Source organism: Pseudomonas sp. NPDC089758 (assembly GCF_044748705.1).
In the GTDB taxonomy this organism is placed as follows: Bacteria; Pseudomonadota; Gammaproteobacteria; order Pseudomonadales; family Pseudomonadaceae; genus Aquipseudomonas; species Aquipseudomonas putida_X.
In genome coordinates, this window is sequence record NZ_JBIVGN010000005.1 from 279,815 (window position 1) to 393,913 (window position 114,099).

A 114,099-nucleotide genomic window follows, 5' to 3' on the forward strand; every position below is an offset into this window, starting at 1 on the left:
CAACAGCGCAGGCTCCGGCAACCTCGATGTGACCATCAAGGACACCGGCAAGCTGTCCACCAGCGACTACCAGGTAACCTTTACCAGCGCCACCGGCTACAACGTGCGCAAGCTGCCCGAAGGCACCGACATGGGCAGCTTCGACCTGACCGACAACCCACCACCCGTGATCGACGGTTTTAGCCTGTCGCTCAATGGCGGTGGCCTGAGCGCCGGTGACAGCTTCAAGATCACCCCGACGCGCAACGCTGCGGCCAACATCGACACCGTGCTCAGCGATCCCAAGCGCCTGGCGCTGGCGTCGCCGCTGACCGCCACAAGCGGTTCCGGCAACAAGGGCACGGGCGTGATCACCCAGCCGACGCTGACCTCCGAGCTGGATATCTACGATGCGGCCCAGCGTACCCAGTTGCAGAACGGCCTGAAGTATTCGACCCCGGTCAAGCTGGTGTTCGGCGACGAAAGCACCTCGCCCCAGGCGTACAAGATGTACGACGCCAAGGGCACCGAGATCGGCAGCGGCACCATCGTGCCGGGCCAGGAAAACAAGCTGCAGCTGTCGGTGCCGATGGTCGATGCCAACGGCAACTCGCTGGGCGGCAACTTCACCTTCGAGATGAGCGTCTCCGGCGCCCCGAAGAATGGCGACAGCTACACCGTCGCACTGACTGGCGCAGGCTCGGCGGATAACCGCAACGGCCAGTCGGTGATCGACCTGCAGACCAAATCCACCGTCGAAGTCGGCGCCGACGGCAAGGGCATCAGCTTCACCGATGCCTACGCCAAGCTGGTGTCCAACGTCGGCGGCAAGGCCGGGCAGGCGCAGATGGACAGCGATGCCACCACGGCGCTGCACACCTCTGCACAAGACAGCCGTAACGGGCTGTCGGGCGTGTCGATCGACGAAGAGACCGGCAACCTGATCAAGTTCCAGCAGTACTACACCGCGTCGTCGCAGATCATCAAGGCGGCCCAGGAAACCTTCGCCACCCTGATCAACAGTCTTTAAGGAGCCGTAGATCGTGAGCGTACGCATCTCTACTTCGCAGTTCTACAACACCAACAGCGCCAACTATCAGAAGAACTTCGCCAACACGGTGAAGACCCAGCAGGAGGCCAGCGATGGTATTCGCGTGCGCTCGGCCAAGGACGATCCGGTCGGGGCGGCGCGCCTGCTGCAGCTGGAGCAGCAGCAAAATATGCTCAAGCAGTATTCGAGCAATATCACCAATGTGAGAAATGCGCTGGGTACTGCCGAAAGCACCTTGAACTCCATTGGCACCATCCTGCAGCGGGTCAACGAACTGGCGGTGAGTTCGGGTAACGGCACGTTCACCGATGCCGATCGCAAGGCCAATGCCGATGAACTGTCGTCTCTGGAAGATCAGCTGTTCTCGCTGATGAACAGCAAAGACGAGAACGGCAAATATATCTTCTCGGGCTCAAAGGGCGATACACCGCCTTATGCGCGCAACTCCGACGGTACCTACAGCTATCAGGGCGACCAGAGCAAGTTGAACCTGCAGGTCGGTGACATGCTCAGCCTGGCCGCGAACGAGACCGGCTACGACGCTTTCGAGCAGGCTCTCAATACCAGCCGCAGCGAAACCAAGCTTACTGCGCCGGCCACCGACGATGGCCGTGTCAGCCTGTCCAACGGCCAGGTTTCCGGAAGCTCCGCCTACAATGACCGCTTCCGCAGTGGCGAACCTTACAAGATCGAGTTCATCAGCAGCACCGAGTACAAGATCACCGACGCCAATAACAATGACGTCACCCTGGAAGCCAGCCAAGGCGGCAAGTTCGACCCTGCCGTCGACAACAGTACGATCAGCTTCCGCGGCGTCGATCTGCGTCTGGACATCACCTTCAAGGACGGCGATAAAGGCAACGAAGATGCCGTCATCGCCGGCCATACCTTCAACCTCAGCTCCAAGGCCGACCAGGTGTCCGGCACGCGCAGCCCCGGCAATACCTCGTCGGAGCAAATCACCGGTGCAACCATCACCGACCCGGCCGCTTACAAAGCGGCGTTTCCGTCCGGCGGCGCGGTGCTCAAGTTCACCGGCACCAATACCTTCGAGTTGTATGCCTCGCCCGTGACCGCTGACAGCCGCCCTGTCGCCTCGGGTGCCCTTGGCGGCCCGAACGGCACGACCGCCACTGCCGCAGGCGTCAGCTTCGAATTGTCCGGAGCGCCAAGTACGGGTGACTCGTTCGCAGTCAAAGTCGACACGCACCAGACCCAGAACGTGCTCGACACCATCAGCCAGCTGCGCCAGGCGCTGAACAGCCCGGTCGATAACGACCCGGTGGCCCGGCAGAACTTCCTCGCGTCGCTGGATTCGGCCATCGGCAACATTGCCAGTGCCACTAACCAAGTGTCGTCGTCCATCAGCAGTATCGGTGGCCGCGGCCAGGCGCTGGACGTGCAGGCCGAAACCAACGAAGCGCTGGGCACCGAGAACACCAAGACCCAGAGCTCGATCCGCGAAAGTGATCCAGCCGAAGTGATGCTGCGCCTGCAGATGCAGACCAACATGCTGCAGGCGTCGATGCAGGCCTATGCCAAGGTCGCTGGGTTGTCGCTGGTCAACTACATCTGATAAGTCCTCCCGGTATCACCCGTGTGCCAGCCCGTCCGGTGCTGGCCACGCCGCTTCTTCAAGGTCTCTACCGTGAATCAACAGACCCTCGTCAGCCTCGCCATTCCCGCTTTCAACCCTGAGTTCTTCCGCGCCACCCTGCTCAGTGCGCTCGACCAGGACTATTCGGCGCTGGAGGTGCTGGTCTGTGACGACAGTCGCGGCCCTGAGATCCAGGCAATCGTCGACGCGGTGATGCAAGAGACCGGCAAGCCCGTACGCTATGTGCGCAACCCGCAGACGCTGGGGTTCGCTCGCAACCTGATGGCATGCCTTGAGCATGCCCGAGGGTCGTTGATCAAATTCCTCTGTGATGACGACCGCCTGTTCCCCGAGTGCGTCGGCCTGCAGGCCAGGCTCATGGAGCAGCGTGCCGATGTCAGCATGACCATCTGCCAGCGCATGCTGTGTGCGGCGGACGATGCCTTGCTGCCACCGCGCATGCTCAATGCGGTGATCTGCCCGGAAGACGCGGTGGTCAAAGGCAGCGACTTGCTCGAAGCGTTGGAAACCAATGCGCCCAATCTGTTCGGCGGTCTAAGCCATGCACTGCTTCGCCGTGACCTTGTGGCAGAGTTTCTGCCCGCGTTGGTGCAGGAGGGGCAGGGCTTTGTCGCACGGTTGGACATGGCGCTGTACATTTGCCTGATGCGCCGTGGCAACCTGGGTCACCTGACCCGTTTTCTGAGCATGGAGCGCCTGCACCCCGGCCGGCTCAGTCATCAAGCCGGCATGACCTTGGCCTTCGCCAGCGAGACCGAATGGCTCAAGGCGATGCTGGCGGCACGCGCCAGCGAGCCGGCGCCCGCCAGCGGCTGGGTGCGCTACCTACCGCTGGAGCGCTACCAGGGTGAGCAGGATGCTCTCTGGGACGAATACGAACTCAATCGGTTGTATGGCGCTCAGCAGGCTCGCCAGGCGCAGCAGGTCGGTACCGACTGCCTGTCGTTCGACGAGGTCTATGCCCAGTGGCTGGAGTGCCGCGAGCTGTCTGCCGCGCAACGCAAGGCCTTGCCCAAGCGCTTCGAGCAGTGGGCGCGGCGGCCGCGTATCGTTCCGGTCATCCTGGCCGAGGCAGGTGAAGAACTGGCGGTGCGCGCGACCCTCGACAGTCTGGCTGCGCAGTCCTACGCAGCAGCCAGTACCTGGCTGCTGGCGCCTGCGACATTGGCTTTGGCCGACACTGACGGGGTCGAGCGCATGGCCGTGCAGGGCAACGGCCTGGCCGAGTTGCAAGCGCGCCTTTTGTATGCCGAAGACGCTGACTGGATCCTGCTGTTGCGCGCCGGTGACCGTCTGGTACCCCATGCCCTGGCGATCATGGGCGAGCGCATGGCATTGCGTGAGCGGGCCTGTCTGTACGTCGATGAAGGCAGTCATGACACCCTGCGCCCGGCTATCCCGATCTTCAAGCCCGACTTCAATCTCGATCTGATGCGCAGCCTGCCCTACGTCGGGCGCGTGCTGGCGTTTGACTGCGAAGCCTTGCGCGAAATCGGTGGCTTCGATCTGAGCTTCAACATCCTCGCCCCCCATGATGCACTGTGGCGCATGGCCGAAAGCCGTGGCTTGCAGGTCATCGAGCATATTGACGAGCTGCTGGTGCATTGCCAGTGGGATTTTGGCCAGTGGCTGGCCGACCCTCGCTGTGCGCAGCACGCCTCGCGCGTGGTGCAGGCGCATCTGCAGCGCCTGGGCGTCGATGCGCAGGTGGTCGGCACGGCGGGTACGTCACTGTGCCAGGTGAAATACCGGCATCCGGTGGAAGCCGGTGTTTCGATACTGGTGACGCTCGGCGACGACCTGGCAGCGGCCATGCGTTGCGTCGAATCTGTGTTCGAGCACACCCGTTATGGCCATTTTGAGGTGCTGCTGATCGCCTCGCCCGACACGCCGGCCGACCTGCGCCGGTGGCTGCAGGTCATGCAGGGGTTGGGCAGCGATCAGTTGCAGGTGGTCGAGGTCGCCAGTGGCAGTCCTGTCGCGCAGTTGAATCAGGCGAGCGAAGCGGCTCGCGGTGATTACCTGCTGATGCTCGACAGTGCCTGCGCGGCCTTCGACCCGCCATGGCTGGAACAGCTGATGGCCCAGGCGCAGCGGCCGGAGGTGGGTGCGGTCGCGCCCAAGCTCTGTACCCACACCGGTGAGATCTTTGCTGCGGGGCTGGTTTTGGGGCTGCACGGCGGCGTGAGCAGCCCCTTCGTCGGCATGCCGGCCGACAGCGGTGGCTACATGTACCGGCTCAATGCCGTGCAGAACTGGAGCGCGCTGAGCCTGGACTGCCTGCTGGTACGCCGTGAGCTATTCCACACGCTTGGCGGTTTCGATGTGCAAGGGTTGCAGGGTGGCCTGCAGGACGCCGACCTTTGTCTGCGCATTCGTGAGCAGGGCTACCTGGCGGTGTGGACGCCCCATGCGGTGCTTGGCCGCTTCGCCTCGACGCGCGATACCCGGCTCGACAGCCGGCACAAGGTGCTGGACAAAGACATCTTCCATGAGCGCTGGCTGGCCAAGGTCGCACGCGATCCCGCCTACAATCGCAACCTCAGCCTCAAGATGGCCAGCTTCAACCTCGATGCCGGCCAGCGTCGTGGCTGGGACCCATTCATCAGCCGGGTACTGCCATCGGTGCTGGCGCTGCCGATCAACACCTCGGCGGTGGGGCATTACCGAGTGGCACAGCCATTCGCTGAGCTCGAACGTGCCGGTTGGATCCAGGGCCGTCTCGATTTCAGCACGCCGGAGATGATCGAGATCGAGCGCGAAAAGCCCGATGTGATGATCCTGCAGTGCCGCTACACGACCAGTTCCATCGAAGAGATGGTCCGCTTCAAGCGCCTGTCTAATGCTCGGCGCATCTACGAGATCGACGACTACATCATCGACGTGCCGAAGAAGAACGGCCATTCCCGCAACATGCCGGCCAACATGCGTGAGCTGGTCAGCCAAGGCATCGGCCTGTGTGACCGCGTAGTGGTCTCGACCCAGCCGTTGGCGGATGCGCTCTCGAGCATGCACCACGATATCCGGGTGGTCCCCAACATGCTCGCCGCGCCGCTGTGGAGCGGGTTGGCCAGCGAACGTCAAAGCAGTGCGCGGCCCCGGGTAGGCTGGGCGGGCGGCACCAGCCACCGGGGCGACCTGGAACTGTTGCAGGATGTCATCAAGGCCCTGGCGGACGACGTCGACTGGGTGTTCTTCGGCATGTGCCCGGATGTCCTGCGCCCCTATGTAAAGGAGTTCCACAAAGGCGTGCCGTTGTCGCAGTACCCGCAAAAGCTGGCCAGCCTGAACCTCGATCTGGCCCTGGCACCGTTGGAGCAGAACCTGTTCAACGACTGCAAGAGCAACCTGCGCCTGCTGGAGTACGGCGCTTGCGGCTTCCCGGTCATCTGCACGGACACCAAGGCGTACGACGGCTACCTGCCGTGCACGCGGGTACGCGACAACAGTTCCGAGCAGTGGCTGGAAGCGGTGCGCATGCACCTGGCCGATCCTCAGGCCAGCTACCGACAGGGCGATGCACTGCGCGAGGCTGTGCTGCGTGACTACGTGCTGATGCCACATCACCTGCAACAGTGGGCCAACGCCTGGCTCGCGGACTGAAACTTGGCGCCCGCCCCATGCGGGTACCCGACCAACAACATAAACAGGTGCCCTATGGCCGAAACCGCAACCGGGTCTCACAACCAAGTCACCGTCGTCCTGCTTGGGCATGAGCAGTGGGACCATCGTGCCCGTGCCATCCACTATTATCGTCAGGCCGGCGTTCCCTGCCTGGCTTTGGCGTCGCTGCGGGCTTGCGTGTCGGGCGAACTGGCGCAAGCTCTTCAGCAGGTGGCTACGCCGTTCGTGACCCTGGCCCTTGATGCCGATTTCGTGCTGGCGCCTGCCTTGCAGCAAGCCGTCGTTTGCCTGCAAGCGCAATCCCAGACGCGAGGCGCCCAGGGTTATGCGTTGGCCTACGCGCCAGGTAACGCACAGATGACCTACCACAAGCTAGGTTCCGCCTTTGAACCCGTGGAGGACGGCAGTGCCCTCGCTCGCCTGCGTCAGTATGCAATGGCCGGGCAGCAGGCCTGGCGAGCGGTGCTGCGGGTCGAGGCGTTGCAGGCGGCACTCGATACCTTGCCGGCTGAGCTGGACTTCAGCACCTGGCGCGTGGCCCTGTCCTATGCCTTGGTCGCGGCTGGGGGCATCGTTCAATTGGCGCAAACCGATGTCATCTGCGAGTGGGCGCCGAGCCCACTGAGCCCGGTGGCCCGTGATGAACAATTGACCCGCGCCGTGCGCCTGCTGCGCGAGTGGGATGACCAACAGCAACGACTGTGCGCCGACGAGGCCGGCTTTGCCGTACTCAACCGCTTCGTCCGAGTCACCTACGACCAAGGCGATGCGCCGTTGTTGTTCACCTCGCCATGGGGCACTGTGATCGGCGAGCCGGAGCGGGTATTCGAGCCACGCCAGTATGTCGAGTTGCCTTACTACGATCGGGCGCTGTTCGAGCGTTTGAGCGCGCTGGAATTCCTTTGCCATGCCTGGCCGACCGGGCAGCTGCATCGCCAGGCGCTGGAGGGTACCTGGGTGCGTCAGCGCGAACTGTTGCAAGTGCATGCAAACGACACTGCCGAAACCTTGCAACAACGGTACTGGAAGGCCTTGGCACTGGGCTTGTTCAACCTGGAAGTGTGCCAGCGCCTGGTGCCGACCCTCACCGGCAAGGATGATGGCGAACGCGCTCGCGAGCTGGGTGACTGGCTCGCGCGCCTGCAAGCGCTGCCGGGTATCGATGGCGATGGCTGGTTGCGCAGCACCGTGTCAGGCCAGGTGCTCGATGCACTGGCCGCGGCCACTCCCAACAAAACCACCCAGCAGCGCATGTTGGCGGCTCTGAACAAGCAGGCCGCCGTGCAGATCACCTTCGTCGTCACTGACCTTGCCGACGACGACCTGGCCCTGCAGGCAACCTTCGACAGCCTGCTCGCCAGTGGGCTGCGCCACTTCAAGCTGTTGGTACTCAAGGGCGGCAAGCCGCCGGCGATCACTACCGCGCGCGATACCCTGCATTTCGTGCAGGTCAAGGAGAGCAACTGGGTCACCCACCTCAACCAGCAGTTACGCCAGTTGAGCAGCGATTGGCTGATGTTGCTCGAGGCGGGCGACACGCTGGTCAGCGGCGGCTTGCTGCGCTTGCAGCACGAACTGGCTGATGCGCCAGGCTGCCTGGCGGTCTGCGCCAATGAAGTGCAGCGTGATACCGAAGGCCGCCTACACGGTGTGGTGCGCCCTGGCAGCAACCTCGACCTGTTGCGTGCGCAACCGGGGTTGATGTCGCGGCATTGGTGCGTGCGCCGTGAAGCGGTGATGGAGTTGGAGGGTTACAGCGAAACCTGCCGTAATGCGTTGGAGTTCGACCTGTTGCTGCGCCTGGTTGAGCAGCATGGTCAGGGCGGCCTGGCGCACATGGACGAGTACCTTGTGGTGGGCAACCAGGCGTCACCGGCCCTGATGGTGGATGCCGTAGCGACCCTCAAGCGTCATCTGGCACTGCTGGGTTACCGGGGCGAAGTGCACGAACGGGGCGAGGCCGGGCTGGTGGTCGATTTCCGTCATTCGTCTACACCACTGGTGAGTATCCTGGTGGCGGCAGAAGGCAATCTGCAGCAACTGCAGGCGTGCTTGACCAGCGTCTTGCAGCGCACCCGCTACCCGCGTTACGAACTGCGGGTCGCCTGCAGCGCGGAACATGCCGAGGCCACTGCGGCGGCACTGCAAGGCTTTGGTCATCGGGTGGTTCTCCTGGCCGGACCTGAGAGCGGGCGTGCGGCGTTGTTGAATCTGGCCGCCAAAGAGGCGCGTGGCGACTACCTGCTGCTGCTGGCCGAGCACTGCGAAGTGATCTCTCCAGGCTGGATCGAGGGGCTGCTCAACGAAGGGCTCCGGCCTGAAGTCGGTGTGGTAGGTGCTCGATTGCTCGCGCGCGATGGTACCCTGGCGCATGCCGGTTTCGAGCTGATGCAAGGGCCCGCCGTGTATGCGCCTTGGCGGGGGTGGTCGCTGGCGGCCTGTGCCAAGGCGCGTTGGCCCGAGTCGGTGCGCAATTGTGCAGGTGTGTCCGCTGACTGCATGTTGCTGCGACGTGATCTGTTCGAGCACTGTGATGGTTTGCAGGCCATGCAAGCGTTCGACCTGGATGTCAGCCTGGCGGCTGTCGCAGCCGGTTTGCTGGTGGTGTGGACACCGGCGGCGCAGGTTTACGCCGATGCGCCGGTGCAGGTCAATGAGGTTGACTGTGAGGTCTTGCAGGCGCGTTGGCCAGCTGCATTCAACGCTACTTGGGCCAGTGACGCGCTGAGCCCAGCGCGCTGATCTGTAACATTCCCCACGAGCGATCCCGAGGCGCCGTGCCCCGGGATTGAATCGGCTGCTAAGTCAGGCGGGTAGCCATGTGCTCAGGCAGGTTGCCCTGTAATCGGCATCGATGAAGCTCGATGCCTCTGCCTGCGCGCGCAATCGTTGGCCCTCGATGACCGCGCTATCTGAGCAGGCGAGGGCGTCCAGTGCTTCGAGCCACTGATCCGGCCTATCGTCCACGAACGTCAGCGGCCAGTCCGCATACAGGCTCCGTCGATCGTTACTGATCACCGCATAGCCACAGGCGGCGAAGCGCATTGGCGCCAATGGGTCACCGGGGCTTTGCGTCGAGCTGATGGGGTGCAGCGCGATGTTCAGGCCGAGGCCGGAAAGCACTTCGGGCGATGCGCACAGGTCGCGGGAATAGACTTCCAGCGCCAGCGACGCGAGGTGGGCGGGAACCTGCCCCCAGAGCACCCAGTCAACCTCTGTGGTACGTGCACGAATGACGGAATCGATGATTGCGAGCGTGTCGACAGTGACCCGGCAGCCGACACGGGGCCTGGCATTCACGGCAGTACGAGTCGGCAGCGCTTGCCAAATCGAGGGTAGGCGCCATTCCCTGAGCTGGATGTCGCCATGCAGGCCGTCCAGCGCGGCCGCCAGTTCCGCACTGGCGACGACCACCCGATCGACGCAGGCGATGGCATCACGTAGCAGTTCCCAGGCGCTATCGCCAACCGGTGAGTCAAGGACTTCGAGGACCTTGAAGGCCTCACTGAATCGATAGTCGTGCGCCATGGCGTGAATGCGCTGAGGGTCGGCGACATGCTGGAAGACGATCACATCGGGGTGCAATCGGTTCAGCTCGACGGGTGTCAGCAGGACATTGCAGATGTGGCCGTCAATCTGTCCATGTTCGAGCAGTTGCTGGAACGCGGCAGTGCAGCGCTCTGGGTTTTCGCGATCGGGATGCATCAGTAGAACCGGCAGCGGGCGCCAGCTCAAAGGACGCCAGGTCAAGCCATGCAGGGCGGGAAATTCATGGCCGCGCCCGCGCAGCGAAAGGTTCTTGTTATAGGCCGGGTCACGGGTCAGGGCATCGAGCCAGTTGTCGTGGAGAGTCTGTCGGTCCTGCCGGATGCGTTGCTGGTGGCTGGGGTCGCGCATGACATTGACCCAGCCCTTGCCCTGTTCATGGGCGACGAGGGCGTGCGGCGTCCATACATTGAGCAGACCCTCGGCGCTAACGCGCAGGCACAGATCGATGTCCGCATAGCGCAGTGCGAATCCGCTTTCGTCCAATCCACCGAGCGCCAGATACAAGTCTCTGCGTATCATCAGGCAGGCCTGACTGACGGCGCTGATGTTGCGGTCCACCTGCAGGCATTGAAGATAGCCGGATTCATTACTTGGCTGCCCCATGCCGGGGCTTGCCGCGGTGCCGTTCAGGCCCAGTACCCAGCCCGCATGAGCGACGGTGCCGTTCGTATTCAGCTGCTTTGCCCCTACGACTCCAACCTCTGGACGCTGGGCGTGGTTGAGCAGACGCTGCAGCCAATCCTCCTGGAAAATCACGCAGTCGTTGTCCAGCAGCACGATGAAATCGCCCACTGCCTGAGCTGCAGCCAGGTTATACAGGGCACTCAGGTTCAACGGTCGATCGTCGCGCACCACCTTGATCATCCCTTCGCCTGCGATGACGAGCTGCTCCAACCATTCCAGCAGTGCCGGATCGCTGCTGGCGTGGTCGACCAACAGGAGCTCGAAATACGCGTAGCTGGTCTTGGCGAGCACGCTTTCAACGCAGCGCTGGATCAGGTCCAGTTGGTTGTGCACTGGAATGATGAGGGATACCGAAGGTTGCTGCTGATGACCATAGTCGATCCGATAATGGCGGGCAGGCTCCTGGTGGATCTGGGCGTGAACATAGCCACGTTCTGTGAGGTGGCGCTGAATCAATGCCAACTCATCGCGATTGTCGGCCATTTCCGGGCTATCGCAGATCACCAGAGGCTCGTCCAGATGGCCTATGCCGTCAAGGCCGCCGGTCTCGATCAGGCGCAGGATGATGCCCAGCTCGAGTGCGCCTTGCAATTGTGGATCGAAACCACCGGCAGCAAGCAGCAGTTCCCGGCGCAGGAACCAGTGACGCGCCATGATCACCGGGAGTGAGAGCAGATAATCGAGGTTCATGTCGGGACGGAAGATCGGGCTGGAACCCTCCTTGGCGCGATAATACTCATCGCAGTAGAGCATCCGGCATGTATCTGCCGTGGGCAGTTCCAGGTCGACCCGCAAGCTGCCGCTGGGCAGTATTTCGTCTCCGGCAGAGAGCATCAGTATCCAGTCGCCATCGTCCTGTTCGACGATCTGGTTCAGTATCGCTGCAGCGGGTGAAAGACTCAGCCATTGGACGCTGGAGGGAAGATCGAGAGGGGGCGTCTGCTCACTGACGATATAGGTTCGTAATCCGAGCGGGCTGCTCGCACTCCACAACAGCAAGCTTTCGAGTGTGCAAGACAAGGCCTGTCTATCGCCTGCGGTGTCGTTGACCACAACAGTCAAACGCGTCGTGGTCGCCATTGCGCCGCGGCGATCATCCACCAAAGCTTGCTGGGCAGGTGTCAACATGCGGTTCAACAGCCAGTCGTGCACGCTGGGGGGGCACGTGGCGTCCTTGTGCTCGGCGGCCCTGCGCTGGGTGCGTTGGATGAAGTGGTCCAGCTGCGGCCAGAACTCATCTTCCATTTGCAGCAAGCGTTGACGAGCGAGCCCCACGGAGTTCCTCGCACGCTCGAGGCCACCCGGCTCCTCGAACAGCGTTGCGCCCGCATCGCCTACGTGCTCGGTGAAAGGCAGTGATTTCACGTGCCCCGCGCTCAGGTAGACGACCGGGCAGCCGCACAGCATGGCCATGGTGCAGGTCGCTGAAATCTCGTAGGAGTACAGCGCTTGCGCGGTCTGGAAGAGTTCGGCCAATTGGGGCAGCGTGCGCGGATTGCTCAGGCTCAGCACCTGAGTATCGGCTGGCAGCAGGCTGTAATCGACCTGCCGGGCGTCAAAGCGATGGAGATAGAGGTAGTTGCCGCGACGCACGACAGGCTCAGGTCGCGGCGCGAACAGGCTGGAGTCGATCATGGGCAGCGTGAGCATTTCTTTCTGACGCTTGCCTTCGGCAAAATCGTGAGCGTAGTAGAAGAACAAGTCACTTTCCTGCGCCGACAGGTGCAGCCCGCTGATGAAACCGTCCCGGTTGAGCATGTAGCGGACCACGACAGGGCAGTCCAGCGGATTGCCGCTGAGCACCTCCGGGTACACGGCGATCGGGGCGCACCCCAGGCTTTTGTGCAGATGAATGATTGCATCCGTCAGCACCGGGGTGCGCAGGTTCGGATTGGTCACTTTGCAACCGATGACATACGCTTCCTGGCCGCTGATATTGAGTGCATGGCAAAGGAAGTGCATGACGCAGACGCCCGAAGAGGTGTCGCGATAATCGGGCGCATAGAGATAGTAGGGATTACCCGTTTTTCCATGCAGCGGGGGCATCTTCATGTGTGTTTCCTGGGGTCAGCCTGAGCGTGAAGTTCGGCGTTGTGCAAGGTGAATGATCAGGGCATCAAGGTAGGTTCAGGTGCGCGTTGACCTGCCTGGCAAGCCGATCAATATGCGTTGCGTCGTAACGTTGGTCGATCGGTAGCGGCAACAGGCAACTGGCCAGATGCCGCTCGAAGTCAGGGGCTTGCGGGTCGCTTATTACTTCCTGCCAGTAGCAAGGAATGAAAATTCTGTCGTTCTGCAAGCGCTTGCGTAAGCTGTGCGCCTGCGACGGAGTGTCCAGTAGCAGGGGATAACAAAGCGCGGGTGTCGGGGTGTCAGGCAGTATGTCCAGTGCATTGCGCGCATCCAGTGCCCGGCTGAGCGCCGCCATGTTCGCCAGGCGGCGGGCGATGATCCAGGGGTAATCCAAGCTGTCGAGCACGCGCTGGGTGCTATTGGACATCGCCGCCACCGGGGCGAGCTCCAATGCCGACTCTACATGCTGGAACGCCGGGTAATGCGCTTCTGGCTCGCCCTCCAGCCGCCCCAGCAAGGCGCTGAGGTCTGATGTCGAGGGAGGCAGCAGCGATTGCCATTCGCCTTCCGGTGGATTGGCCAACCAACCACCGTCGGGTACCCCCACGAACTTGCGTGGCGAATAAAGGGTTTTGATATTCGCCAACGGTTTGCTGAACAGCGCTTGGGAGTTGTCGATGATCAGGCGGTCACCGTAGTGGGGGGCGAGCGCTTCGACAATGTAGCGGTCTTTCAAGCCCAAGTAATTCACATACAGCAAGTACTCCCCTGCCTGTAAATCGGGCAGTTGCTTCAATTGCAGATTCGAATCCAGCGCATAGCGGGCGACGTCGACCCCAACGGCATTGGCGGCGTCGGGTACTGCGTGGCAAATGAAGTAGGGCAGGTGCAGCCGTTGCGCGCCAAGTCCGCTCAACAGCGCTTTGAGTGCCGAGCGTGCCGAGTTGAAGCCTGAGGCGTGAGGATACAGGCAATAGCCCTTGCGCAACTCCAGTTCGAAGTATCCACCGATCGCGTCAGGCATGCGTGATTCTCCCGCTTCTGGCCCATTCGCCAACTGCTTCAGGCAGGTTGAACATCAGTGCATCGAGCAAGGACAAGCCAGGTACGAAATTTTTCGTGAGCTGGGGGTAGGGCGTCAGATCAGCGTGCAACAACTCCAGGCGAATCCCTGCATCGGCAAACTCACGGGCGTCATACAAAAATGCGCCGGCGGCTGGGTTGAGATAGTGGGTCGCGCCGGTAGCTGCCATCAGCTCAAGTACACGGGCCTGTCCGCCGACGCCAACGCCGGGTGGCAGGGAGCTTGCCTCGATGATTGGCGTATCGATCCCGATCAATGCGCAGGTTTCTCGCAGAAGTCTGATATTGAAGTCAGCGATAGTGCTGGCTGGTTTTTCCAGCATTGGCACCAGCCACTCCAGCACCTTTTCCCGGTACGGTGCTGCGCGGTAGGCGTGTTTGAGTTTGCCAATCACATCCTGGCACTGAAAGCTTTGGCTGATACGTTTTTCTTGTATTGGCAGCCTATGGCTGCTCTTTTCAAGCGGGATGCCAAACCACTTCGGCTCGCCATCAAGCAGGTAGCGGTTGCGCTCGATCCAGCCATTCTTGATGAACTGGGCAGTGTCGTAACTGATGAACAGGTCTGCCGCCGCCACTAACTGGTAATAACCCAGGTAGGGCAGGAAGTAGGGCTGCATGAGTACGACCCGCTTACCCTGCGACCCATCCGTTCGCAAAGGCGCAGTCAGCATTTGTGATAGACCCCAAGCCAGGAGCTGGTGGTTCCCAGCAGGCCGTTGGAAATCCGCCAAGCGAAGTCGAAACCTTGATTCAACACCTTGGTGAGCGGGGAGAGCGGGGTGTCCGGAATATAGAAGGATCGCCATAGGCGCGTGCGCCATGGGTCACGGAAAAAGTGGATATCCTTGAGCACGATCCGCTCCTGGGCACCGAACGACAGTGGCGAAGTCGACTGGCCGAAAGCATGCCGAATGCTCTGCGGATAATAGGGGCGCACGTGGGAAAAATCATGAAAGAATCGTTCGCCCAGGATCGGGCTGATCATCACCAGCCGACCCTCGGGCGCGAGCAGCGCTATCAGCCGGTCGAGCAGATGTAGAAGCTGGTTGGGGTCCAGATGCTCGATCAGATGGCTGAGGAAAATCACATCGAAGCGTTGCCCGAGAGTCTCCAGCTGTGATTCGTGCAGTGCCTCGAAGCCTGCGGTCTTGGCTTGCTCGATATAGTGCGCATTGATATCCACACCGGTGACCTGCAATCCCAGGTCACGGAACATGCGCATGTACTTGCAATGCCCCATGCCGTAATCCAGGACGGACAGAGGGGCCGTGCGCTCGATACTCCAGAGCTCGAACAATTGCTGCACTTTCCGGCTTTCGAGTGTCTGGTAGTGGGCCGCGAAGCGATTGGCGTCGAGCAACTCAAACATGGCTCGCCTCGGTCAACTTGAGCATGACGGCATGGCCGTTAAGGTTGCGAAGCAGGAAATAGTCTGGATGATCAGCCAGATCTTCCACCAGTTTGGCGACGCCTTCACATCCCCAGAAACCGTAGTCGTCGAATACGATCACCCCATGTCTGTTGAGGCGCGGTGTGACCCACTCGAAGATGTCCAAGGCTGATTGGTAGGTATCGACGTCGATATGGCAGAACGAGAAACTGCGGCCCTCGGCATCTCTACCTGTCTCTTCTGGAAAGGTGCCCTGCAGCAATGTGGCGCGGTGCTTCAGTTGCTCGCTAGCGAGCAAAGCAGCCACGTTTTGCAGGCTGGTGTCGGCATGTTCGCCGCCCTGATACAGCGTGTCGTTGGCACCGGCTTTCACCACGCCGCAGAAGGTATCGCAAAGCAGCAGTTGTTTATCAAGGCCCAGCTGTGCCAGGCGCTTGGCAGTCAGCAGTCCGGTGCCGCCTTTCCATACGCCGACTTCGATGACATCGCCAGCCACCGAGGCGGTTTGTCGAAGCAGGTCCCAGAGTTCATGACAACGGTAGATATCGACCAAGGTCATGCCCTGGATACGCTTGAATACCGCCATGAAATCAGCATCGGCATACCAGGGTGAATACGTGGCCCTGGATATGAGCGCCGAATGCGGAAAATCCTTGTCCAGCGGTTCGATCCAGGTGTCACGCAGACGGCGCATGACCAGGCGACGGTTGTGGTCGGATTTCACGGTTTTCACGAAAGAAACTCCAGGGCGTCAACGTCGAAGACCGGTATCGCGCAATGACTGGCGACATCCAGGCGCTCCGGGAAATGGTTGTCAATGAAGATCGAGTTGGCGTGAATGAACGCGGATTTGGCTCGGCCATCAGTGATATGGATGATGTCGTCGAACAGTTCGACTGCGATGCGTGCCTTGCGCAGGGTGGCGCAGGGATCGCTTGCATGGCGGGTAATCAAGACCAAGCGCTTACCCTTGCTCTGCATGCGATAGAGGAAGTGCAGTGTCGATGGGATGGCGCGGCCGTCGCGAATGACGGTTTCGTCGAGGTCGACATAGACGGTATCGAATGACCAGTCGAGCTGCACGACGGTGAGGATGCGCCGCTCGACCACACTGACAGCACCCTGCGGCAACGCACTCACGCGTCGTAGCAAATGATCATGGACGGCCATCAGTGGCAGATTCACGCCGATTGCGCGTTGGGCAACCATCGACCCGGATACCCGGCAACTTATTTCCAGGAGCTTCCAACGTTGCTCGCGGTCACGCTTGAGTTGGAAGAACCACGGTCCGCGCAAACGCAGACGTTCGTTGAGGGTGGCAGCTATGGTGTCGATCGCGGGGTCTGGCGGGGGAAACGTGCTGCGCATGGAAATTCCTCCACGTACCCGGTCGCGGTTGCGTGGGCCGACCCAGCGCAGCTCGTGCTGAAAGTCGCTGAAGCAATCGACGGTGATTTCCTGCCCAGGCATGTACTCCATCAGCAGCGGTAAATGAGTCCGTTCCAGGGCCGCACGCGCTTGCTGCGCATCGAATACTCGCTCGAACCCCTGGCCCCCCTGACCAAGATCGGGTTTCACCACCGCTGGCCACTGCTTGACATCTTCAGGCGTGGCGTAAAGCTCAGGCGCCCAGGATTGGTCGGCGAAAGCGGCATAGGTCAATGTCTTGCGACGGGCAATCGCGCAGGTTTCAGCGTCACCGTTGACCAATGTCGCTGCGAACTGGTCAGCGCGTTCGCTGAGGTAGGCCTGGACGGTGTCATGGGTCGCGAACACCAGGTCGATCTGCCACGCCTGCAACAAGGTAGAGAACGCCTCATCGAACCCTGCTTCATCGATACGAGGGAGGCCGCCCCGATAATTGGCGAACAGTTGGCGGCCATGGTCGTCGATGCTGGACGCACCGAACAGGTTGACATGGATCGAATGCGTCAGCGCCTGATGGATCTCCGAAGCGTTTTCGGAGCCGCAGGGAAATACCAGAACATTCACTGCCATCGGTCAGCTACCTTGCCCTTCGATGATGATGGAGAGGATGCGTTCCTGGGTTGCCACATCAAGGTCTGGATAGATGGGCAGGCACAGCACCTGACGCGAGGTTTGCTGAGCGATGCGCAGCTTGTCCAGGTTGGCGCTTTCGAGTCCTCGGTACATGGGGAACTCACAAATCAGTGGGTAGAAGTAACGACGTACCAGAATATCGACGGCGCGGAAGCGCTCGTAGAGTTCATCTCGGCTCATCCCGAAGCGTTCGCCATCGACCATGATCGGGCAGTACGCGTAGTTCCACTCGACATTGGCCGGAGGGGGCATCAGGGTGATGCCTTCAACGCTGGCCAGTCGGTCGCAATAGCGCTCGAAGATCGTGCGGCGCTGACCCAAGGCGTGGTCGATATGGCGCAGTTGCAGCAGGCCGAATGCTGCTTGTAGCTCATTCATCTTGCCGTTGATACCAGGGGCGATGACTGTCACCTCATCGGCGAAACCGAAGTTCTTCAGGTAATCGATACGTCGCTTGGTCTTCTCGTCCTGACAGACGATTGCGCCTCCTTCGAAGGTGTTGAAAACCTTGGTGGCGTGGAAACTCAACACCGAGACATCGCCGTGATTTAGAACGCTCTGGCCGTCCAGGCGTACGCCAAACGAATGAGCCGCGTCATAGATCACTTTCAGTCCGTAGGTGTCCGCCACCTGCTGAATACCTTCCATGTCACATGGGATGCCATAGCAATGCACAGGCATGATCGCAGTGGTGGCCGGCGTGATGGCCTCCACGATGCGTTGCGGATCGAGGTTGTTCGTGCGAGGGTCGATGTCGACGAACACGGGTTTGAGGCTGTTCCACAGCAGGGAGTGGGCGGTGGCCACAAACGAGTAGGGGGTAGTAATGACCTCGCCGGTAATGCGCAGGGCCTGGAGGGCTGTGACGAGCGCGAGCGTGCCGTTGGAGAACAACGAGATGTACTTGACGCCCAGATGCTCCGCCAGCGCTTGTTCCAACTGCTGGTGAAATTGGCCGCAGTTGGTCAAGAAACGGCTGTCCCAGATCTGCTCCAGATACGGAATGAACGATTCTAGAGGTGGCATCAGGGGGCTTGTGACTGTTATAGGCTTTGCCATGGGACGGTGCTCGCGCTAACGATAGGGCTGCCGCGCCTGACACGGGCATCTGAAATTCCGATGACCGTCGTCGTGTCAGTTAACCGACAGCGAAGGCAATGTTAAGAAGCGCTTAGCAAGAAGCTGGCCAATCGCTCATGAGCCAGATTTAGTGGATTGGCGGTATAGTCGTGACTTGGCAGTCGAAACGTGCATCTTTAATCTATTGAGTCCGTGGGTAGCTCTGTCGGCATCGCGTGCAAAGGTCGCACGGCGGTGACGCAGCACCTGCGAATTTTCGCCATTTCCATCGGGAAGCCACAATGATTGGCATCAAAAGCATCGCCAGTTACGTACCTGTCGAAGGCGTTGACAACTACGCCCAAGGTGCGAAGTTCGGCAAGGATCAAGATTTCATCTTCGGCAAGATCGGCTCGACCTTCTTGCCGCGCAAGGAAGCCACCCAGGAAACCTCCGACCTGTGCGTCGAGGCTGCCAAGAATCTCTTCGCTGCCAATCCATCGCTGGACCCGGCATCCATCGATGCCGTGATCGTCGTTACCCAGAACGGTGATGCCGAAGGGCTGCCGCATACTGCCGCGATCGTCCAGCACAAGCTAGGCCTGTCGACGGCCATTGCCGCTTTCGATATCTCTCTGGGCTGCTCCGGCTATGTTTATGGCCTGTACGCGATGAAAGGCTTCATGGAAGCGGCCGGTCTCAAGAATGGCCTGCTGATTACCGCCGACCCCTATTCGAAGATCGTCGACCCCGAGGACCGCAACACTACAATGCTGTTCGGTGACGCTTCGACCGCCACTTGGATGGCGGAAGGTGCTATCTGGCAGCTTGGCAAGTCGCTGTTTGGCAGCGATGGTGCGGGTGCCGAGCATTTGCGTACTACTGATGGCAAGTTCTTCATGAATGGCCGTCAGGTCTACAATTTCGCGTTGGTCAAAGTCCCGGCGCACCTTCAGCAGCTTCTTGAGGCCAGCCACCTTACCTCTGGCGACATCGACCTTTATTGCCTGCACCAAGGTAGCGCGGCCATCGTCGATGCCGTGTCGGCCCGTTTCAATGAAGGTGAACACAAGCAGAAGTTCGTCAAGGACATGGTCGAGACCGGCAATACCGTGTCGTCCAGCATTCCACTGCTGCTGGAGAAGCACGTGCTGGGCTCGACGCACAAGCGTGTCGCCCTGAGCGGTTTCGGTGTTGGCCTGTCCTGGGGCTCCGCGATCATCGAACGGTGCGATTGACCGTTCATCCGCGTTGTAGACGCCGCCGCCTTCCCCGGCGGCGTTTTCTTTTCTGCTTATTGAAGTTTGCGTCTGTAATCTGGCGTCAACCTATTGATTTCATTGGGCTGGCAGGGTGCCAGCAAAAAAATTCGAAAATCCTCTAAAGCAACCCGCCCTGACGACGATAACTATTACGAAGGTTCTCTGTGCCACACCCGGCGAATTGCCAAGGCCGGAAGCCGTAGTACCCAATCCAACGAGGAATTCGTCATGGCTTTGACCGTTAACACCAACACCACCTCTCTTGGCGTTCAGAAAAACCTGAACCGTGCTTCCGATGCACTGAGCACCTCGATGACCCGTCTGTCCTCCGGCCTGAAAATCAACAGCGCCAAAGACGACGCCGCCGGCTTGCAGATCGCTACCCGCATGACCTCGCAGATCCGCGGTCAGACCATGGCGATCAAAAACGCCAACGACGGTATCTCCATCGCCCAGACCGCTGAAGGCGCGATGCAAGAGCAAACCAACATTCTGCAGCGTATGCGTGAACTGGCCGTTCAGTCGCGAAACGACTCTAACAGCACCCAAGACCGTGCCGCTCTGGACAAAGAGTTCCAATCGATGGCTTCGGAACTGACCCGTATCGCCGAGTCCACCCAGCTGAACGGCAAGAACCTGCTGGACGGTTCCGCTTCGGTCATGACCTTCCAGGTTGGCTCGAACACCGGTGCTTCCAACCAGATCCAGATCGACCTGAGCGCGAAGTTCACCGCTTCCGACCTGGGTGTTACCAGCTCAATCAACATCCAAGGTTCCGACACCACCACCGCCGAAGCCAACTTCAGCGCTGCTGTTTCGGCCATCGACGCCGCTCTGCAGACCATCAACACCAACCGTGCTGACCTGGGTGCCGCGCAGAACCGTCTGACCAGCACCATCAACAACCTGCAGAACATCAACGAGAACGCCGAAGCTGCCCGTGGCCGTGTACAGGACACCGACTTCGCTGCTGAAACTGCCCAGCTGACCAAGCAGCAGACCCTGCAGCAAGCTTCGACCTCGGTTCTGGCCCAGGCCAACCAGCTGCCATCGGCAGTACTGAAGCTGCTGGGCTAATCTGCCTAGTTGCTGGCGGGGGAGTGCTCTTGCGGTGCTTCCCCGCCTTTTCATTGCGAGGTGGTGGGCATGGACATGAGCGTTAAGCTGAACCTGTCTTATCCGGCCGCACGATCGGCCGAGCAGGTTGCCGAGAAACCGGTTGTCCGGTCGACGGAGCAAGTTAAAACCGACGATGACAAAAAGGCCCCGCTGGCGGTAGAAAATACCGACAAGGTCAAGAGCGCCGTCGCTGAAATCGAAAAATTCCTCAAGGCGTCACAGCGCAATCTGGAATTTTCCACGGATGAAGAATCCGGCAAGATCGTTGTCAAAGTCATCGCTACCGACAGTGGTGAGCTGATACGCCAATTGCCCTCGGAAGAGGCGCTGCGGATCGCCCACAGCCTGAGCGATGTCAACAGTGTTCTGTTCGACGCCAAGGTATGATCGGCGGCGGACACAAATGAAGTGAGGGTCCCGCAGGAGCGGGCCTGACGCGTCGAGAGAGGAACTACAGCATGGCAAGCCCGATTACTTCCGGTACTGGCCTTGGGTCCGGTCTGAACATCACTGAGATCGTGAGTGCGCTGGTTACCGCTGACACGGCGGCGAAGAAGGCGCAGATCACTCGCCAGACCAGCAACAATACCGCGATGATTTCGGGCATTGGCTCGCTGCGCAGTGCCCTGACGGCGTTCCAGGATGCCATGAAGACCCTCAACGACAAAGACGCTCCGGCCTTCAATGCCTTTGCCGCCACATCCGGCAATGAGGCTGTGGTCAAGGTCAAGTCGAGCAATACCGCGGTAGCCGGTAGCTATGACATCAAAGTGGTCAACCTTGCGACTTCGTCCAAGGTCGCCAGCCAGTCGTTCAGCGGCGGGGCGAGCTCGGCCATTTCCCAGGGCGAACTGACCATCTCCCAGGGCGGCACCGATTACAAGCTTCAGGTGGGTGCCGGCGCCACGCTGCAAAGCGTGCGTGACCAGATCAACAAAGAGCTGGGCGCCAAAGGCCTTTCCGCCAACATCGTCAACGAAGAGGGTGGTTCGCGGCTGGTCATCGGTTCCACCACCACCGGTGCGGGCTCCGACATCTCCGTATCGGGCATTTCCGAGCTCGCGATAGACGGCACCGCCAAGATGACCGGCACCGGTGCGGGTTACATTACCGACCTTGCCAAGGATGCCGAGCTGACCATCGACGGCCTGACCGTCAAGAGCGCTAAAAATACCATCGACGATGCCATCAGTGGCATGACCCTGGAGCTGACCGGTGCGACGCCAAGCGGCGCTAGCGGTACGGCGACCAAAGTAACGGTTGCGGCCGACAACGATGGCATGAAGAAGTCGGTGCAGAGTTTTGTCGACGCCTACAACACGCTGCAGAAGGCAATTACCTCGCTGACTTCCACCTCGCGCGATGATGACGACAACCTGATACTTGGCCCGCTGACCAACGACCCGACCACCCGGTCGTTGTTAGGCGATGTGCGCAAGGTGTTGAGCGAGGTCGGCAGTGGTGATCAGTTGACCACCTTGAGTCAGTTGGGTATCAACACCCAAAAAGACGGCACGCTGGAGTTCAACAGCACCAAATTTACTGCGGCGATGACTGACAAGAAGCTCGGCACTGAGGTTCAGGAGCTGTTCACCGGTACCAACGGCATCTTCGAACGCATGAATAAGGCGATCGACCCCTATAATGCGACCGATGGCAGCCTGGCCACGCGCAAGGCCAATCTGGATAGCGTTGCCAAGAATCTTGCCGATCAGCAGGCAGCGCTGGACCGCCGCACCGAGTCGCTGACCGAGTCGCTGACCAAGAAATACGTGGCCCTGGATACCGCGCTGGGCAAGATGAAAGCCCAGGCCGACCAGATCACCTCGATCTTCGAGGCGATCAACGCCCAGGCCAAGAAATCCTGATCGGTTGAGCATGCCAAAAGCCCGGCGGCGTCTGTCAGACGCGCCGGGCTTTTTGTTTTGGGCCTAAAGTTTTTTGACGTACCGGCGATACACAGGGTACAAGCAACCTTTTTCGCAGCAACGAGGTAGATCCATGAACCCGATGTTGGCCCTTCGGCAGTATCAGAAAGTCAACGGCGTGGCCCAGACGTCCGAAGCCAGCCCGCACCGCCTGGTACAGATGCTCATGCAGGGCGGTCTTGATCGCATGGCTCAGGCCAAGGGCGCGATTGCGCGCAACGATGTCGCCCAGAAGGGTATCCTCATCGGCAAGGCCATCGACATCATCGGTGGCCTGCGTGAAGGCCTGGACCTGGACAATCATGCCGACACCCTTGCCGAGCTCGACAGCCTGTACACCTACATGAGCCGGCGCCTGATCGAAGCCAATGTGAAAAGCGACCCTGCCATCATCGATGAGGTGGCGCGTTTGCTGATCACCGTCAAGGAAGGTTGGGACGCGATCGGCGATCCGTCGGCGGCTTCCTGAGCAAGGAGGATGACATGAGCGAAGTAATCACCCGTATCGAGCAAACCCGTGAGCTGCTGCTGTCTGCGCTGGCCAGTCGGGACTGGGATGCGGTGGGGGAGCTGGACCTGGAGTGCCGTCTGCGCATCGGTGACTTGCTCGACGACGCTCAGGGCAAGGAGGCCGAAGTGCGTGACAGCCTGGAGCAGTTGCTGGGGGTCTACCGGCAACTAATCGAAGTTGCAAGCGGTGAACGTCAATCGGTAGTCGACGAGATGGTGCAAATCCGTCAGGCGAAAAACGCTGCTAAGGTATACCATCTGTTCACTTGACCACAGATGTCCTAAAAGCCGTGCGCCATTAATTTGACTGCATACTTTTTTTTGACTTTACTAGTGGCTGTTTTCGAATTTCAGACGTCCGAACACTGACCATTCAGTCTGAATGATGTCGCGCACGCCTTCGGGCGCCGATATGACTAGGGAAGTTGCTATTGCATGTGGCGTGAAACCAAGATTCTCCTGATCGATGACGACAGCGCCCGCCGCCGCGATCTGGCGGTGGTCCTGAACTTTCTCGGCGAAGAAAACCTGCCCTGCTCCAGCCAGGATTGGCAGCAGGTGGTGGGGGCGTTGTCTTCCAGTCGTGAAGTGCTCTGCGTGCTCATCGGAACCGTGAATGCTCCAGGCAATGTGCTTGGGTTGCTTAAGACAGTGGCTGGGTGGGATGAGTTCCTTCCGGTGTTGCTGATCGGCGAAATTTCTTCTGCGGAGTTCCCGGAAGAGCTTCGTCGTCGCGTGTTGTCCAACCTCGAGATGCCGCCCAGCTACAGCCAGCTGCTCGACTCCCTGCACCGGGCCCAGGTCTATCGCGAGATGTACGACCAGGCCCGTGAGCGCGGCCGTCAGCGCGAGCCTAACCTGTTCCGCAGCCTGGTTGGCACCAGCCGCGCCATCCAGCATGTTCGGCAGATGATGCAGCAGGTCGCCGACACTGACGCCAGCGTACTTATTCTGGGTGAGTCCGGTACTGGCAAGGAGGTGGTCGCGCGCAACCTGCATTACCACTCCAAGCGCCGCGAAGCGCCGTTCGTGCCGGTCAATTGCGGGGCGATCCCGGCCGAGTTGCTGGAGAGCGAACTGTTCGGCCACGAGAAGGGTGCGTTCACGGGCGCCATCACCAGCCGTGCCGGGCGTTTCGAGCTGGCCAATGGCGGCACGCTGTTCCTCGACGAGATCGGCGACATGCCGTTGCCGATGCAGGTCAAGCTGCTGCGTGTGCTGCAGGAGCGTACCTTCGAGCGGGTTGGTAGCAACAAGACCCAGAGCATCGATGTGCGCATCATCGCCGCGACCCACAAGAACCTTGAGACCATGATCGAGGGTGGGACCTTCCGCGAAGACCTGTACTACCGCCTCAACGTGTTCCCGATCGAGATGGCGCCGTTGCGCGAGCGTGTGGAAGACATTCCGCTGCTGATGAACGAGCTGATTTCGCGCATGGAGCATGAGAAGCGTGGCTCGATACGTTTCAACTCTGCTTCGATCATGTCGTTGTGCCGGCATGGTTGGCCGGGTAACGTCCGCGAGCTGGCCAACCTGGTCGAGCGCATGGCGATCATGCACCCGTACGGGGTGATTGGTGTTTCGGAGCTGCCAAAGAAATTCCGCTACGTCGACGATGAAGACGAGCAGTTGGTGGACAGCCTGCGCAGTGACCTGGAAGAGCGCGTGGCTATCAACGGCCATGCGCCGAGCTTTGCCAGCCATGCCATGCTGCCGCCTGAGGGGCTGGACCTCAAGGATTACCTGGGCAGCCTGGAGCAGGGGCTGATCCAGCAGGCGCTGGACGATGCCAACGGTATCGTGGCGCGGGCGGCTGAACGTTTGCGTATTCGCCGCACCACCCTGGTGGAGAAGATGCGCAAGTACGGCATGAGCCGTCAGGGCGGTGAGGAACAGGCGGAAGATTGACTTCGCCTGTACCGCCACTATCGCCGGCAAGCCGGCTCCCACATGGATTTGCGTCGGCTTTAAGAAATTTTGCTTGCACAGGTAAAGCGCAGGCCTGAAGAACTGCGCGGTCGTGGTGGGAGCCGGCTTGCCGGCGATAGGGCCCGAGCAGGCAGCACAAACCCCCAGCCCCGGCACGGCTATTGCTACACCGCTGGCATCACACCGTTTTTATGACGGTCAGCCACGCGAGAGAGCACGATGCCCCAGGCCGCCCACTTTTCCCGAGTCCCTGATCCGCAGGGGCCTACCCCCGTCGAACAGGAGAGTCGACAGGGGCTGGAGCAGGCGTTCGCCCTGTTCGACCAAGTCTCCACCCAGCTCAACCAGTCCTACAGCATGCTCGAGGCCCGCGTCAGTGAGCTCAAGGGTGAACTGGCGGTAGTCGGCGCCCAGCGCATGGCCGAGCTGAACGAGAAAGAGCGCCTGGCCAATCGCTTGCAGAACCTGCTGGCCCTGCTGCCCGGCGGGGTGATCGTCATCGATGACCAAGGCCTGGTACGCGAAGCCAATCCGGCGGCCTGCGAACTGTTGGGTGAGCCCTTGCTCGGCCAATTATGGCGCCAGGTGATCGCCCGCAGCTTCGCCCCGCGCAAGGATGACGGGCATGAGGTGTCCCTGCGCGATGGCCGCCGTTTGTCCATTGCCACGCGTTCGCTGGATGCCGAGCCAGGGCAGTTGGTGCTGCTCAATGACCTGACCGAAACCCGTCGCCTGCAGGACCAGTTGGCACGCCATGAGCGCCTGTCGTCATTGGGGCGCATGGTCGCTTCGCTGGCCCATCAGATACGCACACCGCTGTCGGCAGCCATGCTCTATGCCAGCCACCTGGCCGAAGACGAGCGTGAGCTTGCGCCAGAGACCCGCCGGCGTTTCGCCGGCAGCCTCAAGGAGCGTCTGCACGAACTGGAACACCAGGTGCGCGATATGCTGGTGTTCGCCCGCGGCGAGCTGCCACTGGGTGACCGGGTGAGCCCAAAGGGCCTGTTCCAGGCCTTGCAGCAAGCCGCCCACCCTCATGTCCAGGGCCATGCCGTGCGTTGGCAGTGCGACAGCCACTTGGGTGAGTTGCTGTGCAATCGCGACACCCTGGTCGGCGCCATCCTCAACCTGATCGAGAATGCTCTGCAGGCCAGCGTTGGCGCTGCGCGGCTCAAAGTGCACCTGTATCGGCGCGAACACACCCTGCACCTGTGCATCAGTGATGCCGGCAGCGGCATCGATGCCGAGCTCCTGGGGCGGCTCGGTGAGCCGTTCCTCACGACCAAGGCTACCGGCACCGGGCTCGGCTTGGCCGTGGTCATGGCCGTGGTGCGGGCGCACCACGGTAAGTTGCAGCTGCGCTCCAGGGTCGGGCGCGGCACCTGTGTGAGGGTGGAGTTGCCATTGATCGGCGGGCAGCCTGCGGAGGTCGCATGATGCTCATCAAGGTGTTGTTGGTCGAGGATGACCGGGTACTGCGCCAAGCGCTTGGCGATACCCTGGAGATCGGCGGTTTTGCCTATCGTGCTGTGGGCAGCGCTGAAGAAGCGTTGGAGGCGGTGCAAAGCGACGGCTACAGCCTGGTCATCAGTGACGTGAACATGCCGGGCATGGATGGGCATCAGTTGCTGGCGCACCTGCGCCGCCAGCACCCGCAATTGCCCGTGCTGCTGATGACTGCTCACGCTGCCGTGGAGCGCGCTGTCGAGGCGATGCGCCAGGGCGCTGTGGATTACCTGGTCAAACCCTTCGAGCCCAAGGCGCTGCTGAGCCTGGTCGAGCGTCATGCCGCCGGGCGCCTGAGTGCGGCCGAGGACGATGGGCCGGTGGCCTGCGAAGCTGCCAGCCGTCAACTGCTGGAGCTTGCCGCGCGTGTGGCGCGCAGCGATTCGACCGTACTCATCTCGGGTGAGTCGGGCACGGGCAAGGAAGTGCTTGCGCGGTACATTCACCAGCAGTCGCCGCGTGCGGCGCAGCCATTTGTCGCGATCAACTGCGCGGCCATCCCGGACAACATGCTCGAGGCCACTTTGTTCGGCCACGAGAAAGGCGCTTTCACCGGCGCCATTGCCGCGCAGGCCGGTAAATTCGAGCAGGCTGAGGGCGGCACGCTGCTGCTCGATGAGATTTCTGAAATGCCTCTGGGCCTGCAGGCCAAGCTGTTGCGTGTGTTGCAGGAGCGTGAGGTTGAGCGGGTAGGGGGGCGCAAGCCGATTACCCTGAACATCCGCGTGCTGGCAACCAGCAACCGCGACATGGCCGGTGAAGTGGCGGCCGGGCGTTTCCGTGAGGACCTGTTCTATCGCCTGTCGGTGTTCCCGTTGGCCTGGCAGCCGTTGCGCGAACGTGCCGGCGACATCCTGCCCTTGGCCGAGCGCCTGCTGGCGCGGCACGTGGCGAAGATGAAGCATGCGCCGGTGCGTCTGTCGGCGGCGGCGAAGGCCTGCCTGCAGGCCCATGCCTGGCCGGGCAATGTGCGTGAGCTGGACAACGCGTTGCAGCGGGCGTTGATCCTGCAGCAGGGTGGGGTGATCGAAGCGGCGGATTTTTGTCTGGCCGGCGCCATTCCCTTGTCGGCGGTTGCGCCCGCCACGCCGCTGCCCGTCGCGGTCGAGCCGGCAGCTGATGCCGGTGGCCTGGGCGATGACATGCGCCGCCACGAGTTCCAGATGATCATCGACACGTTGCGCGCCGAGCGCGGTCGCCGCAAGGAGGCTGCCGAGCGGCTCGGCATCAGCCCACGTACCCTGCGCTACAAGCTTGCGCAAATGCGCGATGCCGGACTGGACGTGGAAGCCAGCCTTTTTGGGTGAGCTTCAAGCTACAAGCTACAAGCTACAAGCTACAAGCTACAAGCTACAAGCAAGAGCAAGAGCGCCGCAGTCCAGCTTGCAGCTTGAAGCTTGAAGCTTGAAGCTTGAAGCTTGCAGCTCCCAGCTAGCTGGCACTGTTGTTGCTTTAGAAGGGCTATCCGCCGCATGAGTGTCAAAAAAATGCGGCAGCCGGAGAGAGAAGTTCATGAGCCAAGGTGTTGAATTCAATCGTCTGATGCTGGACATGCGTGCCATGCAGGCCGATGCCATGTCGCTGCCCAAAGCCACTGCTGCGCCCGAATTGGCAGAAGGCCAGAGCAGCTTCGCCGACATGCTCGGCCAAGCCATCGGCAAAGTGCACCAGACCCAGCAGGCGTCGACCCAGCTCGCCAATGCGTTCGAGATCGGCAAGAGCGGCGTCGACCTGACTGACGTGATGATCGCTTCGCAGAAAGCCAGCGTTTCCATGCAAGCGCTGACCCAGGTACGCAACAAGCTGGTCCAGGCGTACCAGGACATCATGCAGATGCCGGTTTGAGGACGGAAGTAAGTCATGGCTGAAGCAGTCGTCGATAACGTCCCCGCCAAAAGCGGCCCGCCAGCGTCCAAGCCGCCGCTGTTCGGCATGGCGTTTCTGGAAAACATCTCGCAGATGCCCATGCTGCGTCAGATCGGCCTGCTGGTCGGGTTGGCGGCGAGCGTGGCGATCGGCTTCGCCGTGGTGCTGTGGTCGCAGCAGCCCGATTACCGGCCGCTGTACGGCAGCCTTGCCGGTATGGACACCAAGCAGGTCATGGATACCCTGGCCGCTGCAGACATCCCCTACAACGTCGAGCCCAATTCCGGTGCTCTGCTGGTCAAGGCCGACGACCTCTCCCGTGCGCGCCTGAAACTGGCAGCCGCAGGCGTTGCGCCTAGCGACGGCAATGTCGGCTTCGAACTGCTCGACAAAGAGCAGGGCCTGGGTACCAGCCAGTTCATGGAAGCGACCCGTTACCGCCGCAGCCTGGAAGGCGAGCTGGCCCGTACGGTCTCCAGCCTGAACAACGTCAAGGCCGCACGCGTGCACCTGGCGATCCCGAAAAGCTCGGTGTTCGTGCGCGATGAGCGCAAGCCCAGCGCCTCGGTCCTGGTCGAACTGTACCCAGGCCGTTCCCTGGAAGCCGGCCAGGTCATGGCGATCGTCAACCTGGTCGCCACCAGCGTGCCCGAACTGGACAAGTCGCAGGTCACCGTGGTCGACCAGAAGGGCAACCTGCTCTCCGACCAGCTGCAGGACACTGCATTGACCATGGCTGGCAAGCAGTTCGACTACAGCCGCCGCATGGAAGGCATGCTCACCCAACGTGTGCACAACATCCTGCAACCGGTACTGGGCAACGACCGCTACAAGGCCGAGGTGTCTGCCGACCTTGACTTCAGTGCAGTGGAATCCACGTCCGAGCAGTTCAACCCGGACCAGCCGGCGCTGCGCAGCGAGCAGTCGGTCAACGAGCAGCGTGCCAGCAGCTCGGGGCCGCAAGGTGTGCCTGGCGCGCTGAGCAACCAGCCGCCGGCAGGTGCAGCAGCGCCTGAAAACGCCACCGCCGCAGCCCCTGCCGCCGGTGCCGTTCAGCCTGGCCAGCCGCTGGTGGATGCCAACGGCCAGCAGATCATGGATCCGGCTACCGGCCAGCCAATGCTCGCGCCATACCCGGCCGACAAGCGTCTGCAAACCACCAAGAACTTCGAGCTGGACCGCTCGATCAGCCACACCCGCCAGCAGCAGGGTCGCCTGACCCGCCTGTCGGTGGCGGTAGTGGTCGATGACCAGGTCAAGGTCGACGCCGCCGGCGAGACCACCCGCGCGCCGTGGGGCGCCGAGGACCTGGCGCGCTTCACCCGCCTGGTGCAGGACGCCGTGGGCTTCGATGCCAGCCGTGGCGACAGCGTCACGGTGATCAATGTGCCGTTCGCTGCCGACCGCGGCGAAGAAATCGCCGACATTGCGTTCTATCAACAGCCGTGGTTCTGGGACATCGTCAAGCAAGTGTTGGGCGTGGTGTTCATTCTGGTACTGGTGTTCGGCGTGCTGCGCCCGGTACTCAACAACATCACAGGCGGCGGCAAGCAGGCTGCTGCAACGGACAGCGACATGGAGCTGGGCGGCATGATCGGTCTGGATGGCGAACTGGCCAACGACCGCGTCAGCCTGGGTGGCCCGACAAGCATTCTGTTGCCAAGCCCGAGCGAGGGTTACGAGGCACAGCTCAACGCAATCAAAGGCCTGGTGGCCGAAGACCCGGGCCGTGTCGCCCAGGTCGTGAAAGAGTGGATCAACGCCGATGAGTGATAACCGAGCCGTTACCGCCAAGCTGAGCCGCACCGACAAAGCGGCAATCCTTTTGCTCTCGCTGGGTGAAACCGATGCCGCCCAGGTGCTGCGGCACATGGGCCCCAAAGAAGTCCAGCGGGTCGGTGTGGCCATGGCTCAGATGGGCAACGTGCACCGCGAGCAGGTCCAGCAGGTGATGAGCGAGTTCGTCGAGATCGTCGGCGACCAGACCAGCCTGGGCGTAGGGTCCGACGGTTATATCCGCAAGATGCTCAACCAAGCCCTGGGCGAGGACAAGGCCAACGGCCTGATCGACCGCATCCTGCTGGGCGGCAATACCAGCGGCCTGGACAGCCTCAAGTGGATGGAGCCGCGGGCGGTGGCGGATGTGATCCGCTTCGAGCACCCGCAGATCCAGGCCATCGTGGTCGCCTACCTCGACCCTGATCAGGCTGGCGAAGTGCTGAGCAACTTCGACCACAAGGTGCGCCTGGACATCATCCTGCGCGTGTCCTCGCTCAACACCGTTCAGCCAGCGGCGCTCAAGGAACTGAACCAGATTCTCGAGAAGCAGTTCTCGGGTAATTCCAATGCCGCACGCACCACCCTGGGTGGCATCAAGCGCGCCGCCGACATCATGAACTTCCTCGACAGCTCCGTGGAAGGTGCGCTGATGGACTCGATCCGCGAGGTCGACAACGACCTGTCGGAGCAGATCGAAGACCTGATGTTCGTCTTCAACAACCTGGCCGATGTCGATGATCGCGGCATCCAGGCGCTGCTGCGCGAAGTGTCCTCCGATGTGCTGGTGGTGTCGCTCAAGGGCGCCGACGAGCGGGTCAAGGACAAGATTTTCAAGAACATGTCCAAGCGTGCTTCGGAGCTGCTGCGCGACGACCTCGAGGCCAAGGGCCCGGTGCGCGTCAGCGACGTGGAAACGGCGCAGAAGGAAATCCTCACCATTGCCCGACGCATGGCCGAGGCCGGCGAGATCGTGCTCGGCGGCAAGGGCGCCGAGGAAATGATTTAAGCGGCAAGCCACACGCTGCAAGCGACAAGGGAAAGCCAGACGCTGCACAGCCTGCTTCTTCTTGCAGCTTGCAGCCCACAGCTTGCAGCTCATCCCGCTTTCAACACCAGGCATGCCAATGTCCAGCAAAGAACAGCACCCCAGCGACCTGATTCGCGCACGTGACCTGGAAGGCGTCGATGTGTGGGCACTGCCCAGCTTCGACCCTGAGCCGGAACCTGAGCCCGAACCGGAACCGGAAATCATCGAGGAAGAGGTCGAGGAAGTACCGCTGGAGGAAGTCCAGCCACTGACCCTTGAAGAGCTCGAAGCGATCCGGCAGGAGGCCTACAACGAAGGTTTCGCCACCGGCGAGCGCGAGGGTTTTCACAGCACCCAGTTGAAGGTGCGACAGGAGGCTGAGGAGGCGCTCAATGCCCGGCTGGCTGACCTGGAACAACTGATGGCACACCTGCTCGAGCCTATCGCCGAACAGGACACACAGATCGAGAAGACCCTCGTTCACCTGGTGGCGCACATGGCGCAACAGGTGATCGGTCGCGAACTGCGCAGCGACTCCAGCCAGATCACCCAGGTACTGCGCGAAGCGTTGAAGCTGCTGCCCATGGGCGCGGAGACTATCCGCATTCACCTCAACCCCCAGGATTTCGAGCTGGCCAAGGCCCTGCGCGAACGCCATGAGGAGAGCTGGAAGCTGCTTGAGGATGACGCCCTGTTACCCGGGGGGTGCCGCATCGAGACCGCGCACAGCCGCATCGACGCAACCATGGAAACCCGCATCGAAAAGGCCGTGGCCCAGCTATTCGATCAGTTGCACGACCAGGCCCTGCACCCGGCGGCGCCGGATGTATCGATCGAGTTGGGCGCCGACGATGCGCCTTGACCGCACCAGCTTCGGCAAACGCCTGGGTGGCTACGCCGAGGCGATCAAGCTGCCCGTGCAGCCGGTGGTCGAAGGCCGTCTGCTGCGCATGGTCGGCCTCACCCTGGAGGCTGAAGGCCTGCGCGCCGCAGTGGGCGCACGCTGCCTGGTGATCAATGACGACTCGTACCACCCGGTGCAGGTCGAAGCCGAAGTCATGGGGTTTGCTGGCAGCAAGGTCTTCCTCATGCCGGTCGGCAGCATCGCCGGTATCGCCCCCGGGGCGCGCGTGGTGCCGCTGGACGACAGCGGCCGTTTGCCCATGGGCATGAGTATGCTTGGCCGGGTGCTCGATGGCGCCGGCCGAGCCCTGGACGGCAAGGGCGGGATGAAGGCTGAGGATTGGGTGCCGATGGACGGCCCGATCATCAACCCGCTCAACCGCGACCCGATCAGCCAGCCACTGGATGTGGGCATTCGCAGCATCAACAGCCTGCTGACCGTCGGCCGGGGCCAGCGCCTGGGCCTGTTCGCCGGTACCGGTGTCGGTAAATCGGTGTTGCTCGGCATGATGACTCGCTTCACCGAAGCCGAAATCATCGTGGTCGGCCTAATTGGCGAACGGGGCCGCGAGGTGAAGGAGTTCATCGAGCATATTCTGGGTGAAGAGGGGCTCAAGCGCTCGGTGGTGGTCGCATCCCCGGCCGACGACGCGCCGTTGATGCGGTTGCGTGCGGCCATGTATTGCACACGCATCGCCGAGTACTTTCGCGACAAAGGCAAGAACGTCCTGTTGCTGATGGATTCGCTGACCCGTTTCGCCCAAGCCCAGCGTGAAATTGCCTTGGCCATCGGCGAGCCGCCGGCGACCCGTGGTTACCCGCCATCGGTGTTCGCCAAACTGCCCAAGCTGGTGGAGCGCGCCGGTAATGGTGAGCCCGGCGGTGGTTCGATCACGGCCTTCTATACCGTACTGTCCGAAGGCGACGACCAGCAGGATCCGATCGCCGACTCGGCGCGTGGCGTGCTCGATGGCCACTTCGTCTTGTCCCGCCGGCTGGCCGAGGAAGGCCATTACCCCGCGATCGATATCGAAGCCTCGATCAGCCGGGTGATGCCGCAGGTGGTCGATGCCGATCACCTGCGCCAGGCGCAGAAATTCAAGCAACTGTGGTCGCGCCTGTCGCAAAGCCGCGACCTGATCAGTGTCGGCGCCTATGTGGCAGGCGGCGACCCGGAAACCGACCTGGCCATTGCGCTGCAGCCTAAACTGGTGGACTTGCTGCGCCAAGGGCTGGATGAAAATGTCGGCATGGAGCAGAGCCGACAGCAGTTGGGGGCTATCTTCACGCCTCCGGCGAACGGTTGATAGGCCATGAGTACGCCTGGTCGTGCCGCGCGTCTGCTGCCAGTGGTGCAGATGGCCGAGGAAGCCGAGCGCAAGGCAGCCCAGCGGCTGGGGCATTTTCAGCAGTTGGTGGCTCAGGCCCAGGCCAAGCTGGCCGAACTTGAGTCGTTCCGTGAGGGCTATCAGGCGCAATGGATCGACCGCGGTGGCCAAGGCGTCAATGGCAGCTGGCTGGTCAACTACCAGCGCTTTCTAGGCCAGCTCGAAACGGCCATGACCCAGCAGCGCCAGAGCCTGACTTGGCACCAGAACAACCTGAAGAACGCCAGGGGCACCTGGCAGCAAGCCTATGCCCGGGTGGAGGGCCTGCGCAAACTGGTGCAGCGTTACCAGGAAGAGGCGCGCCGCGCCGAGGACAAGCGCGAGCAGCGCTTGCTGGATGAATTGTCCCAGCGATTGCCAAGGCAAGGTCACATCTAGCTTGCAGCTTGCAGCTTGCAGCTCTGCCCCCTGCCTGCTAAACCTTGAACTGTTGCATTCGCCATCATCGAAGGAATCGCTAGCATGGCAGTCGAGACCGATTTTTCGCAGGACGAGAAAAAGCTGACGATCAAGATCAAGGGTCGTTTCGATTTCGGTAAGCATCAGGAGTTTCGCGATGCTTACGAGCGTCAACCCAAGCGCCCGGACTCGGTTGTGGTCGACCTCAAAGACACAACCTACCTGGACAGCTCGGCCCTCGGCATGTTGCTGCTGCTGCGTGACCACGCCGGGGGCGATGAATCGGACGTGCGCGTGGTGCATGCCAGTTCAGACGTGCGCAAGATCCTTGCCATATCCAACTTCGACAAACTGTTCGCTATCAGTTGAGCGTCATGGCGCCGGCCGAACAGCCATTGACCGTGCTGGTGGCCGAAGACGGGGCCACGGACAGGCTGTTGCTGGCTCAGATCGTGCGGCGCCAGGGGCATCTCGTCTACACCGCGGAAAACGGCCAGCAAGCCGTTGAGCTGTTCGCCGAAAAGCGTCCGCAACTGGTTTTGCTCGATGCCCTGATGCCGGTCATGGACGGTTTCGAAGCTGCGCGGCAGATCAAGGTGCTGGCCGGCGAGGCCTTGGTGCCGATCATCTTTCTGACTTCGCTCAATGAGGAAGAGGCCCTGGTGCGTTGCCTGGAGGCGGGCGGTGACGACTTCATGGCCAAGCCCTACAGCGCGGTGATCCTTGGCGCCAAGATCCGCGCCATGGACCGCCTGCGCAGGCTGCAGGCCACGGTGCTCGAGCAGCGGGACCTGATTACCCGGCATCACCATCACCTGCTCAACGAGCAGCGGGTGGCCAAGGCGGTGTTCGACAAGGTTGCCCATTCTGGCTGCATCACGGCGCCGAACATTCGTTTCCTGCAGTCGCCTTACGCACTGTTCAATGGCGACTTGCTGCTGGCGGCGTTCACCCCATCCGGCGACATGCATGTGCTGCTGGGTGACTTCACCGGGCATGGGCTGTCTGCCGCAATCGGTGCCATGCCCTTGGCGGAAGTGTTCTATGGCATGACGGCCAAAGGCTACGGCCTGGCGCACATGCTGCGTGAGATGAACGCCAAGCTCAAACGCATCTTGCCGGTGGACATGTTCTGTTGCGCACAGCTGCTCAGCCTGAGCGTGCAGCGCGGTTCGGTGGAGGTGTGGAACGGGGGCATGCCGGATGGCTACCGCCTGTCGCCTGGCGGTGAGGTGCTTTCCATGCTGGGTTCGCGCCACCTTCCGCTGGGCATCCTGGCGCCTGAACGCTTCGATGACAGTACCGAGGTGTTGCCGCTGGCGCCGGGGGAGCGGGTGTTGCTGCTCTCCGACGGCGTTGTGGATACAGCCGACGAAGCGCAGACGTTGTTCGGTGTCGAGCGCCTGCGCGCGGTGCTGGCGGCCAACCGTGATCCGGCGCGGCTTTTCGACGAGGTCATGGAGGCGCTGGAGCGCTTCGGCGGGCGCCCCAGGGATGACATCAGCCTGTGCGATATCCGAATGTTCACCGCCCAGGAGCGGGTGCCGGCGCCAACCATCTATTCTGATAGTGGGCGCTCCAGCCCGTTGGACTGGTCGCTAGGCTTCGAGTTGCGCGGTGAGAGCCTCAAACGGTTCAACCCGGTGCCGTACCTGGTGCAGTTGCTGCAGGAAATCCACGGTTTGCGGCCCCGCACCGGCGCCCTGCACAGCGTGCTCAGCGAGTTGTATTCCAATGCGCTGGAGCACGGTGTGCTGTGCCTGGATTCGCGGCTCAAGCGGGATGTGCATGGGTTTGCCGACTACTATCAGGAACGCGCCCGCAGGCTCGCTGCGTTGACCGAGGGCAGCGTGCGCATCGATCTGAAAGTGGAACCGATGGCCGAAGGTGGTCGTCTGATGATCGAAGTCCGTGACAGTGGTGCGGGGTTCGATGTGCAGCGGGTGCTGGCGCGTCCTGCCCGTGAGCATGGGTTGAGTGGTCGTGGGTTGCACCTGGTGCGGCGCCTTGGCAGCCGTGCCGGGTGGCGTGAAGGTGGCCGTTGCGCATGGGTGCAGTTCGATTGGTGAGCTGTTTGGCGCTTGAGGCATAATTCTGCTTGATCAGGGAGTGAGCAAGTGACTGACATACATATTGACCACAGGGTGCTCAGTGAGCTGCAGGAGGTCATGGAAGATGGCTACCTGCAGCTGGTTGAAACCTTTCTGGAAGATTCCGGGCGGCGTCTGGACGCACTTCACGGCGCCAGGAACGCCGATGAGCTTGGCGTGGCCGCGCACAGTTTCAAGGGCAGCAGCAGCAACATGGGCGCGGTCGGGCTGGCGCAGCTTTGCCATCAGCTGGAGGAGCGGGTCAAGCAGCGCTCGTTCAATGGCATAGAAGAACTGATCAACCGCATCGACCAGGAGTATCTGGAGGTGCAGCGTTTCTATCAGGGCGAACGCAAGCGTGTTTCCGCAGGCTGATCGGGCAGTTGGCTCGACTTTTGCCTGTATGTGCCTCAACGATACCTTTGTTTCTGGCGCGGAGACCCCTCAATGCCTGTCGCACCTAATCCTTTGTTGCAAACCAGTACGCTGAGCAAGCCGTCGCGTGCGGGTTCCTCGCAGGTGGACAAGCCGCTGCAGGCGGCGGGCGGGCAGGGCGGCGGCTTCGATCAGGTCATGGCCAGGCAGGGCAATGACAAAGCGCAGGTCCGTGATGACAAGGTCGCCCAGGCCAAGCCCAAGGACAAGAATGAGGTCGGCCAAGGCGGCAAGAAAGAGCCTGCCGACAAACCGGCGGCTGCCGATGACGGCAATAAATTGCCAGCGGACGATCAGGCGCAAGCCAGTACCGATAGCGCACCTGGCAGTGATTCGACCTCGCTGGATGCCAGCCTGGTGGCGGGCCAGGTGACCGATGCGCAGCCGGGGGCACAGTTGCTGCAAGCCCAGGCTGAAGCGGTGGCGCCGGTGCTTCAGGCGGCGGGCCAGCTACCGCAAGCTGCGATAACCGAAGCGCTGCCCGAGGATCCGGCAGCGCAGGCCTTCGACCCTGATGCCGACCCGTTGGCCAACTTGCCGACCCTGCGCCTGGCGCTGGAGCAAAGCGCTCACGCCAAGGGCACGACCTCGGCCCACGCCACCGACCCCTCCCAGGCCAGTGCCGAGGATGGTCAGCCTGCCGTCAATCCCTTGGCGAACTTGATCGACAAGGTCGAGGCCGAGGCAGGGCAAGCGGAAACCGGTGACAAGGCCTTTGGTGCGTTGCTCGACGATGGCCTCAAGGATACCAAGAGCGCTTCCAGCGACACCCGGATCGACGATTTCGCCAACCGCTTGGCGAGCCTGACCCAGGCTGCCACGGCCAAGACCGCCAATGCCGTGCCGGTGACCGGCAACCCGCTGCACCAGCCATTGTCGATGAACCAGAACGCCTGGGCTGAAGGGCTGGTCAACCGCGTCATGTACCTGTCCAGCCAGAACCTGAAGTCGGCGGACATCCAGTTGGAGCCGGCCGAGCTTGGCCGGCTGGATATCCGCGTCAACGTGGCTGCCGACCAGGCGACCCAGGTGACCTTCATCAGCGGCCATGCAGGCGTGCGTGATGCGCTGGACAGCCAGGTGCATCGCTTGCGCGAGCTGTTTGCCCAGCAGGGGCTGGCGCAGCCGGACGTCAACGTGGCTGACCAGTCGCGCGGGCAGCAACAGCAAGCGCAGCAGGACGGTTCACAGTTGTCCGGCGTTGCTGCACGGCGGGCTCAGAATGGCGGTGGTAGCGAGCAGGGTGAGCTCGCCGACGCCTCCCGGCCGGTCGAGCATCAGGTCGTGGTCGGTGACAGTGCCGTCGACTTCTATGCGTGAGTTGCTGTTCTCCGCCATGGCCGGTCGCAGGCGATAGGGCCGGTCCCGGCAAAAAAACCCAATCTGGCATAACACTTGCTCAAGCCACGTCATCCTCATTTGAAACCCCGATGGACGACGGATTATTGGCATGGCGAAGAGCGACGCAGTGAAAGACCCCGCCACTAAAGGCAAACTCAAGCTGATCCTGCTGTTGGTGCTGGCCCTTCTGCTGGCGGTCGGCCTGTCGGTGGGCGCGACCTGGTTCTTCATGCACAAGAGCGAGTCGGCTCCAGCGGCCGATCCGGCAGCGGCCAACGTCAAGCTGGCGGCAATCTACGAGCCCCTGGCGCCGGCCTTCGTGGTCAACTTCAACCAGAACGGCCGCCAGCGCTACATGCAGGTGAGCATCACCCTGCAAGGGCGCAACCAGGCTGACCTGGATGCCCTGAAGGTGCACATGCCGGTGATCCGCAACAACCTGGTGATGATGTTTTCCGGGCAGGGCTTCGACACCTTGGCCGCCAGCTCCGTGGGCCAGGAGATGCTGCGCCAGAAAGCCACCGCAGTGGTTCAGGAAGTGGCGCAGAAGGAAGTCGGCAAGCCGGTGATAGACCAGCTGCTGTTCACCAATTTCGTATTGCAGTAGGAGTCCGCAATGGCCGTACAGGACCTGCTGTCCCAGGATGAGATCGACGCCCTGCTGCACGGCGTCGATGATGGGCTGGTACAGACCGAGAGCGCTGCCGAGCCTGGCAGCATCAAAAGCTACGACCTGACCAGCCAGGATCGGATCGTGCGCGGTCGCATGCCGACCCTCGAGATGATCAACGAACGTTTCGCCCGGTACACCCGTATCAGCATGTTCAACCTCCTGCGTCGCTCCGCCGACGTTGCGGTGGGGGGTGTGCAGGTGATGAAGTTCGGCGAGTACGTGCATTCGCTGTACGTGCCGACCAGCCTCAACCTGGTCAAGATCAAGCCGCTGCGCGGCACTTCGCTGTTCATTCTGGACGCCAAGCTGGTGTTCAAGCTGGTGGACAACTTCTTCGGGGGTGACGGTCGTCACGCCAAGATCGAAGGCCGCGAGTTCACCCCCACTGAACTGCGCGTGGTGCGCATGGTGCTGGACCAGTGCTTCATCGACCTCAAGGAAGCCTGGCAGGCGATCATGCCGGTCAACTTCGAGTACATGAACTCCGAAGTCAACCCGGCCATGGCCAACATCGTCGGGCCGAGCGAAGCCGTGGTGGTGTCGACCTTCCATATCGAACTGGACGGTGGCGGCGGCGACCTGCACGTGACCATGCCCTACTCGATGATCGAGCCGGTGCGCGAGATGCTCGATGCCGGTTTCCAGTCCGATCTGGACGACCAGGACGAGCGCTGGGTCAAGGCCCTGCGCGAAGACGTGCTGGACGTTTCGGTACCGCTCAGTGCCACGGTTGCCCGCCGTCAACTCAAATTGCGCGATGTGCTGCACATGCAACCGGGTGACGTGATCCCGGTGGAGCTGCCCGAGCACCTTGTGCTGCGTGCCAATGGCGTGCCGTCGTTCAAGGCGCGCCTGGGCTCGCACAAGGGCAACCTGGCGCTGCAGATCATCGACCCGATCGAACGCCGCTGACGGCGTGCCGGTCGCTCACTACGAATTGAATGCCTGTCGAGGACATCATGGCTAACGAAAACGAGATTACCTCCCCGGAAGAACAGGCCCTGGCCGATGAATGGGCTGCGGCGCTGGAAGAAACCGGTGATGCCGGCCAGGCTGACATCGACGCGCTGCTCGGCGGCGACGGCGGTAGCGCCGGTGCCGGCCGGTTGCCGATGGAGGAGTTCGCCAGCTCCCCCCGGCCCAAGGAAAACGTCAGCCTGGAAGGGCCGAACCTGGACGTGATCCTGGACATCCCGGTGAACATCTCCATGGAAGTGGGCAGCACCGAGATCAACATCCGCAACCTGCTGCAGCTCAACCAAGGCTCGGTGATCGAGCTCGACCGCCTGGCCGGCGAGCCGCTGGATGTGCTGGTCAACGGCACCCTGATCGCCCACGGCGAGGTGGTTGTGGTCAACGAGAAGTTCGGCATCCGCCTGACTGACGTGATCAGCCCCAGCGAACGCATCAAGAAGCTGCGCTGAGTGAAGGGCACGATACGGGCTGTCACGGCCCTTGCCGCGCTGCTCGCCAGCGAAGTGGTGATCGCCGCTGCCGCACCGGCCGTGGTGGCCACCCCGCCAGCCGCAGCGCCCGGCAGCCTGGGTGGGCAGCTGGCGCAAATGGTGCTGGGCCTGCTGCTGGTGGTGGGCCTGATCTTCTTTCTGGCCTGGCTGCTGCGCCGCATGCAGGGCGCAGCACCCAAGGGCGGCCAGGTGATCGAAGTGATCGGCAGCCGCGCCATTGGCCCGCGTGACCGGCTGCTGCTGGTGCAGGTGGGCAAGGAGCAGCTGCTCATCGGCCACACCCCAGGCAGCATCGAAGCTCTGCATGTGCTGGCCGAGCCCGTGCAGGTGCCGGCCAGCGCCCGCCAGGCGACGCCGGAGTTTGCCCAGCGCCTCATGGAGCTGATGGGCAAGGATCATAAGGACAAGAAGTGATGAGCGGCGCGCTACGTACCCTGTCGGGCCTGTTGTTGATGCTGGTGCTGCTGTTGGCAGCGCCTCTGGCCCTGGCCGCCGACCCGCTGTCGATCCCGGCCATCACCCTGTCCAACGGCCCGGACGGGCAGCAGGAATACTCGGTCAGCCTGCAGATCCTGCTGATCATGACGGCGCTGAGTTTCATACCCGCGTTCGTCATCCTGATGACCAGCTTCACCCGAATCATCATCGTGTTCTCGATTCTGCGCCAGGCCCTGGGCTTGCAGCAGACACCGTCGAACCAGGTGCTGACCGGCATGGCGCTGTTCCTGACGATGTTCATCATGGCCCCGGTGTTCGACCGGGTGAACCAGGATGCACTGCAGCCGTACCTCAACGAGCAGATGACCGCCCAGCAGGCGATCGACAAGGCCCAGGGGCCGCTCAAGGACTTCATGCTGGCGCAGACCCGGCAGAGCGACCTGGACCTGTTCATGCGCCTGTCCAAGCGCACCGACATTGCCGGGCCTGATCAGGTCCCGCTGACCATCCTGGTGCCGGCGTTCGTCACCTCGGAGCTCAAGACCGCGTTCCAGATCGGTTTCATGATTTTCATCCCGTTCCTGATCATCGACATGGTGGTCGCCAGTGTGCTGATGGCCATGGGTATGATGATGCTGTCGCCGTTGATCATCTCGTTGCCGTTCAAGATCATGCTGTTCGTTCTGGTCGATGGCTGGGCGCTGATCATGGGCACCCTGGCCGGCAGTTTCGGCGGCGTCTGACGCCGTCAAGGAGAGCCTTGCATGACCCCTGAAGTTGCCGTCGACCTGTTTCGCGACGCCCTGTGGCTTACCACGCTGATGGTGGCCATTCTGGTGGTGCCGAGCCTGCTGGTCGGCCTGGTGGTTGCGATGTTCCAGGCTGCCACGCAGATCAACGAACAGACCCTGAGCTTCCTGCCGCGCCTGCTGGTGATGCTGGTGACACTGATCGTCGCCGGCCCTTGGCTGACCCAGAAGTTCATGGAGTACATCACGGGCCTGTACACCAGCATCCCGCAGCTGATTGGTTGAGGCGGCCATGCTGGAGCTGACCGACGCACAGATCGGCACCTGGGTCGCCACCTTCATCCTGCCGCTGTTCCGGGTGACCGCAGTGCTGATGACCATGCCCATCTTCGGTACCCGCATGCTGCCGGCGCGCATACGCCTGTACGCAGCCGTGGCCATTACCGTGGTGATCGTGCCGGCGTTACCGCCGTTGCCGGAATTCGACCCGCTGAGCTTGCGTGGCATGTTGTTGTGCGGTGAGCAGATCATCGTCGGGGCATTGTTCGGTTTTTCGTTGCAGTTGCTGTTCCAGGCGTTCGTCATCGCCGGGCAGATCATCGCGATACAGATGGGTATGGCGTTCGCATCGATGGTCGACCCGGCCAACGGCGTCAACGTGGCGGTGGTCAGCCAGTTCATGACCATGCTGGTGAGCGTGCTGTTCCTGGTGATGAACGGCCACCTGGTGGTATTCGAAGTGCTGACCGAAAGCTTTACCACCTTGCCGGTCGGTCACGCGCTTGTGGTCAACCACTTCTGGGAAATCGCTGGCCGCCTGAGCTGGGTATTTGGTGCCGGTCTGCTGCTGATCCTGCCGGCAATCGCCGCGCTCCTGGTGGTGAACATCGCCTTTGGCGTGATGACCCGCGCTGCGCCGCAGTTGAACATCTTCTCTATCGGGTTCCCGCTGACCCTGGTGCTGGGTATCGGCATCTTCTGGGTGGGCCTTGCCGATATTCTTCCGCACTACCAGGCATTGGCCAGCGAAGCGCTGCAATGGCTGCGTGAACTGGCGAGGGCGCGCTGAGCATGGCTGAGAGCGAGAGTGGTCAGGACAAGACGGAAGACCCCACCGACAAACGCAAGCGCGATGCGCGCGAAAAAGGTGAGATCGCCCGTTCCAAGGAGTTGAACACCGTGGCGGTGACCCTGGGGGGCGCGGGTGGTCTGCTGGCGTTCGGCGGGCACCTGGCCGAGACGCTGCTGGAGATGATGCGCCTCAACTTCAGCCTGACCCGTGAAGTGATCGTCGACGAGGGTGCCATGGGCGCCTTCTTGCTGGCCTCGGGCAAGATGGCGATCTGGGCAGTGCAACCGGTGCTGATCCTGCTGTTCGTGGTGGCCTTCATTGCGCCCATCGCGCTGGGCGGTTTCCTGTTCTCCGGCAGCCTGCTGCAGCCAAAATTCAGCCGCATGAACCCGCTGTCGGGGATCAAGCGCATGTTCTCGATGAATGCCCTGACCGAGCTGCTCAAGGCCGTTGCCAAGTTCGTCGTCATCCTTGTGGTGGCGTTGGTGGTGCTGGCCAACGACCGCCAGGCGTTGCTGGCGATCGCCAACGAGCCGCTGGACCAGGCGATCATTCATAGCGTTCAGGTGGTGGGGTGGAGTGCATTGTGGATGTCGGCCGGGTTGTTGCTGGTGGCTGCGGCAGACGTGCCGTTCCAGCTTTGGCAGACGCACAAGAAGCTGAAGATGACCAAGCAGGAGGTCAAGGACGAGTACAAGGACAGCGAAGGCAAGCCTGAGGTCAAACAGCGGATTCGCCAGTTGCAGCGCGAGGTATCGCAGCGGCGGATGATGGCTGCCGTGCCCGATGCGGATGTGATCATCACCAACCCGACCCATTATGCCGTGGCGCTGCAGTATGACCCGGAGAAGGGTGGGGTGGCGCCGTTGCTGCTGGCCAAAGGTACGGATTTCATTGCCCTGAAAATCCGCGAGATCGGGGTCGAGCACAAGGTGCAGATTCTCGAGTCGCCTGCGCTGGCGCGTGCGATCTACTACTCCACCGAAATCGAACAGGAGATTCCCGCAGGGTTGTACCTGGCGGTGGCGCAGGTGCTGGCGTATGTGTTCCAGATCCGCCAGTACCGGTCCGGCAAGGGCAAACGGCCGGAGCCATTGAAGGAAGATTTGCCGATACCGCCGGATTTGCGGCGTGATAGCTGATGGCGGAGACGGTGCGCCATTGTGTGTTTGAACGTGTCGAGATCAAACGCCGCCTGCGCGGCGCTTAATCTTAACCGCGTGATTGATAGATGCCCACCGGAAACGATCACCTACAACATCCCGGGCCCTGACCGGGCGACGGTTTCTTAGTCTCACGTCAGCAGTATTGGCTCGGTTCCAGGTTGTTTAGGAGAAGTACTAACTTATCAAATCCGATGCCATGCTGCTGGCATGCCTTGGGAAAAAGGCTGTGGCTTGTCAGTCCGGGGAGCGTGTTAAGTTCAATAAGGTATGGCTCGGTATTATGGATGATGAAGTCCGCCCGAAAGTAATCAAGCTCAAGTGCGTCGGCGATAGCAGAGCAGCAGTTGTTGAGTTGTTGGTGGGTAGCCCTGTCCAGCGTGGTGAGGGTGGCAGTTGTCTTGCTGGATATGAATTTTGCTTCATAAGAAAAGAAGTCACTTTCGAAAGCAAGTGAATATATAGGTAGCGTGGTTTTTTTGAAATAGCACACAGATAGCTCCGGCCCACTTATGAATTCTTCTACTAGAACTCCGCTATGGAATTGTGCTGCTGTAGTGATCGCATCCTGGAGGTCTGTTTCAATGTCGCGGACCAGCGATACGCCGAAGCTACATCCCTCACGGTTCGGTTTGACAATGCAGGGTGTCCCTAGTTGTGCCTTGATTTTCTCAATGCAGAGGTCGTCCCCCCTTCTGGAATAGAGATAGTTTGCGACATTGATTCCTAGCCCCTTTGCAATATGTTTCGTTAGAAGCTTGTCCATACAGATTGCGCTGGTTTGTGGGGAGGGCCCATTATATGGGATGCCTTGCCCTTCTAAATATGCTTGTGCCATTCCATTTTCGCCGAAGCCGCCATGAAGCGCCAAGAAGACTCTAGTAAATTTGCCAAGGTCCAGACGAAGCAATTCTCTATAGTCCGATATGGTGAAGATCTCATGACGGATGTGAGAAATTTCTAACGACTGCGAGACGGCTTGGGAAGTTTGAAGGGAGACTTCCCGCTCTGAGGAGTCTCCGCCCGTTATAATTGCGATATGCTCATCCATTTCATTTTTTCCTATTGTCTAGTTGGGTAAGCTGCAGCACTGTTTGTGAAAGCGACTCTGCGCCATCTCGAACGGTTTTGATGTCCATGTCACTGGTGAAGGAAAAGCGGATCGCGCTGTTGGCCCTTATTGCGTCGTGCCCAATGCCAGTGATGACGTAAGAGGGGGCAAGATTGTGAGAGTTGCAGGCGGAGCCGGAAGAGATGCAAACGTTTCTCAAACAGCTGATCAAGGTTTCTGAGCGGATTCCGGTAATGGAAATATTCAGGATGTGGGGGGTCGATACGGTGTCTGGAGAGTTGATTTCGTACGTGATCTCATGCTTGTTTAATGTTTCAAGGATTGCGTTTTTAAGTTGTTTCGCTGCAGTCCATGATGCAGGGTAATCCCTGTTATTTAATCGGCGTGCAGCCGCACCGAATCCGGCGATGAGTTGAGTGGGAAGTGTTCCGCTGCGGAGTGAAGATTGACCGCCGCCAAATGTGAGGGGGCGCAATCGAGACATACAAGATGAAGAAACATAGAGCGCGCCTATGCCCTTGGGGCCCTCAATTTTATGGGCTGAAATCGAAGCGCAATCCACACCGAGTTGTTTTACGTTTATAGGAAGCTTACCGAGGGCTTGGGCGGCATCGATATGAAACAGAGCATTTGATTTTTCTAATGCTTTTTTTATTTCTACAAGGTTTTGAAAGGTGCCTATTTCAGAGTTTACGTAGGAGATGGAAAGCAGTGATGTGTTCGCGTCCAACAGCTTGCGTAGATGAGGTAGATCGACACGGCCGTTTGAATCGACTTTCATTCGTCGAACTTCTACATTGCGTTTTTCTAATTCTTCGGCGGCTAAAAGGCTAGATTTGTGGTCAATGGGGCAGATGATTATATTGCTATTTGAGTCGGGTGGGGCGCTCCCAAGAATCACGATGTTGTTGCTTTCTGTCGCGCCTGATGTAAAAATTATTTCAGCTGGTGTGGAACCTATTAGCTCAGAAATATGCGAAGCGCTTTCAAGGATGGCACTCTGTGCAAGGCGGCCTAAGATGTGGGTCGAAGAAGGATTTCCGTAATTAGATTTACTGAATTTGAGCATTTCATCTATTACAACATCAGCGCACGGAGTAGTGGCTGCTGCATCTAAATAGATTAATGAGTCAGGTAGCATGACTGGCCTCTCAAGTTCTATAAGTGACGATGTGGATGCCTTTGCTATATATGTCATCAACCGTAAGTTCTCCACTACCTCCCAGATCTGCTACCAATACGCTTAGCGGTTCGAAGTCGTAAAGTGAAAGGGCTATTTCGACGCCTTTCCTTATGGGGGCGTGGCATTCATTGGGGGCGAGAAGAATCAAACTTCGAGCGCCTGCTCTGTAGGCTTCGGAAATCATCTCAGTTATTTCGCCTGCGCAACCAGTCATTCCGCAACTGACCAGCGGTAAAGAGGTGCCAGAAGGGTCAGTGAATGAGATTTCGGACATGTCTGGTTGCTCTGGAATATATCGTTTCGCGAGTTTCCCTTGCTTTACCAGCCGTGAAGCCTCATTTTGAAAACGGTTTTTCAACCAGGTCTCAGGGAAGCAAAGTGCATGCCTGCGGCTGCATGTAATATTTTGGATGGTTAGGGTTGAGGATAAGTTAAGATGCGCAAGGTAGCTTCTAGGGAGTTCCTTGAAGCCATCGTAAAACTCGGTCCTGTAGTCGCAAGCCGAATCGTTGCTTGGGACGTATTGCCAATCGTTAATTAAAAGGAGCAGTTTTGCGTTTTTGTTGTTGTTGATTATGTGGTGTTCTGCGAACTCTATTGCTAATTTCCAAGAATAGGTGGGGAATATGCCCACCCGCTGCTTTACTTGTGATTTCAATGTGGGATCTTGTATGTCCTCGAAGATGCCGGGCGCTAGCCTATCGCTCTGCTTATCATAAAATAGCATGAAGTGACCGGCCATAATATGAACCGAATTTGAGGGGGAGGCGTTCATGAAGCTGCAAATGTTTTTTTTAAGCTCGTGTTCGCTGAATGCAAAGTTTTCATGTGTTGTTATTTTGTGCATGACTTTATCCTTGCAGGCGATGCCGCGGTTGAGATGGCTAGTGGGTGAATGCGTTAGACAGGTCGCGAATTAACTCATCCGGATCTTCAAGGCCAAGGTATATCCTCGCGCATTCACTGTTAATGCCTAGTCGTTTTGCTGATGGCATGTCGTGCGTGTCAACGAGATTAATGAGGCTTATTGCGCCGCCCCATCCGTAGCCAATCTTTATTATATTTAGTCGGTTCAGGCGACATATAAGTTCGTCACGAGAGCATGAAAACTCAGCGGTGAGTAGGCTGTTGAATCCAGAGATCATGGAGTTTTGTAGGTGAAGCTCAGTGTTCTGAAGAATGGGATGGATCACTTGTTTTAAAAGGGGCATTGGCTGAAGGCTTCGAAGCACCTTGCGAGTTGTGCTCATTTGGAACGATAGGCGAGCGCCCAGTGTGCTAATTGATCGAATAGCTGCTGAGCAGGCTTGTGAGCTAACATGATTACCTATTAGTGCGGAGGTGATTTTCAAATTCAAATGCAAATCTTTTCGCTTGGTTGTTAGTGCTCCGAGAGAGATGCCCTCTACCGCCCCGTGGTATTTGCTCAGTGATATCAAGCTAATATCCGCGCCGAGTGACAGAGGGTGGTGAAATACTGATCCCGCCCACGTGTTGTCGGCGACAATTAACGCTGGATGGTCGTGTCGTGATTTGACAATTGCGCGGATATCTATCAACTCATAGGTGAATGCACCAGGGTTTTCAAAGATGATTAACTTTGTCTTAGAGGTTAATTTGCTTTTTAGGGTTGCGGCTTCGTTGGGTGTGAAGTACTCAATTGTTACGCCTATCGTTTTAAAGTAACTCAGCAGCCATTGTGTGGAGTAAACGGTGGTGTCTCCAGCAAGTACGTGATCACCCGGTTTTAAAAATGTTGACAGGAGCAGGTTGAATGCGGATTGCCCGGAAGGTGTTAAAACTGTGAAGTTGCCTTTTTCAAGGTCGGCTACCCGCTGAGAGAGTTGGCGAGTGGTTGGAGTGTCGACGCCGCCATAGTACAGGCCGTTGAAAAGATCGTGGTCTGTATCCGCCAGGCTTTCCTTATTGATGGGCGGCAGCTGATCAAAAGTGTCAACTAAATAGCTGGTGCATTCCATGGCTGGCGTTTGCGTGGATAGAATTTTTCCTACAGGGAAGAGACCAGCCTGTGCCAGTTTGCTAAGCATCATCTCAGGCATCGGTTGCCTCGAACTCATTGAGGAGATGGATTATTTCCTTTACTTCGCTAGTCTGAGGTGGAGAGACATTGGGTAAAGGGTACTCGAGGGAGGCTTCGCCGAATCTGTGGAAACATTCCAGCAGTTCCCCTTCGGGAGTGCCCCAGCGTAGGTAATTTTCATTCTCGCTTTCGCGGCAACTCCGCAGGGGGTGCTGGACTGCCCAGTTTGCGCTTAGGGCAACAGGTTGTCCTGTCTCCCGCTTAAGCGCTATGAGACCATTCAGTAAATTTCGGCGGCTATTATGTGCTTCACCCAAGCCAAAAAGTAGTGCGCACCCACAAGCGATATGGTTTGCTGCCATAAAGTCCAGAGCTTCTAAGAATCGGTCTCTCCACGTTCGTTTTTTGCCGTCAACGTCTTTGCTCATACCTCCAATTTCTTGTGGTTCAAGCGTTTCGAGCCCGATGAAGATATACCTCAGGCCACATTTGGCTAGTCGTTTAATTATGTCTTTTTTCCAAAGAATCTGATCAATGGTGAATTGGCCTCCAAAAACGATTTCTAATGGGTCCTTCTCAAGCAATTGACATAGCTGGGCGATTGCGACTGGGCTACCACTAAGGAGTATAGAATCTTCGACGAATGCGCTTGCTCCCTTGTTGGGATGATCTTGTTTTACCGCGATAATTGTCTCTTTGAGTTGGTTGTACAGTCGTCGCGGGGCGCCTTGAATTTCTTGGATGTTTCCAGCAATGCTCCGGCGTTCACTGCAAAAATTGCAGTCATAGATGCACCCGGGACCAGTATCGCTGAAAACATGTGATGTCATGCGCCCCTGGAAAACATCAAATGAAGCGGTCACCCCAAACGTACCGACTACCGAGGGCAGGTCGTCGTGCTTCAGAGGGTTGCCATCACTTACAAGTGTTTTATCGATATGCGGGAAGTCAGCGATCCACCGCCCTTCAGTTTTCGTATTTAAATTTTCTGCAATGAACATTGTAGGGTTTTGATTGGAGCGACTAAAAAGCTCTCCGATCTCTGCAATCAATTTTTCCGCTTCGCCGGAAATTATGACGTCGAAAAGTGGGGGGATCTCAAGCTCTCTAATAAGGCGTCCGGGCGAGGCTCGATGGTGTTTGACAAGGGAAGGTGACCTTCTTCTTTCGTCAGAAAGGTAGATCGTTTCATTTATATGACGCCCACCCAGTATGATCAGTACTCTGCTGCCGAGCATTTTTCTTGCGAGTTTTGCACATTCAACTGCGCCAGGCATGCAGAGCGTCATGGCGCCAATGAACAGAATATTGGGAAGAGATACGTGGATTAAGTTTTCGAGACGATGCAAGTCGTCCAGTGAGTACATGAGCAAAAAGTGTTCTCTCAACTTTTTGTCAGGTCGCCCCCAATTGCTGTTTGCCCAAGCGCCTTTACTTTCTTGCGCAAGGCTTGCCGCGCAGCGGCATGCGTTGAATAGGCTGACAGGGTCAGTGCTGTTCAAGGCCCTGCCTGATTTGCAGCCGCTGATGCACTCCGGTGCTGAGATCGCGATCGCTCGGATCCGGAGATCCGGCGCGGCGTCTAGGGGCACGCAAGAACGCTCGCCCCGGCTCCCCCCTTTGGTGATCTGTAAAGCCATGGTCTTCCTTTCCTGGAGATCGGCAAATGCCGTTGTTATTGTTGTTGGATATTGGATACAGTAGCCAAAATTTCCAGGCTGAGGTCTCTCGAAATGAAACAAAATGTGATTGCACTGGTTTTTGGGGGGAGGAGCTCAGAGCACTCAGTGGCGCTCCGCTCCGCTTCTACGATTCACGCGGCGCTGATGGCCCTCGGTCAGCGTGTGCACTGTGTTGGGATAGATCGTGAGGGCAACTGGAGATATCAGGGGGAGCCTGGCCAGTTTCCAGGCGAGGTTGATCTGTCGGCGCCTTTGATTTCGATACGTCCAGGTCATCCTTCGCTCTCATACACAACTCATGGGAGTGACACGGTGGAGATTGCGATCGATCTGCTCTTTCCGGCACTGCATGGTCGGTGGGGGGAGGATGGAACGATTCAAGGCTTGGCAGCGATGTGCAGTTTGCCTTGTGTGGGCTCCGGGGTGCTGGGTTCAGCAATGTCCATGGATAAGGACGTTACGAAGACGATGGTCCAGTCTTCTGGGCTGGTTGTGGGGCCTTGGAGGGCCATGAATTTCATGCGCCCGTGGGAAGAACTGGTTGAGTGCTTGGGTAGCAGCACGCTCTTCGTCAAGCCCGCCAATTCGGGGTCATCGATTGGTGTATCTAAGGTATCCAATGCCTTGGAATATGCTGAGGCATTTGCTATTGCAGCGTGTCAGGACACAAAGGTGCTGGTGGAGGCGGAAATCTGTGGAAGAGAGATAGAGTGTGGAGTGCTCGAACTTGAGGGAGGTTTGATGGCCTCGGTAGTGGGTGAAATACTCAAAAAAGAAGGGCACGGATATTACGATTATCAGGCGAAATATGATTGCAACAGCGGAGCAGATCTTCGTGTGCCATGCCTACTGCCGCCGGACATTGTCGAGCGCATTCAGGCATTATCCGTTCAAGCATTCAGATGCCTTGATCTGAAGGGGTACGCCAGGGTGGATTTTTTCTTGACAGAGGGTGGTGCAATTATTCTCAATGAGGTCAACACGTTACCTGGATTTACAAGTTCCAGTATGTACCCGAAAATGTTTGAGTGCTCAGGTTATCCCCCTGTGAAGCTAGTAGGAGCGTTAGTGGAATATGCGCTCTCGTCGGCATCGAAGGACCGTATTACGGCACGTCCTGTCGTCGCCGTGTCTCAAGAAACGTAACGATCGAATCTCGGCCCTCGGCAAGGTGCTCGGCCAAATATTGCTTGGCGGCTTCCCGATCACCCTGAGCGCACGCGTTCACAATGCGTTTGTGGTCTTGTTGCGATTTCTTGTGGTAATCGAGATTTGTCAACAAAAAACGAAGATGGCGATCCACCGAGTCATGAAGGGACTTAATCAACGCAAGTAACCTGGGGCGATTTGCTTTTGAATACAGAAGGTGATGAAATTTTTCGTTAAGTTCGCTAAGCTGGTGCGGGTCTGTTGCATGCTCCATTGTAGACACGAGGTCATACATCTGCGCCAGATCATTCTCTACAATGTTGGCAAAACCAAAGTCCAGGGCTGTGCATTCTGCCATGATCCGCATGTCATAGATCTCGACAATATCTTCAATCGTCATGATCGCGACAGATGCGCCTTTATGGACTTCGTAGGTAACAAGCCCTTCGGCCTCCAATTGCCTTATGGCGTCCCTTACCGGCATTCGGCTCAAGCCAAATTTTGAGGCTAGCTCTTCTTGCCGCAAAGCCGTGCCTTCGGCTATTGCGCCAGAAAGTATGCCTTGGCGTAGCGACTCGACTACATAATCCATCGCGGTTTTATGGCGATGTTTGTCAGGAACGATAAAGCTATCGAGAGAGTTTGCCACCATATGCTCCGGGTCAAGCGATGCAGTCAAAACGCTGGCGAAGGTACCACAGACTCACGAGGGCTACCAATCGAGTCATTGGCTGATGTTCGAGGCTTTATAGCTGGCATTTGCCTCGTGCGTCGGTATAGAAACCACGCTTTTTGCATGAACATATCGGTGTGAGTTTTTCCATTGGGCAGCCTCTCTGTAGATTTTCAAGAGTGAAGCATTGCGTCATTGCCGTTGAAGCGGGTGGGGTAGGAGGTATTGTTGCTCTTGTTGATTGCCCACTGATGAGCCGCCAGCCAACGCAATTGGGCTCGGCTGGTTCACGTTTCGCGTGGGCTAGGTCAAAGTTGGAAAGCTTCTTGCAGAGCCACGCCCAAGCGCCCCTGGGGCGTCAAAGTTTTGCTTGAAGAGGGCTCTCGGTGGATCGCAGTCAGTTAATCAACAACGCACGCCACAACCTGGCCGGCCTGGGCCGGGGCAACCTGGGTGTGCCGCTGTTGCTGCTGGTGATGTTGGCAATGATGATGTTGCCGATACCGCCGTTCCTGCTCGACGTGTTCTTCACCTTCAACATCGCCCTGTCGATCGTGGTCCTGCTGGTCTGCGTGTATGCCTTGCGGCCGCTCGACTTTGCCGCGTTCCCCACCATTTTGCTGGTGGCGACGCTGTTGCGGCTGGCCTTGAACGTCGCCTCCACGCGTGTGGTCATGCTCCACGGCCAGGAGGGCCATGGCGCTGCGGGCCAAGTGATCCAGGCTTTCGGTGACGTGGTGATCGGCGGCAACTACGTCGTCGGTGCAGTGGTGTTCGCCATCCTCATGATCATCAACTTCGTGGTGGTCACCAAAGGTGCCGGGCGCATCTCTGAAGTGAGCGCGCGTTTCACGCTGGACGCCATGCCCGGCAAGCAGATGGCAATCGACGCCGACCTCAATGCCGGCCTCATCGATCAGGCCCAGGCCAAGGCGCGACGCGCCGAAGTCGCCCAGGAGGCCGAGTTCTACGGTTCGATGGACGGTGCCAGCAAATTCGTGCGCGGTGACGCCATCGCCGGCCTGCTGATCCTGTTCATCAACCTCATCGGCGGCATGCTCATTGGCATGCTCCAGTACAACATGTCCTTCAGCGAGGCCGGCAAGGTCTATGCGCTGCTGACCATCGGTGACGGTTTGGTGGCGCAATTGCCATCATTGCTGCTGTCCACCGCTGCCGCGATCATGGTGACCCGTGCTTCCGGCTCCGAGGACATGGGCAAGCTGATCAACCGGCAAATGTTCGATTCGCCCAAAGCGCTGGCGGTATCGGCAGGCTTGATGATCGTCATGGGCCTGGTGCCAGGCATGCCGCACTTCGCTTTCCTCAGCCTTGGGCTGGTGGCCGGCGGTGGTGCCTACCTGGTCTGGAAGAAGCAGCAGAAGGCCAAGGTCGCCGCGCAGCAAGAGGCGCAGCGCCAGCAGGACCTGCTGCCGTCGCCGCAACGGGCCATGGAAACCAAAGAGCTTGGCTGGGATGACGTGACGCCGATCGACATGATCGGCCTGGAAGTCGGCTACCGCCTGATCCCGCTGGTCGATCGCAACCAGGGTGGGCAACTGCTGGCTCGGATCAAGGGGGTGCGCAAAAAGCTCTCCCAGGACCTGGGCTTCCTTATGCCCACCGTGCACATCCGCGACAACCTCGACCTGCAGCCCAGCGCCTATCGCCTGACGCTGATGGGCGTGATTCTGGCCGAGGCCGAGATCTACCCGGACCGCGAGCTTGCCATCAACCCTGGGCAGGTCTTCGGTACCCTCAACGGCATCGCCGCGCGTGACCCGGCCTTCGGCCTGGAAGCGGTATGGATCGATATCGGCCAGCGTGCCCAGGCGCAGTCGCTGGGCTACACCGTGGTCGACGCCAGTACCGTGGTTGCCACGCACCTCAACCAGATCCTGCAGAAGCATTGCCACGAACTGATCGGTCACGAGGAAGTGCAGCAATTGCTGCAGGTGCTGGGCAAGGCTTCGCCTAAACTTGCAGAGGAACTGGTGCCGGGTGTCATTTCCTTGTCGGGCCTGCTCAAGGTCCTGCAGGCATTGCTCGCCGAGCAGGTGCCGGTGCGTGACATCCGCAGCATTGCCGAGGCCATCGCCAATAATGCGGGTAAGAGTCAAGATACCGCCGCGCTGGTGGCGGCAGTGCGCGTCGGATTGTGTCGCGCCATCGTGCAAAGCATTGTCGGCGTTGAGTCCGAGCTGCCTGTGATCACGCTTGAGCCAAGGTTGGAACAGATTTTGCTCAATAGTCTGCAAAGGGCCGGGCAAGGTCAGGAAGACGGTGTTCTTCTGGAGCCGAGCATGGCCGAAAAGCTGCAGCGTTCGTTGATTGAAGCGGCCCAGCGTCAGGAGATGCAGGGCCAGCCGGCCATCCTTCTGGTTGCCGGCCCGATCCGTGCCATGCTGTCGCGCTTCGGCCGCCTGGCTGTACCGAATTTGCATGTTCTGGCGTATCAGGAAATACCGGATAACAAGCAAGTCACCATCGTTGCCACCGTGGGCCCCAACGGCTGAGGTAGTGGGTTATGCAAGTTAAGCGTTTTTTCGCCGCCGATATGCGCCAGGCCATGAAGCTGGTCCGTGATGAGCTGGGCTCCGACGCCGCCATCATCGGTAACCGGCGCATCGCTGGCGGTGTCGAACTGACGGCCGCGCTGGACTACAAACTGTCCGCGTTGGCCCCGCGCGTGCCCAATGCCGAGCTCGAGCAAGAGCTGCGCAAGACCCAGACGCGCATCGCCACGGCCCAGGCTGAGCTGGACAACCGCAGTGATGCCAGCGAAGGCAGCCGCCAATTGTTCGCCGGGCAGTCGCTGACCGCCTCGCAGCCATTGATCGAACCGCATGTGGACGTGCCGGCCCCTGCAGCACCTGCTGCGCCGGCAGCGGTCGACCCGCGCTTGTTCGATGCGATGCGCTCTGAGCTGTCGGGCCTGCGCGAGCTGCTGGAAGTGCAGCTCGGCTCGCTGGCCTGGAACCAGCTGCAAGGCAGCAAACCGGCGCAGGCCAACCTCTGGCGCCGGCTGCAGCGCATCGGCCTGTCCGGCCCGATCGCCCGCGAGCTGCTGGACCTGACCGCCGAAATCGAGGAACCACGCCAGGCCTGGCGCATGCTGCTGGCGCACCTGGCACGCATGATCGAAGTGCCGGAGATCGAGCCGATCGAAGAGGGTGGCGTGATCGCCATGGTCGGCCCCGCCGGCATGGGCAAGACCACCACGCTGGCCAAGCTGGCGGCGCGCTATGTCCTCAAGTACGGCCCGCAGAACGTGGCCCTGGTCAGCATGGACAGTTTTCGCATTGGTGCCCAGGAGCAGCTCAAGACCCTGGGGCGCATCCTCAACGTGCCGGTGACTTATGTAGACCCCGGCCAGTCGCTGGCCCAGGCGCTGGAGCCGCTGCTGCGCAAGCGCGTGGTGCTGATCGATACCGCCGGCCTGCAGGCCAGCGACCCGGCCCTGCGCATGCAGCTGGAAAGCCTGGCCAGCCGCGGCATCGCCGCGAAGAATTACCTGGTGCTGGCCACCACCAGCCAGAAGCAGGTGCTGACGGCCGCCTACCACAGCTACAAGCGCTGTGGCCTGGCCGGCTGTATCCTGACCAAACTCGATGAAACGGCGAGCCTCGGCGATGTGCTGAGCCTGGCCATCAGTCATGAACTGCCCGTTGCCTATCTTACCGATGGCCCGCGCATTCCTGACGACCTGCACTTGCCGCGGGCGCACCAACTGGTTAGCCGCGCGGTCAATGTGCAGTTGCAGGATGAGCCCAGCGAAGAGGCCATGGCCGACATGTTCGCTGATCTCTATCACAACCCAAGGAGAGCGGGTTGATGATCAAGCGTATGCAAAATACCTACACCAAGGGGACCGCTGTCATGCCCCACGTGTGGCTTGGGTCCAAGCGAGACAAGGTGAACAACGAACATGGGTAGCATGCATCCCGTACAGGTGATCGCCGTGACCGGTGGCAAAGGTGGCGTCGGCAAGACTAACGTTTCAGTGAACCTGTCCCTGGCACTGGCCGAACTCGGCCGCCGGGTCATGCTGCTTGACGCCGACCTGGGCCTTGCCAACGTCGACGTGTTGCTGGGCCTGACCCCCAAACACACCCTGGCCGATGTCATTGAAGGGCGCTGCGAGCTGCGCGACGTGCTGTTGCAGGGCCCGGGCGGTGTGCGCATCGTGCCGGCGGCCTCCGGCACCCAGAGCATGGTGCACCTGGCACCGGCCCAGCATGCCGGGCTGATCCAGGCCTTCAGCGAGATCGGCGACAACCTCGACGTGCTGGTGATAGACACCGCTGCGGGGATTGGTGACTCGGTAGTCAGTTTCGTCCGTGCAGCCCAGGAAGTGCTGCTGGTGGTGTGCGACGAGCCGACCTCGATCACCGACGCCTACGCGCTGATCAAGCTGCTCAATCGCGATTACGGGATGAACCGTTTCCGCGTGCTGGCCAACATGGCGCAAAGCCCGCAGGAAGGGCGCAACCTGTTCGCCAAGTTGACCAAGGTCACTGATCGCTTCCTCGACGTTGCCCTGCAATACGTCGGCGCCGTGCCGTATGACGAGTGTGTGCGCAAGGCGGTGCAGAAGCAGCGGGCAGTCTACGAAGCTTTCCCTCGTTCCAAGTGTGCGCTGGCCTTCAAGGCCATTGCCCAGAAGGTCGACAGCTGGCCGCTGCCGGCCAACCCGCGCGGGCACCTGGAGTTCTTCGTCGAACGCCTGGTGCAGCCAACCAGTGCAGGGCCGGTCCTATGAGTGCGAGCGGGTTCAAGATGTACAGCAAGGCGTCCAAAGACGCCCAGTACGATCTGGTTGAACGCTACGCGCCGCTGGTCAAGCGCATTGCCTACCACCTGCTGGCGCGCCTGCCTGCCAACGTGCAGGTGGAAGACCTGATCCAGGCCGGCATGATCGGCTTGCTTGAGGTCGCCAACAAATACGACGCCAGCAAGGGCGCCAGCTTTGAAACCTACGCCGGCATCCGCATCCGCGGCGCCATGCTCGACGAGGTACGCAAAGGTGATTGGGCACCGCGTTCGGTGCACCGCAACACGCGTATGGTCAGCGATGCGATGCGCGCTGTGGAAGCAAGAACCGGCCGCGACGCTAAAGATCATGAAGTTGCGGCCGAACTCAAGTTGAGTCTCGATGATTACTACGGGATTTTGAACGATACCCTGGGTAGCCGCCTGTTCAGCTTTGACGACCTGTTGCAGGACGGCGAGCACGAAGGGCTGCACGAGGAGGGCGCCAGTGGCCAGGTCGAGCCGTCGCGCGACCTGGAAGACGAGCGCTTCCAGGCCGCCCTGACCGATGCCATCGCCAACCTGCCGGAGCGCGAGCGGCTGGTACTGGCGCTGTACTATGACGAAGAGCTGAACCTCAAGGAAATCGGTGAGGTACTGGGGGTCAGCGAATCGCGTGTCAGCCAGCTGCACAGCCAGTGCGCCGCGCGTTTGCGCAGCCGTCTTGGGGAATGGCGGGCGCGTTGAGCCCGGGGTCGTTGCAGTCGTTTTCACGTTGTACCGAATTGATTGAATGCGCGCTCGGGGCCGAGCGCGTTTGAGACTGCTTGGAGGTCTAATTGAACAAAGACATGAAAATCCTCATCGTTGACGACTTTTCGACGATGCGGCGGATCATCAAGAACCTGTTGCGTGATCTGGGCTTCACCAATACCGACGAAGCTGACGACGGCACCACGGCGTTGCCGATGCTCGAAAGCGGCCATTACGACTTCCTGGTGACCGACTGGAACATGCCTGGCATGTCCGGTATCGACTTGCTGCGCAAGGTACGTGCCCACGAGCGCCTGAAGGGTATGCCGGTACTGATGGTGACGGCCGAAGCCAAGCGCGACCAGATCATCGAAGCGGCCCAGGCCGGTGTGAATGGGTATGTGGTCAAGCCGTTCACCGCCCAGGTGCTCAAAGAAAAGATCGAGAAGATCTTCGAACGCGTCAACGGCTGAACAAAGTCAGGGGGCGCCATGGAATCAACACAAACGTCTTTGGGGGAGTTTGAGTCAACCCTGAAGAAGCATGCTCAGGAACTGGTCGAAAGCCTGGAACGGGGCCGGTTCGGCGAGGCGGTGCAGCTGATTCATCAGCTCAACCAGACCCGCGACCGCGGCTTGTATCAGGAAGTCGGCAAGCTCACGCGCGAGCTGCACAGTGCGATCGTCAGCTTCCAGATCGACCCGCGCATGCCGCAGGCCGAGGAAGTCTCGCAGATCACCGATGCCACCGAACGCTTGTCCTATGTGGTCAAGCTGACTGAAGGCGCCGCCAACCGCACCATGGACCTGGTGGAGGAGAGCACGCCCGTGCTCAACGACCTGGCTGCTGAAGCGCAGAGCCTCAGTGTCGACTGGCAGCGTTTCATGCGCCGCGAAGTCGCTGCGCCGGAATTCCGCGAGTTGGTCAAGCGTGTCGACAGTTTCCTGACGCACAGCGCTGAAGGTAACCGCAAGGTATCCGGCCACCTCAATGACATTCTGCTGGCTCAGGACTATCAGGACCTGACCGGCCAGGTGATCAAGCGGGTGACTGCGCTTGTGACCGAAGTCGAAAGCAATCTGCTCAAGCTCGTGCTGATGGCCAGTCAGGTCGACCGTTTTGCCGGTATCGAACATGACCACCAACAGCTGCGCGCGGAAAAAGATGAAGAAAAATATCCGGCTCGGGGTGAAGGTCCGCAGATTCATGCCGATAAGCGTGAAGACGTCGTGTCCGGTCAGGACGATGTCGATGATCTGCTGTCCAGCCTGGGTTTTTGAGGAGCACGTTTAATGAGCTTCGGCGCCGATGAAGAAATCCTTCAGGATTTCCTGGTAGAAGCCGGCGAAATTCTTGAGCAACTGTCCGAGCAACTGGTCGAGCTGGAAAGCCGGCCCGATGATGCCGACCTGCTCAATGCGATCTTTCGCGGTTTCCACACTGTAAAAGGGGGCGCCGGCTTCCTCCAGCTCAATGAGCTGGTGGAGTGCTGCCATATCGCCGAGAACGTGTTCGACATCCTGCGCAAAGGTGAGCGCCGGGTCGACGCGGAACTGATGGACGTGGTGCTCGAAGCACTGGACACGGTCAACAGCATGTTTGGCCAGGTGCGCGAGCGCAGTGAAGTCACCCCGGCCACGCCCGAGTTGCTGGCGGCCCTGGCACGCCTGGCCGAGCCAGCTGGCCCTGAAGCGGCTGCGCCGGTGGTCGAGGCTGCGCCTGCGCCGGCCGAACCTGTCGCCGAGGCCGACATCACCGACACCGAATTCGAGCAGCTGCTCGACTCGCTCGATGCGGTCAAAGCCCAGGCAGCCGCTGCCGAACAGCAGCTGCAAGGCGAAACGCTGTCCGGATCGGGTGACGAGATCACCGACGACGAATTCGAATCGTTGCTCGACCAGTTGCACGGCAAGGGCCAGTTCTCGGCCGAAGGCGTTGCCACAGAGCCTGTGGCCGCTTCTGCCAGCGCGCCAGCCAGCGACGAGATCACTGACGAAGAATTCGAGTCGCTGCTCGATCAGCTGCACGGCAAGGGCACGTTCCAGGCGGATGCGCTGCCTGCTGCCGTGGCTCCGGTGGCCAGTGAAGCGCCAGCTGCCGGTAGCAGCGATGAAATCAGCGAGCACGAGTTCGAGGCACTGCTCGATCAGTTGCATGGCAAAGGCAAGTTCACCGGCGATGCGGTTACCGCTGAAGCGCCCGCCGCCGTTGCCGCCCCTGCGGCCGCCAAGGCGCAAAGCCAGCCGGTGGCCAAGCCGGCACCTGCACCTGCACCTGCACCTGCTGCGGCGGCCAAGCCCGCCGCGCCGGCCCGCGCGCCCGCACCTGCTGCCGAGAAGCACGCGGTGAGCGAAGCGGAAACCACCGTGCGCGTCGATACGGCGCGCCTGGACGAGATCATGAACATGGTCGGCGAACTGGTGCTGGTGCGTAACCGCCTGGTGCGCCTGGGCCTGAACAGCGGTGACGAGGCCATGTCCAAGGCCGTGTCGAACCTGGACGTGGTCACTGCCGACCTGCAGACCGCGGTGATGAAAACGCGTATGCAGCCGATCAAGAAAGTCTTCGGCCGCTTCCCGCGCCTGGTCCGCGACCTGGCCCGCCAGTTGAAGAAAGAGATCAACCTGGAACTGGTCGGGGAAGAGACCGACCTGGACAAGAACCTTGTCGAGGCATTGGCCGACCCCCTGGTGCACTTGGTGCGCAACGCGGTGGACCACGGTGTGGAGATGCCTGAGGAGCGTGAAGCCTCGGGCAAGGCGCGTACCGGCCACGTGGTATTGTCGGCCGAGCAGGAGGGTGACCACATCCTGCTGTCTATCTCCGATGACGGCAAAGGCATGGACCCTAACATTCTGCGCGCCAAGGCGGTGGAAAAGGGCCTGATGGACAAGGACGCCGCCGACCGTCTGAGCGAGTCGGACTGCTACAACCTGATCTTCGCCCCAGGCTTCTCGACCAAGACGGAAATCTCCGATGTGTCCGGCCGTGGTGTCGGTATGGACGTGGTCAAGACCAAGATTTCCCAGCTCAACGGCTCGATCAACATCTTCTCGGCCAAAGGCCAGGGTTCGAAGATCGTCATCAAGGTGCCGCTGACCCTGGCGATCATGCCGACCCTGATGGTGATGCTGGGCAACCAGGCGTTCGCCTTCCCGCTGGTCAACGTCAACGAAATTTTCCACCTGGACCTGTCGCGCACCAACGTGGTCGACGGCCAGGAGGTGGTGATCGTGCGCGACAAGGCGCTGCCGCTGTTCTACCTCAAACGCTGGCTGGTCCAGGGCCAGGTGCACGAGGAGCAGCGCGAGGGCCATGTGGTGATTCTCTCTGTGGGCACCCAGCGCATCGGCTTCGTGGTCGACCAACTGGTGGGCCAGGAAGAGGTGGTGATCAAGCCGCTGGGCAAGATGCTGCAGGGCACCCCGGGCATGTCCGGCGCCACCATCACCGGTGACGGTCGCATTGCGCTGATCCTCGACGTACCGAGCATGCTCAAGCGTTACGCGGCGCGGCGTATTTGATTTCGGTGGCGCGCCCTGCGGGGCTGCGCCATCTAATGGAGTGTTTATGGCAGTCAAGGTCCTGGTGGTGGATGATTCGGGTTTCTTCCGCCGCCGCGTCTCGGAAATCCTCTCGGCGGACCCGACGATCCAGGTCGTCGGTACCGCGACCAACGGTAGGGAAGCGATCGACCAGGCGCTGGCGCTCAAGCCCGATGTCATCACCATGGACTACGAAATGCCCATGATGGATGGCATCACCGCCGTGCGGCACATCATGCAGCGCTGCCCGACACCGGTGTTGATGTTCTCCTCGCTGACCCACGAAGGCGCCCGTGTGACCCTCGACGCGCTGGATGCCGGTGCGGTGGATTACCTGCCGAAGAACTTCGAGGACATCTCGCGCAACCCGGAGAAGGTCAAGCAGATGCTGTGCGAGAAGGTGCACACCCTTTCGCGCAGCAACCGTCGTTTCGGTGGTTACCCAAGCACCGCAGCGGCGCCTGCGCCGGCACCTGCCAGCGTGGCGCACGCCCCCGCCAGCAGCCTGGCCAGCACGGCGTCCACACGCAGCGTGGCGCCTGCCCGAGCGGCGGCTGCACCGGCGTCAAGCCATTCGCCCGCGCCCAAGCGCAAGCCCTACAAACTGGTGGCTATCGGCACATCGACCGGTGGCCCGGTCGCGCTGCAACGGGTACTGACGCAATTGCCTGCCGGGTTCCCGGCTCCGATCGTGCTCATCCAGCACATGCCGGCGGCGTTCACCAAGGCGTTTGCCGAGCGCCTGGACAAGCTGTGCAAGATCAGCGTCAAGGAAGCCGAGGACGGCGACGTGCTGCGCCCAGGCCTGGCCCTGCTTGCCCCCGGTGGCAAGCAGATGATGATCGATGGCCGGGGTACGGTGAAGATCCTGCCCGGTGACGAGCGCTTGAACTACAAACCCTGCGTGGACATCACCTTCGGTTCGGCAGCCAAGTCGTACGGTGACAAGGTGCTGTCGGTGGTGCTGACCGGCATGGGCGCCGATGGCCGTGAAGGCGCGCGCCTGCTCAAGCAGGGCGGCAGCACCGTGTGGGCCCAGGATGAAGCCAGTTGCGTGATCTATGGCATGCCCATGGCCATCGTCAAAGCCAACCTGGCCGATGCGGTGTACAGCCTGGATGAGATCGGCAAGCACCTGGTCGAGGCGTGTGTGTAATGGATGTCCTTAGCCTGATCGGACTGATCCTGGCCTTCGTCGCCATCGTCGGTGGCAACTTCCTCGAAGGTGGCCATGTCGGCGCGCTGCTCAATGGCCCGGCGGCCCTGATCGTACTGGGCGGTACCCTGGCGGCGGCGCTTTTGCAGTCACCGTTGTCATCGTTCAAGCGTGCCTTGCAGATCTTGCGCTGGATCATCTTCCCGCCGCGGGTCGATCTGGCTGGCGGTATCGACAAGGTGGTGAACTGGAGCCTGACCGCACGCAAGGAGGGCCTGCTTGGCCTGGAAGGTGTGGCCGATGGCGAGCCCGACCCGTATGCCCGCAAAGGCTTGCAGTTGCTGGTCGACGGCGCCGAGCCCGAGGCCATTCGCAGTATCCTCGAAGTCGATTTCCTGACCCAGGAAGGCCGCGACATCCAGGCTGCCAAGGTGTTTGAAAGCATGGGCGGCTACGCGCCGACCATCGGCATCATCGGTGCGGTGATGGGCCTGATCCACGTGATGGGCAACCTGGCCGACCCGTCTCAGCTGGGCAACGGCATCGCCGTGGCGTTCGTTGCCACCATTTATGGCGTGGCCAGTGCCAACCTGATTCTGTTGCCGGTCGCGAGCAAGCTCAAGGCCATCGTCATGCGCCAGTCGCGCTATCGCGAAATGCTGCTAGAAGGCCTGTTGTCGATTGCCGAGGGTGAGAACCCGCGTTCGATCGAACTGAAGCTGCAAGGCTTCATGGAGTAACCTATGCGTCGCCGTCGCCATACTGAAGAACATGAAAACCACGAGCGATGGCTGGTGTCGTACGCCGACTTCATTACCTTGCTGTTCGCCTTTTTCGTGGTCATGTACTCGATTTCCTCGATCAACGAGGGTAAGTACAAGGTCATTTCGCAAGCGCTGCTCGGGGTGTTCAACGACCCTGAGCGGAGCATGAAGCCAATCCCTATCGGCGATGAGCAACCGCTCAGCGTCAGGCCGGCCGAGCCGTTGATCAAGGACAGCGAGCAGACCGACGCAGGCCTTGCGCAGACCAGCGTCGACCCGCTCAAAGCCATCAGTGAAGACGTGCGCGATGCCTTCGGTGACCTGATCAGCTCCGACCAGATGACCATCCGCGCCAACGAGCTGTGGGTGGAGATCGAGCTGAATTCCTCGCTGCTGTTCGGCAGTGGCGATGCCATGCCCAGCGACCAGGCGTTCGACATCATCGAGAAGGTGGCGCACATCCTCAAACCGTTCGCCAACCCGGTGCACGTCGAGGGCTTTACCGACAACCTGCCGATCCGTACCGCGCAATACCCGACCAACTGGGAGCTGTCTTCGGCGCGGGCGGCGAGCATTGTCCGCCTGCTGGCGATGGAAGGCGTCAACCCGGCGCGCATGGCCTCGGTGGGCTATGGCGAATATCAGCCTGTGGCCAGCAATGACACTGCAGAGGGCCGGGCGCGAAACCGCCGGGTGGTGCTGGTGATCTCGCGCAACCTTGAAGTACGCCGCAGCCTGACGGGCTCCGGCAGTGCCAACACCACCCCGGACGCGGCCCTGCGCCGCGCTGGCACACAAAGTGCACCGGCAACCCCAGCAGCGACGGCGGGGCAGTGACTCGTCAATTCTCTGTCACCGCGCCCCCTGTGGCGGCTGCAAAGCCGGATCGCACAGGGTTCAGCGGCCTCCATGAATCAAGAGTTGTCCTATGAGAGTCTGGGCAGTAGCCAATCAGAAAGGCGGGGTCGGCAAGACCACCACCACTATCGCCCTGGCCGGTTTGCTGGCCGAGGCGGGCAAGCGCGTGGTCGTCGTCGACCTTGACCCGCATGGTTCGATGACCAGCTATTTCGGGCACAACCCCGATGCGCTGGAGCACAGCTGTTACGACCTGTTCCTGCACAAGGGCCAGGTGCCGGATGGCTTGCCCGGGCAGCTGCTGCTGCCGACCAGCGACCAGCGTATCTCGCTGCTGCCTTCGAGTACCGCATTGGCGGTGCTGGAGCGGCAGTCTCCGGGGCAGAGTGGGCTGGGCCTGGTGATCGCCAAGAGTCTGGCGCAACTGTGGCAGGATTTCGACTTCGCCCTGATCGACAGCCCCCCGCTGCTCGGGGTGCTGATGGTCAACGCACTGGCCGCCAGCCAGCAGCTGGTGATCCCGGTGCAGACCGAGTTTCTCGCGGTCAAGGGCCTGGAGCGCATGATCGGTACGCTGGCCATGATCAACCGTTCGCGCAAGCAGGCCTTGCCTTACCAGATCGTGCCGACCCTGTTCGATCGCCGGACCCAGGCTTCGCTGGGTACGCTGAAAGTATTGCGTGATACCTATGAACATCAGGTGTGGCAGGGCTACATTCCGGTCGATACGCGCCTGCGCGATGCCAGCCGCAACGGCGTCACGCCGTCACAGTTCGATGGCAAGAGCCGCGGCGTGATCGCTTACCGGGCGCTGCTCAAGCACCTGCTCACCTACAGGGCTGCAGTACAGGTGGCGTCATGACGGTGAAGACCGGTACGCGGCCGCAACTGGCCTTGCAATCTTACCTGGACGGTCTGCTGCAGGAAGCCACCGAGGCTGAAGCCATTCTCGAGCTGCCGGCTGCGAGTGACGAATTTGCCGCCGCCGTGCGCGAAGAACAGGCCCGGGACGCGCAGCCACAGGTCCAGAAGCCTGCAGTGAGCATTCCGGCAAGGCCTTTCGCCGAACCGCAGGCCGGGGTACTTGCGACTGTCTTGCCGGTCGAAGCGCCGGTGGTGGCGGTGGTCGAGGCCAAGGTAGTGGCCGAAGCCGCCATTCCAGTACTGACCCAGGTTCAGGCGCCCGAGCCCGTCGCGCCGTTGGTTGAAGTCAACCTGCCCGCGCCGAGCGCGCCTGTGCCACCGGCCACGGTCGATGGTCGCCCGGCCTGGGCAGCCGAGCCCTTCGAGTGCCTGCTGTTCGACGTCGCCGGGCTGACGCTGGCAGTGCCGCTGGTGTGCCTGGGCTCGATCTACAGCCTGGAGGGCCAGGAACTGACGCCGCTGTTCGGCCAGCCGGACTGGTTCCTTGGCATTCTCACCTGCCAGGCGGGCAACCTGAAGGTGCTGGACACGGCGCGCTGGGTCATGCCAGATCGTTACCGGGACGATTTCCGTCAGGGCTTGCACTATGTCATTTCCGTTCAGGGCTACGAATGGGGGCTGGCGGTGCATCAGGTCAGCCGTTCCCTGCGCCTGGACCCGTCGGAGATCAAATGGCGCAGCCAGCGTGGTCAGCGACCGTGGTTGGCGGGCACGGTGATCGAACACATGTGTGCGCTGCTGGACGTGGCCGAACTGGCCGAGCTGATCGCCAGTGGCGCGGTCAAGCAGCTGCATACCAAACACAAATAACTGCGAACACACCGCCATTGGCGGATTTTGAGGGCTAGGGGAATGAAAAAGTCGTCTGCACAAGGTTCGGAAGATCCGATTCTGCAATGGGTAACCTTCCGTCTGGACAACGAGTCCTACGGCATCAATGTCATGCAGGTGCAGGAAGTCCTGCGCTACACCGAGATCGCCCCGGTTCCCGGCGCGCCGAGCTACGTGCTGGGGATCATCAACCTGCGCGGCAATGTCGTGACGGTGATCGACACCCGCCAGCGCTTTGGCCTGATGCCTACCGAGGTGACCGACAACACCCGCGTCGTCATCATCGAAGCTGACAAGCAAGTGGTCGGCATCCTGGTCGATAGCGTGGCCGAGGTGGTCTACCTGCGTCAGTCGGAGATCGAGACCGCGCCGAACGTGGGGAACGAAGAGTCGGCCAAGTTCATCCAGGGCGTGTGCAACAAGAATGGCGAACTGCTGATCCTGGTCGAGCTGGACAAGATGATGACCGAGGAAGAGTGGTCCGAGCTGGAGAACATCTGAGTTGATTTTCGAGGTTGCTGTCATCTTCCTGGCGCTGTTGTGGGCGCTGAGCCTGTGGTTTTTCCTCAACTACAGCAAGCGCCAGCGCGAGCTCGCCGCCCAGCAGGCCCAGGGCGATGCCGTGCGTGACCAGCGCATCAAGGACCTGGCCAAGCGCCTGGATGATTACCAGAACGGTACCGTGCGCATGGGTGAAGCCATCCATGAGCTGCGCGCGGTAGTGGCGACCTTGCCAGACCGGCTGGAGCGTCTGGAGCAACGTGACCCGAGCGATGTAACCTTCAGCCAGGCGGCGAAACTGGTAGGGATGGGGGCGAGTGTGTCGGAGCTGACCGAAAGCTGCGGTTTGACCCAGGCCGAGGCCGAGCTGATGAGCAAGTTGCATCGTGGCGAGTAGCGTGAAAAGGCGACCTGAGGTGAGTGCCGGTCGGTTGGCGTAATCAGGGCTGCTGCGCAGCCCATCGCCGGCAAGCCGGCTCCCACAGGTACGGCGCAGGCCTGAAGGACTGCGGCATTCCACCCTTTGGGAGATACGGCGCAGGCCTCAAGGACTGTCACAGTCCAACCCTGTGGTAGATGCAGCACGGACCTCAAGGATTGTCACAGTTCAACTCTGTGGGATATGCGGCGCAGACCTCAAGGACTGTCACCACCCGGTGGGAGCCGGCTTGCCGGCGATGGGCCGCACAGCGGCCCCAAATCGCTTGCCTGGCTGGCATCGGACCTGAGGCAGCAGGTGCTTGCTGAGCCTGCCGCTCAGGGCCTGGCCCAAGAATTGTATCCACCGATCCTGGCGATGCGGTTGAGTGGAAGCAGCTGCCGCTGCGCTGCCTCAAACTCCACGAGGCTGACGAACTGCCAGGAGTTGGTGCGGGGGAACGCATACAGGTTGATGATCTGACGCATCACGCCCAGCTCAGGCAACAGCCGGTCGACCACGTCGGTGAGCAACCTCGGCCCGGTGAGGCGGCTCAGCGTCTGAGCATAACCATAGAAAGCTTGCGGGTCGGTGTGCAGGGAGGGCCTGCTGTTATAGAAGCCCGGCGCTTGCTCGAAGCGCGCCTGCATTTCCTCCAGGATTGCCCTGAGCGTCGGGTTATCTGCATGGCTGCCTACCAGGCTGCCGTTGTACAGGCAGTTCATGCCCAATCTTTCATTGGATACCGCCGGGTGCAGCAGCAGCCCATTTTCAGTGGTGGCGAGTACAACGTCATCCAAGTGCTCTCCCGGCGTGCCCCGGGGTACGCCGTCGATTGACACCGGGTATTCGCCAGGCGCCAGCAGGGTGTCGTCGACGTCCATGTACAGGCCACCTTCCTGATCCAGCAGGGCATAGCGCAAGACGTCCGACGCCGACGAAAAATTGCTCGCCACCCCACCATTGCCTTGAATCGCCGCCTGGTATTGGGCGAAGTTGGCACTCTCGCTGAAGCGTTTATAGAACGGCTGGTCCTCAAGCGGCATTACCTCCAACCCGGGCGCATGCGCCGTCAACAGCCGCAGGTTGGCCTGGAAGGCAGCCGGCTCGGCCCTGGAAAGATACAGGCGATGAACATACTGGGTGTTCTGCAGCGTGCGGGCGTTGCGGGCGATAGTGTCGATCAGGCTTTGCTCGATCACCTTGTCGCCCACCCAAAGGTTCATCACCTGTTTAGGGATGGGCCGCAGTGCTTCGGTGCGCAAGGCCGGCAGGGCGACGGGCAGGTGCAGATCGACGCCCAATGCACGCAGGGTCGCCATGCGCATCTGATCGGTAACCTGCCGCGTTCGGGCATCCACCTCGACCAGATTGAGCGAGCCTGGCGCTGCGATGTAGTAGGTGGGCTCAACCTCATTGAGGCCGCTCTCCAGGCCAAAGGCATCGGCCTGCATGTCGTAGAACATATGCTCATGATAACCGCCGATCATCGCCGTAAGCAGGTCGGCCGAACCGTCGTAGCGCGGGATCCTCACCACTGCACCGGCTACAGCGTCGTCGCCACCGGGCAGCGGTGCAATGGGGTCTGTGGTCTGGAGAAAATCCGCCACATCGGCCAGCGCCAGATGCGGTGGGTCGAGGGGGCTCAAGGGGTAGCCGATCTGTTCGTTGACCCTGCTGGGCACCACAAAGCCGTCACGCTTCAAGCGCAGCAGCACCGGTGCCCTGGACAGCCCGACAGTCACCAGCGGTGCTGCATTGAGCACCCCGAACACCGACATGCTGACGCCTTCGGCGCTTTGCTGGGCGGTCTTGGCGTGGATGGCCTGGTCCAACCCCAGGCCAAACTGTGCGATGCCGCCGAGGGCGAACAGCGGGGCGAGCTCGGGCACCACCAGGGCCAAGGGGGCCAGCAGGTTGATTGCCGAATTCAAGTAGCCGCGCCATTTGGCCTTGGTCACTTCGCTGTCGCTGGTGATGATGAAGTGTGCGTCTTGGTAACTGCGCTGCTTCTGGCGCCTGGCAAGGGAAAGGAACAGGTCGCCTTCGATCAGGGGACTATATTCCTTGGCCTTGTAGTTGATGTAGTCCTGGGGGGGCCAGATGCCTTGCACCGTGAAACCGGGGCGGTTGCTGTCGAGGTGATAGGGGGCTGGGTAGCTGCCCAGGCCGCATAGGGCGGTGTGAAGGCCGCTGTAACTCAAACCGTCTTCGCGATCGGCCAGGGCGAAGTGGTCCTGCAAGGCATCGCGCGTGCGAGGGTCGCGGCACTGGTGGGCAAACCAGTCCAGCATGGCTTGTTTGTCGCTGAATTCGTGCAGGGGCGAGGCATTACCCGGAATGTAGAGCAAGACCAGGCCGCTGACGGCGTCGTACAGGCACAGCAGGTCAGTGGCGCGGTAGCCATAGACGTTCAGCCACCGGGCGCGCAGCCTCGGTTTGCTGCTGGTTTTGCCGTCACTGGGCGCCGTCGGCGATGAAGCCTGCACGCCGCACGCCTGCCAGGCCAGCTGTCTGGCGGCATCACTCAGGCTGCCCTCGGTGACTTGCTTGTTGCATGCGGCGATGAAGTTGATCTTGGCGCTGACACGGTAGCGGTCCAGGTTGGCATCCCAGTAGCGGTCGAGCATCGACTTGTACTGCACCTGCAGGTCCAGGCCCCAGACGAACGACTGGAATTGCTCGGCCGCCAGCGCTACATGCGTATCGGCGTTGTATAGCGGCTGGTCGCTGTGCCTGAACAGCCCGTTGTAGATGCTGTAGGGGGCATGGTAGTCGAACAGGCCGCGCTCGCGCAGCGTCTGGACGATGGTCAGTGGCCCTTCGGGCAGTTCGCCAGCCCATGGGGCATGGAGCGCCGCCCCCAGCCAGTTGTTAGCCGACTCGCCCTGCCAGTTCGAGAGAACGGCCTGGGTCAGGGTCATCTTTTGCGCGACGATCGCAATCCAGCCGAGCTTGGGGTTGAACTGGTAGTGGAGGGTCACTGCGTCGACGCGGTCCGGGTCCAGGTCCATGGCGCGCTGGTGGGCCCACTGGCGTATGGCGTCGGCTGCCGCGCGGTCCGGGCGCGGAAAGCCGGCAAGGCTGTCGCGCACGAATTGCGTGCCCTTGGCATTGATAAACTGGGTTGTCATGGCGGTCACCTTTGAGTCTGTAAGGGCTGGCCAAGGTGACCTGCGTGCAGCTAGGGATGGCGCTATTTATGTAGGTGCATCGCAGGGTTCGCCTAACCTGGGCAAACCGGGCCGACTCGGGCGAACCGCCAGTGGATCGCTCAGGTGTAGGCCCAGCTATGCTCGCGGCCAATGCGCGCAACCCTGTCGAGCGGAACGTGCTGCTGCAGCACTGCGTGGAACCGGCGCAGGTTGAGCGTTGCATGGATGTCGTAGACCGGGGACATCAGCAGATGGCAGATTTCCCGCAGCTGTTTGAGTAGCGGCAGCTGTTGGTCGACTACGTCATTGAGCGCTGCTGGGCCGGTCAACTGACTCAGGCGCCGGGCATAGGCCTGGAACAACAGCGGCGCCAGGCGGGGGTGTGGGCGGCTGTTGTAGAAGTCGGGCTCCAGGCCGTAGCGGCGCAGGATTTCTTCAGAAATTGCGTCCAGCGTCGGGTTGCCCGGGTGGCTGCCAATCATGCTGCTGTTGAATTTGACGTACATGCCCAACTGGTCGTTCGACACCGGTGGCGAGAGCAGCAGGCCATCCTCCGTGGTCTGGAGTGTCAGATTGGCCAGGGGAGGGCTGAACTGGCCGCTGCTGGCGTCGAGCAACCGATCGTCGGCGTCCAGGTAAAGCCCGCCATAGTGCTTGAGCAACCGGTACCGCAGGATGTCGCAAGCGGAGGCAAGGTTGCGGCCGGGTCCGCCATTGCCAGCGATGGCGGCCAGGTATTGCGGGTAATAGGCTGAATGGGCGAATTCCCGGAAGAAGCCTTGGGTTTCCAGGGGTAGCAGCTGTGCGCCTACCGCGCGCGCGCGCAGCAGCAGCATGTTGCGCTGAAACACCTGGTGGTCGTTTTGCGAAAGCAGTATCTGGTAGCGGTAACCACTGATGCGGGCCACGCGCGTGTTGTGCACCAGGGCTTCGAGGAATTCGCCTTGCAACACACTGTCGCCCAACCAGACACTGCTGATCAGCCGGGGGATCGGCGTGCGTTGCAGTTGCTCATAAGGCGCGTAGTCGATGGGCACCTCCAGGTCGATACCCAATGCCCGAAGGGTGGTGGTGCGCTGGGCGTCGGTGGCGACATGCCGCTGGGTGGACAGGGTCAGGGCTGTGTCCTGGCCGTCGGCGAGCCGCCAGCGCAGCGGAGCGATCATGTGCGTGTCTCGGGCGCGGACGAAGCTGTCGCTGGCAAACTCATACTCGACCCATTCACCGACCACGCCTTTGGGCGTCTGCAGCCATGCCATGAAGCGGTGCTCAAGGTTTTCGTCGACGCGCGTCACCACGGCCGCCAGGCTGCTGGAGGACATGATCGCCGGGGCCCGGAATGCCAGCTCCACCGAATCGCTCGCCTGGGCAACAGGCGCCGCGCCGACCGGGGCGCCCAGCAAATCCGCAACGCGGGCGGAGCCGAAGAACCCTGGACGGGAGTATCGAAACACCGCTGCCTCCCTGGCTAAGCCCTGCCCGGCCACGGGCAGGGCGTTGAACAAGCCGAACGTCTGGTCGGCGACACCCGCGTTCTTGCGCTCCAGGCTCTTGCCATTGATGGCCTGGTCGAGGCCCAGGCTGAACTGGCCCAGGCCACCGATCACCAGCAGCGGCGCAAGCTCGGGCAGGACGATGACCAGGGGCGCCAGCAGGGCGGTGACCAGCGTGAGGTAATTGCCCCATCGGGACTTGTCGACCTCATGGTTGCTGGTGATCTGGCTGTCGGCATCGGCATAGGTGCGCTGCTTGCGCTGCAAGGTCAGGTGCTCGAAGAGGTCGCTGGTGATCGGAGGGGAATAGGTATCTGGGCGGAAATCGATGATCTGTTGCGGGTCCCAGTAGCCGCTGGTGGCAAAGCCAGGGTGATGGGCGCTGAAACGATGTGCGACCGGGTACAGGCCCAGCCCCGTTAACGCCGTGCGCAGGCCGCTGAAATCCAGGCCGTCGGGCCAGTCGGCGCGGGCGAAGTGGCCCAGCATCGCCCTGCGTTTGTCTGGGGCCTGGCACTGGCGGGCAAACCAGTGCTTCATGGCTTGGGCGTCGGGGAACGCATGAAAGGGCGATGAGTTGCCGGGGATGTACAGGACGGTCTCACGGCTGGTGCCCTGCTGGATGTACAGGATGTCGGTCGAGGTGTAACCGTAGACGTTGAGCAACGACACACTGAGGTCGCCGTAAGGCAGCAAGCCGCAGGCTCGCCAGACCAGACGGCGCTGGGCATCGGACAGGCTTCCCTGCGCCACCTGGCGGTTGCAGGCGGCGATGAAGGCGATGTGAATGGCCCGCCGGTACTGGGCTTGCTGCTGCTCCCAGTAGGTGTCGAGTTGCTGCTTGAACAGGGTGTGGAAATTCAGCTTCCAGGCCGCGGTCTGAAAGTCCTCGGCGCGTATCGGCAAGCGCGTGTCCGGTGCGTACCGGGCAGGCTCGGTGCGCGTGTACAAGCCGTTGAACACTTGGTAAGGCGAGGCGTTGGAGAGCGGGTCGATTGGCTCGAGCCTATCCACGATGGTCAACGGGTCCTGTGGCGGGAGGCCTGCCCAGTCGCCATAGTGAAAACCTCCGTAGCCTGCCGCGGATTCGCCCTGCCAGTTGGCGAGCAATGCTTCGACCAGGTTCATTTTCTGGGTGATGACCGCTTTGGTATAGGTACTGGCGCGGCCTTCACCCGCCGGTTCGGTCCGGTAATGGAACGTGACCACGTCGATCAGCAATGGCGATTGCGCCACGCCCTGGGGGGTGAGCCAGTCGGTAAGTACCTGCTGGGCCAGCAGGTCGGGGCGCGGTACACCTTTCAACGCCTGGCGGATCAGGGCCGGGCTGGGGGAGGGAGCGGGCTGCATGGGGTTACCCTTGTGTCGAGGAAGGGGCACAGGGTGGTGGAGCGGGGCGGCAAACGGCGTCAGGTAACGCTACCACCCGTGGGCAGGCCCAGCGGCGTTGGCGTGACGTCACGGGGCGCTGCCGGGTCGTCGGCGAAGCCTGCCGGCACACGGCCGCGCAGTTGCCAGGCGAAGGCAATGATTTCGGCGATGGTCAGGTACAGCGCTTCAGGAATCTGTTCGCCCAGCTCAAGGCGAGCCAGCAGGCGCACAAGCTCGGCATTTTCGTAGATCGGTACCTCGTGCTCGCGGGCCAAAGCCAGGATGGCCTCGGCCAGCGCATCGTCACCCTTGGCGCTGAGGGTCGGGGCCTGCTGCCCGTCGTAGGTCAGGGCAATGGCCTGGCGTGTTGGTTTCTGTGTCATGCGTTTTCGTCTACCCAGCGTTGCTCCACCCGTGTGCGCGGGCCTTGAGGGGGGATGCCCGGGTGGCATTCCAGGTCACCGACGTCCAGGCCGCGTTCCAGCAGGCGATTGCGCAAGGCACCGAGCTGGCTGTCGATGAGCCTGGCTGTTGGTTCGCGCTCTGCCCACAGGTGCCCGCTCAGGCGGCCTTGGCTCAATTGTGCCTGTACTTGCAACGGGCCAAGGGGCGAGAGGTCGAACGCGAGCTCCAGGCGCCACAGGGCTTGCAGCGGGTCTTGCGATTCCTGCTGTTGTTCGGCCTGCTGTTGCGGGGTTTCCTCACGCTGGATCTTGACCTGCAGCGGGATGAACTCCTGGCCGTGGCGGATCGGTACTTCTGTTTGCCAGGTGGTCTGCAGGTTGCCGTTTTCCAGCGTGCCGGTTTGTTGCAGGCTGCTCATGGCATGGTTTTGCAAGCGTGAAACGGCAGCTGCAGCCAGGCGCAGCAGTTGTTGCAGGTCTCCTTCGTCTTCCAGGGCCTTGAGCAAGCGCGATGGCAGCGGAAATGCCCCAGGCTGCGGCTTGGGGCTGACCCGTTCAAGCATGCCCAGGGCACTGCGCGCCAGCGCCGGCATGGTCACGGCCAGGCTGGAGGGTGCCAGGTTGGGGTTGCCCGCCGGCAGGACCGGGGCTTGGGCAACCAGGCGCAGCAGGTGTGCCTTGAGGTCTGTGGCGATGCTGGCGGGGAAGCCGCCGAGCAATTTCGCTTCAAGAAAGGCGCCACTGTTGTTCAGCGCTTGGGCCACGCCTTTGGCGTCGCTCAGTTGCCGGGCGTCCGGCAGGCCCGCCAACAGGCGTTCGGCACTGGCGCGCAGGCCGCCATCGGCGCTCGGGTCGCGGGTCAGCTGTTGCAGGGCGTTGAGCAGGCCGGGCAGCGAGGCCTGGCGGTTTTGCTGGGTCAGCAGCTGCTGGGCAATGCTCAGTTGGTCCTGCCTGCCACTGAGCGGCACGAAACGCAGCGACTGGTCACCCTGCACCAGTGCGCTGAGCAGGCTGCCAATGGCCAGTGGGCGCGGGCTGTCGACGCTCAAGGTGGCGCCGGCCTGTGCACTGTTGAGCAGGCTGACCAGCGCCCGGTAGATCGGCGCTTGGCCAGGCGCCTGGGCCAGTGCCTGGTTGGTCAGGACTTTGCCCTGCAGCAGGGTCCCGACGGGTACTTTGCTGGGGTCCAGGCGAGTAAGGGTGGCGATCTGGCTGGCGTTGGCCTGCTGCAGCATGATTGCCAGGCGGTTGCTTTCGGGCTGGGTGACGGTGACCTGGCTGCCGGGGGGCAGGGGCTGGTTGGCATTGGCTTGCAATTGCGTCTGCACGCCGTTGGCCTGTATCAGGCGCAGCACCAACTGGAACTCCTGGCCTGCCTGGCGCATCGACACGACTTCGGCCTGCGCGGTCTCGCCGGGGGCCAGCAGGCCGGGCTGTGCCTGGATCAGACGCAGCAGTTCGCCGGTCATGCCTGCCTTCATGGCTTGGCTGTTGATCGCGGTTTGTGCGCCGAGACTATTGATTTCAGTCATGATTGTATACAACCTGTCGAGCCCGGCCTCTTGGCAGCGCGGCAGCGCGTGTAATAATGCCGCGCGCCGGTGGTTGCCAGTATAACGGCAGCGCGCGGGGCGACTTGAGACACAAGGGCTCTGGAGCGGTGTTGGCTGCCACGCGGGTTCACCCGTGTAGCAGCCAACACCGGCCCGAAGCCCTACAATGATAAGGCGAAACCGTGACCCTTCACCTTCAAGCCGCAGGCTTGGCCTGCGAGCGCGACTGGCGCCTGCTGTTCGAGCAGCTCGATTTCGAGCTGGGCGCTGGCGACATGCTGCAAATCAGCGGCCCCAATGGCAGCGGCAAGACCAGCTTGCTGCGCCTGCTGGCCGGCTTGATGCAGCCTACCGCCGGGCAGATTCTGCTGGGCGGCAAGCCACTGGCCGAACAGCGCCACGCTTTGGCCAGCATCCTGCTGTGGATCGGCCACGCTGCGGGCATCAAGGACCTGCTCAGCGCCGAGGAAAATCTCACCTGGCTGTGCGCGTTGCACCAGCCGGCCAGCCGCGAGGCGATCTGGGCGGCGCTGGAGGCGGTAGGGCTGCGCGGTTTCGAAGACGTACCCTGCCATACCCTGTCCGCTGGCCAGCAGCGCCGCGTGGCCCTGGCCCGGCTGCACCTGGCTTGCCCGCCGCTGTGGATTCTCGACGAACCGTTCACCGCTCTGGACAAGCAAGGCGTGGCTCAGTTGGAAGCGCACCTGGCGGCCCACTGCGAGCAGGGCGGCACGGTGGTGCTGACCACCCACCACACGCTGGAGCGCAAGCCCTACGGTTACCGTGAACTGAACCTGGGGCAATGGGCGGCATGAGCGTATTCATTTCGCTGTTGCGTCGCGAAGCGCGCCTGCTGTTCCGTCGCCCTGCCGAGCTGGCCAACCCCCTGGTGTTCTTTGCCATCGTCGTTGCGCTGTTTCCCTTGGCGGTTGGCCCGGAAAGCCAATTGTTGCAAACCTTGTCGCCTGGGCTGGTCTGGGTAGCGGCACTGTTGGCAGTGCTGCTGTCGCTGGACGGCTTGTTCCGCAGCGACTTCGAGGATGGCTCGCTGGAACAGTGGGTACTGTCGCCGCACCCGCTGGCGTTGCTGGTGCTGGCCAAGGTGCTGGCGCACTGGACCTTTTCCGGGCTGGCACTGGTATTGTTGGCGCCGCTGCTGGCGCTGATGCTGGGGCTGCCGAGCCATTGCCTGCCGGTGCTGCTCGGCTCCCTGCTGCTGGGCACGCCGGTATTGAGCCTGCTGGGTGCGGTGGGCGCGGCACTGACGGTCGGTCTGAAGCGCGGTGGTTTGTTACTGGCGTTGCTGATACTGCCGTTGTATATCCCTGTATTGATCCTGGGCAGTGGTGCGTTGCAAGCGGCGTTGCAGAATATGCCGGCCACCGGCCACCTGCTCTGGCTCGCCAGCCTGACGGCCCTGGCTGTAACCCTGGCACCCTTTGCGATAGCGGCCGGCCTGAAGATCAGTGTCGGTGAATAACGAGTCCCGGGCTCTCAAGCCCGGCAAATACCCTGGATGTACCCTGATGAAAATAAGCTGGACGTGGTTCCACAAGCTGGGCTCCCCGAAATGGTTCTATGCCATCAGCGGCCGCATGCTGCCATGGCTGGCCGGCGCTGCCGTGCTTCTGCTGCTGGTCGGTATCACCTGGGGCCTGGCGTTCGCCCCGCAGGACTACCAGCAAGGCAACAGCTTCCGCATCATCTACATTCATGTGCCGGCGGCGATGCTGGCGCAGTCCTGCTACGTGCTGCTGGCGGTCGCCGGGGTAGTGGGGTTGGTGTGGAAGATGAAACTGGCCGACGTGGCCCTGCAATGTGCCGCGCCCATCGGCGCCTGGATGACCGCCGTGGCGCTGGTGACCGGCGCCATCTGGGGCAAGCCGACCTGGGGCAGCTGGTGGGTGTGGGACGCCCGCCTCACGTCCATGCTCATTCTGCTTTTCCTGTACTTCGGCATCATTGCGCTGGGCCAGGCGATCAGTAATCGTGACAGCTCGGCCAAGGCGTGCGCCGTGCTGGCAATCGTCGGCGTGGTCAACATCCCGATCATCAAGTACTCGGTGGAGTGGTGGAACACCCTGCACCAGGGCGCCACCTTCACCCTCACCGAAAAGCCGGCGATGCCCGCAGAAATGTGGCTGCCGTTGCTGTGCACGGTGTTGGGTTTCTACTGCTTCTTCGGTGCCGTGCTGTTGCTGCGCATGCGCCTTGAAGTGCTCAAGCGCGAGGCGCGCGCCAGTTGGGTCAAGGACGAAGTGTTGAACAGCCTGGGGCGGAGGGCCGCACAATGAGCTTTGCCACCTTCGGTGATTTTCTCGCCATGGGCCACCATGGCCTGTACGTGTGGTCGGCCTATGGCATCTGCCTGGCGGTGCTGGCGCTGAATGTCGCCGCGCCGCTGCTGGCCCGTCGTCGCTATCTGCAAGAAGAGGCGCGCCGTTTGCGCCGGGAGAACAACCAGTGAATCCGCAGCGCAAGAAACGCCTGTTGCTCATCGTCGGCCTGCTGGTCGGTGTCGGGGTTGCCGTCGGCTTTGCCTTGAGCGCACTGCAGCAGAACATCAACCTGTTCTACACGCCCACCCAGATCGCCAATGGCGAAGCGCCGCTGGACACCCGCATCCGTGCTGGCGGCATGGTCGAGAAAGGCTCGGTGCAGCGCTCGTCCGACTCGCTGGACGTGCGCTTTGTGGTCACCGACTTCAACAAGTCGGTGCCGATCACCTACCGCGGCATCCTGCCCGACCTGTTCCGCGAAGGGCAGGGCATCGTCGCCCTGGGCAAGGTCAACGCCGAAGGCGTGGTGGTGGCCGATGAAGTACTGGCCAAGCACGACGAGAAGTATATGCCGCCCGAGGTCACCAAGGCCCTGAAGGAAAGCGGCCAGGCCGCCACCGGTACGGAGGCCAGACCATGAACGCAGCCCTGGTGATCCCCGAACTTGGCCAATTGGCGATGATCCTGGCCATCTGCTTCGCCGCCGTGCAGGCCAGTGTGCCGCTGCTCGGCGCCTGGCGTGGCGACAGCCTGTGGATGAGCCTGGCGCGGCCGGCGGCCTGGGGGCAATTCGCTTTCCTGGCCTTTGCCTTCGCCTGTTTGACCCATGCCTTCATGACCGACAACTTCTCGGTCGCCTATGTGGCCAGCAACTCCAACAGCGCCTTGCCCTGGTACTACAAGTTCAGCGCCGTGTGGGGCGCGCACGAGGGTTCGCTGCTGCTCTGGGCGCTGATCCTGGGCGGCTGGACCTTTGCCGTGTCGGTGTTTTCGCGGCAACTGCCGCAGGTGATGCTGGCCCGCGTGCTGGCGGTGATGGGCATGATCAGCGTCGGCTTCCTGAGCTTTTTGATCATCACGTCCAACCCGTTCCAGCGCCTGCTGCCGCAAGTGCCCACTGACGGCCGCGACCTCAACCCGCTGCTGCAGGACTTCGGCCTGATCGTCCACCCGCCCATGCTGTACATGGGCTATGTGGGCTTCTCGGTGGCCTTTGCCTTCGCCATTGCCGCTTTGCTCGGTGGCCGCCTGGACGCTGCCTGGGCGCGCTGGTCGCGGCCGTGGACCATCGTCGCCTGGGCCTTCCTGGGGGTGGGCATCACCCTGGGTTCCTGGTGGGCCTACTACGAACTGGGCTGGGGCGGCTGGTGGTTCTGGGACCCGGTGGAAAACGCCTCTTTCATGCCCTGGCTGGTGGGCACGGCACTGATCCACTCGCTGGCAGTGACGGAGAAGCGTGGCGTGTTCAAGAGCTGGACCGTGCTGCTGGCGATCGCCGCGTTCTCGCTGAGCCTGCTGGGGACGTTCCTGGTGCGCTCCGGCGTGCTGACCTCGGTGCATGCCTTCGCCTCCGACCCGTCACGGGGTGTGTTCATCCTGATCTTCCTGCTGTTCGTGGTCGGTGGTTCGCTGACCCTGTTCGCCCTGCGTGCCCCGGTGGTCAAAAGCCAGGTGGGCTTTGCCCTGTGGTCGCGCGAGACGCTGCTGCTGGCCAACAACCTGGTGCTGGTAGTGGCTGCTGCGATGATCCTGCTCGGCACCCTCTACCCGTTGGTGCTCGATGCCCTGACCGGGGCCAAGCTGTCGGTGGGCCCGCCCTATTTCGATGCCTTGTTCCTGCCGCTGATGGCACTGCTGATGGTGGTGCTCGGCGTCGGCGTGGTGGTGCGCTGGAAGGACACCCCTGGCAAGTGGCTGGCCAGCATGATGACGCCGGTACTGATCGCCAGCGCAGTGCTGGCGCCAGTGGCCGGTTTCATCGTCGACGACTTCGACTGGCCGACCCTGACCGCCTTTGCCCTGGCTGCCTGGGTGGTGCTCAGCGGGTTGCGAGACATCGTCGACAAGACCCGCCACAAGGGCTTGGCCAAAGGCGTACGTGGCCTGACGCGCAGCTACTGGGGCATGCAACTGGCGCATCTGGGGCTTGCGGTGTGCGCGCTTGGCGTGGTGCTGTCGAGCAACAACAGTGCCGAGCGTGACCTGCGCCTGGCGCCGGGTGAACGCGTGGAACTGGCGGGCTATCAGTTCCTGTTCCAGGGCGCCAAGCACTTCGAAGGGCCGAATTTCAGTTCCGACAAGGGCACCGTCGTGGTCAGCCGCGATGGCCGTGAAGTGACCACGCTGCACCCCGAGAAGCGCCTCTACACCGTGCAGCAGTCGATGATGACAGAGGCCGGCATCGATGCTGGTTTCACTCGCGACCTGTACGTCGCCTTGGGCGAGCCGCTGGACAACGGCGCCTGGGCCGTGCGCGTGCATATCAAGCCTTACGTCCGCTGGATCTGGCTGGGCGGTCTGTTGACCGGCCTGGGCGGTTTGCTGGCGGCCCTCGACCGGCGCTATCGCGTCAAGGTCAAGACCCGGGTGCGTGATGTCCTGGGCGTGTCTGGAGCAGCTGCATGAAGCGTTGGATCATGGTGGTGCCACTGGCGGTATTCCTGCTGGTGGCTGTTTTCCTCTACAAAGGCCTGTTCCTCAAGCCCGACGAGCTGCCCTCGGCAATGATCGGCAAACCGTTCCCGGCGTTTTCCCTGGCCTCGACCCAGGGTGATCGCACCCTGACCCAGGCCGATCTGCAAGGCCGCCCGGCGCTGGTCAACGTATGGGCCACCTGGTGCCCGTCGTGCAAGGTCGAGCACCCTTACCTGAACCAGCTTGCCGGGCAGGGCGTGGTGATCTACGGCATCAACTACAAGGACGACAATGCCGCCGCCCAGAAGTGGCTGGCCGACTTCCACAACCCCTACCAGCTGGATATTCGCGATGAACAGGGCAGCCTTGGCCTGGACCTGGGCGTTTATGGCGCGCCGGAGACGTTCCTGATCGACGCCAAGGGCATCATCCGCTACAAGCATGTGGGCGTCGTCGACGCCAGCGTCTGGCGCGAGCAACTGGCGCCGCTGTATCAGGGCCTGGTCGACGAGGCCAAACCATGAAGCGCTGGCTTGCGGCCGCAGTATTGGCTTTGAGCATGGCCGGCGTGGCCAAGGCGGCGATCGATACCTACCAGTTCCGCGACGACGCCGAGCGTGAGCGTTATCAGCAGCTGACCAAAGAGCTGCGCTGCCCCAAATGCCAGAATCAGGACATCGCCGACTCCAACGCACCGATTGCCGCCGACCTGCGCCGGGAGATTTTCCGCATGCTGGGTGAAGGCAAGAGCAACCAGCAGATCGTCGACTTCATGGTCGACCGCTATGGCGATTTTGTGCGCTACAAGCCAGCCCTCACTGGGCGTACCTGGCTGCTCTGGTTCGGCCCGGGCATTCTGCTGGTCGGTGGCTTTGCGGTGCTGTTGGTGATTGTCCGCCGGCGCCGTGTGCCAGCTACCTTGGGCTCGCAGGAGCTGTCCGTCGAAGAACGCGAACGTCTCGCCAAACTGCTGGAAAAAGAACAGAACCATGACTGAATTCTGGCTTGGTGCGGGCCTGCTGCTGCTCGCCGCCCTCAGCTTTCTGCTGATCCCGATCCTGCGTGGCCGTCGCCAGCAGCAGGAAGAAGACCGTACTGCGCTGAACGTAGCGCTGTACCAGGAACGTGTCGCCGAACTGGCTGCCCAGCAGGCCGCCGGGGTGCTGGATGACGCGCAACTGGCCAGCGGCCGTGATGAGGCCGCCCGTGAACTGTTGGCCGACACCGAAGGCGCCGAAGCGCCGCGCCAGGGGCACCTGGGCAGGGTGCTGCCGCTGCTGGCCGCTGTGCTGGTGCCGGTGGTGGCGCTTGGTCTGTATCTGCACTTTGGTGCTGCGGACAAAGTGCAGTTGACCCAGGAGTTCGCCGCGGCGCCCAAGACGATGGAAGAAATGACCACGCGCCTGGAGCGCGCCGTCCAGGCTCAGCCGGATTCGGCCGAGGGCCTGTATTTCCTGGGCCGCGCCTACATGGCCGAGCAGCGCCCGGCAGATGCCGCCAAAGCCTACGAGCGCGCCGTGGCCCTGGCCGGCCGCCAGCCCGAATTGCTGGGCCAATGGGCCCAGGCCCTGTATTTCGCGGCCAACAAGCAGTGGAGCGCACAGGTGCAGGCGCTGACCGACGAGGCCCTCAAGGCCGACCCCAACGAAGTGACCAGCCTTGGCCTGCGCGGCATTGCGGCATTCGAAGGCGAGCGCTACCAGGAAGCCATCGACTACTGGAACCGCCTGCTGGCGCAACTGCCTGAAGGCGACGCCTCGCGCGCGGCCTTGCAAGGTGGCATCGACCGTGCGGCAGAGCGCCTGGGCGGCAACGCTGGCAAGCCTGCGACCCCGGTGGCAGCACGCCTGAAGGTCCGGGTCGAGCTGGCCCCGGCGCTCAAGGATGAGGTCCAGCCCGGCGATGCGGTGTTCATCTTCGCCCGGGCTAGCAACGGCCCGCCCATGCCGCTGGCGGCCAAGCGGGTGACCGTGGCCCAATTGCCGCTGGAGGTCGAATTGTCTGACGCCGATGCGATGATGCCGCAGATGAAACTGTCCGACTTTGCCGAAGTCCAACTGGTTGCAAGGGTATCGCGCGCTGGCCAGCCCACCCAGGGTGAGTGGATCGGCCAAGGCGCACCGCTGCCCAGCACCACCCAGGCCACCCAACTGCTGATCATCGACAGCCCCGACCGGTAAGAGAACCCGCCATGCGAAACGTCGTCCGCCTGACCCTGATCACTCTCGCCGTGGGTTTGTCTGCGTGTACGGTGCGCGAGCCGTACGAACAGCCGGCCCCACCGATCGAAACGGTGCCTGCGCAAAAGGGGCCGGTGGTCAAGCCGCTGCCGGGTAGCCAACCCTCCACGCAGCCGAGCAAACCGGCCGCGACACCCAAACCGATGCCGCGGACCTCAGCAAGCTTTGCCCCACCACCGGGGGGCGCAAGCCATTGGGATCCGAAGCTGGGTGTTTATGTGTTGGAGAAGAAACTCAATACGTTCTACCGGCAGCGCACCTACTACCGCTATGACAATGGCTGGAGCTGGTCTCTGAGCCCGGATGGCCCGTGGCAGGAGACCGACAGCAGTGGTGTACCCGGTGGGCTGGGCCGGGCGTTCGCTCAGTAATTGCGTTGTGTTTTCTGGCCGTGTCGTCGGCAAGCCGGCACGGCCAGTAGCAAGCAACCGATACAGTACAGTTTACCCGCGATTTACCGATTGACTGTACCGCCCGCCGACTCCGCATAATGCCCCTTCGAATTAGAGCCGGAGGGGTGCATGAGCAAGACAGTCCTGGTGTTGGTGGAAACCGTCGATGATTACCTGCCCCTGCTCGAACAGGCCGGCTACCGGCTGATTCGCGCACCGTCTGCGCAGCTGCGTGGCGACGCCATCCGCCGCCATGGCGCTGAAATCGATGCGGTGCTTACCCGCGGCCCGCTGGGCCTGACCGCTGCTGAAATCCAAGCGTTGCCCCACTTGCAGATCATCTGCGTGATCGGTGCCGGTTACGAACAGGTCGACCTGGCCGCCGCCGCTGCTCGTGGCATCACCGTCACCAATGGCGCTGGTGCCAATGCTGCCGCCGTGGCCGACCACACCCTGGCGATACTGTTGGCCCTGCTGCGCGACATTCCACGCGCCGATGCCGGTATCCGCCTCGGCGCGTGGAACCGGGTCATCAGCCCCTCGGTAAGTGGCAAGCGCCTCGGCATCCTCGGCTTGGGCGCAGTTGGCCGGGCCATCGCCAAACGTGCCAGCCTGGGCTTCGACATGAGTGTCTGCTATCACAGCCGCACGCCGCGCCAGGACGTGCCTTACACCTGGTACGACAGCCCGTTGCACCTGGCCGATGCCGTAGACATTCTGGTCGTAGCCACCCCGGGCGGTACCAATACCCATCACCTGGTCGATGCTCGGGTGCTTGAGGCATTGGGCCCCGAGGGCTACCTGGTGAACATCGCCCGTGCCAGCGTTGTGGATACCCCGGCGCTGATAAGTGCCCTGCAGCACGGGCAACTCGCAGGCGCAGCACTTGATGTGTTCGATGACGAACCGGCCGTGCCCGACGCCTTGAAGGCCCTCGGCAATACCGTGCTCACCCCGCATGTGGCCGGGCAATCCCCTGAAGCGGCGCGTGACACGGTGGCCTTGGTCCTGCGCAATCTACAGGCCTTCTTCGCCGGCGAACCGGTACTTACACCCGTCCATCCGTAACGTTCGTTTTTAATTCTGCCCGGCGCTGGCTGGGCCACAAGGAGTGTTCGCATGCAACTCGAGATCTTTCAGGTCGATGCCTTTAGCGCAGAACCGTTCGGTGGCAACCCGGCTGCCGTGATTGCGCTTGAAAGCTGGCTGCCTGATGACGTGCTGCAACGCATCGCCGAAGAGAACAACCTCTCCGAAACCGCCTATTTCGTGCGCAATGGGGAGACCTTTGACCTGCGCTGGTTCACCCCGGCGGTGGAGGTCGACCTGTGCGGCCATGCCACCTTGGCATCGGCCTATGTGCTGTTCGAGCAGTTGGGCGAGCAGGCTGAAGTACTGCGCTTCAACACCCGCAGCGGTGAATTGCGGGTAAGCCGAGGCGCCGACGGCTTGCTGGCCATGGACTTCCCGGCCAAGCAGCCGGTCGCCGTCGAGGCGCCCGCCGGTTTGCTCAAGGCACTGGGACTGAGTGGGGCGAGTGCGGTGTATCGGTCCGACGACTATGTAGTGATGATCGATGACGCCTCGCTTCTGGACCCGCTGCAGCCGGACTTCGTCGCCTTGTCGGCGTTCGATGTGCGGGGTATCGCCGTGACCGCTCCCGGGCGCGGATACGATTTCGTCACGCGCTGGTTCGGCCCGCGAGTGGGTGTCAACGAAGACCCGGTCACAGGTTCTGCGCACACTTCGCTTGCGCCTTTGTGGGCGCAGCGGTTGGGCAAGAGCACCCTGACCTGTGAGCAGGGTGGTGCGCGCAAGGGCCAACTGCACTGTGAAGTGCCGGGCAATGGCCGAGTGATCATCAGCGGGCGGGCGGCGCTCTACCTACGCGGCAACGTGTTCGTCTGACCGGCCTGGTGGGGTTGCGAGCCATTGCGCGGGGGCGATCTATACTTGCCCTCCACCCAACGCAAGGAGCCTCACCATGACCCTGGAAAAGCACGGCAGCTGCCTTTGTGGGGAAACCCGGCTGCACGTCACCGTCGACACTACCCACATCAGCGCTTGCCATTGCAGCATGTGCCGCAAGTGGACCGGTGGGCCATTGCTGGTCGTTCACTGCAGCCAGCCACCGGTCATCGAAGGGCGTTCGCCCAGCGTCTACGATTCTTCCGATTGGGCCCAGCGCGGTTTTTGCGGGCGCTGCGGCACTCACCTGTATTACCGGCTCAAGGCCAACGATTTCTACGCGGTGCCGGTGGGCCTGCTGGACGGCGATGAGGCCTGGGATTTCGACCTGCAGATATTCGTCGAGCAGAAACCTGCCTGGTACTGTTTTGCCAACCAGACTACCGAGCTGACGGGCCAGCAAGCTTTCGAGCAATTGGGGTGAGTGGTGCTTGCCAATGCCGTGCATTCCTGAGAAAAGGGCGGCCTTGAATGTCACCCTTGGAGCATGCCCATGAACAGCGAACTGCAAATCACCGACCTCGTCGAAGGCGACGGTAAAGCTGCCGTCAAAGGCGCCCTGATCACCACCCAGTACACTGGCTGGCTGGCCGATGGCAGCGAGTTCGACTCGTCCCGGTCGCGCGGCAAACCGTTCCAGTGCGTGATTGGCACGGGCCGGGTGATCAAGGGCTGGGACCAAGGCCTGATGGGCATGCGCGTAGGGGGCAAACGCAAGCTGCAGGTGCCTGCGCACCTGGGTTATGGAGAGCGCAGCGTGGGTGCGATCCCACCGAATTCGGACCTGACGTTCGAGATCGAGTTGCTCGAAGTGTTGACGCGGGATGACTGAGCCTCGGGCGCGGCTGGCAGGCTTGGAATAATTTCGCAACATGTGTGGGTTACCGTAGGTCTTGCCCAGGGAGGAACCAAACGCGTTGAGGGCACTCTGACCCCTACTCGTTGGCCAGGGATGGCATTCACTACAAGGATGCCGGGCCTCTTGGGCCTCAGGGCAGTGTGGCGGGTCGACCCAAATTGTCTGCCACAAGAGCCTGCCTTCATGAAGTTGCCCACGTTTGTTCGCCGTCGTCGCCATCTGCTGCTGGGCCTCGCACTCGCTGCTGCGGCGGTGCCCTTGGCCCTGGAAGTGGTCGAAAACCGCGTTCAACCTGTCGACGGTACCCAGACCCTGGTGTTTCTGCGCCATGCCGAAAAACCCGGCGAAGGGTTGGGGCAGTTGAACTGTCAAGGCCTCAACCGCGCGCTGGACCTGGCCAGGCTGCTGCCTGAGCGCTTCGGCAAAGCCGATTTCGTCTTCGCCGCCAACCCGACACGAGAGGTCGAGGAAGGCGTCAATGACCAGCGTTACAGCTACATCCGCCCACTGATGACCATCACCCCGAGCGCGATACGTCTCGGCTTGCCGGTGAATATCGATTACGGTGCGAACGATACCGATGAGCTCGCGGATGAGTTGCTCAGCGGCAAATACCGCAACGCCACTGTCTACACTGCCTGGTCCCATGGTTATTTGCCGGAGCTGATCAATACCGTCGCCGGCAAGGCGCTGGGTGAGGACCGGGTGATCACCGAGGACTGGCAGGGCGACGATTTCGACACCCTGTATGTGCTGACCCTGACCTGGCGCGACGGCAAGGCCAGCCTGCTCAGCCGCAACGTACGCCAGGGCCTGGATGGCGGTGCGCACAGCTGCCCAACCTGATTCGTGGTCACTGTCCTGGCAACCAAGCTGAAACATCAGGCAAGTGTTGGTGCTGCTGGGTTTGGTGCTGCTGGTCTGACGGCCTTGGGGGTGCTCGGCGCTTGGCCTGGATGACAAGGCGACTGCGCTGGCCCTATCGCCGGCAAGCCGGCTCCCACCGCGACCGCGCAGTGCTTCAGTCCTGCGCTTTACCCGTGGAAGCAACCGGCTTGCCCAATTTATGAAAGCCGGCGCAATTGGACTGCCCCCAGGGGCCGGCGGTGCTGTTGGTCTGTGGGGGCGGGAATGCGCCTTGGCGCTTACCGGCCGAATCGCATCGGCCAGCCCACGACTTTCTTGGTCCGCGGGGTGGCATAGGTCCGCACCTTGGAGGTGCTCAGCCCCATCCGCACCAACGACTCGGCAATGGTCACCGCCGCGCTCACGCCATCGACCACCGGCACCCCGGTGCGCTGGCGAATCTGCTCATCCAGCCCGGCCATGCCGCCACAGCCCAGGCAGATCACCTCGGCCTTGTCATCGCGCACCGCCCGCTCGGCTTGTTCGACGATCGCCTGCACTGCACGCTGTGGGTCCTCCTCCAGTTCCAGCACGGCAAGGCCACTGGCGCGCACCGAGGCGCAGCGGTCGTACAACCCCGAAAGCCTCAGGCGGTCTTCGATCAGCGGCACGGTACGGTCCAGGGTGGTCACCACCGAGTAGGCGTGGCCCAGATACAGTGCCGTGCTGGCGGCGGCATCGGTGATGTCCACCACCGGCACGTTCAGCAGTTCCTGCAGGCCTTCGCGGCCATGTTCGCCGTAGCCGGCCTGGATCACGGCATCGTAGGGCCCCTCATAAGCCAGCACGCGGTCCATAACGGCGATGGCAGCCAGGTAGCTCTCGAAGTTGCCCTCCACCGACTCGGCACCGAACCAGGGGGTCAGGCCGATGATCTGCGTGTCGGGGCCCGCCACGCTACGGGCCTGCTCGGCGATGGCCTCGGTGATGGCTTCGGTGGTGTTGACGTTGGCGATCAGAATACGCATGAGCACTGCTCCTTGATCAGTGGCTGCTGTGGTCGACGGCGATGCACTCGCCGCTGACATCAGCGTATTGACGGTTGCGAGGGGCGATCAGCAGGTACAGCGCAGCGGCGATGCCGGCACCGATCAGCCAGGAAAACGGCGCGATGGCATGGAAGTTGGGCACCAGCGCCAGGACGATGGCCAGCAGCGCTGCCGGCAGGAACGCGGCGACGGCACGCAGGTTGATGCCCTTGCTGTAGTGGTAAGCCCCGGCCGGATGTTCGCTGTACAGCTCCGGCACGTTGATGCAGCCTTTGCGCAGCAGCCAGTAGTCGGCCACGATCACCCCGTACAGTGGGCCCAGCAGGGCGCCCAGGCCAGACAGGAAATAGACGATCACCAGCGGGCTGTTGTAGAGGTTCCATGGCAGGATCAACACGGCCACGGTGGCGCTGATCAGCCCTGCGCGGCGGAAGTTCAGGTGCCGCGGCGCCAGGTTGCTCAGCACGAAGGCCGGGGCGACGAAGTTGGCCATGATGTTCACCGCCACGGTGACGATCAGGAAGGCCAGGCAGCCGAGGACCAGGAAGGCCGTATTGGGGATGCTGGCAACGATCTGGGTCGGGCTGTCGATGATCTGGCCGTTGATCTGGAACTGTGCGCCGCACAGCACCACGGTGATCAGCGCGAAGACCACGATGTTCACCGGCAGGCCCCAGAAGTTGCCGACGCGGATGGTCTTGCGGCATGGCGAGGAACGGGCGAAATCGCAGAAGTTGAGCACCAGGGTGCCGTAGATCGCCAGCCACAGCGCGCCGCCGGCGAATATGTTGCGCCACATCTCGTAACCGGTCAGCGGCTCGGCCACCGACCAGGCGATACGCGCATCGGCCTTGAAGTACATGAACACCGCCAGGCTGGCGACGGTCAGCAGGATCACCGGGCCGGCGAATGCCTCGTAGCGGCGCACCATCTCCATGCCGTAGGCGAGGATCACCAGCTGCACCAGCCAGATTGCCACGAAGCACACCCAGCCCAGGCTCGACAGGCCGAGGATGCTGTCTTGGTCATAACTGGCGAGTTGCGGCCACACCGCCGTGAGCAGCACGCGTAGCACCACTGAAGCCAGGTAGGTCTGGATGCCGAACCAGGCGATGGCGATCACAGCACGGATCAGCGCGGGAATTTGCGCGCCATGAATGCCGAAGGCAATGCGGCTGATTACCGGGAATGGCACGCCGGTCTTCTGCCCCATGTAGCCGGAAAGGTTCATGAAGAAGTACACCAGCGCGGCGCCGATCGCCAAGGACAGGAGAATCTGCCAGCCGCCGAGGCCAAGCGCGAACAAGCCCATGGCGAAGGAGTAGTTGGCAATGTTGTGCACATCGTTGGTCCACAACGCGAAGATGCTGTAGCGCCCCCAGCGGCGGCCTTCGATACGCGTCGGCGCCAGGTCGCGGTTATGCAGGCGCGGGCTGAGTTCAAGTTGCGGCGCATGGCCGGCCAGGGAGGACGAGGGGTGGGTGCTGGCGACGGATAGTTCAGGGGCAAGGTCGAGGCTGGTACTCATTCCGGCAGGCTCCTGATGCACGTGGACTGCGATGAGCGGGCATGCGCACGGGCTCGCCATCTCGTCAGTGCAGCGTTGGCATCACTGGGTTCTGGGCGCGGCGGCCGGGTTGGGGCGGCGTCGCGGGTTCTTGTGTATTTATGTTTTGTTTAACTTGTATACAAAACACGAACACACAAAAGCGAGTTCCATGCCAGGCGAAGAACGTACTTCAAGTTGCGTTTACTTCAAAACTATCGCTTTGAAAGCTAAGTAGATGAATTGACGGCACTATAAATTGACCAATTGAACAGGTTTAATTTTATTCATGCATAATTAGTTGATCATTTGGTCAGATTTAGTTGCGCAGCGTATGTAACGTATTGGGGCATTGCTAGCACTTATGCACACAAAAATGGCACTTAAGGTGACGTTTGTGTGTACAGGCGTGGGTCAGGTTTTCCGGCGCTTCAATTCATCGGCGGCAAGCGCCGCTTCACCGGGCTTTTCTTGATGATCGCCGTGTTGGTTTCAGCGAGCACATTGATACGGTCGAGCAGGGTGTCGAGCTGTTCCATCGACCGCACATGCAGCCGGGCAATGAAGCAATCCTCGCCCGTTACCTTGTCGCACTCGGTGAACTCGGGAATCGCGATAATCTGCCGTTCCACCTCCTGCAGCTGCCCGGGCAGCGGGCGAATGCGTACGATGGCCTGCAATTGGTAACCAAAGCAGCGCGGATCGACATCCACGGTGTAACCGCGCAGTACGCCGCGCTCTTCCAGGCGGCGCAGGCGCTCGCTGACGCTGGGTGCAGACAGGCCACTGATGTGCGCCAGCGCTTTGAGTGAGCGGCGGGCGTCTTCCATCAGGGCGTTGATCAGGAGCTGGTCGATGGCATCGGTCATATACGCCTCATAAGGTTCAATTGCTGGTTTGCCTTGATAGTAAAGGCTGAGGAGGCATTTTTCCTTGGTTATCCGCTGGAGGGCCAACTGTGGGCCTCTGCATACTGTCCGTCATCGTCAAGGGAGGTGTGAGATGGACAGTTCGTTGCGCCGTGGCTCGCTGGAAATGGTCGCTGCCATGCTGATTTCCGGGACTATCGGCTGGTTCGTGCTGGTATCGGGGCAGCCGGTCCTGGAAGTGGTGTTCTGGCGGTGTGTGTTTGGCACCGGCACGTTGCTGCTGGTCTGTGCGGCGCTCGGCTTTCTCAAACCTGGTGTGATCAGCCGCACGGCCTTGCTCTTGGCAATCGCCAGCGGCGTGGCCATCGTCGGCAACTGGGTGTTGCTGTTCGCCTCCTATTCGCGGGCGTCGATCGCGATCGGCACCGCGGTGTACAACGTGCAGCCGTTCCTGCTGGTGGGGCTGGCGGCAGTGTTTCTGGGCGAGAAGATCACTGTGGCCAAGGTCACCTGGCTGAGCGTGGCGTTCCTCGGCATGCTGGCCATCGTCAGCGCCCATGGCGCAGGGCAGGGCAGCGGTGAAGAGTACCTGCTGGGCATTGCCCTGGCGCTGGGGGCGGCGTTTCTTTATGCCATTGCCGCGTTGATCATCAAGCGCCTGAACGGCACGCCACCGCATCTTATCGCCCTGATCCAGGTAGCGACCGGGGTGTTGCTGTTGGCGCCGTGGGTCAAGCCGGGCGGTCTGCCTGGCGAGCCCTCGGCCTTGACCAGCCTGGTGATGCTGGGCGTGGTGCACACCGGGTTGATGTATGTGTTGCTGTACAGCGCCATCCAGCGCCTGCCCACGGCATTGACCGGCGCCCTTTCATTCATCTACCCGATCGCCGCGATCCTGGTCGACTGGGTGGCCTTTGGGCACCGCCTGGTGCCGTTGCAATGGCTGGGTGTGGCGTTGATCTTGCTGGCGGCGGCGGGCATGCAGCAGGGGTGGTGGTTCCGTTCGGCGCCGATCACTGCCAAAGGCCAGTGAGGCGCGGTTGCGCGCCCCACCAGCAGCCTCGCGGGGTAGAATGCTTCCTTTTATTTGCTTGCGACCCGCCATGACTTCGCCGATCCACACCCTCGAACAGCATCTGCTTACCGCCCTCGACCCCGCACCCCAGGAAACCCGTCGCCTGTTTCACGGCCGCGGCCGTTGCTGGCCGGGGCTGGAGCAGGTCACCGTCGACTGGTTGCAGGGCGTGCTGTCGGTAGCGCTATTCCGTGAGCCAGCCGCAGGCCAGCTGGCCGAACTGCAGGCCATGCTGCGCACCCTCGCCGAGCGCCCGCAGTGGACCGGCCAAGCGATCCTCATCCAGCACCGTTACTTGCCGGACAGCCCGGGTGAGTGGTTGTGGGGCGAGCCGTGCCAGCAGCGCGAAGTGGTCGAAGATGGCCTGACCTATTTGCTCGACCTGGGCGTGCGGCAGAACAACGGTCTGTTCCTCGACATGCGTTACGGCCGCCGATGGGTACGTGAACAGTCGGCGGGCAAGCGTGTGCTCAACCTGTTCGCCTACACCTGCGGCTTTTCGGTCGCGGCGATCGCCGGTGGTGCCGAGCAGGTGGTCAATCTGGACATGGCCAAGTCGGCGCTTTCGCGTGGCCGCGACAACCACCGGCTCAATGGCCACGATGCATCACGGGTGGCGTATCTGGGGCATGAGTTGTTCAAGTCGTGGGGTAAGGTGCGCAAGTACGGGCCTTACGATTTGATCATCATCGACCCGCCCACCTTCCAGAAAGGCAGTTTCGTGCTGACCCAGGATTACGCGAAGATCCTGCGGCGCTTGCCAGAGCTGCTGACCAAGGGTGGCACTGTGCTGGCGTGCGTGAACGATCCGGGCATCGGGCCGCAGTTTCTGATCGACGGGATGGCGGAGCAGGCCCCAGCGTTGGCTTTCGTGGAGCGTTTGGATAACCCGCCGGAGTTTCCGGATGCCGATCCGGCGGGTGGCTTGAAGGCCTTGGTGTTTTGCGATGAATCACCAGCCTGATGTAGTCGGGAAGCTTCACTTGGGCGCAATGATGGCGCTCAGGTGAAGGCAGCACGCGATTACGGGTTGGTATAGATCTGGTCGAACACGCCACCATCGTTGAAGTGGGTCTTTTGCACGGTGCGCCAGTCACCGAAGGTTTTCTCCACCGACAGGAAATCGACCTTGGGGAAGCGGTCGGTGTACTTGGCCAGTACCGTTGCATCACGCGGACGCAGGTAATTCTGTGCGGCGATTTCCTGGGCTGCCGGCGACCACAGGTACTTGAGGTATTCCTCGGCCACGGCCTGGGTGCCCTTCTTGGCTACCACCTTGTCGACCACGCTGACCGGCGGTTCGGCCTCGGCCGACACGCTCGGGTAGACCACTTCGAACTGGTCGCGGCCGAATTCGCGGGCGATCATTTCGGCTTCGTTCTCGAAGGTAACCAGCACATCACCGATCTGGTTGGTCATGAAGGTCGTGGTAGCAGCGCGACCGCCGGTATCCAGTACCGGTGCCTGCTTGAACAGCTTGCCGACGAAGTCACGGGCCCTGGCCTCGTCACCGCCTTGCTTGAGCACATAGCCCCAGGCCGACAGGTAGGTGTAGCGGCCGTTACCCGAGGTCTTCGGGTTGGGCACGATTACCTGCACGCCGTCCTTGAGCAGGTCGGGCCAGTCTTTCAGGGCTTTCGGGTTACCTTTGCGCACGATGAACACAGTGGCCGAGGTGAACGGCGCGCTGTTGTTGGGCAAACGGGTGACCCAATCGTCCGGCACCAGCTTGCCGATGTCGGCAAGCGCGTTGATGTCGGTGGCCATGTTCATGGTGATGACATCGGCCGGCAGGCCATCGATCACCGCGCGCGCCTGCTTGCTCGAGCCGCCGAACGACATCTGTACGTTGACCTTCTCGTCATGCTCGGCTTCCCAGTGCTTCTGGAAGGCCGGGTTGTAGTCTTTGTAGAAGTCACGCATCACGTCGTAGGACACATTCAACAGGGTCGGGGCGGCGTGGGCCAAGTTGCCCAGCGCCAGGCCGGCCGCCAGCAGCGAGGCGGTGAATAGCTTTTTCACGAAGCATTCCTTGTTAGGGTTCAGAGGGTTGGCAGTGTGCCAGTGACTATAGCCGTTCGCTTCGCGGCGATTAAAGACCGAATGGCTCTTTGCTTATGCGCGCGCCCAGGCGGGTGTTAGGTATCTAACCACTTTCAGCCCTGGGCCATACCTAAGCTCGCGCCTCCCGAAGGAGGAGCGCGCCATGACTTACCAAACCGACCCGCAGCCCGATGGACTTGCCCTGGAACAGGCCTTCCAGGATCAATTGATTGCCGCACGCCTGCCACAGTGGCTGCGAGCAGCCCGCGCCGAACATTTGCCGGGCCTGAGTGAGGCGTTGCGCCAGAGCCTGGCCGTGCGTCAGCAACTCAGTGCAGTGCTTGCGCGCCTGGAAGGTATCGACAGTTTCGCGAAAAGCCGTCTGGAGCAGGCCTTGGAAGGGCCCGATGGCGAGCCTTTCAACGTGCATCTCTGGTCCTTCATTGCCGGCCACCGTGAACCGGTGATCAACGCACAGCCTGTGGGCGTGCACCTTACCGAACTGGTGTATGACGACATGCCGCTGCTGGAAGCGGCGCTGCGCAATTTCACTGAAGATCAAGCCGAGGAGGGCGGCCAGCCGCGGGGTAACCGGCTGACCAGTGCACGTAAAGGCGCTGCCAAACCACCGTCGGCCGTGGCGTTTGCCAAGCTGTGTCGCAGCCTCGACCTGGGCGGTCAATATCAGGCTCACCTCAACAGCGTGCTGCTGGCGCCGACAGCCCAGCGCGCAAGCGTCGCGATGCTGTTGGGTAACGCCCAACGCCAGCAGATGCTGGTGGACGCCTACAAGGCCAGACAGAGGGGTGTACTCGACGACGACGAACTGCAGATGGTTGTGGGGTTATGCCGCGACGGCACGCCGCCGCGCCTGCAAGGCGATCCGGTGGTGGCCAGGCAACTGAGCCTGGTGGGCTGTACCCTGGAGCAGATAGTGCTGCTGGACGTCATCGATGAGGGTTGGGTTCGCAACACCACCCGGCGTTTGCTGGCGTACGTGCCGGATGATCCCCATGGGCCGTGGTGTGTGTCCAGCAGCCTGCGGCATCTGGCCAATGACCTGGGGCGGCGGCTACGTACGCGTGACTACCAGCGGTTCTTCAGCCGCTTCGTGCGGCGTCGGGACAGTCAGGCATTTTTCTCTGTGATCATCCCGGCTTACGCTGATCTGGCGGATTGGGCCAATTACGACCTCGATGAGCACATGCAGGCCCTGCGCCTGCCATTGTTCGAAACCCTGGGCACGGCGCGTATCGCGCAGATCAAGGATGACGCGGCGATGATCGCCGCCCCAGTCGCCAGCATCGATCGGGCCGTGCAGCAGGCGCACGACCAACGCCTGGCCGCAGAGGGCTGGGCGCTGCTGAACCTGGCTGGCCTGTTCATTCCGGTGATCGGCACAGGTTTGCTGGCATTCACTGCATGGGGCTTGCTCAAGGAAGTGTTCCATGGCGTCGAGGCCTGGCATGAAGGAGACACCAGCGCGGCGCTCGATCACGTGACCCATGTCGCTACCGACCTTGCCGTGATGGGCGCCACTGCTGTCGGCGTGGGGGTGGCACTGCGTACCTGGCGGCGCTCGCTGAGGGTGGACAGCTTGCTGCCTGAGCAACTGGAAGACGGTAGTACCCGGCTGTGCCGTCCGGTATTGGCCGATTACCGCAGCGTGCCACCCCTGCAGGCGCACGTGGATGAGGAGGGCGTGCATCGGCTCGATGGCCGCGCCTGGGTCGAGATGGAGGGCCACTGCTACCCCGTGGTGCAGCATGGCGCACAGGGTGAGTGGCAACTACGCCCGCGTGACGGGTATGGCCCGCAGCTGCGCCACAACGGCGCGGGGGCGTGGCGCCTGTGGTTCGAGCAGCCGGCGCAGTGGGATGACCGCTATGGTTTGTTTCGCCGGCTTGGTGGAAGCCTGCACGCGTTGGATGATGAGCGGATCGAGCAGATTCTGCTGATCCACGACCTGCACGCCGATCACCTGCGCGCGCTGCATGTCGAGGGCCAGGCCCCCGACGCTGTGCTGCTCGACAGCGCCGAACGCTTTGTGCTGGACCGGCGTATCAGCGTACTGATCGAGCGCCTGCGCGCCGGGCAGCCGGTGGATGATGCTGCGCTCTTGCAGCAAGCACGCGCATTGCCTGGTGGCCAGGGGCTGGGCGAGCAGGCGTTGGCCGAGCTGGCCGCCGCTCGCCGTCGGTTGCTCTTCCAGCAGGCCTACGCCGCTACCCAGCCTCCATCGAGTGCAGAAACCGCAGTGCTGCGTCGCGTCTTTCCAAGCCTGCATGAATCGGCGGCACGCGCTTTGTGGCGCACTGCTCACTTGGCAGACCGCGAGCGACTGGCCGACAGCGGGCGCGTGGCGTTGAGGCTTGCTGAGGCGGCGCGCGTACATGTCCGGCAGATTCGTCAGGTCAGGGTGTTCGAAGCGTTCTACCTGGAGGTGGAGCAGCAGCTGGACCTTGCTCGGGTGGCGCTTGCCATGCTCAGGCACTTGCCAGCGGGCGGTGGCGTGCGCTGGGCCTTGTTCGATGGCGATGCCGGTGCCCCCTTGCTGGTCACCGGGGAAGGCGGCCCTGAATGTGCGATCCGCCATGAAGATGGCCAGTTTCGCCGCCTGGATGGCGCAGGCCAGCCGCTGGGCCAGGCTGGCGAGCTGTTCGAGGTCATGGCCTCTGCCTATGACGATCACCTGCGCGATACGTTGGGGGTCGGTGAGCCATTCGCCCACAACTTGCGCGTACTGCTCAGCCGCCAGGCCGTAGCGCATCGCGCCGAGGTCACTCAGCTGTTGGGTGAACAACCCTCGCGCGGCTGGTTTCGCCTGCCGCAGCGCCAGCCCGATGGTCGTCTGGGGTACCCGCTGAGTGGGCGGCGTGGAAGGCCTGCACAAGGGTTGTTTGCCTCAGTGCGCAATTTGTACCCAGGCTTCTCCGACGAGCAGATACTGGCCTGGATTGAAGGCCTGCGCACCTCAGGCAGCGATGTCCATGGGGAAATCACCCGGCTGGGCAACGAGCTTGCGGCGTTGCGCGAACGGCTGCAGCAGTGGGAGCGCCAGGCAACATCACGGGGCCTGCGAGAAGAGCGCCGTTATTTCCGGCGTTGCCTGATCGACTGCTGGCAGCGGCGGATCACTGCGGGGGTGAACGATATCCAGGCGCCGCAGAGTTTCCGCTTTGCCATGTTCGCTGCCATGCCTGGCCAGTTGCCCGAACTGCCCTCCCAAGTCAGGTTTTCCCATATTTTTGAACTGGCGTTGCTGGGGATGCAGCTAGAGGATATTCCCGTGGCATTCCTGGGCGCTTTTCCAGAGCTTCGCATCCTTGAGCTCAGTGGCAATCGCCTGAGCCGAGTGCCGACGGCGATCGCCCAGATGCCCAGCCTGAACGAGCTGGACCTGTTCAACAACCGCATCGTGCTCGACCCGGAACAGGCGGGCATCCTCGCCCATTGCGAGTCCCTGGAGTACCTCAACCTGTCGTTCAACCCTTTGGGCCGCGGCTTTTCTCTGCGCGCGCTGCCTCGGTTGCGACGGCTGTATTTGCGCAATACCGGCCAGACGGAGTTGCCGCCCGGGGTGCTGCGTTGCCCCGACCTGCTGCAAGCCGACTTGCGCGACAACCGTATCGCCACATTGCCTGCAAGCTATTATCGGGCACCGGTATGGAGCCGGCGCATGCTCATGCTCTGGGGCAACCCGTTGAACGATCACGACCTTGAGGGCCTGCAGACGTCGATGCCACACCTGGACATGGAAGCGCAACCGGGGACCACTTTCTTGCGTCAGCGCTGGCTGGACAGCGCCAACGTGCTGGCACGTGACGAACTGTCGGCGTGCTGGGAGGCGCTGGAGATGGAGCCCGGTGGCGACGACTTCTTCCGGTTGCTGGGCCGCTTGCTGGACACCGCAGAGTTCAGGCAGAACGGCGAAGCACTGGCGGAGCGGGTGTTCATCATGCTGCAGGCCATGCAGGACCACGCCAGCCTGCGAGAGATGTTGTTCCATCAGGTCAACCAGCAACTCACTTGCCAGGACAGCGTGGCGTTGTGTTTCAGCAACCTGGAACTGAGCATGCTGGTCTGGCGTGCGCGTATCGAGGCCGGGAGTGGCGATCAGCAGGGCGCCTTGCTGCACCTGGGCCGACAACTCTGGCGGTTGGATGAGGTCGATCGCATCGTTGTGGAGGACATTCAAGCTCGCCGCGCCGCAGGCGCCGATCCGGATGAGATCGAAGTGGGCCTGGCCTATCGCGTGGCCTTGCGTGATGCACTCGATCTGCCCGCACAACCTGGGAGCATGCTGTTTACCGCAGTGGCCGGCGTGGGGCCTGAACGCGTGGAGGCGGCGCGAGCGCGGGTGCAGGCAAACGAGACAGATGAGCAGATTGCCGTCTCACTGGCTCAGCGCGAATTCTGGCAGGAGCATCTGCAGCGCACGCAGGCAGCACGCCTGGAGGCGGCCGATGCGCCCTTCCACACGCGCATGCAAGCATTGCTGGAAAGCGCCGATTCGGTACCCGAGGCCGAATACCTGGCCAGGGTCGGGGTAGTCCACGCCGAGCGCCAGGCAGCGCGTAGCGACGTGCTGCTGGCGCTGACACGCGAGGCGCTGGCGCAGGATCAGTCGCGCTTGCCGAACAGTGCCTGACCACAGCGCGAGCAGAATGCCGCGTCGTGGCCATGCGTGCTTTTCTGGCAGTTTGGGCAGTCATGGTGCAACTGTTCGCCACGCATGGCATTGGCCAGTTCGGCAGTGAAAATCCCGGTGGGCACGGCGATGATCGAATAACCGGTGATCATCACCAGCGAAGACAGCACCTGCCCCAGCGGCGTCTTGGGCACGATGTCGCCGAAGCCCACGGTGGTGAGGGTGACGATCGCCCAATAGATGCCTTTGGGGATACTGGTAAAACCGTGCTCCGGCCCCTCGATCACATACATCAAGGTGCCGAACACAGTCACCAGTGTCGATACGCTGAGCAGAAACACGATGATCTTCTGCTTGCTGCCGCGCAGTGCCGCCATCAGGTAATTGGCTTGGTTCAGGTACTGGCCGAGCTTGAGCACCCGGAAAATCCGCAGCATGCGGATTACCCGGATGATCAGCAGGTACTGCGCGTCGCTGTAGTACAGGGCGAGGATCCCGGGCACGATCGCCAGCAGGTCGACCAGGCCATAGAAGCTGAAGGCGTAGCGCATGGGCTTGGGCGAGCAGTAAAGGCGGGTGATGTACTCGGCCAGAAAAATCGCGGTAAAGCCCCATTCGATACCCGCCAACAGGCCTGCGTAGTTCTGGTGCACCTCATCGATACTGTCGAGGATGACGGTGACCAGGCTGGCCAGGATGATCAACAGCAGCGTCTTGTCGAAGCGCCGGCCGGCGACGGTGTCGGTCTGGAAAACGATGACGTAGAGCCGTTCGCGCAGGCTCGTAGGGTTATTCATGGGCTCGTTCCACAAAAGCAATGGGGTGAGCCTAGGGGTTGCGTTTCAGCTGTGCAAGCGGCTGGCATTGCGTTGCCTGGGTTGTGCCAAGTGGCTGCCCAAGTGCATCAGCCAACAGGCGGCGACGAACGGTGCGGTCAGGCCGGGAGCCGGTAGCAGCTTGAACAGCGATTGCAGCACTACCGCCAAGGCAATCGCCAGCAGGGTCACCCAGGGCTTTTCACTCTGTCTGCTGAAGGCCAGCGCGGCCAGTGCTGCGTTGAAGCCGTGCAGACCCAGCCAGGCAGATTGCGCTTCGGCGAACAAGCCCACGCTGCCACCGATGGCCGAGCCGATGACAGCCCACATTGCGGCATAGGGATTAGCGACGAACATGCCGACAATGATCAGTACGCCGGCCAATGGCTGGTCGAGCAGAAAAATCTGACCTACCCCCCGCGCCAGGGCATACAGCGGGTCGGCTTCGACGAAGCCGCCGGGCGAGGGGCTGGCGAACAGCTGCACGGCCCAGCCCAGCAGCACGAACGGTGCGGTATAGGCAATCAGCAGCTTGCCACCGCGCTTGCGCCACTGGTGGGTAATGATGCTCGACAGCCCGCCAGCCGCGATGATCAGTGGCGGCAGAATGGCCGACCAGGGCAGCACGGCGCTGATCAGCAGGCCGATCAGCACGCCGTTGTAGCTGTACAGCCCGGCCTGACGGTCAGCGCGGTCGTAGCCGCGGGCCTGGGCGGTGAGCAGGCCGGCCAGGGCGCCGAGTAGGGCGCCGCCGACCAGGTTGGGCGCGGTCAGCAGAATGGCCAGCAGGCAGCACAGGCCGCACAGGGGATTGCGCAGCAGCAGCACCTGGCTGAAGCCGTTGAGCAGCGCCGTGGCCCAGTCGGGGCACGGGTTGACGAAATTTTTGGTGTACATGGGCAGTCGGCAAGGTTGATGGAAGAGCGGTGGGCCTCTTTGGGCCTCGGTTTTCCGCGTGTCTGTCGTTGCAGTGCCAGGGGAGGGCGTTGCTTGAAGCCACTCAGTCAAGCGCTTTGCAGCCGCTTTATGGCCCGCCGCCGGCAAGCCAGCTTCCACCAGGGCCGCGCAGTTCTTGAGGCCTGCGCGTACCTGTGTGAGCTGGCTTGCCAGCGATGGGCTGCGTAGCAGCCCTGCTAGCGAAACTGGCGCAAAGCGCCCCCGACACTCTCAGATCAAGGTCTCGATCCGCAGGCTGTTGGTCGAGCCCGGCTTGCCGAACGGCACACCGGCAGTGATCAGCAAGGTGTCACCACGGCTTGCCATACCTTGCGCCTGGGCGATTTCCAGTGCGGTGGTGACCACTTCATCCACCTGGCGCAAACGGTCATTGACCACCGAGTGCACGCCCCAGGTCACGCTCAGGCGGCGGGCGGTGACCAGGTTCGGCGTGAGGTTGAGGATCGGCGCCCGTGGCCGCTCGCGTGCGGCGCGCAGGGTCGAGGCGCCCGACTCGCTGTAGTTGACCAGCACCGCCACCGGCAGGATGCCGCTGATGCGGCGGATCGCGCAGCTGATGGCGTCCGACACCGTCGCTTCAGCCTTGGGCCGGCCAACGTCGAGCTGGGCCTGGTAGTCCGGGCCGTTCTCCACCTGGCGGATGATCTTGCTCATCATCTGCACCGCTTCCAGTGGGTAATCACCCGAGGCGGTCTCAGCCGACAGCATCACCGCATCGGCGCCCTCGGCCACGGCATTGGCCACGTCGGTGACTTCAGCGCGGGTGGGGGCCGGCGAGAAACGCATGGATTCGAGCATCTGCGTGGCCACCACCACCGGTTTACCCAGCTGACGGCAGGTGCCGATGATGCGTTTCTGGATTTGCGGCACGCTTTCGGCCGGCACTTCCACGCCAAGGTCACCGCGGGCCACCATGATCGCGTCTGCCAGTTCGGCGATGGCTTGCAGCTGTTCGACTGCCGATGGCTTCTCGATCTTGGCCATCAAGTAGGCGCGATCGCCAATCAGCTGGCGTGCTTCGACGATGTCCTCAGGGCGCTGCACGAACGACAGGGCCACCCAGTCCACGCCCAGTTCCAGGCCAAAGGCCAGGTCACGGCGGTCCTTTTCAGTCAGCGGGGAGAGGTCGAGTACTGCTTGCGGTACGTTGACGCCCTTGCGGTCGGACAGCTCGCCACCGTTGAGCACTTCGGTGTCGATGGCGTCGTCGTGCTTGGCGGTGACGCGCAGGCGCAGCTTGCCGTCGTCCAGCAACAGGTCCATGCCGGGCTCAAGGGCTGCGATGATTTCAGGGTGTGGCAGGTTGACCCGGCGGCTGTCGCCCGGGGTCTTGTCCAGGTCCAGGCGCAGGGCCTGGCCGCGTTGCAATTGCACCTTGCCCTCGGCGAAGCGGCCCACGCGCAGCTTCGGCCCCTGCAGGTCCATGAGGATACCCAGCGGGTAGTTCAGTTGCTGCTCGACTTCACGGATCCACTGGTAACGCAGGGCGTGGTCGGCGTGTTCGCCGTGGCTGAAGTTGAGGCGGAAGATGTTCACCCCGGCTTCCACCAGCTGGCGGATGTCGTCGATGCCGCTGATCGCAGGGCCCAGGGTGGCGAGGATTTTGACTTTCTTATCAGGCGTCATGATTGTGCAGTCTCAAGGATCAGGATGGCGCGGAAGTCGTTGACGTTGGTGCGGGTAGGCTCTGTGACGATCAGCGCATCGAGTGCCGCGAAATAGCCGTAGCCGTTGTTGTTGTCCAGCTCGTCGCTGGCCGACAGGCCCAGTGCCTCGGCGCGGGCGAAGCTGTCTGGCGTCATGAAGGCGCCGGCGTTTTCTTCCGAGCCGTCGATGCCGTCGGTGTCACCGGCCAGGGCATACACGCCCGGCAGGCCCTTGAGGCTTTCGGTGAGGCTGAGCAGGAACTCGGCATTGCGCCCGCCACGGCCATTACCGCGTACGGTGACAGTGGTTTCTCCGCCAGAAAGGATCACACAGGGCGCCTTCAGCGGCTGCCCGTGCTGGACGATCTGCCGGGTGATACCCGCGTGCACCTTGGCCACTTCGCGTGACTCGCCTTCCAGGTCGCCGAGGATCAGCGGGCTGAAGCCGGCCTGGCGGGCTTGTACTGCAGCGGCTTCAAGCGATTGCTGGGGCTTGGCGATCAGCTGGAAGTGGCTGCGGGCCAGGGCCGGGTCATCGGCCTTGACGGTTTCCGAGGCAGGGTCGTTGAGCCAGTCGATGACCGCTTTGGGCGCTTCGATGTTGTAGCGCTTGAGGATCGCCAGGGCATCGGCCGAGGTGCTTGGGTCGGCCACGGTAGGGCCGGAAGCGATGACCGTGGCCAGGTCGCCAGGGACATCGGAGATTGCATAGGTGTAGACCGTGGCGGGCCAGCAAGCCTTGGCCAGGCGGCCGCCCTTGATCGCCGAGAGATGCTTGCGCACGCAGTTCATCTCGCCGATGGTGGCGCCGGATTTGAGCAGCGCCTTGTTGATGTGTTGCTTGTCGGCCAGGGTCAGGCCTTCGGCTGGCAGCGCCAGCAGGGCAGAACCACCGCCGGAGAGCAGGAAGATGACACGGTCGTCTTCGTTCAGGTTGCTGACCAGCTCCAGCACGCGTTTGGCCACAGCCAGGCCAGCGGCGTCGGGGACCGGGTGGGCGGCTTCGACCACTTCGATCTTCTGGCAGTTGGCGCCGTGGCCGTAACGTGTGACAACCAGCCCGGACACTTCGCCCTGCCAGCTCTTCTCGACCACTTCGGCCATGGCTGCAGCGGCTTTGCCGGCGCCGATGACGATGACCCGGCCGCTACGGTCGGCGGGCAGGTAGGGTTCGAGGACTTGACGGGGGTGGGCGGCAGCGATGGCTGTGTCGAACAGGTCGCGGAGAAGTTTTTGCGGATCGACCGACATGGCAGGCTCCCAATTATTGTTGTTCTGCAGAATCGAAAACGCCCCTGGAACTGCCTCCGTGCAGGCCGAACCAGGGGCGGTCCCCAGAGCTGCAAGCTTCAAGCTACAAGCCACAAGTAAAAGCAGACCTGCTTTTGCTTGCCGCTCGAGGCTTACAGCTTGAAGCTTATTTCTCGCCGCGGATCGAGAAGTTGGCCATGTGTTCCAGGCCTTTGATCAGCGCCGAGTGGTCCCAGTTGCCGCCGCCCAGTGCCACGCAGGTGCTGAACACTTGCTGAGCATTGGAGGTGTTGGGCAGGTTGATGCCCAGTTCCTTGGCGCCTTGCAGGGCCAGGTTCAGGTCCTTCTGGTGCAGGTTGATGCGGAAGCCTGGGTCGAAGGTGCCTTTGATCATGCGCTCGGCGTGCACTTCGAGGATTTTCGACGAGGCGAAACCGCCCATCAGTGCTTCACGCACCTTGGCTGGGTCCGCGCCGTTCTTGGCGGCGAACAGCAGGGCTTCACTGACGGCCTGGATATTCAGGGCGACGATGATCTGGTTGGCGACCTTGGCCGTCTGGCCGTCGCCATTGCCGCCGACGCGGGTGATGTTCTTGCCCATGGCCTCGAACAGCGGCAGGGCGCGCTCGAAGGCTTTCGGGCAGCCACCGACCATGATGCTCAGGGTCGCGGCCTTGGCACCGACCTCACCACCGGACACCGGGGCGTCCAGGTAGGCGGCACCGGTGGCCTTGATCTTCTCGGCAAAGGCCTTGGTGGCGGTCGGCGAGATCGAGCTCATGTCGATCACGACCTTGTTCGGGCCCACGCCTTCGGCGACGCCGTTCTGGTCGAACAGGACACTTTCGACCTGCGGGGTATCCGGCACCATGACGATGATGAACTCGGCTTCCTGGGCAACCTCTTTCGGGTTGGCCAGCGCCACGGCGCCAGCGGCGATCAGGTCAGCCGGTGCGGCCTCGTGGTGGGTGGAAACGAAAATGCTGTGACCTGCTTTTTGCAGGTTCTGAGCCATGGGCTTGCCCATGATGCCGGTGCCGAGGAATCCGATTTTAGCCATGAGAAATTACCTCTTTCATTGTTATGTGAGCAGGCGACCCGGCCCCGCCAGGAGTGGCCGGGTGTCGCGAAAGGGGCGCGCAGCGGCCCCTCGGTCTCAGTGGCGCAGGAACCTGCCGGGGCTGATCTGCAGCCCACAGGTTCTGCGGGCGTTCTTAGATTGCGTTATGGGTTTTCAGCCAGCCCAGGCCCGCTTCGGTGGTGGTCAGCGGCTTGTACTCCGCGCCTACCCAGCCTTGGTAACCGATGCGGTCCAGGTGCTCGAACAGGAAGCGATAGTTGATCTCGCCGGTGCCCGGCTCGTTGCGGCCCGGGTTGTCGGCCAGCTGGATGTGGTTGATCAGGTTCAGGTTCGCCTGCAGGGTGCGAGCCAGGTCACCTTCCATGATCTGCATGTGGTAGATGTCGTACTGCAGGAACAGGTTGTCGCTGCCCACTTCGGCCTGGATTTCCAGGGCCTGTTGGGTGGTGTTCAGGTAGAAGCCCGGGATGTCGCGGGTGTTGATCATTTCCATGACCAAACGAATGCCAGCGGCTTTGAGCTTGTCGGCGGCGAATTTCAGGTTGTCGACGAATGTCTTGCGCACGTCGGCGCACTGCAGGCCTTGCGGGCGAATGCCGGCCAGGCAGTTGACCTGGGTGTTGCCCAGTACCTTGGCGTATTCGATGGCCTTGTCGACACCCGCGCGGAATTCTTCCACGCGGTCGGGGTGGCAGGCGATTCCGCGCTCACCTTTGCCCCAATCACCGGCCGGCAGGTTGAACAGCACCTGGGTCAGGCCGTGGGCGTCGAGTTGCTGCTTGATGTCGGCAGCGCTGAAGTCGTAGGGAAAGAGGTATTCGACGCCGCTGAAACCAGCATCGGCGGCAGCCTTGAAGCGGGCCAGGAAGTCCTGTTCGGTGAACAGCATGGACAGGTTGGCAGCGAAGCGAGGCATGATGTGTCTCCTTGCGATGAAGGCCCCCGGCGCCCTCGGTCGGGCGCAGCGCGGGGGCGTCAGGCGATCAGTCCAGCATCGAGATGGCGGTTGGCGCGTCGTTGCCGACCAGGGCCAGGTCTTCGAACTCGTTGACCGCGTTGATCTCGGTGCCCATGGAAATGTTGGTCACGCGCTCGAGGATCACTTCCACCACGACCGGTACCCGGAACTCTTCGGCCATCTTCTGAGCCTTGAGCAGGGCCGGGGCAATTTCACCTGGCTCGAATACCCGGATGGCCTTGCAACCCAAGCCTTCGACCACGGCGACGTGATCGACACCATAGGTGGCGGCGTCGGTGGAGTTGATGTTCTCGAACGCCAGTTGTACACAGTAATCCATGTCGAAGCCACGCTGCGCCTGACGGATCAGGCCCAGGTAGGCGTTGTTCACCAGCACGTGTACGTACGGCAGGTTGAACTGCGCGCCCACGGCCAGTTCTTCGATCATGAACTGGAAGTCGTAGTCGCCCGACAGTGCCACGACCTTGCGTTTCGGGTCGGCTTTGACCACGCCCAGGGCCGCCGGGATGGTCCAGCCGAGCGGGCCGGCCTGGCCACAGTTGATCCAGTGGCGTGGCTTGTACACGTGCAGGAACTGCGCGCCGGCAATCTGCGACAGGCCAATGGTGCTGACGTAGCAGGTGTCCTTGCCGAACACCTGGTTCATCTCTTCGTAAACGCGCTGCGGCTTGACCGGCACGTTGTCGAAGTGGGTCTTGCGCTGCAGGCTCGCCTTACGCTGCTGGCAGTCTTCCAGCCAGGCCTTGCGGCACTGCAGCTTACCGGCGGCTTTCCACTCGCGGGCTACTTCGATGAACACGTCCAGCGCCAGGCCTGCGTCGGAGACGATACCCAGGTCCGGGGTGAACACGCGGCCGATCTGGGTGGGCTCGATGTCGACGTGGACGAACTTGCGGCCCTCGGTATAGACGTCAACGGAACCGGTATGGCGGTTGGCCCAACGGTTGCCGATGCCGAACACCAGGTCGGACTTGAGCAGGGTAGCGTTACCGTAGCGGTGCGAGGTCTGCAGGCCGACCATGCCAACCATCTGGGCGTGGTCGTCCGGGATGGTGCCCCAGCCCATCAGGGTAGGGATCACGGGCACGCCGGTCAGTTCGGCGAACTCTACCAGCTTGTCGCTGGCGTCGGCGTTGATGATGCCGCCACCGGCCACCAGCAGTGGGCGCTCGGCGTCGTTGAGCAGCGCCAGGGCTTTTTCAGCCTGCACGCGGGTGGCGCACGGCTTGTTGACGGCCAGCGGCTCGTAGGCGTCGATGTCGAATTCGATTTCGGCCATCTGCACGTCGAACGGCAAATCGATCAGCACCGGGCCTGGGCGGCCAGTGCGCATTTCGTAGAAGGCTTTCTGGAAGGCATAAGGCACTTGGCCTGGCTCCAGCACAGTGGTCGCCCACTTGGTGACGGGCTTGACGATGCTGGTGATGTCGACTGCCTGGAAGTCTTCCTTGTGCAGGCGGGCACGTGGCGCCTGGCCGGTGATGCACAGAATCGGGATGGAGTCGGCCGACGCGCTGTACAGGCCGGTGACCATGTCGGTGCCGGCGGGGCCCGAGGTGCCGATGCACACGCCGATGTTGCCTGGGTTGGCGCGGGTGTAGCCCTCGGCCATGTGCGAGGCGCCTTCAACGTGACGAGCGAGGACGTGATCGATGCCACCGACTTTTTTCAGGGCCGAGTACAACGGGTTGATGGCAGCCCCTGGGATGCCGAACGCGGTATCTACACCTTCACGGCGCATGACCAGAACGGCTGCATCGATTGCTCTCATTTTGCTCATGGGTTGTGCCTCATCGATTTTGTAATTGTATACAACTTGCTTTGTGCCAGAGTGTATTCACGGCTGGCGGTTTAGGTCAATGGGTTTTCATCGGGGGAGGTTGCTTTCGTCCGAGCGCCCATGAAAACGGCGATTTGCGTCATCGCATACGATCGTTTCAATTTATTGTATACAAAAATAATCTTACTTGTGTTCTATTTGATGGATCGTTTTCCAACTGCCTACGGGCTTCTCACAACAAGAAGAGGACCTTTCCATGAACGCTTTGAACCTGAAAGTCGCTGTCAGCCTGGTGAACGCGGCGCTGGCGGCGGGCCGCAAGATCAATGCTGCGCCGTTGACGGTGGTGGTGCTGGATGCCGGTGGGCATGTGCTGGCCCTGCAGCGCGAAGATGGCGCCAGCCTGATTCGTCCTGGGGTGGCCACGGGCAAGGCCTGGGGTGCGATTGCCTTGGGCAAGGGTTCGCGCTTGCTGGCGCTGGATGCGCAGCAGCGGCCGGCGTTTTTTGCCGCGTTGAATGGTGTGGGTGAGCGGCCGGTGGTGCCGGCGCCAGGTGGCGTGCTGATCCGTGATCAGGATGGCAAGGTGCTGGGTGCGGTAGGGATCAGCGGCGATACGTCGGATATCGACGAGCAGTGTGCGATCAGTGCGATCGAAGAGGTGGGGTTGACGGCGGATGCCGGGGTAGCTGCCTGAATTTCTGTTGGCTGTACCGGCCTCATCGCCGGCAAGCCGGCTCCCACAGGTACTCCACGATCTGTTAACTGTGGTGTATCTGTGGCAGCAACCGTCTTGCCCAATTTGTTAAAGCCGGCGCAATCCATGTGGGAGCCGGCTTGCCGGCGATAGGGCTGCAGAGCAGCCCCTTGCGCCCTATCAGGCTGCCTCGGGCTCGCAGCCTTTGAGCACCAGCCGGATGATGGTCTCGGCTGCTGCTTCGTAATCACTGTCAGCCAACTTGGCCTTGCCGGTGATCACTGAAATCTGCCAATCGAAATCGGCATAGGTCTGAGTCGCCGCCCAGATGCTGAACATCAGGTGGTGCGCGTCGACCTTGGCAATCTGCCCGCGCTCGATCCAGCGCTCGATGCACTCGATGTTGTGGCGGGCCTGCTCGTTGAGCTGTTCCACCTGGTTGGGCGAGAGGTGCGGTGCACCGTGCATGATCTCGCTGGCGAACACCTTCGAAGCATGGGGCAGGTCGCGCGAAATGCGAATCTTCGAGCGGATGTAGGCACTGAGCACTTCTTTGGGGTCGCCGTCGGCATTGAACGGCGTGGAAGCCTGCATGATCGGCGCGATGATGCTCTCCAGGACCTCGCGGTAGAGGTTGTCCTTGGACTTGAAGTAGTAATACACGTTCGGCTTGGGCAGGCCGGCCTTGGCCGCGATATCGCTGGTCTTGGTGGCAGCGAAGCCCTTGTCGGCGAATTCCTCGCTGGCCGCGCGCAGGATCAGTTCCTTGTTGCGCTCGCGAATGGTGCTCATGGTCAGGGATCTTCCTCGTGTCTGGCCACCTCTAAGAGGGATCGAGCATGGTAGCACCGGGCTCGATGGGGGCTCAAGGCAGCGACTTTGGGCTAGACTGCGGCCCATTCATTTCACGGGAAACAGGCAGACATGGCAGGAAGCAGTTTACTGGTACTGATCGACGACATTGCCACGGTACTCGACGACGTCTCGTTGATGACCAAGGTCGCGGCGAAGAAAACCGCAGGTGTGCTGGGCGACGACCTGGCACTCAACGCCCAGCAGGTCACGGGTGTGCGCGCCGAGCGCGAGATCCCGGTGGTGTGGGCGGTGGCCAAAGGCTCGTTCGTCAATAAGGCGATCCTGGTGCCGGCGGCGCTGCTGATCAGCGCGTTCATCCCATGGGCGGTGACACCGCTGCTGATGCTCGGCGGCGCATACCTGTGTTTCGAAGGCTTCGAAAAGCTGGCGCACAAGTTCTTGCACAGCAAGGAAGAGGATGCTGCCGAGCACAGTGCGCGTAGCGAGGCCGTTGCCGATACCAATGTCGACCTGGTGGCGTTCGAGAAGAGCAAGATCAAAGGGGCGGTGCGCACCGACTTCATTCTCTCGGCAGAAATCATCGCCATCACCTTGGGCACCGTGGCCGATGCGCCGTTGACTCAGCAGATCATCGTGCTGTCGGGTATTGCGATCGTCATGACCGTGGGTGTCTATGGGTTGGTGGGCGGTATCGTCAAGCTCGATGACCTGGGCTTGTGGATGACTCACAAGGCCTCGAAAGCGGCCCAGGTGGTGGGCAACGGCATTCTGCGGGCGGCGCCCTACATGATGAAGAGCCTGTCCGTTATCGGGACGGCGGCAATGTTCCTGGTCGGTGGCGGGATTCTGGTACACGGTGTTGCGCCATTGCATCATGCCATCGAGGCCTTCAGCGAAGGGCGGGGCGGGGCGCTTACTGGCGCGTTGCTCAATGGTGGTGTGGGGATTGTGGCGGGCGCCGTTGTGCTCGCTGTCGTGGCGCTGGCGAGCAAGCTGTGGCGGGCGGTGAAGCCTGCCACCTGATGTGCCGGGCCGGGGCTAAGCCCCGGATCGCCGGCAAGCCGGCACACATTATCCCCGCCTGTCTCAGGCGCGGCGCCATTTCTGTGGGACCGGCTTGCCGGCGCTGGGCTGCAGCGCAGCCCGCGGTCAGAAGTGGACCTTGACCAGGAAGCTTGCCGTGTTCTGGTCGGTGGTGAACCCGTCGGAATCCTTGATCCCGTACTTGTTCTTCCAGTAGTCGTACTCAAAGCCTACGTACAACTGCTTCTCACCCAGGTGCAACGCCTTGCCCAGGTCATATTTGACCTGAGGGTTGAAGTGCAGGTTGGCCTGGTAGGTGCCGCGGCGGTTCTCGTCGTTGTCGACCACCCAGTCCATGAAACCGTCGATGAGGATGTCGGAGGAGCCCACAGGAATGGTGTACGACCACACCGGCGTGATCTGCCAGACATTGTCACCGGCACGGCTGCCGTCGGTGGTGCGCTGGTAGAAGTTCAGCTGGAAGTAGTCGAAGCCTGGGATGTCCAGGTCGAAGCCAGGGCCGATCAGGTAGGACTCGGTATCACCCTCGCCGAACTCGTAGGTCATTGCCAGCAGCACGTCCTTGACCGGGCCGAACGCCAGCTTCTGGTCGAAGATCTTGCCGAACGACAGGCGCGGGCTGATCTCACCGTAGTAGGTGTTATCGCCGTTACCCGAGTCCTTCTTGCCGTTGTAGAAGATCTTGTCGACGAAGATGAAGTTGTCGCCGTACTTCCAGCCATCGGCGTGCTCGAACGTGACGGTTTGCTGGATCGCTGGGTTGACCTTGAAGTTCTTGCCCCACAGGTAGGTCAGGCTGTTGTTCTGCCACTGCAGCAGGTCATCGGCGTAGGTGGTGCCGCAGGCCAGCAGGCCGCCCGCGAGAATCAGGCTATTGATGGTACGCATTGCGAGTGTCGCTCCCTTGATTGGTCTGTTGTCAGCGCTCGGTATTGGCGCTTTTTTGTCTTTTGAGTCAGCTTTTTTCGATTGGCCACAGTTGTTTGGCAAGAGCTGCGCCAACTTTCCGGATTGGCTACAACCTGCCTGCTCGACTCGTTCTGAACGGCTGAAAATGGGTATTTCCGGCTGGCAACACGTTGGCCAACCGCCCGAATTCATTGACTGAGCGGTCAGTAAACGCGGGCAGAATCCCTCCTGCCCTGTTCGAGGGGGCGCGCAGATTACTGGCTTGCGCGCCTGGCCTCAAGTGCTCCTTCCTGGAGCAGTGTGTATCAAACTTGGGCGTTTGATCAGGTTTTCAGAAATGGACCTTGATCAGCGCGCTGGCGACACTCTGGTTGCTCTGAAGATTGCCGCGGCTGTCGATGCCGTACTTGTCCTTCCAGTAGCTGTACTCAAAGCCCACATACAGCTGTTTGGCGCCCAGGTTGAGGGCCTTGCCCAGGTCGTATTTGACCTGGGGGTTGAAGTGCAGGTTGGCGTGATAGGTGCCGCGGCGGTTCTGGTCGTTGTCGGGCACCCAGTCCATGTAGCCGTCGATCAGAATGTCCGACCTGCCCACGGGAATGGTGTAGGACCAACCGGGGGTGATTTGCCAGACGTCGTCGCCAGGGCGGCCGCCTTCGGTGTTGCGCAGGTAGAAATTGAGGGTGAAATAATTGAAGCCGGGAATGTCCAGGTCAAAGCCCGGGCCGATCAGGTAGGCCTCGTTGTCGCCTTCACCACGCTCGTAGGTCATGGCCAACAGCACGTCCTTGATCGGGCCGAAAGCGAGCTTCTGGTCGAAGATCTTGCCGAACGACAGGCGCGGGCTGAACTCACCGTAGTAGGTGGTCACGCCTTTGCTGGCATCGGGCTTGCCGTTGTAGAAGATCTTGTCGACAAACAGGAAGGTGTCGCCGTACTTCCATTTGTTGGCGTGCTCGAACGTGATGGTCTGCTGGATGTCTGGGTTGACCTTGAAGTCCTTGCCATACAGATAGGTCAGGCTTTCGCCGTGCCACAGCAGCCATTCGCCTGCATGCGAGGGGAGGGTGGCCAGCAGGCTGCTGCCCAGCAACAGGGTTGATGCGATGCGCTTCATGTTGTGATTCCCGGACTTATTGTTTTTGTTGGCGGATTGTTCGGCGCGCAGGCGCCCCGGGCGGCCCATTCCGGCGGGCCGACGGTGTGGCAGTTGCAACGGATAGGCGCGGGGCGACGCAGGCGCCGCCCCGCTTGGCTCAATGCTGGTGACAGGCGTCGTTGTGCGCTGCGCGGTCGGCACCACCGAGGATGTTGAACAGCACGTTCAGCACCAAGGCGCTGACCGTGGCCATGGCGATACCACTGTGGGTGATCGGTTCCATCCACTGCGGCATCTGGGCGAAGAACTCCGGACGCACCACCGGGATCAGGCCGAAGCCGACGCTGACCGCAACCAGCAGTTGATTGCGACGGTCGCCGATGTCTGCCTCCTGAAGGATCTTGATCCCGGTGGCGGTGACCATGCCGAACATGGCAATGGACGCACCACCCAGTACTGCAGGCGGGATCGAGGCGATCAGGTAAGCCGCCTTGGGCAGCAGGCTGAGCAGGATCAGCAACGCGCCGGCGACCACGGTGACATAGCGGCAGCGTACGCCGGTCATCTGCACCAGGCCGATGTTCTGGGCGAACGAGGAGTGGGTGAAGGTGTTGAAGAACCCGGCGATGAACGAGGCGCCGGCATCGCACAGCAGGCCGCGGCGCAGCATCCCTGGCGTGACTTCACGATCGGTCACCTTGCCCAGGGCGAGGAACATGCCCGTGGACTCGACGAAGATGATCACCACCACAAGGCACATCGACAGGATCGGCGCCAGGCTGAAGGTCGGCATGCCGAAGTGCAGTGGCGTTACCACTTGCAGCCACGGTGCCTGGCTCAGGCCGGACAGGTCGACCATGCCGATGGAGCCGGCCAGGATGTAACCCAGGCCCATGCCTACCAGCACCGACACGTTGACCCAGAAGCCGCGCATGAAGCGGTTGATCAGCAGGATCACGGCCAGCACCAGGCCCGCGACCATCAGGTAGATCGGCGAGCCGAAGGCTTGTGCCTCATGGCCGCCACCGGCCCAGTTGACTGCGACCGGGAACAGCGAGAGCCCGATCGAGGTGATCACGGTACCTGTGACCAGCGGCGGGAAGAAGCGTACGACCTTGGACATGAACGGGGCAATGAGCATGCCGAAGAACCCGGCGGCGATGGTCGCACCGAATATCCCCTGCAGGCCAACGCCAGGCATGCCGGCCATGGCCACCATGCTACCGACGGCAGCGAAACTGGCCCCCATCATCACTGGCATGCGGATCCCCACCGGGCCGATACCGAACGACTGGATGATGGTGGCGACGCCGGCGACCAGCAGGTCGGCGTTGATCAGGAAAGCGACTTCTTCACGGGACAATCCGGCCGCCTGGCCGATGATCAAAGGCACGGCAATCGCGCCTCCGTACATCAGCAGAACGTGTTGCAGGCCTACCAGGATCAGTTGGCACAGGGGCAGAGGTTCTCGCGGTGGCGCCACAGGAATGTACGCCTTGCGTGACTCGGACATGCAGCACCTCGAGTTTTGTTTTTATTCTCGGATCCAAGCGGCAAGCCCCAGGCGGCAAGCTTCAGGAAGAAGCTTGGTGATCCGCGTGGAGCCTGACGCTCGATGCTTGCTTGTTACCTACGACTTACAGCTTGAGGCTTGAAGCGTGCGGCTTCGATCAGTTGACCTGGGCGCCTTTGGCGATCCAGTCACCGACGAGCTTGCGCTCTTCGACGGTCATCTGGGTGATGTTGCCCAGCGGCATGATCTGGCTGGCGACCGCTTGCGCCTGAATGCGCGCGGCCTGAGCCTGGATCTGCTGCGGGGTGTCGAACATCACGCCACCAGGGGCGGTGCTGAACAGCGGGCTGGTCGGTTTCGACGAGTGGCACACGGTGCAGCGTTCCTGGATGACCGTGTGGATCTTGTCGAAGGCGCCGCCGCCGGCCTGAGCAGTCGCCTGAGCTGGGGCTTGAGCCGGTGCGGCAGGGGCTTCGGCCGCCTTGGCAGCGTCCTCGGCGCGCTGCTCGGCAGCGGTCTTGCCACCCACTGCAGTCGCGGGCAGCGGCTGGTACTCGATCTTCGCCGCGGCCTGCTCTGGGTCAACCGCCATCGGTTTCGGGCCGGTGACGTAAGCCAGGCAGATCATCGCCAGGGCACCGGCCGGCAGGGTCCAGGCGTACTTGTTGCTGTCGTGGCGGGTGTTGAAGTAGTGGCGGATCAGTACCGCAGCTACCGCAATGCCGGCCAGGATCAGCCAGTTGTACTGGCTACCGTAAGTGCTCGGGAAGTGGTTGCTGATCATGATGAACAGCACCGGCAGGGTGAAGTAGTTGTTGTGACGCGAACGCAGCAGGCCTTTGGCCGGCAGGCGCGGGTCGGGGGTGGTGTTGCTCTCGATCGCAGCCACCAGCTGGCGCTGGGCCGGCATGATGATGCGGAACACGTTACCGACCATGATGGTGCCGATGATCGCACCCGTGTGCAGGTACGCGCCACGGCCGCTGAACACCAGGCTGAAGCCCCAGCAGGCGGCGATGATCAGGACGAACAGCACGGCGCCAAGCAGTGCCGGGCGTTTGCCCAGTGGCGAATCGCAGAGCAGGTCGTAGATGAACCAGCCGGCCACCAGCGAACCGATACCGATGGCCACACCCTCGGCACCGCTCAGGGTGCTGCCAGGGGCCAGCAGGTACAGGGTCGGGTTCCAGTAGAACACCACGCACAGCAGGGCGATACCAGACATCCAGGTGAAGTAGGCTTCCCATTTGAACCAGTGCAGGTTCTCGGGCATTTTCGGCGGCGCCAGCTTGTACTTCTCAAGGTGGTAGATACCACCGCCGTGGATGGCCCAAAGGTCACCCGACAGCCCGTCACGCGGATTGCTCCGGTTCAGGTTGTTTTCCAGCCAGACGAAGTAGAACGATGCACCGATCCAGGCCACGCCGGTGATCATGTGAACCCAGCGAATGCTCAGGTTCAGCCATTCGTGAAGGTGTGCTTCCACAGTATGTACCTCTGCCGATCACCGAACGATGATCGACCTTTTCTTATTGGTGGGGATTGAGGATCAGCATCTGTTCCTCGGTGAAGTAATGCTCATCGCAGTTGTTGCCGGAACCACTGCGATCAACCACCAGGAAATCATCCCGCTTTTCGATCGTAAGCACCGGGTGGTGCCAAACGCCGCGATGGTAATTGACGCCCTGCCTGCCATTACTACGGAAGGCACGGACCAAGCCTGATACAGGTGCATCGCCAACGGGCGCGACCACGATCAGAAAGGGGTTGCCGAGCAGCGGGATGAAAGCCTGGCTGCCCAGCGGATGGCGTTCCAGCATGCGCACGGTCAGCGGCATGTCCAGCGCGTCGGCGCGGAAGATGCTGATGATCGCTTTGTCTTCAGGCTCGGCGGTCTCGACCGTGGCGAGCTTGTGGAAGCGCATGGTCGAGCCGTTGTTGATCATGAAGTGGTCACTGCCATCGGTTTCGATCACGTCACCGAAGGGGGCGAAGGCTTCTTTGGTCAGGGGCTCGATCATCAGGGTGCGCATGCGGTTATCTCTTCTATGTTCGTTGTTCTGGATAAAGCTGTGACGTTGCCGCGCCGGTTACAGCTGCAGCAGACGGAACAGGGCGATCAGGTTGATCTGCGCCAGGGCTTCCTTGAATTCGGCATCGCTGTCGTTATGGATGCGTTTTTCGAAAGCGGCGAGGATCTGGTGCCGGTTGCTGCCCTTGACGGCCATGATGAACGGGAACTGGAACTTGGCCTTGTAGGCATCGTTCAGTTCGGTGAACCGGGCGAACTCTTCGGCGGTGCACTGGTGGATACCGGCGCCGGCCTGTTCGTTGGTGCTCGATTCGGTCAGCTCGCCCTGGATGGCGGCCTTGCCGGCCAGGTCCGGGTGAGCGTTGATCAGCGCCAACTGGTCGGCGTGGTTGGCACTGAGCAGGATGTCGCTCATGCGCTGGTGCAGCGCTTCGATCTCGTTCAGTTCCTCCAGCTGGCCCAGGTCGTAGGCTTTTTCGGCGACCCACGGCGAATGCTCGTAGATGTCGGCGAAGACCTTGACGAAGGTGTCACGGTCCAGGGTCGATGGCTTGAGGGTCTTGAAGGCGGTCATCAGGCGTTCTCTTTCTTGTACGGGTGGGTGGTGTGCCAGTGGCGGGCGATGTCCGCGCGACGGGCGAACCAGACCTGGTCATGGCTCTTGGCGTAGTCGACGAAACGCTTCAGCGCGGCCAGGCGCGCCGGGCGGCCGACCAGCCGGCAGTGCAAGCCGATGGACAGCATTTTCGGGGCTTCGGCGCCTTCGGCGTACAGCACATCGAAGGCGTCCTTGAGGTACTGGAAGAACTGCTCGCCGCAGTTGAAGCCCTGTACCTGGGTGAAGCGCATGTCATTGGTGTCCAGGGTGTAAGGGATCACCAGGTGCGGCTTGCCGGTCGGGTTGTTGGGTTCCCAGTAGGGCAGGTCGTCATCGTAGGTATCGCTGTCGTAGAGGAAGCCACCTTCCTCCATGACCAGGCGACGGGTATTGGGGCCGGTGCGGCCGGTGTACCAGCCAACCGGGCGCTCGCCGGTCAGTTCGGTAAGGATGCGGATGGCCTCGAGCATGTGCTCGCGCTCCTGGGCTTCATCCATGTTCTGGTAGTCGATCCAGCGGTAGCCGTGGCTGCAGATCTCGTGGCCGGCCTCGACCATGGCGCGGATCACGTCCGGGTGGCGCTGGGCGGCCATGGCCACGGCGAACACGGTCAGCGGTACACCGCTGTCCTTGAACAGCTTGAGCAGGCGCCATACGCCGGCACGGCTGCCGTATTCGTACAGCGACTCCATGCTCATGTTGCGCTGGCCCTGCAGTGGCTGGGCCGCGACCATTTCGGACAGGAAGGCTTCAGACTCTTTGTCGCCGTGCAGGATGTTGCGCTCGCCACCTTCTTCGTAGTTCAGGACGAAAGACAGCGCGATGCGAGCATTGCCCGGCCATTGCGGGTGAGGTGGGTTGTTGCCGTAACCGATCAGGTCGCGAGGGTAGTCAGCGCTCACTGCAGTCTTCCTTCTTGTGCGTTAGTGCGGG

Annotated in this window: 102 protein-coding genes (1 of these 102 running past the window's edge); 66 read left to right on the forward strand and 36 right to left on the reverse strand. The window is 61.6% G+C overall.

The features are described from left to right. From flgK to ACIPZH_RS09695, 4 genes are all read left to right on the forward strand, one after another. A protein-coding gene (gene flgK, locus ACIPZH_RS09680) for a flagellar hook-associated protein FlgK (protein ID WP_400636036.1) crosses the window boundary here: on the forward strand, positions 1–1,009 show its 3' portion. The gene continues 1,022 nt to the left of window position 1, outside the view; 1,009 of the gene's 2,031 nt are visible here — the last part of the coding sequence; its start codon lies beyond the left edge, outside the window; the stop codon is at positions 1,007–1,009. A gap of 13 nt (positions 1,010–1,022) precedes the next feature. Then, positions 1,023–2,606 (forward strand): flagellar hook-associated protein 3, encoded by a 1,584-nt coding sequence (locus ACIPZH_RS09685; protein WP_400636037.1) that lies wholly within the window; start codon positions 1,023–1,025, stop codon positions 2,604–2,606. 72 nt (positions 2,607–2,678) lie between these two features. Continuing rightward, entirely contained in the window at positions 2,679–6,251 is a 3,573-nt protein-coding gene (locus ACIPZH_RS09690; protein WP_400636038.1) for a glycosyltransferase, read from the forward strand. A gap of 54 nt (positions 6,252–6,305) precedes the next feature. After that, on the forward strand, positions 6,306–9,014 hold the full coding sequence (locus tag ACIPZH_RS09695) for a glycosyltransferase (protein ID WP_400636039.1): 2,709 nt from the start codon (positions 6,306–6,308) through the stop codon (positions 9,012–9,014). A gap of 63 nt (positions 9,015–9,077) precedes the next feature. Here the strand turns inward: ACIPZH_RS09695 and ACIPZH_RS09700 are convergent, their stop codons facing one another. The 7 genes from ACIPZH_RS09700 to vioA form a co-directional block, all read right to left on the reverse strand. Beyond that, on the reverse strand, positions 9,078–12,557 hold the full coding sequence (locus ACIPZH_RS09700; protein WP_400636040.1) for a glycosyltransferase family 2 protein: 3,480 nt from the start codon (positions 12,555–12,557) through the stop codon (positions 9,078–9,080). A 64-nt stretch (positions 12,558–12,621) separates the two neighbouring features. Beyond that, entirely contained in the window at positions 12,622–13,602 is a 981-nt protein-coding gene (locus tag ACIPZH_RS09705; RefSeq protein WP_400636041.1) for a hypothetical protein, read from the reverse strand. Beyond that, positions 13,595–14,281, reverse strand: coding sequence for a WbqC family protein (locus ACIPZH_RS09710; RefSeq protein ID WP_400636042.1), 687 nt, complete (start codon positions 14,279–14,281; stop codon positions 13,595–13,597). The genes ACIPZH_RS09705 and ACIPZH_RS09710 overlap by 8 nt, the downstream gene beginning before the upstream one ends. 47 nt (positions 14,282–14,328) lie before the next feature. Beyond that, a complete protein-coding gene (locus tag ACIPZH_RS09715; RefSeq protein WP_400636043.1) occupies positions 14,329–15,033 on the reverse strand; it encodes a class I SAM-dependent methyltransferase in 705 nt (234 codons plus the stop codon). Further along, on the reverse strand, positions 15,026–15,748 hold the full coding sequence (locus ACIPZH_RS09720) for a TylF/MycF/NovP-related O-methyltransferase (protein WP_400636044.1): 723 nt from the start codon (positions 15,746–15,748) through the stop codon (positions 15,026–15,028). The genes ACIPZH_RS09715 and ACIPZH_RS09720 overlap by 8 nt, the downstream gene beginning before the upstream one ends. A 35-nt stretch (positions 15,749–15,783) precedes the next feature. Continuing rightward, positions 15,784–17,052, reverse strand: coding sequence for an ATP-grasp domain-containing protein (locus ACIPZH_RS09725; protein ID WP_400636045.1), 1,269 nt, complete (start codon positions 17,050–17,052; stop codon positions 15,784–15,786). A 3-nt stretch (positions 17,053–17,055) separates the two neighbouring features. Continuing rightward, the gene (gene vioA / locus ACIPZH_RS09730; protein WP_400636046.1) at positions 17,056–18,174 is read right to left on the reverse strand and encodes a dTDP-4-amino-4,6-dideoxy-D-glucose aminotransferase VioA; all 1,119 of its coding nucleotides are present in this window, start codon (positions 18,172–18,174) and stop codon (positions 17,056–17,058) included. A 302-nt stretch (positions 18,175–18,476) separates the two neighbouring features. Here vioA and ACIPZH_RS09735 point away from each other — a divergent pair, with 302 nt between their 5' ends. The 27 genes from ACIPZH_RS09735 (at position 18,477) to flhB (ending at position 43,199) form a co-directional block, all read left to right on the forward strand. Further along, on the forward strand, positions 18,477–19,412 hold the full coding sequence (locus ACIPZH_RS09735) for a ketoacyl-ACP synthase III (RefSeq protein ID WP_400636047.1): 936 nt from the start codon (positions 18,477–18,479) through the stop codon (positions 19,410–19,412). A gap of 252 nt (positions 19,413–19,664) precedes the next feature. Beyond that, positions 19,665–20,513, forward strand: a complete 849-nt coding sequence (locus tag ACIPZH_RS09740) for a flagellin domain-containing protein (protein ID WP_400636048.1) — start codon at positions 19,665–19,667, stop codon at positions 20,511–20,513. A gap of 69 nt (positions 20,514–20,582) precedes the next feature. Further along, entirely contained in the window at positions 20,583–20,942 is a 360-nt protein-coding gene (locus ACIPZH_RS09745; RefSeq protein ID WP_400636049.1) for a flagellar protein FlaG, read from the forward strand. A gap of 71 nt (positions 20,943–21,013) precedes the next feature. Further along, a complete protein-coding gene (gene fliD, locus ACIPZH_RS09750; protein ID WP_400636050.1) occupies positions 21,014–22,423 on the forward strand; it encodes a flagellar filament capping protein FliD in 1,410 nt (469 codons plus the stop codon). Positions 22,424–22,556: 133 nt separating this feature from the next. Beyond that, positions 22,557–22,952 (forward strand): flagellar export chaperone FliS, encoded by a 396-nt coding sequence (gene fliS, locus ACIPZH_RS09755; RefSeq protein WP_400627479.1) that lies wholly within the window; start codon positions 22,557–22,559, stop codon positions 22,950–22,952. 14 nt (positions 22,953–22,966) lie between these two features. After that, on the forward strand, positions 22,967–23,263 hold the full coding sequence (fliT, locus tag ACIPZH_RS09760; protein ID WP_400627481.1) for a flagellar protein FliT: 297 nt from the start codon (positions 22,967–22,969) through the stop codon (positions 23,261–23,263). 165 nt (positions 23,264–23,428) lie between these two features. After that, positions 23,429–24,904: a transcriptional regulator FleQ gene (gene fleQ / locus ACIPZH_RS09765; protein ID WP_241804581.1), complete on the forward strand. Its 1,476-nt coding sequence runs from the start codon at positions 23,429–23,431 to the stop codon at positions 24,902–24,904. A 240-nt stretch (positions 24,905–25,144) separates the two neighbouring features. Then, entirely contained in the window at positions 25,145–26,362 is a 1,218-nt protein-coding gene (locus tag ACIPZH_RS09770) for a sensor histidine kinase (protein WP_400636051.1), read from the forward strand. Beyond that, positions 26,362–27,738, forward strand: a complete 1,377-nt coding sequence (locus ACIPZH_RS09775; protein ID WP_267824047.1) for a sigma-54 dependent transcriptional regulator — start codon at positions 26,362–26,364, stop codon at positions 27,736–27,738. Before ACIPZH_RS09770 ends, ACIPZH_RS09775 begins: the two co-directional genes overlap by 1 nt. Positions 27,739–27,943: 205 nt before the next feature. Further along, positions 27,944–28,276 (forward strand): flagellar hook-basal body complex protein FliE, encoded by a 333-nt coding sequence (gene fliE / locus ACIPZH_RS09780; protein WP_012315525.1) that lies wholly within the window; start codon positions 27,944–27,946, stop codon positions 28,274–28,276. Between the two features lie 15 nt (positions 28,277–28,291). Beyond that, positions 28,292–30,070 carry a flagellar basal-body MS-ring/collar protein FliF gene (fliF, locus tag ACIPZH_RS09785; RefSeq protein ID WP_241804579.1) on the forward strand — a complete coding sequence of 593 codons (1,779 nt, stop codon included), beginning with the start codon at positions 28,292–28,294 and terminating at the stop codon, positions 30,068–30,070. After that, complete coding sequence (gene fliG / locus ACIPZH_RS09790) at positions 30,063–31,082, forward strand: flagellar motor switch protein FliG (protein ID WP_012315523.1); 1,020 nt, start codon at positions 30,063–30,065, stop codon at positions 31,080–31,082. Before fliF ends, fliG begins: the two co-directional genes overlap by 8 nt. A gap of 118 nt (positions 31,083–31,200) precedes the next feature. Beyond that, positions 31,201–31,965: a flagellar assembly protein FliH gene (gene fliH / locus ACIPZH_RS09795; protein WP_400636052.1), complete on the forward strand. Its 765-nt coding sequence runs from the start codon at positions 31,201–31,203 to the stop codon at positions 31,963–31,965. Continuing rightward, the gene (gene fliI, locus ACIPZH_RS09800; RefSeq protein ID WP_400636053.1) at positions 31,955–33,313 is read left to right on the forward strand and encodes a flagellar protein export ATPase FliI; all 1,359 of its coding nucleotides are present in this window, start codon (positions 31,955–31,957) and stop codon (positions 33,311–33,313) included. Before fliH ends, fliI begins: the two co-directional genes overlap by 11 nt. Positions 33,314–33,319: 6 nt before the next feature. Then, positions 33,320–33,772, forward strand: coding sequence for a flagellar export protein FliJ (fliJ, locus tag ACIPZH_RS09805; protein ID WP_241804576.1), 453 nt, complete (start codon positions 33,320–33,322; stop codon positions 33,770–33,772). A gap of 84 nt (positions 33,773–33,856) precedes the next feature. Further along, on the forward strand, positions 33,857–34,162 hold the full coding sequence (locus ACIPZH_RS09810) for an STAS domain-containing protein (RefSeq protein ID WP_012315519.1): 306 nt from the start codon (positions 33,857–33,859) through the stop codon (positions 34,160–34,162). Positions 34,163–34,167: 5 nt separating this feature from the next. Beyond that, positions 34,168–35,862 (forward strand): SpoIIE family protein phosphatase, encoded by a 1,695-nt coding sequence (locus ACIPZH_RS09815; protein ID WP_400636054.1) that lies wholly within the window; start codon positions 34,168–34,170, stop codon positions 35,860–35,862. A gap of 48 nt (positions 35,863–35,910) precedes the next feature. Continuing rightward, a complete protein-coding gene (locus tag ACIPZH_RS09820; RefSeq protein ID WP_241804574.1) occupies positions 35,911–36,258 on the forward strand; it encodes an Hpt domain-containing protein in 348 nt (115 codons plus the stop codon). A gap of 72 nt (positions 36,259–36,330) precedes the next feature. Continuing rightward, positions 36,331–37,638 carry a flagellar hook-length control protein FliK gene (locus ACIPZH_RS09825; protein WP_400636055.1) on the forward strand — a complete coding sequence of 436 codons (1,308 nt, stop codon included), beginning with the start codon at positions 36,331–36,333 and terminating at the stop codon, positions 37,636–37,638. Positions 37,639–37,768: 130 nt separating this feature from the next. Then, positions 37,769–38,266: a flagellar basal body-associated protein FliL gene (fliL, locus tag ACIPZH_RS09830; protein WP_241804572.1), complete on the forward strand. Its 498-nt coding sequence runs from the start codon at positions 37,769–37,771 to the stop codon at positions 38,264–38,266. Positions 38,267–38,275: 9 nt separating this feature from the next. Further along, entirely contained in the window at positions 38,276–39,244 is a 969-nt protein-coding gene (gene fliM, locus ACIPZH_RS09835; protein ID WP_012315514.1) for a flagellar motor switch protein FliM, read from the forward strand. A 47-nt stretch (positions 39,245–39,291) separates the two neighbouring features. Continuing rightward, on the forward strand, positions 39,292–39,756 hold the full coding sequence (gene fliN, locus ACIPZH_RS09840) for a flagellar motor switch protein FliN (RefSeq protein WP_241804571.1): 465 nt from the start codon (positions 39,292–39,294) through the stop codon (positions 39,754–39,756). After that, complete coding sequence (gene fliO / locus ACIPZH_RS09845) at positions 39,757–40,212, forward strand: flagellar biosynthetic protein FliO (RefSeq protein WP_241804570.1); 456 nt, start codon at positions 39,757–39,759, stop codon at positions 40,210–40,212. Then, a complete protein-coding gene (fliP, locus tag ACIPZH_RS09850; RefSeq protein WP_241804569.1) occupies positions 40,212–40,979 on the forward strand; it encodes a flagellar type III secretion system pore protein FliP in 768 nt (255 codons plus the stop codon). Before fliO ends, fliP begins: the two co-directional genes overlap by 1 nt. Positions 40,980–41,000: 21 nt before the next feature. After that, a complete protein-coding gene (fliQ, locus tag ACIPZH_RS09855) occupies positions 41,001–41,270 on the forward strand; it encodes a flagellar biosynthesis protein FliQ (protein ID WP_012315510.1) in 270 nt (89 codons plus the stop codon). A 7-nt stretch (positions 41,271–41,277) separates the two neighbouring features. After that, positions 41,278–42,054 (forward strand): flagellar biosynthetic protein FliR, encoded by a 777-nt coding sequence (gene fliR / locus ACIPZH_RS09860; protein WP_241804568.1) that lies wholly within the window; start codon positions 41,278–41,280, stop codon positions 42,052–42,054. A gap of 2 nt (positions 42,055–42,056) precedes the next feature. Continuing rightward, positions 42,057–43,199 carry a flagellar biosynthesis protein FlhB gene (flhB, locus tag ACIPZH_RS09865; protein ID WP_267817694.1) on the forward strand — a complete coding sequence of 381 codons (1,143 nt, stop codon included), beginning with the start codon at positions 42,057–42,059 and terminating at the stop codon, positions 43,197–43,199. A 157-nt stretch (positions 43,200–43,356) separates the two neighbouring features. On the opposite strand, the gene ACIPZH_RS09870 is transcribed toward flhB, so the two are convergent. Genes ACIPZH_RS09870 through ACIPZH_RS09890 form a run of 5 tightly spaced genes read right to left on the reverse strand, consistent with a single transcriptional unit; the run spans position 43,357 to position 49,156 of the window. Then, positions 43,357–44,271 (reverse strand): D-alanine--D-alanine ligase, encoded by a 915-nt coding sequence (locus ACIPZH_RS09870; RefSeq protein ID WP_400636056.1) that lies wholly within the window; start codon positions 44,269–44,271, stop codon positions 43,357–43,359. A 1-nt stretch (position 44,272) separates the two neighbouring features. After that, complete coding sequence (locus ACIPZH_RS09875) at positions 44,273–45,433, reverse strand: cysteine desulfurase family protein (protein WP_400636057.1); 1,161 nt, start codon at positions 45,431–45,433, stop codon at positions 44,273–44,275. Positions 45,434–45,443: 10 nt separating this feature from the next. Beyond that, a complete protein-coding gene (locus ACIPZH_RS09880; protein ID WP_400636058.1) occupies positions 45,444–46,322 on the reverse strand; it encodes an LPD16 domain-containing protein in 879 nt (292 codons plus the stop codon). Between the two features lie 37 nt (positions 46,323–46,359). Next, a complete protein-coding gene (locus ACIPZH_RS09885; RefSeq protein ID WP_400636059.1) occupies positions 46,360–47,535 on the reverse strand; it encodes an aminotransferase class I/II-fold pyridoxal phosphate-dependent enzyme in 1,176 nt (391 codons plus the stop codon). Beyond that, on the reverse strand, positions 47,528–49,156 hold the full coding sequence (locus tag ACIPZH_RS09890; protein WP_400636060.1) for a B12-binding domain/radical SAM domain-containing protein: 1,629 nt from the start codon (positions 49,154–49,156) through the stop codon (positions 47,528–47,530). Before ACIPZH_RS09890 ends, ACIPZH_RS09885 begins: the two co-directional genes overlap by 8 nt. Before the next feature lie 93 nt (positions 49,157–49,249). Between ACIPZH_RS09890 and ACIPZH_RS09895 the strand changes: the two genes are divergently transcribed. Further along, on the forward strand, positions 49,250–50,344 hold the full coding sequence (locus ACIPZH_RS09895) for a D-alanine--D-alanine ligase family protein (RefSeq protein ID WP_400636061.1): 1,095 nt from the start codon (positions 49,250–49,252) through the stop codon (positions 50,342–50,344). Here ACIPZH_RS09895 and ACIPZH_RS09900 read toward each other — a convergent pair. Next, positions 50,304–50,999: a GntR family transcriptional regulator gene (locus tag ACIPZH_RS09900; RefSeq protein ID WP_400627593.1), complete on the reverse strand. Its 696-nt coding sequence runs from the start codon at positions 50,997–50,999 to the stop codon at positions 50,304–50,306. The genes ACIPZH_RS09895 and ACIPZH_RS09900 overlap by 41 nt on opposite strands. A 407-nt stretch (positions 51,000–51,406) precedes the next feature. On the opposite strand from ACIPZH_RS09900, the gene flhA reads away from it, so the two are divergent. The 14 genes from flhA to ACIPZH_RS09970 all read left to right on the forward strand — a co-directional run bounded on the left by flhA (position 51,407) and on the right by ACIPZH_RS09970 (position 65,501). Continuing rightward, complete coding sequence (gene flhA, locus ACIPZH_RS09905; protein ID WP_267817687.1) at positions 51,407–53,536, forward strand: flagellar biosynthesis protein FlhA; 2,130 nt, start codon at positions 51,407–51,409, stop codon at positions 53,534–53,536. An 11-nt stretch (positions 53,537–53,547) separates the two neighbouring features. Beyond that, the gene (gene flhF, locus ACIPZH_RS09910) at positions 53,548–54,855 is read left to right on the forward strand and encodes a flagellar biosynthesis protein FlhF (RefSeq protein ID WP_267817685.1); all 1,308 of its coding nucleotides are present in this window, start codon (positions 53,548–53,550) and stop codon (positions 54,853–54,855) included. 93 nt (positions 54,856–54,948) lie between these two features. After that, positions 54,949–55,782 (forward strand): flagellar synthesis regulator FleN, encoded by an 834-nt coding sequence (gene fleN, locus ACIPZH_RS09915; protein ID WP_011534890.1) that lies wholly within the window; start codon positions 54,949–54,951, stop codon positions 55,780–55,782. Next, a complete protein-coding gene (gene fliA / locus ACIPZH_RS09920; RefSeq protein WP_012315498.1) occupies positions 55,779–56,519 on the forward strand; it encodes an RNA polymerase sigma factor FliA in 741 nt (246 codons plus the stop codon). Before fleN ends, fliA begins: the two co-directional genes overlap by 4 nt. A 104-nt stretch (positions 56,520–56,623) precedes the next feature. Next, entirely contained in the window at positions 56,624–56,998 is a 375-nt protein-coding gene (locus tag ACIPZH_RS09925; protein ID WP_133328372.1) for a chemotaxis response regulator CheY, read from the forward strand. Between the two features lie 18 nt (positions 56,999–57,016). Continuing rightward, on the forward strand, positions 57,017–57,805 hold the full coding sequence (locus ACIPZH_RS09930; RefSeq protein ID WP_267817681.1) for a protein phosphatase CheZ: 789 nt from the start codon (positions 57,017–57,019) through the stop codon (positions 57,803–57,805). 12 nt (positions 57,806–57,817) lie between these two features. Continuing rightward, complete coding sequence (locus tag ACIPZH_RS09935; protein WP_400636062.1) at positions 57,818–60,049, forward strand: chemotaxis protein CheA; 2,232 nt, start codon at positions 57,818–57,820, stop codon at positions 60,047–60,049. A gap of 46 nt (positions 60,050–60,095) precedes the next feature. Further along, entirely contained in the window at positions 60,096–61,226 is a 1,131-nt protein-coding gene (locus tag ACIPZH_RS09940) for a chemotaxis response regulator protein-glutamate methylesterase (protein ID WP_267817677.1), read from the forward strand. After that, positions 61,226–61,966: a flagellar motor protein gene (locus tag ACIPZH_RS09945; protein WP_241804562.1), complete on the forward strand. Its 741-nt coding sequence runs from the start codon at positions 61,226–61,228 to the stop codon at positions 61,964–61,966. Before ACIPZH_RS09940 ends, ACIPZH_RS09945 begins: the two co-directional genes overlap by 1 nt. Positions 61,967–61,969: 3 nt before the next feature. After that, positions 61,970–62,827: a flagellar motor protein MotD gene (gene motD / locus ACIPZH_RS09950; RefSeq protein WP_241804561.1), complete on the forward strand. Its 858-nt coding sequence runs from the start codon at positions 61,970–61,972 to the stop codon at positions 62,825–62,827. Positions 62,828–62,918: 91 nt separating this feature from the next. Further along, positions 62,919–63,710, forward strand: a complete 792-nt coding sequence (locus ACIPZH_RS09955) for a ParA family protein (protein ID WP_400636063.1) — start codon at positions 62,919–62,921, stop codon at positions 63,708–63,710. After that, positions 63,707–64,582: a CheW domain-containing protein gene (locus tag ACIPZH_RS09960; RefSeq protein WP_400636064.1), complete on the forward strand. Its 876-nt coding sequence runs from the start codon at positions 63,707–63,709 to the stop codon at positions 64,580–64,582. Before ACIPZH_RS09955 ends, ACIPZH_RS09960 begins: the two co-directional genes overlap by 4 nt. 42 nt (positions 64,583–64,624) lie before the next feature. Continuing rightward, a complete protein-coding gene (locus ACIPZH_RS09965; protein WP_241804558.1) occupies positions 64,625–65,104 on the forward strand; it encodes a chemotaxis protein CheW in 480 nt (159 codons plus the stop codon). A gap of 1 nt (position 65,105) precedes the next feature. Next, entirely contained in the window at positions 65,106–65,501 is a 396-nt protein-coding gene (locus tag ACIPZH_RS09970; protein WP_241804557.1) for a DUF2802 domain-containing protein, read from the forward strand. A gap of 359 nt (positions 65,502–65,860) precedes the next feature. Here the strand turns inward: ACIPZH_RS09970 and ACIPZH_RS09975 are convergent, their stop codons facing one another. From ACIPZH_RS09975 to ACIPZH_RS09990, 4 genes are all read right to left on the reverse strand, one after another. Next, positions 65,861–68,656, reverse strand: a complete 2,796-nt coding sequence (locus ACIPZH_RS09975) for a dermonecrotic toxin domain-containing protein (protein WP_400636065.1) — start codon at positions 68,654–68,656, stop codon at positions 65,861–65,863. Between the two features lie 140 nt (positions 68,657–68,796). Then, positions 68,797–71,520, reverse strand: a complete 2,724-nt coding sequence (locus tag ACIPZH_RS09980) for a dermonecrotic toxin domain-containing protein (protein ID WP_400636066.1) — start codon at positions 71,518–71,520, stop codon at positions 68,797–68,799. Positions 71,521–71,579: 59 nt separating this feature from the next. Continuing rightward, complete coding sequence (locus ACIPZH_RS09985) at positions 71,580–71,924, reverse strand: EscU/YscU/HrcU family type III secretion system export apparatus switch protein (protein ID WP_241804554.1); 345 nt, start codon at positions 71,922–71,924, stop codon at positions 71,580–71,582. Beyond that, positions 71,921–73,477, reverse strand: a complete 1,557-nt coding sequence (locus ACIPZH_RS09990) for a flagellar hook-length control protein FliK (RefSeq protein ID WP_400636067.1) — start codon at positions 73,475–73,477, stop codon at positions 71,921–71,923. Before ACIPZH_RS09990 ends, ACIPZH_RS09985 begins: the two co-directional genes overlap by 4 nt. 203 nt (positions 73,478–73,680) lie before the next feature. Here ACIPZH_RS09990 and ccmA point away from each other — a divergent pair, with 203 nt between their 5' ends. The 15 genes from ccmA (at position 73,681) to ACIPZH_RS10065 (ending at position 84,716) form a co-directional block, all read left to right on the forward strand. Next, on the forward strand, positions 73,681–74,313 hold the full coding sequence (gene ccmA, locus ACIPZH_RS09995; RefSeq protein WP_241804552.1) for a cytochrome c biogenesis heme-transporting ATPase CcmA: 633 nt from the start codon (positions 73,681–73,683) through the stop codon (positions 74,311–74,313). Beyond that, complete coding sequence (gene ccmB / locus ACIPZH_RS10000; RefSeq protein WP_241804551.1) at positions 74,310–74,978, forward strand: heme exporter protein CcmB; 669 nt, start codon at positions 74,310–74,312, stop codon at positions 74,976–74,978. Before ccmA ends, ccmB begins: the two co-directional genes overlap by 4 nt. Positions 74,979–75,024: 46 nt before the next feature. Further along, the gene (locus ACIPZH_RS10005) at positions 75,025–75,792 is read left to right on the forward strand and encodes a heme ABC transporter permease (protein ID WP_241804550.1); all 768 of its coding nucleotides are present in this window, start codon (positions 75,025–75,027) and stop codon (positions 75,790–75,792) included. Further along, the gene (ccmD, locus tag ACIPZH_RS10010; RefSeq protein ID WP_012273475.1) at positions 75,789–75,965 is read left to right on the forward strand and encodes a heme exporter protein CcmD; all 177 of its coding nucleotides are present in this window, start codon (positions 75,789–75,791) and stop codon (positions 75,963–75,965) included. The genes ACIPZH_RS10005 and ccmD overlap by 4 nt, the downstream gene beginning before the upstream one ends. Then, the gene (gene ccmE / locus ACIPZH_RS10015) at positions 75,962–76,417 is read left to right on the forward strand and encodes a cytochrome c maturation protein CcmE (protein ID WP_241804549.1); all 456 of its coding nucleotides are present in this window, start codon (positions 75,962–75,964) and stop codon (positions 76,415–76,417) included. Before ccmD ends, ccmE begins: the two co-directional genes overlap by 4 nt. A gap of 11 nt (positions 76,418–76,428) precedes the next feature. Continuing rightward, positions 76,429–78,402 carry a heme lyase CcmF/NrfE family subunit gene (locus tag ACIPZH_RS10020; RefSeq protein ID WP_400636088.1) on the forward strand — a complete coding sequence of 658 codons (1,974 nt, stop codon included), beginning with the start codon at positions 76,429–76,431 and terminating at the stop codon, positions 78,400–78,402. Next, entirely contained in the window at positions 78,399–78,935 is a 537-nt protein-coding gene (locus ACIPZH_RS10025; protein WP_267817660.1) for a DsbE family thiol:disulfide interchange protein, read from the forward strand. The genes ACIPZH_RS10020 and ACIPZH_RS10025 overlap by 4 nt, the downstream gene beginning before the upstream one ends. Continuing rightward, on the forward strand, positions 78,932–79,408 hold the full coding sequence (locus ACIPZH_RS10030; RefSeq protein WP_400627531.1) for a cytochrome c-type biogenesis protein CcmH: 477 nt from the start codon (positions 78,932–78,934) through the stop codon (positions 79,406–79,408). Before ACIPZH_RS10025 ends, ACIPZH_RS10030 begins: the two co-directional genes overlap by 4 nt. Next, positions 79,401–80,591 carry a c-type cytochrome biogenesis protein CcmI gene (ccmI, locus tag ACIPZH_RS10035; protein ID WP_241804546.1) on the forward strand — a complete coding sequence of 397 codons (1,191 nt, stop codon included), beginning with the start codon at positions 79,401–79,403 and terminating at the stop codon, positions 80,589–80,591. The genes ACIPZH_RS10030 and ccmI overlap by 8 nt, the downstream gene beginning before the upstream one ends. Positions 80,592–80,602: 11 nt before the next feature. Further along, positions 80,603–81,022: a hypothetical protein gene (locus tag ACIPZH_RS10040; RefSeq protein ID WP_400636068.1), complete on the forward strand. Its 420-nt coding sequence runs from the start codon at positions 80,603–80,605 to the stop codon at positions 81,020–81,022. 150 nt (positions 81,023–81,172) lie between these two features. Then, on the forward strand, positions 81,173–82,111 hold the full coding sequence (locus tag ACIPZH_RS10045) for a 2-hydroxyacid dehydrogenase (protein WP_400636069.1): 939 nt from the start codon (positions 81,173–81,175) through the stop codon (positions 82,109–82,111). A gap of 51 nt (positions 82,112–82,162) precedes the next feature. Continuing rightward, positions 82,163–82,951, forward strand: a complete 789-nt coding sequence (locus ACIPZH_RS10050; protein WP_400636070.1) for a PhzF family phenazine biosynthesis protein — start codon at positions 82,163–82,165, stop codon at positions 82,949–82,951. 76 nt (positions 82,952–83,027) lie between these two features. Then, on the forward strand, positions 83,028–83,435 hold the full coding sequence (locus ACIPZH_RS10055; protein ID WP_400627539.1) for a GFA family protein: 408 nt from the start codon (positions 83,028–83,030) through the stop codon (positions 83,433–83,435). Positions 83,436–83,504: 69 nt separating this feature from the next. Continuing rightward, positions 83,505–83,843 (forward strand): FKBP-type peptidyl-prolyl cis-trans isomerase, encoded by a 339-nt coding sequence (locus tag ACIPZH_RS10060; protein WP_241804541.1) that lies wholly within the window; start codon positions 83,505–83,507, stop codon positions 83,841–83,843. A 210-nt stretch (positions 83,844–84,053) separates the two neighbouring features. Beyond that, a complete protein-coding gene (locus ACIPZH_RS10065; protein WP_400627541.1) occupies positions 84,054–84,716 on the forward strand; it encodes a histidine phosphatase family protein in 663 nt (220 codons plus the stop codon). Between the two features lie 299 nt (positions 84,717–85,015). On the opposite strand, the gene ACIPZH_RS10070 is transcribed toward ACIPZH_RS10065, so the two are convergent. The 3 genes from ACIPZH_RS10070 to ACIPZH_RS10080 all read right to left on the reverse strand — a co-directional run bounded on the left by ACIPZH_RS10070 (position 85,016) and on the right by ACIPZH_RS10080 (position 88,180). Further along, positions 85,016–85,744 carry an aspartate/glutamate racemase family protein gene (locus tag ACIPZH_RS10070; protein WP_400636071.1) on the reverse strand — a complete coding sequence of 243 codons (729 nt, stop codon included), beginning with the start codon at positions 85,742–85,744 and terminating at the stop codon, positions 85,016–85,018. 16 nt (positions 85,745–85,760) lie between these two features. Next, positions 85,761–87,293 (reverse strand): NCS1 family nucleobase:cation symporter-1, encoded by a 1,533-nt coding sequence (locus ACIPZH_RS10075; protein WP_400636072.1) that lies wholly within the window; start codon positions 87,291–87,293, stop codon positions 85,761–85,763. A gap of 449 nt (positions 87,294–87,742) precedes the next feature. Next, positions 87,743–88,180: an Lrp/AsnC family transcriptional regulator gene (locus ACIPZH_RS10080; RefSeq protein ID WP_241804537.1), complete on the reverse strand. Its 438-nt coding sequence runs from the start codon at positions 88,178–88,180 to the stop codon at positions 87,743–87,745. Between the two features lie 133 nt (positions 88,181–88,313). Between ACIPZH_RS10080 and ACIPZH_RS10085 the strand changes: the two genes are divergently transcribed. Together ACIPZH_RS10085 and ACIPZH_RS10090 are read left to right on the forward strand one after the other, a co-directional pair. Further along, positions 88,314–89,213: a DMT family transporter gene (locus ACIPZH_RS10085; protein ID WP_400636073.1), complete on the forward strand. Its 900-nt coding sequence runs from the start codon at positions 88,314–88,316 to the stop codon at positions 89,211–89,213. A gap of 70 nt (positions 89,214–89,283) precedes the next feature. After that, the gene (locus ACIPZH_RS10090) at positions 89,284–90,219 is read left to right on the forward strand and encodes a class I SAM-dependent methyltransferase (protein ID WP_400636074.1); all 936 of its coding nucleotides are present in this window, start codon (positions 89,284–89,286) and stop codon (positions 90,217–90,219) included. 59 nt (positions 90,220–90,278) lie between these two features. Here the strand turns inward: ACIPZH_RS10090 and ACIPZH_RS10095 are convergent, their stop codons facing one another. Next, positions 90,279–91,277 carry a sulfate ABC transporter substrate-binding protein gene (locus ACIPZH_RS10095; protein ID WP_400636075.1) on the reverse strand — a complete coding sequence of 333 codons (999 nt, stop codon included), beginning with the start codon at positions 91,275–91,277 and terminating at the stop codon, positions 90,279–90,281. Between the two features lie 184 nt (positions 91,278–91,461). Between ACIPZH_RS10095 and ACIPZH_RS10100 the strand changes: the two genes are divergently transcribed. Beyond that, on the forward strand, positions 91,462–95,949 hold the full coding sequence (locus ACIPZH_RS10100) for an NEL-type E3 ubiquitin ligase domain-containing protein (RefSeq protein ID WP_400636076.1): 4,488 nt from the start codon (positions 91,462–91,464) through the stop codon (positions 95,947–95,949). On the opposite strand, the gene ACIPZH_RS10105 is transcribed toward ACIPZH_RS10100, so the two are convergent. The 7 genes from ACIPZH_RS10105 to gcl form a co-directional block, all read right to left on the reverse strand. Continuing rightward, positions 95,922–96,746: an ion transporter gene (locus ACIPZH_RS10105; RefSeq protein ID WP_241804532.1), complete on the reverse strand. Its 825-nt coding sequence runs from the start codon at positions 96,744–96,746 to the stop codon at positions 95,922–95,924. The genes ACIPZH_RS10100 and ACIPZH_RS10105 overlap by 28 nt on opposite strands. A 45-nt stretch (positions 96,747–96,791) precedes the next feature. Next, positions 96,792–97,661 (reverse strand): urea transporter, encoded by an 870-nt coding sequence (locus ACIPZH_RS10110; RefSeq protein WP_400636077.1) that lies wholly within the window; start codon positions 97,659–97,661, stop codon positions 96,792–96,794. Positions 97,662–97,931: 270 nt separating this feature from the next. Continuing rightward, positions 97,932–99,347: a pyruvate kinase gene (gene pyk / locus ACIPZH_RS10115; RefSeq protein ID WP_241804530.1), complete on the reverse strand. Its 1,416-nt coding sequence runs from the start codon at positions 99,345–99,347 to the stop codon at positions 97,932–97,934. Next, on the reverse strand, positions 99,344–100,618 hold the full coding sequence (locus tag ACIPZH_RS10120; protein ID WP_267817628.1) for a glycerate kinase: 1,275 nt from the start codon (positions 100,616–100,618) through the stop codon (positions 99,344–99,346). Before ACIPZH_RS10120 ends, pyk begins: the two co-directional genes overlap by 4 nt. Before the next feature lie 166 nt (positions 100,619–100,784). After that, positions 100,785–101,678 carry a 2-hydroxy-3-oxopropionate reductase gene (locus tag ACIPZH_RS10125; protein ID WP_267817626.1) on the reverse strand — a complete coding sequence of 298 codons (894 nt, stop codon included), beginning with the start codon at positions 101,676–101,678 and terminating at the stop codon, positions 100,785–100,787. A 154-nt stretch (positions 101,679–101,832) separates the two neighbouring features. Then, entirely contained in the window at positions 101,833–102,615 is a 783-nt protein-coding gene (hyi, locus tag ACIPZH_RS10130) for a hydroxypyruvate isomerase (RefSeq protein ID WP_400636078.1), read from the reverse strand. Positions 102,616–102,682: 67 nt separating this feature from the next. Continuing rightward, a complete protein-coding gene (gcl, locus tag ACIPZH_RS10135; RefSeq protein WP_241804526.1) occupies positions 102,683–104,458 on the reverse strand; it encodes a glyoxylate carboligase in 1,776 nt (591 codons plus the stop codon). 256 nt (positions 104,459–104,714) lie between these two features. On the opposite strand from gcl, the gene ACIPZH_RS10140 reads away from it, so the two are divergent. Continuing rightward, entirely contained in the window at positions 104,715–105,155 is a 441-nt protein-coding gene (locus ACIPZH_RS10140; protein WP_241804525.1) for a heme-binding protein, read from the forward strand. 180 nt (positions 105,156–105,335) lie between these two features. Here the strand turns inward: ACIPZH_RS10140 and ACIPZH_RS10145 are convergent, their stop codons facing one another. Beyond that, the gene (locus tag ACIPZH_RS10145; protein ID WP_039604598.1) at positions 105,336–105,947 is read right to left on the reverse strand and encodes a TetR/AcrR family transcriptional regulator; all 612 of its coding nucleotides are present in this window, start codon (positions 105,945–105,947) and stop codon (positions 105,336–105,338) included. 132 nt (positions 105,948–106,079) lie between these two features. Here ACIPZH_RS10145 and ACIPZH_RS10150 point away from each other — a divergent pair, with 132 nt between their 5' ends. Next, positions 106,080–106,994 carry a DUF808 domain-containing protein gene (locus ACIPZH_RS10150; RefSeq protein WP_241804524.1) on the forward strand — a complete coding sequence of 305 codons (915 nt, stop codon included), beginning with the start codon at positions 106,080–106,082 and terminating at the stop codon, positions 106,992–106,994. Between the two features lie 126 nt (positions 106,995–107,120). Here the strand turns inward: ACIPZH_RS10150 and ACIPZH_RS10155 are convergent, their stop codons facing one another. The 7 genes from ACIPZH_RS10155 to puuE all read right to left on the reverse strand — a co-directional run bounded on the left by ACIPZH_RS10155 (position 107,121) and on the right by puuE (position 114,068). After that, a complete protein-coding gene (locus tag ACIPZH_RS10155) occupies positions 107,121–107,903 on the reverse strand; it encodes an outer membrane protein OmpK (RefSeq protein WP_012315450.1) in 783 nt (260 codons plus the stop codon). Between the two features lie 352 nt (positions 107,904–108,255). After that, complete coding sequence (locus tag ACIPZH_RS10160; RefSeq protein ID WP_400636079.1) at positions 108,256–109,041, reverse strand: outer membrane protein OmpK; 786 nt, start codon at positions 109,039–109,041, stop codon at positions 108,256–108,258. Positions 109,042–109,180: 139 nt separating this feature from the next. Next, a complete protein-coding gene (locus ACIPZH_RS10165) occupies positions 109,181–110,536 on the reverse strand; it encodes a nucleobase:cation symporter-2 family protein (protein WP_400636080.1) in 1,356 nt (451 codons plus the stop codon). Between the two features lie 157 nt (positions 110,537–110,693). Continuing rightward, complete coding sequence (locus ACIPZH_RS10170; protein ID WP_241804520.1) at positions 110,694–112,022, reverse strand: urate hydroxylase PuuD; 1,329 nt, start codon at positions 112,020–112,022, stop codon at positions 110,694–110,696. 43 nt (positions 112,023–112,065) lie between these two features. Next, positions 112,066–112,569 carry an ureidoglycolate lyase gene (locus tag ACIPZH_RS10175; protein WP_012315446.1) on the reverse strand — a complete coding sequence of 168 codons (504 nt, stop codon included), beginning with the start codon at positions 112,567–112,569 and terminating at the stop codon, positions 112,066–112,068. Positions 112,570–112,626: 57 nt separating this feature from the next. Next, positions 112,627–113,142, reverse strand: coding sequence for a 2-oxo-4-hydroxy-4-carboxy-5-ureidoimidazoline decarboxylase (gene uraD / locus ACIPZH_RS10180; protein ID WP_241804519.1), 516 nt, complete (start codon positions 113,140–113,142; stop codon positions 112,627–112,629). Continuing rightward, positions 113,142–114,068 carry an allantoinase PuuE gene (gene puuE / locus ACIPZH_RS10185; RefSeq protein ID WP_027592956.1) on the reverse strand — a complete coding sequence of 309 codons (927 nt, stop codon included), beginning with the start codon at positions 114,066–114,068 and terminating at the stop codon, positions 113,142–113,144. Before puuE ends, uraD begins: the two co-directional genes overlap by 1 nt. Positions 114,069–114,099 lie beyond the last annotated feature (31 nt).

What these genes read in the sequence shown, in the direction of transcription:
- ACIPZH_RS09960 (WP_400636064.1), top strand. Translation starts at nt 63,707, where the DNA reads ATGACGGTGAAGACCGGTACGCGGCCGCAACTGGCCTTGCAATCTTAC.
- ACIPZH_RS10155 (WP_012315450.1), bottom strand. Translation starts at nt 107,903, where the DNA reads ATGCGTACCATCAATAGCCTGATTCTCGCGGGCGGCCTGCTGGCCTGC.
- ACIPZH_RS10055 (WP_400627539.1), top strand. Translation starts at nt 83,028, where the DNA reads ATGACCCTGGAAAAGCACGGCAGCTGCCTTTGTGGGGAAACCCGGCTG.
- fliI (WP_400636053.1), top strand. Translation starts at nt 31,955, where the DNA reads ATGCGCCTTGACCGCACCAGCTTCGGCAAACGCCTGGGTGGCTACGCC.
- ACIPZH_RS10005 (WP_241804550.1), top strand. Translation starts at nt 75,025, where the DNA reads ATGAAAATAAGCTGGACGTGGTTCCACAAGCTGGGCTCCCCGAAATGG.
- fleQ (WP_241804581.1), top strand. Translation starts at nt 23,429, where the DNA reads ATGTGGCGTGAAACCAAGATTCTCCTGATCGATGACGACAGCGCCCGC.
- ACIPZH_RS10045 (WP_400636069.1), top strand. Translation starts at nt 81,173, where the DNA reads ATGAGCAAGACAGTCCTGGTGTTGGTGGAAACCGTCGATGATTACCTG.
- ccmD (WP_012273475.1), top strand. Translation starts at nt 75,789, where the DNA reads ATGAGCTTTGCCACCTTCGGTGATTTTCTCGCCATGGGCCACCATGGC.
- ACIPZH_RS10165 (WP_400636080.1), bottom strand. Translation starts at nt 110,536, where the DNA reads ATGTCCGAGTCACGCAAGGCGTACATTCCTGTGGCGCCACCGCGAGAA.
- ACIPZH_RS10050 (WP_400636070.1), top strand. Translation starts at nt 82,163, where the DNA reads ATGCAACTCGAGATCTTTCAGGTCGATGCCTTTAGCGCAGAACCGTTC.
- ACIPZH_RS10090 (WP_400636074.1), top strand. Translation starts at nt 89,284, where the DNA reads ATGACTTCGCCGATCCACACCCTCGAACAGCATCTGCTTACCGCCCTC.
- ACIPZH_RS10065 (WP_400627541.1), top strand. Translation starts at nt 84,054, where the DNA reads ATGAAGTTGCCCACGTTTGTTCGCCGTCGTCGCCATCTGCTGCTGGGC.
- fliS (WP_400627479.1), top strand. Translation starts at nt 22,557, where the DNA reads ATGAACCCGATGTTGGCCCTTCGGCAGTATCAGAAAGTCAACGGCGTG.
- ACIPZH_RS09870 (WP_400636056.1), bottom strand. Translation starts at nt 44,271, where the DNA reads ATGGATGAGCATATCGCAATTATAACGGGCGGAGACTCCTCAGAGCGG.
- ACIPZH_RS10075 (WP_400636072.1), bottom strand. Translation starts at nt 87,293, where the DNA reads ATGAGTACCAGCCTCGACCTTGCCCCTGAACTATCCGTCGCCAGCACC.
- ACIPZH_RS09965 (WP_241804558.1), top strand. Translation starts at nt 64,625, where the DNA reads ATGAAAAAGTCGTCTGCACAAGGTTCGGAAGATCCGATTCTGCAATGG.
- ACIPZH_RS09735 (WP_400636047.1), top strand. Translation starts at nt 18,477, where the DNA reads ATGATTGGCATCAAAAGCATCGCCAGTTACGTACCTGTCGAAGGCGTT.
- ACIPZH_RS09775 (WP_267824047.1), top strand. Translation starts at nt 26,362, where the DNA reads ATGCTCATCAAGGTGTTGTTGGTCGAGGATGACCGGGTACTGCGCCAA.
- ccmB (WP_241804551.1), top strand. Translation starts at nt 74,310, where the DNA reads ATGAGCGTATTCATTTCGCTGTTGCGTCGCGAAGCGCGCCTGCTGTTC.
- ACIPZH_RS09890 (WP_400636060.1), bottom strand. Translation starts at nt 49,156, where the DNA reads ATGGCTTTACAGATCACCAAAGGGGGGAGCCGGGGCGAGCGTTCTTGC.
- ACIPZH_RS09955 (WP_400636063.1), top strand. Translation starts at nt 62,919, where the DNA reads ATGAGAGTCTGGGCAGTAGCCAATCAGAAAGGCGGGGTCGGCAAGACC.
- fliP (WP_241804569.1), top strand. Translation starts at nt 40,212, where the DNA reads ATGAGCGGCGCGCTACGTACCCTGTCGGGCCTGTTGTTGATGCTGGTG.
- ACIPZH_RS10105 (WP_241804532.1), bottom strand. Translation starts at nt 96,746, where the DNA reads ATGAATAACCCTACGAGCCTGCGCGAACGGCTCTACGTCATCGTTTTC.
- ACIPZH_RS09770 (WP_400636051.1), top strand. Translation starts at nt 25,145, where the DNA reads ATGCCCCAGGCCGCCCACTTTTCCCGAGTCCCTGATCCGCAGGGGCCT.
- ACIPZH_RS09875 (WP_400636057.1), bottom strand. Translation starts at nt 45,433, where the DNA reads ATGCTACCTGACTCATTAATCTATTTAGATGCAGCAGCCACTACTCCG.
- ACIPZH_RS09705 (WP_400636041.1), bottom strand. Translation starts at nt 13,602, where the DNA reads ATGCCTGACGCGATCGGTGGATACTTCGAACTGGAGTTGCGCAAGGGC.
- fliA (WP_012315498.1), top strand. Translation starts at nt 55,779, where the DNA reads ATGAGTGCGAGCGGGTTCAAGATGTACAGCAAGGCGTCCAAAGACGCC.
- vioA (WP_400636046.1), bottom strand. Translation starts at nt 18,174, where the DNA reads ATGGCAAAGCCTATAACAGTCACAAGCCCCCTGATGCCACCTCTAGAA.
- fliH (WP_400636052.1), top strand. Translation starts at nt 31,201, where the DNA reads ATGTCCAGCAAAGAACAGCACCCCAGCGACCTGATTCGCGCACGTGAC.
- ACIPZH_RS09810 (WP_012315519.1), top strand. Translation starts at nt 33,857, where the DNA reads ATGGCAGTCGAGACCGATTTTTCGCAGGACGAGAAAAAGCTGACGATC.
- ccmI (WP_241804546.1), top strand. Translation starts at nt 79,401, where the DNA reads ATGACTGAATTCTGGCTTGGTGCGGGCCTGCTGCTGCTCGCCGCCCTC.
- fliN (WP_241804571.1), top strand. Translation starts at nt 39,292, where the DNA reads ATGGCTAACGAAAACGAGATTACCTCCCCGGAAGAACAGGCCCTGGCC.
- ACIPZH_RS09985 (WP_241804554.1), bottom strand. Translation starts at nt 71,924, where the DNA reads ATGACACAGAAACCAACACGCCAGGCCATTGCCCTGACCTACGACGGG.
- fliM (WP_012315514.1), top strand. Translation starts at nt 38,276, where the DNA reads ATGGCCGTACAGGACCTGCTGTCCCAGGATGAGATCGACGCCCTGCTG.
- ACIPZH_RS09900 (WP_400627593.1), bottom strand. Translation starts at nt 50,999, where the DNA reads ATGGTGGCAAACTCTCTCGATAGCTTTATCGTTCCTGACAAACATCGC.
- ACIPZH_RS09940 (WP_267817677.1), top strand. Translation starts at nt 60,096, where the DNA reads ATGGCAGTCAAGGTCCTGGTGGTGGATGATTCGGGTTTCTTCCGCCGC.
- ACIPZH_RS10060 (WP_241804541.1), top strand. Translation starts at nt 83,505, where the DNA reads ATGAACAGCGAACTGCAAATCACCGACCTCGTCGAAGGCGACGGTAAA.
- ACIPZH_RS10150 (WP_241804524.1), top strand. Translation starts at nt 106,080, where the DNA reads ATGGCAGGAAGCAGTTTACTGGTACTGATCGACGACATTGCCACGGTA.
- ACIPZH_RS09930 (WP_267817681.1), top strand. Translation starts at nt 57,017, where the DNA reads ATGGAATCAACACAAACGTCTTTGGGGGAGTTTGAGTCAACCCTGAAG.
- ACIPZH_RS10140 (WP_241804525.1), top strand. Translation starts at nt 104,715, where the DNA reads ATGAACGCTTTGAACCTGAAAGTCGCTGTCAGCCTGGTGAACGCGGCG.
- uraD (WP_241804519.1), bottom strand. Translation starts at nt 113,142, where the DNA reads ATGACCGCCTTCAAGACCCTCAAGCCATCGACCCTGGACCGTGACACC.
- ACIPZH_RS09745 (WP_400636049.1), top strand. Translation starts at nt 20,583, where the DNA reads ATGGACATGAGCGTTAAGCTGAACCTGTCTTATCCGGCCGCACGATCG.
- fliR (WP_241804568.1), top strand. Translation starts at nt 41,278, where the DNA reads ATGCTGGAGCTGACCGACGCACAGATCGGCACCTGGGTCGCCACCTTC.
- ACIPZH_RS09895 (WP_400636061.1), top strand. Translation starts at nt 49,250, where the DNA reads ATGAAACAAAATGTGATTGCACTGGTTTTTGGGGGGAGGAGCTCAGAG.
- ACIPZH_RS09815 (WP_400636054.1), top strand. Translation starts at nt 34,168, where the DNA reads ATGGCGCCGGCCGAACAGCCATTGACCGTGCTGGTGGCCGAAGACGGG.
- fliD (WP_400636050.1), top strand. Translation starts at nt 21,014, where the DNA reads ATGGCAAGCCCGATTACTTCCGGTACTGGCCTTGGGTCCGGTCTGAAC.
- fliE (WP_012315525.1), top strand. Translation starts at nt 27,944, where the DNA reads ATGAGCCAAGGTGTTGAATTCAATCGTCTGATGCTGGACATGCGTGCC.
- fleN (WP_011534890.1), top strand. Translation starts at nt 54,949, where the DNA reads ATGGGTAGCATGCATCCCGTACAGGTGATCGCCGTGACCGGTGGCAAA.
- hyi (WP_400636078.1), bottom strand. Translation starts at nt 102,615, where the DNA reads ATGCCTCGCTTCGCTGCCAACCTGTCCATGCTGTTCACCGAACAGGAC.
- fliT (WP_400627481.1), top strand. Translation starts at nt 22,967, where the DNA reads ATGAGCGAAGTAATCACCCGTATCGAGCAAACCCGTGAGCTGCTGCTG.
- ACIPZH_RS10160 (WP_400636079.1), bottom strand. Translation starts at nt 109,041, where the DNA reads ATGAAGCGCATCGCATCAACCCTGTTGCTGGGCAGCAGCCTGCTGGCC.
- flhF (WP_267817685.1), top strand. Translation starts at nt 53,548, where the DNA reads ATGCAAGTTAAGCGTTTTTTCGCCGCCGATATGCGCCAGGCCATGAAG.
- ACIPZH_RS09695 (WP_400636039.1), top strand. Translation starts at nt 6,306, where the DNA reads ATGGCCGAAACCGCAACCGGGTCTCACAACCAAGTCACCGTCGTCCTG.
- gcl (WP_241804526.1), bottom strand. Translation starts at nt 104,458, where the DNA reads ATGAGCAAAATGAGAGCAATCGATGCAGCCGTTCTGGTCATGCGCCGT.
- ACIPZH_RS09720 (WP_400636044.1), bottom strand. Translation starts at nt 15,748, where the DNA reads ATGCGCCGTCTGCGTGACACCTGGATCGAACCGCTGGACAAGGATTTT.
- ACIPZH_RS09880 (WP_400636058.1), bottom strand. Translation starts at nt 46,322, where the DNA reads ATGCACAAAATAACAACACATGAAAACTTTGCATTCAGCGAACACGAG.
- ACIPZH_RS09825 (WP_400636055.1), top strand. Translation starts at nt 36,331, where the DNA reads ATGCCTGTCGCACCTAATCCTTTGTTGCAAACCAGTACGCTGAGCAAG.
- ACIPZH_RS09935 (WP_400636062.1), top strand. Translation starts at nt 57,818, where the DNA reads ATGAGCTTCGGCGCCGATGAAGAAATCCTTCAGGATTTCCTGGTAGAA.
- ACIPZH_RS09945 (WP_241804562.1), top strand. Translation starts at nt 61,226, where the DNA reads ATGGATGTCCTTAGCCTGATCGGACTGATCCTGGCCTTCGTCGCCATC.
- ACIPZH_RS09925 (WP_133328372.1), top strand. Translation starts at nt 56,624, where the DNA reads ATGAAAATCCTCATCGTTGACGACTTTTCGACGATGCGGCGGATCATC.
- fliL (WP_241804572.1), top strand. Translation starts at nt 37,769, where the DNA reads ATGGCGAAGAGCGACGCAGTGAAAGACCCCGCCACTAAAGGCAAACTC.
- ACIPZH_RS10070 (WP_400636071.1), bottom strand. Translation starts at nt 85,744, where the DNA reads ATGCGTATTCTGATCGCCAACGTCAACACCACCGAAGCCATCACCGAG.
- ACIPZH_RS09975 (WP_400636065.1), bottom strand. Translation starts at nt 68,656, where the DNA reads ATGACAACCCAGTTTATCAATGCCAAGGGCACGCAATTCGTGCGCGAC.
- ACIPZH_RS09885 (WP_400636059.1), bottom strand. Translation starts at nt 47,535, where the DNA reads ATGCCTGAGATGATGCTTAGCAAACTGGCACAGGCTGGTCTCTTCCCT.
- ACIPZH_RS10125 (WP_267817626.1), bottom strand. Translation starts at nt 101,678, where the DNA reads ATGGCTAAAATCGGATTCCTCGGCACCGGCATCATGGGCAAGCCCATG.
- fliF (WP_241804579.1), top strand. Translation starts at nt 28,292, where the DNA reads ATGGCTGAAGCAGTCGTCGATAACGTCCCCGCCAAAAGCGGCCCGCCA.
- ACIPZH_RS09740 (WP_400636048.1), top strand. Translation starts at nt 19,665, where the DNA reads ATGGCTTTGACCGTTAACACCAACACCACCTCTCTTGGCGTTCAGAAA.
- ACIPZH_RS10025 (WP_267817660.1), top strand. Translation starts at nt 78,399, where the DNA reads ATGAAGCGTTGGATCATGGTGGTGCCACTGGCGGTATTCCTGCTGGTG.
- motD (WP_241804561.1), top strand. Translation starts at nt 61,970, where the DNA reads ATGCGTCGCCGTCGCCATACTGAAGAACATGAAAACCACGAGCGATGG.
- ACIPZH_RS10100 (WP_400636076.1), top strand. Translation starts at nt 91,462, where the DNA reads ATGACTTACCAAACCGACCCGCAGCCCGATGGACTTGCCCTGGAACAG.
- ACIPZH_RS10120 (WP_267817628.1), bottom strand. Translation starts at nt 100,618, where the DNA reads ATGTCGGTCGATCCGCAAAAACTTCTCCGCGACCTGTTCGACACAGCC.
- ACIPZH_RS09700 (WP_400636040.1), bottom strand. Translation starts at nt 12,557, where the DNA reads ATGAAGATGCCCCCGCTGCATGGAAAAACGGGTAATCCCTACTATCTC.
- ACIPZH_RS10110 (WP_400636077.1), bottom strand. Translation starts at nt 97,661, where the DNA reads ATGTACACCAAAAATTTCGTCAACCCGTGCCCCGACTGGGCCACGGCG.
- ACIPZH_RS09715 (WP_400636043.1), bottom strand. Translation starts at nt 15,033, where the DNA reads ATGTTTGAGTTGCTCGACGCCAATCGCTTCGCGGCCCACTACCAGACA.
- ACIPZH_RS09980 (WP_400636066.1), bottom strand. Translation starts at nt 71,520, where the DNA reads ATGCAGCCCGCTCCCTCCCCCAGCCCGGCCCTGATCCGCCAGGCGTTG.
- ACIPZH_RS09710 (WP_400636042.1), bottom strand. Translation starts at nt 14,281, where the DNA reads ATGCAGCCCTACTTCCTGCCCTACCTGGGTTATTACCAGTTAGTGGCG.
- ACIPZH_RS10145 (WP_039604598.1), bottom strand. Translation starts at nt 105,947, where the DNA reads ATGAGCACCATTCGCGAGCGCAACAAGGAACTGATCCTGCGCGCGGCC.
- flhB (WP_267817694.1), top strand. Translation starts at nt 42,057, where the DNA reads ATGGCTGAGAGCGAGAGTGGTCAGGACAAGACGGAAGACCCCACCGAC.
- fliQ (WP_012315510.1), top strand. Translation starts at nt 41,001, where the DNA reads ATGACCCCTGAAGTTGCCGTCGACCTGTTTCGCGACGCCCTGTGGCTT.
- ACIPZH_RS10040 (WP_400636068.1), top strand. Translation starts at nt 80,603, where the DNA reads ATGCGAAACGTCGTCCGCCTGACCCTGATCACTCTCGCCGTGGGTTTG.
- ACIPZH_RS10030 (WP_400627531.1), top strand. Translation starts at nt 78,932, where the DNA reads ATGAAGCGCTGGCTTGCGGCCGCAGTATTGGCTTTGAGCATGGCCGGC.
- ACIPZH_RS10175 (WP_012315446.1), bottom strand. Translation starts at nt 112,569, where the DNA reads ATGCGCACCCTGATGATCGAGCCCCTGACCAAAGAAGCCTTCGCCCCC.
- ACIPZH_RS09725 (WP_400636045.1), bottom strand. Translation starts at nt 17,052, where the DNA reads ATGGCAGTGAATGTTCTGGTATTTCCCTGCGGCTCCGAAAACGCTTCG.
- fliG (WP_012315523.1), top strand. Translation starts at nt 30,063, where the DNA reads ATGAGTGATAACCGAGCCGTTACCGCCAAGCTGAGCCGCACCGACAAA.
- ACIPZH_RS10085 (WP_400636073.1), top strand. Translation starts at nt 88,314, where the DNA reads ATGGACAGTTCGTTGCGCCGTGGCTCGCTGGAAATGGTCGCTGCCATG.
- fliJ (WP_241804576.1), top strand. Translation starts at nt 33,320, where the DNA reads ATGAGTACGCCTGGTCGTGCCGCGCGTCTGCTGCCAGTGGTGCAGATG.
- ACIPZH_RS09990 (WP_400636067.1), bottom strand. Translation starts at nt 73,477, where the DNA reads ATGACTGAAATCAATAGTCTCGGCGCACAAACCGCGATCAACAGCCAA.
- ACIPZH_RS10080 (WP_241804537.1), bottom strand. Translation starts at nt 88,180, where the DNA reads ATGACCGATGCCATCGACCAGCTCCTGATCAACGCCCTGATGGAAGAC.
- pyk (WP_241804530.1), bottom strand. Translation starts at nt 99,347, where the DNA reads ATGACGCCTGATAAGAAAGTCAAAATCCTCGCCACCCTGGGCCCTGCG.